The organism is Rhizobium sp. PAMB 3174, from assembly GCF_052908375.1.
In genome coordinates, this window is sequence record NZ_CM128608.1 from 2,803,941 (window position 1) to 2,919,283 (window position 115,343).

A 115,343-nucleotide genomic window follows, 5' to 3' on the forward strand; every position below is an offset into this window, starting at 1 on the left:
ATCTCAGATCGGATGAATGCCTATCACGCCCGCATGGAAGAGGTGATCGGAAAACCCGACATGTCGCCGGAGGAAGCCCATGAAGAGGCTGCCGTGCTCGAATACCTGCTGAGTGATATCGCCGCCCATCCCCCTGCCGACGTCGATGACAGCTTTGCAGCGCTGCTCGCATCCGTCGAAGACAGCCTTGCCAAACTGGAAAGCGCCGGCGATGCGGCTGCCGTGCGTTCGGCGATCGATGGACTGAAGGCGCCCTACTCCAAACTCTTCCTCAAGTTCGGCTGATCGGTCGGCCTTGCCGCGAGGAAACGACATCCTCGCGGTAAGTGGACAAAAAGATTGACCACTTCTCCGGTCTGCTGCTACTTCTTGGCTCATCAGGAAGGATGCCATGTCGGATATCGGACCCTTTGCCCGCATTTCGCCGATGAAGACCGCCGACGAGGTGGTGCAGCAGATCGAGCTTCTGCTGCTCGACGGCGTGCTGCGCGACAGCGAGAAGCTGCCGGGCGAACGCGAACTGGCGCAGATGCTCGACGTCTCGCGACCGATCCTGCGGCAGGCTCTGAAGGAACTCGAGGCGCGCGGGTTGCTCATCAGCCATCACGGCGGCGGCACCTATGTGGCCGATATCATCGGCGAAGTGTTCTCGCAGCCGCTGATGGATCTCATCGGCCGGCACAGCCATGCGGCGCTCGACTATCTCGAATACCGGCGCGAACTTGAAGGCCTGACGGCGGAACTGGCGGCCAAGCGGGCGACCGCCACCGACCGGGCACTGCTGGAGCGGATCGTCGCCGACATGAAGGCGGCGCATGAGCGCGGCAATTTCGACGACGAGCTTCGCGCCGACGTGGAGTTCCATTCGGCGATCGGCGAAGCGGCCCACAATCTCATCCTGCTGCACACGCTGCGCGCCTGCTACAAGCTCTTGAACCGCGGCATCTTCTTCAATCGGCAGGCCGTGTTTTCCTTTGCCGACTATCGGGAGAAGCTTCTGGCGCAGCATGTGACGATCTGCGACGCCATCCTCGCCGGTCGTCCGGAGGCGGCCAAGGCGGCGGCCCAGGCGCACATAGATTTCGTAATCAACGCGGTCCGCGAAAGCGAGCGGGCCGGCGAATGGGACCGCGTTTCACGTCTGCGCATGCTTTCGCGCGGCGCGGCGCACGACACGCAAGACGGAAAAGGACGGATGACCAGCGATGGCTGAAACGCATGACATGCAAGCGGATGCACGCAAACCGCAGGTGGGCCTTTTCGCCACCTGTCTCGTCGACCTGTTCCGCCCGACGGTCGGCTTTGCGGCCGTCAAGCTGATCGAGGATGCCGGCTGCGAGGTGCATGTGCCGATGGCGCAGACCTGTTGCGGCCAGCCGGCCTACAATTCCGGCGACCGGGCCGATACGCGGGCGATTGCCGAGCAGGTCATCGAGACCTTCGAAGGCTTCGACTATATCGTCGCGCCGTCCGGCTCCTGTTCCTCCATGCTGAAGAAGCATTATCCCGGCCTGTTCAAGGGCGATGCCAAATGGGAAGCGCGCGCTTCCGCTTTTTCAGCCAAGGTATTCGAACTCGTCTCCTTCCTCGCCGACGTCATGAAGGTCAAATCCGTCGACGCGGCCTTCGACGGCTCCGTCACCTATCACGACAGCTGTTCGGGCCTGCGCGAGCTCGGCATTTCGAAGCAGCCGCGCGATCTTCTGACGTCAGTGGACGGCCTGACGATCAACGAGATGAAGGACAGCGACGTCTGTTGCGGCTTCGGCGGCACGTTCTGCGTGAAGTATTCCGATATCTCCAACGCCATCGTTTCAAAGAAGACCACCAACATCGATGCCTCCGGCGCCGATGTGCTGCTGGCCGGCGACATGGGCTGTCTCATGAACATGGCCGGCAAGCTGAAGCGGGAGGGCTCGAAGATCGAGGTCCGCCATGTCGCCGAGGTGCTGGCCGGGATGACCGACACGAAACCGATTGCAGGACAAGCCAAATGAAGCTGACCTCGCCGCAATTCAAGGAAAACAGCGCCAGGGCGCTCGCCGACGAACAGCTGCAGAAGGCGCTGCTCAACGTCCAGAAGGGCTTCATCGGCAAACGCGCGGCGGCGGCGGCCGACCTGCCGGAATTCGACGCGCTGCGCGACAACGCCCGCGAGATCAAGAACCACGTGCTCGGCCATCTCGACCTCTACCTGGAGGCCTACGAGAAGAAGGTGACCGAGGCCGGCGGCCACGTGCACTGGGCGGAAACGGCCGAAGAGGCCCGCGAGATCATTCTCGCCATCTGCCGCAAGCGGAATGCGAAGACGGTGACCAAGGGCAAGTCCATGATCACCGAGGAGATCAATCTCAACGAGTATCTGGAAGAAAACGGCATCGTGCCGGTCGAGACCGACCTTGGCGAATACATCATCCAGCTGCGGGGCGAGCATCCGAGCCACATCATCGCGCCGGCCGTGCATCTCAACAAGGAACAGGTCGAAGGCGACTTCCGCCGCGTCCACACGCATTTGCCCGAGGCGCGTGACCTGACGGAGCCGACCTCGCTTCTCTCCGAGGCCCGGGAGGTTCTCCGCAAGCGCTATTTCGAGGCCGATGTCGGGATTACCGGCGCCAATTTCCTGATTGCCGAGACAGGCTCCTCCGTGATCGTCACCAACGAGGGCAATGGCGATCTCACCCAGTCGCTCGGCAAATGCCACATCGCCGTCGCCTCGCTTGAAAAGATCGTGCCGACGCTCAACGACTGCGCCCAGATCCTGCGATTGCTGGCGCGCTCGGCGACGGGCCAGGACATGTCGGTCTACACCACCTTTTCCACGGGTCCGAAGCGACCGGAAGACGAGGACGGGCCCGAGGAATACCATGTCGTGCTGCTCGACAACGGCCGCTCGGCGATGCTTGGCACCGAATTCCAGGAAATGCTCCGCTGCATCCGCTGCGGCGCCTGCATGAACCACTGTCCGGTCTATCACGCCGTCGGCGGCCATGCCTACGGCTCCGTCTATCCCGGCCCGATGGGCGCGGTGCTGACCCCGTCGCTGAACGGCATCGACAAGGCCGGGCATCTTCCGAACGCCTCGACCTTCTGCGGGCGCTGCGAAAGCGTGTGCCCGATGCGCATTCCTCTGCCGAAGATGATGCGCAACTGGCGGGAACGTGAGTTCGAGCGGCATCTGACGCCGTCGGCCGCCCGCTACGGCCTCGGCCTCTGGGCGTTCTTTGCCCGCCGGCCGAAACTCTACCGCTTCGCCGTCTCCTTCGCGATGCCGGCGCTGTCGCTTCTCGGCGGCACCGGACGCCGCATCCGCTCGCTGCCTCTAGCCGGCGGATGGACGAAGTACCGTGATTTTCCGGCACCCGAAGGCCGCACCTTCCTGCAGGAATGGGCACAGCGCGAAAACAGGAAGCAGGAGGCAGGCCGATGAACGCCCGCGCCAATATTCTCACCAAGGTGAAGAAGTCGCTCGGCGCGCCGGCGGATGACGGCACGCGCGCGGCGACCGTTTCCGAACGCATCAAGGACGCGCCGACCGGCATCCTGCCCGCCCGCGCGCAGCTGCCGGACGAGGAACGCATCGCGGTCTTCGTGAAATATGCGGAGAAATACAACGCGACCGTCGCGCGGATCGGCTCGATCACCGATCTGCCCAAGGAAGTCAGCACCTACCTGAAATCGCGCAACCTGCCGGCATCCGTGCGCATGGGCGCCGATCCGCTGCTGACGGGCGCCGGCTTCGACAGCGAGCGGACACTCGAGATCAAGAGCGGGCCGTCGGACGGTTCCGACCTCGCCGGCGTCAGCCATGCGCGGGCCGCAATCGCCGAAACCGGAACGCTCGTCCTCGCCTCGGGACCGGACAATCCGGTGACGATCACCTTCCTGCCCGAACACCACATCGTCGCCGTTAAGGCGAGCGATATCGGCGCGACGATGGAAGAGGCTTTCGAGGGTATCCGCCAGACCTATGGCAAGGGGACGATGCCGCGCACGGTCAACATGGTGACCGGTCCGTCGCGATCCGGCGACATCGAGCAGACCATCCTGCTCGGCGCCCACGGTCCGCGCGCCCTGCACATCGTGATCGTCGACTAGGCGGGAAACCCGGCCGATACAGTCTTTTTTTGGCAATTCGCGGACTGTTTGTACGCGAAGCATTGATTATATACTCCAGTGTCACACAATCTCTGCATTGTAGAGATGCTTATCACGATGATTCGTCACGTCAGCGCTGAAAGGCAGGAAGAGTGAACCTCTGGGAACGCATAGCGTCCGACATCCATCTGATGGTGCGCCGTCCGGCGCGCCTGCAATTCGCAGCGCTGTGCTATCGATGGAAGAAGAAGAAGCCGGAACTGGAGGTCCTGCTGATCACCAGCCGGGACACCGGTCGCTGGGTCATTCCCAAGGGCTGGCCGATGGCCGGCAAGAAGGCGCATACGGTCGCGGAACGGGAGGCCTTCGAGGAGGCCGGCGTTTCGGGCAAGGCGAGCCGCGAACCTCTTGGCTACTACACCTACATGAAGGGCCTCAACAGCGGACTGAAAGTCAGCTGCAAGGTGCAGGTGCATGCCGTCGAGGTGGACGGCATGATGAAGAACTATCCCGAAAAAGGCAGCCGGACCCTGGAATGGGTAAGCTGCCGTGAAGCCGCGACGCGGGTTCAGGAGCCCGAGCTGAAAAAGCTGCTCATCGATTTCGAGCAGGAGATTGCGGACCGCACGACACAGAAAAAACGTGTCCTGCAGGCCTGACGGGCGAAAATCAGCACTGTCACAAGACTGTCATATTGCGCTTTGGCGTCACTGACGGTAGGCGAAGGCCTCACTTTTGGAGATGCCGCATGGCCAATTCTAAGCCGCGACTGGAAAAACTGACGCTCGACAAGGATCTCGACAAGATCACCCATGTCGAGGCGGCCACGCATTTCGTCTCGAAGTCGCTGGTCGCGCCCGGCATCGCGCTCATCTTCCTGATCCTGGCCATGCTGTTTGCCGCCGTCTTCGTCGGCAAGGGCGAAAGCTCGCTGATCATGATCGCGGCGGCAGCGCTCGGCGCCTACATGGCGATGAACATCGGCGCCAACGACGTGACCAACAATGTCGGCCCGGCCGTCGGTTCCCGGGCGATGAGCATGACGCTGGCGCTCGTCGTCGCCGCTGTCTTCGAGACAGCCGGCGCGCTGATTGCCGGCGGCGACGTGGTCTCGACCATTTCCAAGGGCATCATCGACCCGTCGCTGATCCCAACCGCCGACATGTTCATCTGGGCGATGATGGCGGCGCTCCTGTCGTCGGCGCTGTGGGTCAACCTCGCCACCTGGATCGGCGCGCCGGTCTCGACCACGCATGCGGTCGTCGGCGGCGTGATGGGCGCGGGTATAGCCGCCTCCGGCTTCGGCACGATCAACTGGCAGTCCATGTCGGCGATCGCGGCAAGCTGGGTGATTTCGCCCTTCCTTGGCGGCATCATCGCCGCGCTGTTTCTCGCCTTCATCAAGGAATTCATCATCTACCGCGAAGACAAGATCGAAGCGGCGAAGAAATGGGTTCCGGTGCTGATCGCCGTCATGACCGGCGCATTCACCGCCTATCTGTCGCTGAAGGGCCTCAACCACCTGATCTCCATCTCGCTTGGCATTGCCGCGCTGATTGGCCTCGTGGCCGGCGGCATCGGCTGGGCGGCATCCGTGCCGCTCGTCGCGCGGCAGGCGCGCGGCCTCGAGAACCGTAACCAGTCGCTGCGCAAGCTCTTCCAGATTCCGCTGATCTTCTCGGCCGCCCTGCTGTCCTTTGCGCACGGTGCCAACGACGTCGCAAACGCCATCGGACCGCTATCAGCCGTCGTGCATGCGGCCGAGGCAAACGAGATTTCGGCCAACGTCAACATTCCGCTCTGGGTCATGATCATCGGCGCGATCGGGATCTCGATCGGCCTGCTGCTGTTCGGGCCGCGGCTGATCCGTCTTGTCGGCGAGCAGATCACCAAGCTCAATCCGATGCGCGCCTTTTGCGTGGCGCTGTCGGCGGCGCTGACCGTCATCGTCGCCTCCTGGCTCGGACTGCCGGTCTCCTCTACCCATATCGCCGTCGGTGCCGTTTTCGGCGTCGGATTCTTCCGTGAATGGTACACCAAGAACTCCAAGCGCCGCGCCGCCTACATCCAGATGAAGGCCGGCAAGCCGGAATCGCTCAAGCAGCCCTCGGAAGAGGAAATCCGCCGCCGCTATCTCGTGCGCCGCTCGCACTTCATGACCATCGTCGCCGCCTGGATCATCACGGTGCCGGCCTCGGCCTTGCTTGCCGCCGTCATTTACTGGATACTTGCCTCCATCGCCGTCTGAACCAGACATCCATCACCGATCGCCGGAGCATCCCATGCGCGCCAATTTCCGCATGCAGCGGCTGTTTGTCGACGCCCCCCTTGCCGCCGCAACACCGGTCGAAGCCGATTCCGCCCAGTTCAACTATCTCGCCAACGTGCTGCGGATGGGCGACGGGGCGGAGATCCTGCTGTTCAACGGCCGTGACGGCGAATGGAAGGCGGAGCTCTCCTTTCCGACGCGCAAGCGTATTCTGCTGTCTCCCAAGGAGCAGACGCGGCCGCAGCCGGATGCCTCCGACCTCCATTATCTCTTCGCGCCGCTGAAGGTCGGGCGCATGGACTATCTCGTGCAGAAGGCCGTCGAAATGGGGGCCGGGACGCTGGTCCCCGTCATGACCCAGCATGTGCAGGGCAAGATCCACTCGACCGACAAGCTGAAGGCGAATGTCGTCGAAGCGGCCGAGCAGTGCGGGATCCTCTCCATTCCGGCGGTCGAGGAGCCGGTGAAGCTCTCGGACCTGCTGGACGGCTGGGACAAGAGCCGCCGCATCATCTACTGCGACGAGGGTCATGATGGACAGAATCCCCTGCCGGTGCTCTCTGCAATCAGGGAGACGAAGCTCGCCCTGCTGGTCGGCCCGGAAGGCGGGTTTTCGGATGCCGAGCGCAGCACGCTGCGTTCGCTTGACTTCGTGACCGCCATACCCCTCGGCCCGCGCATCTTGCGGGCGGACACGGCCGCGGTCGCGGCGCTCGCCGTCATACAGGCGGCCATCGGCGACTGGCGCTAGACACCACCGGCCGCTCCAGCCCGCTTTCCAAAATTTGAACACGGGTTGAAAGAAATTCACTTGCGCGGATGTGGTTTCCGGTCCAATCAGCGCAATGGTGTCCGAAGCCGGAGCGCCATGTGCCGGCGGCTTCGCCGGTTCCGTTTGACCAAAGCAGGATGGACCTGATGGCCCGCGATACGACCGACGATACGCCGATCACCTCGATCGATGAGCTGACCGAATACCTCGCGGGCGGCTCAAAGCCGGAAGCCGATTTCCGCATCGGCACCGAGCACGAGAAATTCCCGTTCTTCGTCGGCACGAACGCGCCCGTTCCCTATGAAGGCAAGGCCAGCATTTCCGCGCTGCTCCTCGGCATGCAGGAAAAGCTCGGCTGGGATCCGATCATCGACGAAGGCAAGATCATCGGGCTCGCCGAGCAGCATGGCATGGGGGCGATTTCGCTGGAGCCCGGCGGGCAGTTCGAGCTTTCCGGCGCGCCGCTGAGATACCTGCACGAGACCTGCAAGGAATCCAACCAGCACCTGGCGATGCTGCGCGAGATCGCCGAGCCGCTCGGCATCCGCTTCCTTGGGCTTGGCGGCAGCCCGAAATGGACGCTCGCCGAAACGCCGCGCATGCCGAAATCGCGCTACGGCATCATGAGCCGCTACATGCCGAAGGTCGGCAGCCAGGGCCTGGACATGATGTACCGCACCTGCACGATCCAGGTGAACCTCGACTTCTCCTCTGAAGAGGACATGGCGCGCAAGATGCGCGTGTCGACCAAGCTGCAGTCGGTGGCGACCGCGCTGTTCGCATCCTCACCGTTTACCGATGGAAAGCCGAACGGACTCGTTTCCTGGCGCGGCGATATCTGGCGTGACACGGACAACCAGCGCGCCGGCCTGCTGCCCTTCATCTTCGACGCGGATTTCGGTTTCCGGCGCTATGTCGAATGGGCGCTCGACGTGCCGATGTATTTCATCGTCCGCGACGGTCGCTACCGCGACTGTACCAACATCACCTTCCGCCAGTTCATGGGCGGCGCGCTGAAGGGCGAAGTCGACGCCTGGGCGCCGACGATGGGCGACTGGACCAACCACCTTTCGACGCTCTTCCCCGAAGTGCGGCTGAAGCGGTTCCTCGAAATGCGCGGCGCCGACGGCGGCCCGTGGCGGCGCATCTGCGCCCTGCCGGCCTTCTGGACCGGCCTGCTCTATGACGCCGGCGCGCTCGACGCCGCAGAGGCGCTGACCGCCGACTGGTCGTTTGCGGACGTCCGGGAAATGCGTGACGCGGTTCCCTCGCAGGGGCTGAAGGCGACGATCAAGGGACGCTCGGTGCTCGATACGGCGCGCGAGGTGATTTCCATCGCCCGGGGTGGTCTCAAATCCCGCGCCAACCTCAACGGCGACGGCGAGGACGAGAGCGTGTTCCTGGCAACGCTCGACGAGATCATCGCCAAGAAAGCGACGCTCGCCGACGACCTGCTGATGCTCTACAACGGCCGCTGGAACGGTTCGGTCGAGCCGGTCTTTTCCGAGTATCAATATTGAAGGCTGGCGAAGAGCCGGCTCCGGCAAAATATGCGGGTGCTTTGGCTTTTTGCAGTTGTGCCGTAAGATGAAGCACTTATGCTTCAGCGAAATGACACGAATGTCCAAGCGAGAGGGTCCTGCATGCTGCCACTGTTCGATATGATGATGCAGGCGCAGAACGGCGCCGCTGTCGAAGCCATGGCCAAGCAGTACAACATCGCCCAGGAACAGGCGGCAAAGGCCATGGCTGCACTGATGCCGGCCTTTTCGTCCGGCCTGCAGCGCAAGGCGGCCAATCCATACGACTTCACCACCTTCCTCGCCGCCATGCAATCCGGCAATTACGCGGAATATTTCGAGGATATCGGCAAGGCTTTCACGCCGAAGGGCATTGCCGATGGCAATGCGGCGCTAGAAACCATCTTCGGCTCGAAGGAGGTTTCGCGGGCGATCGCCGCGCAGGTCGAACAGATGACCGGCATCGGCCAGGAGATCGTCAAGCAGATGATGCCGGCGACCGCCAGCACGCTGATGGGCGGCATCTTCAAGCAATCCATGGGTCAGGTACAGCAGGCGAACGCCGCCTTCACCAATGCGGCCATGACGCAGATGATGCAGCAGTGGCTGGAAAGCACCGGCTTTGCGCCGAAACCGCAGCCTCAGGCCAATCCGTTCGACAATCCCTTCACCCAGGCGATGCAGTCCATGTTCGGCGGGCAGCAGCAGGCCAAGCAGGTCAACCCTGCCGACATGTTTGCCGCCAACCCATTCATGAAGATGTTTTCCGACATGATGAAGCCGGCCGAAGACAAGAAGCCGGAACCGGAGCCCAAGCCGGAGCCGCCGAAGGAAAGCGCTGCAGGCGCCGAGCTGAAGCAATATTCGGACATGATGAGCGCGATGTTCGACAGCGGCCTGGAAGTGGGCAAGGCCTACCAGAAAAGCATCGAATCCATTCTCGACGGCTACATGAAAAACGGCGACACAGCCGACAAGAGCTGAGGCAGCAAAGCGCCTCCATCCGACAAGTCAGGACGTAAAAAAGCCCGGTATTCGATAAACGAACACCGGGCAAAGGCAGGGCTATTGGCTCTCACCCTGCGGGGAAATCAATCTCGCGGCAAATACACGATCGACCGACGGGCGCGGGCCCTTGCCTGGCGGGTCAGGTAACCGGACGGATCGTTGAAGAGATCGGTCTTCGCCAGTGCGCGATGAACGTCGCGCCGGTCGATGCCGATGTCTTGCAGCATATGATCATCCAGATCGGTCATTTTCGTCACGATGATACGATTGCGGATTGCACGATAAACGGATGCCACCACATTCCAGGCCCGGGCGGCAATCGGGCGGCGTGCGGGGCGCAGGGCGGCGAGGTCGAGGTCCAGTGTCCGTTCAATCGTGCTCATCGGATCATCCTTTCACAAGGCACGAGATAAACCTGCCCTCCAGAGGGCGGCCCTGGAGGGTGTGGTCGATGTCGTTTAGAGGGAGGAGCTTTCGCTCCGTGGCGTCTACAATGCCAGATTGTCAAAAAGACATTGATCAGTCCAACGAATGTTTCTAATGATTATCATCAAACCTTCTTATAGGTACAAGATGAGCGCGCCACTCGATATCGATCAGCTTCAAACCTTCGTCTCCATCGTCGACACCGGCAGCTTCACAAAGGCCGCCGACCGGGTCTACAAGACCCAATCGGCCGTCTCCATGCAGATGCGTCGGCTGGAAGAGCGGATCGGCAAGCAGCTGTTCGCCAAGGACGGGCGCGGCGTCCGCCTGACGATCGAGGGCGAGAAGCTCCTGAACTATGCGCGGCGAATGATCCGGCTCAACAACGAGGCGATGGCCGCATTCGACGACAATCGTCTCGAAGGCACGGTCAGGATCGGCACGCCCGACGATTACGCCGACCGATACATGCCGGAGATCATCGGACGCTTCGCCAAGACCCATCCGAATGTCGAGCTTTACATCGCCTGCGAACCTTCCGTGACGCTGATCCAGAAGATGTCGCGCGGCGAGCTGGACATCGCACTGATCACGCACGATCCGGCGACGGCGATCTCCACGGTCGTTCGAACGGAGCCGCTCTGCTGGGTCGCCTCGGCCAACCATCCGCTCCGGGAAAGCGCGCCGGTGCCGCTGGCGGTCGGCCGCATGGACTGCCGCTGGCGGCAGCTCGCCTGTTCGGCGCTCGACGCCGGCAACCGCGACTACCAGATCCTGTTTACCAGCTGGTCCTCGACCGTGGTTGCGGCCGCCGTTCTTGCCGGCATGGCGGTCTCCGTCCTGCCGGAATCGGCCTTGCGGTCCGGAATGCGGGTGCTGACGCAGGCGGACGGGTTCCCGCCCCTACCGCCGGTCCAGATCGGCATAATCAAGCGACCCGGCGCGCCGGTGTCGCTGATCAACGCGCTTTCGAACCATATCGTCGCCTGCCTCGACAACATGACGCCGGCTCAAGCGACCGATGACGGGCTGGATGGCGACATCCGGGTGATGGGCCGCCTGCCCCGGCTGCGCCCGGGACATATCCTGCCGGGCTGGTGATGCCGCCCCGGAAAATACGGACCAAATAGCGAAAGGCCGGGACAATGTCCCGGCCTTTCTCCAGTCATGCGCCGGCAGGTTGGGGCCTGGCGCCAGGCGCATGAAGCTTGATTGGATCAGTCGACCAGATCGAAGCGATCGGCGTTCATGACCTTTGTCCACGCGGCGGCGAAGTCACGCACGAACTTCTCCTTGTTGTCGTCCTGGGCGTAGACTTCGGCATAGGCGCGCAGGATCGAGTTCGAACCGAAGACGAGGTCCATGCGCGTGGCCGTCCACTTGACTGCGCCGGTCTTGCGATCGCGGATTTCGTAGTATCCGCCTTCAACCGGGTTCCAAGTGTAGGCCATGTCGGTCAGGTTGACGAAGAAGTCGGTCGTCAGCGCGCCGACATTGTCGGTGAAGACGCCATGCGTCGAGCCGGCATAGTTGGCGCCCATGACGCGCATGCCGCCGACCAGAACCGTCATTTCATGCGCGGTGAGGCCCATGAGCTGGCTGCGGTCGAGCATCAGCTCTTCCGGGCTGACGACATAGTTCTTCTTCAGGTAGTTGCGGAAGCCATCGGCCAGCGGCTCCAGCGGCGCGAAGGAGTCTGCATCCGTCATCTCGTCGGTGGCGTCGCCGCGGCCCGGAGAGAACGGCAGCGTCAAGTCGTAACCGGCGGCCTTGGCAGCCTGCTCGACGCCGACATTGCCGGCGAGAACGATGACGTCGGCGACGGACGCGCCGGCTTCGCTTGCGATCGGCTCCAGAACGGAGAGGACCCTGGCGAGGCGGGCCGGTTCATTGCCTTCCCAATCCTTCTGCGGCGCGAGACGGATGCGGGCACCGTTGGCGCCGCCGCGCATGTCGGAACCGCGATAGGTACGAGCGGAATCCCAGGCCGTGGAAACCATGTCGACGAGCGTCAGGCCGGAAGCGGCAATCTTCGCCTTGACGGCTTCGACATCGTAGGAGGTCGAGCCGGCCGGGATCGGATCCTGCCAGATCAGGTCTTCGGCGGGAACTTCCGGACCGATGTAACGGGCCTTCGGGCCCATGTCGCGGTGGGTCAGCTTGAACCAGGCGCGGGCAAAGGTGTCCTTGAAGTATTCCGGATCGGCCATGAACTTCTGGCAGATGGCGTTGTAGGCCGGATCGACCTTCAGGGCCATGTCGGCATCCGTCATCATCGGGTTGCGGCGCCTGGTCGGGTCGGACGCGTCGAGCGGCTTGTCTTCTTCCCGGATGTTGATCGGTTCCCACTGCGTGGCGCCGGCCGGGCTCTTGCGCAGTTCCCAGTCGTGGCCGAACAGCATGTCGAAGAAGCCCATGTCGAACTTCGTCGGATTGGTGGTCCAGGCACCTTCGAGACCGGAGGTCACGGCATTGGCAGCCTTGCCGCCCATGTTCGGGTTGCTCCAGCCCATGCCCTGGTCGACGACGTCCGCAGCTTCCGGTTCGCGACCGAGCGCGGCTGCATCGCCATTGCCGTGGGTCTTGCCGACGGTATGGCCGCCGGCGGTCAGCGCGACGGTTTCCTCGTCGTCCATGGCCATGCGGGCAAAGGTCTCGCGCATCTGGGCGGCGGTCTTCAGCGGATCGGACTTGCCGTTCACGCCTTCCGGGTTGACGTAGATGAGACCCATCTGGACCGCGGCCAGCGGATTTTCCATCGTCGCGGGGTTTTCGACGTTTTCATAGCGTGCGTCGGACGGCGCAAGCCATTCCTTCTCGGCGCCCCAGTAGACGTCGATTTCCGGATGCCAGATGTCCTCACGGCCGAAGGCGAAGCCGAAGGTCTTCAGACCCATGGATTCGTAGGCGACATTGCCGGCGAGAATCATCAGGTCGGCCCAGGAGAGCTTGTTGCCGTACTTTTTCTTGATCGGCCACAGCAGGCGGCGGGCCTTGTCGAGGCTGGCATTGTCCGGCCAGGAATTGAGCGGGGCGAAGCGCTGGTTGCCGGTGCCGCCGCCGCCACGACCATCGGCCAGACGGTAGGAGCCGGCGGAATGCCAGGCCATGCGGATCATGAAGCCGCCATAGTGACCCCAGTCGGCCGGCCACCATTCCTGGCTGTCGGTCATCAGCGCATGGAGGTCCTTCTTCAAGGCGTCATAGTCGAGCGTCTTGACGGCTTCGCGGTAGTTGAAGTCCTTGCCGAGCGGATTGGTCTTGGTGTCGTGCTGGTGAAGAATGTCGAGGTTGAGTGCGTTCGGCCACCAGTCCATAACCGACTTGCCGGTTTCCGTATTGCCGCCGTGCATCACGGGACATTTGCCTACTTTGGCATCCATAGCGATCTCCTATCATTCTTCGTTGCGATCCCGCCATCCTGCACCCGAGATGTGAAATCCGTTTGTCCTGCGCGAAAATTCGGCGGAGCGGCCTTTAAAAAAGACATCGCGGATATGTTCATCTTCCGGGTCGGGACAGCGAGACGTTGTCCTTGCCGCGAAATGTTTTCGTCGACGAAAGAAGCTTATCACACCCGCCATCGATAATTTCCAATTGCATTTTCTGTTTTTCATCATAAGAAAAACCTATCATGCTGACACTCAGACAAATGCGCTATTTCGAGGCCCTGGCAAGCACCGGACATTTCGGCCGGGCGGCCGAACTCGTGCATGTCAGCCAGCCTGCTCTTTCGGCCCAGATCGCCGAGATGGAAAAGGAACTCGGCATGCCGCTCGTCGAGCGACGGCGGGGCGCGACGATCCTGACCCGTGAGGGCGAGGACCTGCTGCCGCAGATCCGCCAGATCCTGGCCATGACCGAAGAATTGCACGGGCGGGCGCGGCGGCGGCGGGGCGTGCTCGAAGGCCGCATCCGCATCGGCATCATTCCGACGGTGGCTCCCTATCTCGTGCCGCGACTGATCCCGCACCTGCGGGCGAACCATCCGGCAATCGAGATCGAGCTGAAGGAAGCGGTCACGGACAGTCTGGTTGGCGAGTTGCTGGAGGGCAAGGTGGACGTGATGGTCGCCGCCCTGCCCGTCGATGACGAACGGCTGGACACGATGGCGCTCTTCTCAGACCGGTTCTTCATGGCGGTGGCCAGCAACGACACGGACGTCCTGATGTCGCCGATGACGGAGACGGAGATCGACGCCGACCGGCTGCTCCTGCTGGAGGAAGGTCATTGCCTGCGCGACCAGGCGCTGGCGGTCTGCACGATGGCCGGCAAGCGCAGCCTCGTCAATTTCGGTGCGACCTCGATGGCCACCCTGTTGCAGATGGTCTCCCACAACATGGGCATGACCCTCATTCCGGAAATGGCGATCGAGACCGAAACCGGCCGCAACGACATTCGCATCATCCCCTTTGCCGAACCTCAGCCGGCGCGACAGATCGGCCTTGCCTGGCGCCACCGGGGCGCGTCACGCGCCGATGTCGAGGCGCTCGCCGAAGCAATTCGCGCGTGCAGCAGCGGAAAAACCGCCTGACAGCGGCAGAAATGGTGGCTTTTCTCCACCGCAAATACACGCTTTGGTAAAAAACTAGCCTCTATACTCCTCCCCATAATCTGTTTCAGAACGGCCCGCACTGAGGTGCGTGCCGGATTTGTGCATTAAAAATATCGGGGACATCACCGTGAAGTCGATCAATCTGGGCGTTTCTCACCGTCTTTCCATTGCCATCATATTTCCGCTGCTCGGCCTTCTCTGCTTTGCTGCCATCTCGTTGACGGATACCTACAAGTCGATGAGCGAATACCGCAGCCTGGGCGAATTGCAGCAGGCGCTCGGCAAGATCAATCTTCTCAACACGAGCCTGCGCGAGGAACGCAGCGCCGCCGGTCGTTTCCTGACCGACGACAAGGCGACCGATACCTCCGTACTCAACGCGTCGCGCCAGCAGACCGATGCCGCTCTTGGCGATCTCGACGGCGCGGTCAGCGTCTTGAAGCAATCCGACGGCGTGATCCAGGACGATGTGCTTGCCAACCTCAACACGGCGATCGCCGGCCTCGGCGACATTCGCAAGAAGGTCGACCAGCGCGAACTGTCCTTCAGCGGCGCCATCTTCGCCTATACCGCGCTGATCGAACCGCTTCTGGACTTCGATCAGGCCAGCAGCCGCGCCAGCAGCGATGTCAACATCGCGCTGAAATCCGCCGCCATTGCCGACATCGCGCTGGTGATCGAAGGCGCCGCCCAGGAACGGGCAATGATCGACAGCGCGATCGCCGCCGAAAAGCTGACCACCGTCCAGTTCGAGAAATTCCTCGACTACACGGTCTCTCAGGATATTCACCTCGGCCTGTTCATGCGCCATCAGGATCCGGACCTCAAAGCCACCTTCGAAGAAGCCCTGAAGTCCGACGATGTCGTCGGCCTGAAGCGCTTCGACGGCAAGCTGCGCCGGGTTGGTCCGGACGGCAAGATCCGCGCCAAGGCCTTCGACGGCTGGTTCGAAACGACGACCAAGCGCATCAACAAGCTGGTCGAGATGCAGCACGCCTCGGAGCAGCGCATCACGGAACGGGCGACCGACCTCTACACCTCGGCCAAGCTCTCGACCATTCTCTGGTCTCTGGCCACCCTGCTCGTCGCCGGCATCACCATCGTTCTCGCCGTCCTGCTTGGCCGGTCGATCACACGACCGCTTGCCTCACTCACCGGCTCGCTCGAGGCCATTGCCGGCGGCAATTATGACGCAGAGGTGCCTGGCACCAGCCGCAAGGACGAAATCGGCGTGATGGCCAATGCGGTCGCGCACCTTCAGGAAGGCGCGCGCGAAAAGATCCGCCTTGAGGAGCAGGAAGAGGCAAACCGCATCGCGGCCGCCCGCGAGCGGGAGGCGAACGACTTCGAGAAGAATGCCCGCGCCGAAGAGCTTTCGTTTGCCGTTTCCGCCCTGGCGAATGGCCTCGGTCGTCTTGCCGACGGCGACATTTCCGAGGACATCGACGAGACCTTCACCGCCGACCTCGACCGCCTGCGCCTCGACTTCAACGCGGCACAGGCGCATTTGCGCAGCGTGCTTTCGGTTGTAGACGCCACCGCCCGGTCAATCCGGCTGAATGCCGCCGAGATGGAAAGTGCATCCGGCGACCTCTCGCACCGCACCGAACAGCAGGCCGCCTCGCTTGAGGAGACCGCAGCAGCGCTCGAGGAAATCACCGCAACCGTCAAATCCTCCTCCGAGCGGGCGAGCGAAGCCGGTGAAATTGCATCCCGCACCGTGAAGGCGACCTCGCGGTCCGCCGCTGTTGTCGGCAATGCCGTCGAGGCGATGGGCCGGATCGAGAGTTCGGCGGCCAAGATCAGCCAGATCATCTCCGTCATGGACGACATCGCCTTCCAGACGAACCTCCTGGCGCTGAATGCCGGCGTCGAGGCCGCCCGTGCGGGCGAAGCCGGCAAGGGCTTTGCCGTCGTCGCCCAGGAAGTGCGCGAGCTCGCCGGACGCTCGGCCAATGCCGCCAAGGAGATCAAGGCGCTGATCAACGCATCGAATGCGGAAGTGAAGGCGGGCGTGTCGCTGGTTACCGAGACCGGCGAGACGCTGAGCGAGATCGAGCATTTCGTCAACGACATGCTGAACCGCATCCAGTCCATCGCCGGTTCGTCGCAAGAGCAATTCGCGAGCCTCTCGGCGATCAACGGATCGGTGACCTCGATGGATCAGATGACGCAGCGCAACGCGGCCATGGTCGAGCAGACCTCCGCCGCCACGGCGCAGCTTTCGACGGAAGCGCAGACGCTGGCCGAAGGGCTCGCAAGCTTCAACCTGACACCCGGCGGACATCGGAGCCAGGGTGGCCGGATGCGAAGCGCCGCCTGACAGGCTTCAAAATCAGAAAAGACCGGCGGTTCATCACCGCCGGTCTTTTTATTTGAATCGCATTGTCGATGAAACCCGCCGCGCTCAGCCGGCGAGATCGAGAACGATGCGGCCGTCGATCTTGCCCTCTTCCATGCGAGCGAAGATCGCGTTGATGTTCTCGATCTTGTCCCAGGTGAAGTGCGAGGCGACCTTGCCTTCGCCGGCGAACTGCAGGGATTCCTCCAAGTCCTGCCGCGTGCCGACGATCGAGCCGCGCACCGTGATGCGCTTCAGCACGGTGTCGAAGACCGGCAGGCTGATCATCGACGGCGGCAGGCCGACGAGCGCCATCGTGCCCTTCGAGCGGAGCATGTGGAACGCCTGCTCCATCGCCTTTGGCGAAACAGCAGTCACCAGCGCGCCATGCACGCCGCCAACCGCTTTTTGCACCTCATCGACCGCCCCGACTTCGCGCGCATCGACGATCAGGTCGGCGCCGAGGGACTTGGCAAGGTCCAGCTTGTCCTTGAAAATATCCGCCGCGACGACATGCATGCCCATGGCCTTGGCATATTGGACGGCCATGTGACCGAGGCCGCCGATGCCGGAGATCAGCACCCATTCGCCCGGCCGCACCTCGGTTTCCTTCAGCCCCTTGTAGACGGTGACGCCGGCGCACAGGACGGGTGCCGCCGGGCCGAATTCGAGCTTGTCCGGCAGGATGCCGACATAATCGGGATCGGCAAGGCCGTATTGGGCGAAGGTGCCGTTGACGGAGTAGCCGGTGTTCTGCTGCTTGGCACACAGCGTTTCCCAACCGGTGCGGCAGGGATTGCAGCAGCCGCAGGCGGTGTGGAGCCACGGCACGCCGACGCGATCGCCTTCCTTGACGCTGGTGACGCCGGCACCGAGCTTCGCCACATAACCGACGCCTTCATGACCCGGAATGAAGGGCGGGTTGGGCTTGACCGGCCAGTCGCCATGGGCGGCATGGAGGTCCGTGTGGCAGACGCCGGTCGCCTCATATTTCACCAGAATCTGTCCGGGGCCGGGCTCGGGCACCGGCACCTCCTCGATGACGAGCGGCTTCTTGAACTCGCGCACCACGGCTGCTTTCATGGTCATTGCCATTTCAATCTCCCAAATTTGCCAACAGGTCGACGCCGCCGAAATCCGCGAGAGCGGGCGGCGCAGGCCTTGAGGAACAAAGGTGTCTGTTAAACCACAGGGGCTGGACGGTGATCCGAAATGGATACTAGCCGAGAGATCGCACGCACAAATTGACCTGCGTCAATCAGCCGACGGCGAGATGATAGGCGAGCAGCGCCCACATCAGGACGATCATCAGGACACCGACCATGAAGGCGGGCTGGCGGTAGCGGATGCGATTGCTGGTGATGTGGATCCAGGCGTGCGCGTATCGGCTCACCACGAAGATCCAGGCGATGAGAACGACCGTCAACGTGGCCGCGCCGGTCACGTAAAGCGCCAGGCAACCGATGTGAAAGAACACCGGCAGTTCGAACTGGTTCTCCAGATTGTTGCGGACGAACAGGCTTTCCGGGGGTTCGTCCCTGTTCTCGCGAAACTGCGAGATGCGCGCCGATCCGCCCTTGACCGCCGCGGCGCGGCGCATCCCGAGCAGCACATAGACGATCGACACCAGCAGGAAATGGGCGATCATCGGCCAGAAGATGGCGGTGTCGTAAGGAGCGGTCATGCGTATCAGCCTTCCGTTGAGGAGCTCGGGCGGAGAACGGTCAGGCGCAGAACGATGACGCCTATGATGGTTACGAACATCAGCTTGAGCCGGATCATCCAGGGCAGGAGAAAGGCGAGAAGCGATGCGAGACTCGCGGATGGTTCAGCCGGCGGAAAGAACAGGAGACAGGTAACATTCTCGGCATAGTCGCTTGCCATGTAGAGAAGCGGCAAGGCGAGCAAGGCCGAAGCCAGCCAGCCCGGCAGAGGGGCCCCACGCAGCCGAGCGGTTGGAAGAAGCCGGCGGAGAAGAAGGAACAGAAAGGCGGCGAAGATGACGGGAAAAACCAGGTCGGTCGTCAGATGCATGGTCTTCAGGAGCGACGCCGCAGCTTCATCGCCGACCAGGCGTTCGCGCAGGTCCAGCAGGCTTTCTGGCGTCGCGAAGATATCCTTGTCCGGCATCACCGCATGCGGCAATTCCGAACCGAAGCGCCACGGAAACCAGAGACCGTTGATCGCAAAGAGAAAAGCGCTGGCGAGCCCTGTCAGCCACAGGGCTCGCCGATTGTTTACTTTATCGCCGTCCGGCAACAATCACATGCCGCCCGGATAGTTCGGGCTTTCGCGGGTGATCGTCACGTCGTGTGCGTGGCTTTCGCGCAGGCCGGCGCCGGAGATGCGAACGAAGGTCGCGCGCTTCTGGAACTCCTTGATGTCGCCGCCGCCAACATAGCCCATGGCAGCCTTCAAGCCGCCGGCGAGCTGATGCAGAACCGCGGAGACCGGGCCCTTGTAGGGCACCTGGCCTTCGATGCCTTCCGGAACAAGCTTCAGCGTGTCGCGAACCTCGGCCTGGAAATAGCGGTCGGCGGAACCACGGGCCATGGCGCCCACGGAGCCCATGCCGCGATAGGCCTTGAAGGAGCGACCCTGGTAGAGATAGACCTCGCCCGGGCTTTCGTCCGTGCCGGCGAGCAGCGAGCCGACCATACAGGCGGAGGCGCCAGCTGCGATTGCCTTGGCGAGGTCGCCGGAGAACTTGATGCCGCCATCGGCGATGACCGGAATATCCCTTGCCTGCGCGGCTTCGACGGAGGCCATGATGGCTGCCAGCTGCGGCACGCCAACGCCGGCGACGATACGGGTGGTGCAGATCGAGCCCGGACCGATGCCGACCTTGACGGCATCCGCGCCCGCATCGATCAGCGCCTTGGTGCCGTCGCTCGTTGCGACATTGCCGGCGATGATGCGCACCGAATTGCTCATCTTCTTGACCGCGCTGACGGCATCGAGCACGCCCTGCGAATGGCCATGGGCGGTATCGACGACGAGAACGTCGACGCCGGCATCCATCAGCCGCTCGGCACGCTCCTGCGCGTCCTTGCCGACCGAAATGGCAGCGGCGGCGCGAAGGCGGCCCTGGGCGTCCTTGGTGGCATTCGGGTTCAACTGCGACTTCTCGATGTCCTTGACCGTGATCAGGCCGACGCAATGGCCGGCGTCGTCGACGACGAGGAGCTTTTCGATGCGGTGATGGTGAAGCAGACGCTTGGCTTCCTGCTGCTCGACGGTCTCGCGGACCGTGATCAGGCCTTCCTTGGTCATCAGATCGAAGATCTTCTGTGTCGGATCGGAGGCGAAGCGGACGTCGCGGTTGGTCAGGATGCCGACCAGCTTGCCGCGACTGCCATTGCTGCCTTCGACGACCGGGATGCCGGAAATGCCGTGCGCCTTCATCAGCGCCAGGGCGTCGGCCAACGTCGCCTGCGGTCCGATCGTCACCGGATTGACGACCATGCCGCTTTCGAATTTCTTGACCTGGCGGACTTCCTCGGCCTGCTGCTCGGGCGTCAGGTTGCGGTGGATGACGCCAAGGCCGCCAGCCTGCGCCATGGCGATCGCCAGCCGGCTTTCGGTCACCGTGTCCATGGCGGAGGAAAGGATCGGCAGGTTGAGCTCGATATCTTTGGCAATGCGGGTCGCGATGTCGGTCTGCCCCGGCATGACCATGGAATGACCGGGCTGCAGGAGCACGTCGTCGAAGGTAAGCGCTTCAGCGCCGGTTGCCGTGATAATAATCTGTGCCATGCCAAATTCCTTTTAGAATAGGATCGTCACCGGCCTGATGATGTGAGTCGCTCAGTACGGAACCTTGCAAGAGATTCTTGGAAGTTGGCGAGGGCTGGTAACATGTTCATGACGCGAAGGGAAGAAGGCCGGCAATTTTTCTGCACGCGCTGTCCGGTTCGGACTAAAACAATAGAGCAAACCGGGATTCGCAATGTCATTGTCCATCGATAAATCGCTCTCCAAGGCCGCAAAGCTCGCCCGCGCCGGCGACCTGCAGGCTGCATCGGACATCTACCGCGATGTGCTGGAGGCCTTTCCTGCCAACCGCCGGGCGCGCCAGGAACTCGATGCGCTGAATGCCCGCCGCCCGAAGGAGATGCCGCCCCGCGCCGACTACGACAGGCTGGTCGCCATGTATCAGCGCGGCATGCTGAGGGAGACACTGCAGGCGGCCACCGCCATGGCCGCTCGCTATCCGTCCGCCTTCATCATTCACAACGTCCTCGGCCTGACCCAGGCCGGACTTCAGAACTGGACAGCCGCCATCACCAGCTACGAGCGCGCCCTGTCCCTTAATCCCAGGGCCCCGGAAATCCTGACCAATCTCGGCATAGCGCTGGAGAAGACGGGCAATATTTCCGGTGCGATCGACGCACACCGCAGGGCCCTCGCCATAAGTCCCGGCTTTCTCGACGCCTTCAACAATCTCGGCCTGGCGCTCGCCAGAGCGGGCCAACACGATGAAGCCGTGGGCGCCCTGGAGAAGGCGCGGCAGCTTCAACCGGATGCAGCGGACACCAGACGCAATCTGATTGGCGTGCTTGAAGAGCATGGAGCATGCCTGATGCAGCTCGGCCAGGCTGCAGCCGCCAGCAAGGTCTTCGCCAGAGCCATCGAACTCGGCTCGGACAAGGCCGCGACCATGCTCGCCTATGTGCAGGCGACGAAGATTGCGCCCAATGATCCCTTCCTCGCCCGCATGCGCTCGCTGGCGGCGGACGGGAAGCAGGATGAAGACAGCGCCATATTGCTTCATTTCGCGCTCGCCAAGGCAGGGTTCGACATCAGCGACGATGAGCACGCGTTCGAACACTTGATTGCCGGCAACGGGCTTCGCAAATCCCAAATCGGCTATTCGTTCGACACGGACCGGCAGCGCTTCGAGGACATCCGAACCTATTTCGAGATCACCGCTCCATCGCAACCGACTTACACCGACGAGCTCGGCTTCACACCCGTTTTCATCGTCGGCATGCCGCGATCGGGAACGACGCTGGTCGAACAGATTCTTGCCTCGCATTCGCAATGCTTCGGCGCCGGCGAACTCAGCGATCTGGCGACCATCGCCGCCGAGACGCCATGGTATACCGACGAACGACAGGTCGAGACGTTCCGCGCCATCCGGAGGGAATATGCCAAGGCGGTCAGATCCTTGACCGACAAGCCGTTCGTTACCGACAAGATGCCTCTCAATTTCCGGCTGATCGGCTTCATCGCCAATGCCTTCCCGGAAGCCAGGATCGTTCACCTGCGACGCTCTGCGGAGGCCGTCTGCTGGTCAAACTTCCGCCGGCCATTCACGGCCAGGGGCATGGGCTTTGCCTGCGACATGGAGGATATCGCCCGCTATCATGGCCTCTACGCGGATCTGATGGCGTTCTGGCGCGACCGATATGCAAACGCGATCTACGATCTCGACTACGAGGCGCTGACCGAAAAGCCGGAAGAGGTCATCCGGCAATTGCTTTCCCATGTCGGGCTCAGCTGGGACAGCGGGGTTCTCGACTTCCACAAGAGCGCGCGCATCGTGCTGACCGCCTCGGCGCTGCAGGTACGGCAGGAAATCTACAAGGGCAGCTCCGAGGAATGGCGGCCCTATGCGGAGTTCCTGGCCCCTATGCTGAAGATACTTAACGGCAGGCCAGCCCCTTCCACAACGCCGCAGGAGAAGCAACGACCATAGGCCATGTGCACATCTGCGAGCGGAACGGCCTAATGCAGCCGTGGATACGATGGCTGGCAAGGCATGGCTCCCGTCAGCAACCAATCGCGACCACAACATTAAATTCATAAGCCAGCCATTCCATTTTCCACAACTTCCGCTACTTTCGCCTCAGCTTCTCAACACTGTCGATCCCGTTCTCCCATGAACCGCTCCATTCCGCTGATCCTCGCCGTCGCCCTGTTCATGGAGCAGATGGATTCGACCGTGATCGCGACGGCGCTGCCGGCCATCGCCCACGACCTGCATGTCGAGCCGATCACGCTGAAGCTGGCGCTGACCTCCTACATGGTGGCGCTCGCCACCTTCATTCCGGTCAGCGGCTGGATGGCCGACAAGTTCGGCGCCAAGCGGATCTTCCGCATCGCGATCGCCGTCTTCATGCTCGGCTCGATTGCCTGCGCCTTCTCCGGCAGCCTGCTTGCTTTCGTCTTCTCGCGCTTCCTGCAGGGCATGGGCGGCGCGATGATGACGCCGGTCGGCCGCCTCGTTCTCCTGCGCACCACCAAGCGCAGCGATCTCGTGTCCGCCATGGCGCTTCTCACCATACCGGCGCTGATCGGGCCGTTGACCGGACCGCCGGTCGGCGGCTTTCTCACCACCTATCTCTCCTGGCACTGGATCTTCTGGATCAACATTCCCTTCGGCATCGTCGGCATCTGGGTCTCCGGCCTTCTGCTGCCCGATATTCCGACGCGCGGAACGCCGAAGCTCGACATCCGCGGCTTCCTGCTGATCACCGTCACCACATCCGGCATCGTCTTCGGCCTGTCGGTAATCAGCCTGCCCGCCCTGCCGACAGCCGTCGGCATCGTGGCGACGCTGGCGGGTTTCGCCAGCGGCATCGCCTATGTCTTCCACGCAAGGCGGCATCCGGCGCCGATGCTCGACCTCAAGCTCTTCGACAACAAGGTCTTTCGCGCGGCGGCATCAAGCGGCACGATCTTCCGGATATCGACCGGCGCCGTTCCCTTTCTCATGCCGCTGATGCTGCAGATCGGCTTCGGCCTCAATCCGTTCCAGTCCGGCATGATCACCTTTGCCGGCGCGATCGGCGCGATCATGACGAAGTTCATCGCCAAACGCGTCTATGCCGCGGCCGGCTTCAAGGCGACGCTGATCACAGCGGCCATCACCGCCTCGATCGCGACGGCGGCCAACAGCCTGTTTACCGCCACGACACCCTATGCCGTGCTGTTCTGCTTCCTGCTGATGACCGGCTTTTCGCGGTCGTTCTTCTTCACCGGCAACAATGCGATGAGCTATTCGGAGATCGAGGACGACCGGGCGAGCCAGGCAACGTCGATCTCCTCCGTCCTGCAGCAGGTAAGCCTCGCGCTCGGCGTCGCTGTGGCGGCGATGATCCTGGAGACGTCGACCTATTTCCGCGGGCAAGCGCTGTCGGTCTCCGACTTCCACCTCGCCTTCCTGCTGATTTCCATCTGGTCGCTCTGCGCGATCGTGCCGATCCTGAAGCTACCCGGCGATGCGGGTGCCGCAGTTTCGGGCCACCGGCGTCCGGCGGCGGGGGAATAGCCTAGGCTACTCTTCCTCTGCGCCGTCCTCTTCGTCCCGACGACCCTTGAAGCCCTTGGCGAGCAGGAACATCTCGACGGATTCCGAACGCGACGCGCCCGGCTTTACATGCACGACCTGCCGAAAGTTCTTCTTCAGGAAATTCAGGAGATCACGCTCCGTGCCGCCCTGGAAGGTCTTGGCGAGAAAATGCCCGCCTTCAGCCAGCACCTCGACCGCGAAATACGCGGCCACCTCGCACAGATGCATGGTACGCAGGTGATCGGTACGGTGATGGCCGGTCGTCGGGGCCGCCATGTCCGACATGACCAGATCGGGCGCGCTGCCGATCGCGTCCAGGAGCTTGGCCGGCGCCTCGTCGTCGAGGAAGTCGAGCTGCAGGATCGTGACGCCGGGGATCGGCGCCATTTCCAGGAAGTCGATCGCCGCGACGCGGATGTCATCCTGAGTCGAATTGGTGACCTTGGCGGCGATCTGCGACCAGCTGCCGGGTGCGGCGCCAAGGTCGATGATGCGCTTGGCACCCTTCAGAATCTGATGCTTCTCGTCGATCTCCAGAAGCTTGAACGCCGCACGGGCGCGGTAGCCCTCGAGCTTGGCGCGCTGGACATAGGGATCGTTGATGTGGCGCTCCAGCCAGCGGCGCGACGAGGCCTTCAGCTTCGTCTTCTTGACCTTCTGGCCGATCTTGCGGCCGGTGCGATTGCCGCCTGTCGGTGGTTTCGTCATCCTTGCCGTCCGCCATTCCTGGGAGTGTTGAAGCGTTTGTTGCGGTGGCGGCGCCAGGCGCCGTCATCGGCCATCATGTCGGTGAGCAGGCCTTCGCGCAGACCACGGTCTGCCACCCGCATGCGTTTCGACGGCCAGCGGCGGCGGATCGCCTCCAGGATGGCGCAGCCGGCGAGCACGAGATCGGCGCGGTCCGGGCCGATGCACGGATTGGAGGCGCGCGCATCGAAATTCCACGAGAGGAGCCGCGCCTGCATGGCGGTGACATCGTCGTCGTGCATCCAGAGGCCATCGACGCGGCGGCGGTCATAGCGCGGCAGGTCGAGATGGACGCCTGCGAGCGTGGTGACCGTGCCGGAGGTGCCGATCAGGTGATAGTCGACGGCATCGTGGCCACCGACCGGCGGCGGGCATTCGAAGCGCGACAACATGCCTTCGACCTCGTCGACCATGGCGCCGAACACTTCCGGAGTGACGTCGCGGCCGCCGTGCTTTTCCGACAGCGTGACAACGCCGACCGGCAGCGAGGTCCAGTGGGTGATGTGGTTGGCAAGCCGGGTCGAGCGCCGGTCCGTCACGTTGATGACGGCGATTTCCGACGAGCCGCCGCCGATGTCGAACAGCACGACCGACCGCGCGTCACGCTCGACCAGCGATGCGCAGCCGGAAACGGCGAGCCGCGCCTCGGTCTCGCGATTGATGATTTCGAGTTCGAGGCCCGCCTCGCGCTTGACGCGTTCGAGGAACTCGACGCCGTTTGCGGCGGACCGGCAGGCCTCGGTGGCGATCAGCCGCATCTTGCGGATCTGCTTGGCGGCGAGCTTGCCGGCGCAGATGCGCAGCGCCTCGACCGCGCGGTCCATCGCGTCCTCGGACAGCCGTCCGCTGGCAGCGAGACCTTCGCCAAGGCGGACGATGCGCGAGAAGGCATCGACGACGCGAAACTGGCCCGGACGCCCGGGCTGGGCGATCAGCAGGCGGCAATTGTTCGTTCCGAGATCGAGCGCGGCGTAGAGATGCGACGGAAAGGGAGAAGCGTGAGCCGGACGTGGGGTCTGGCCGGGCCCGCGCGACGTCGACGCGGCAGCGGGTGCGTCGGACACATCAGGCCTCGGGCTTGCGGCCGGACCGTTCATCGCGACCGGCGTATGCGCCGGCAGCAGCGGACGGCCCTGCAGCCCACGCTTGTGACGGTTCTTCTTGCGGTTCTTGCCGGAAGGCCCCTGCCCCTGGACCGGCTGCAGCGCGGTGGAAACGACCAGTTGATCGGCGGTTTCCGGCCGGGCGCCCGGCGGCTTCTTGCCGCGCGAACGTCGCCGCTTCTTGCGCTTGTGCTGCGTCTCCGCTGCATCCAGGCTCTGGACCGGGGTCTGGCGTTCTTTCGGCCCGTCCTGGCCGGAATGCTCCTGAGACGGCCGTCGCTTCCGGTTCTTCGACCGGCGGCTGCGACCCTGGCCCTGCTCCGAGCCAGGAGGCTCCGCATGACCGGCATTCACGAACGCCCCGGCGATTGACGGCTTTTCGCCGCTCTCGGGGTCTCTCACGTGTTCAATTCCAGTTACGCCGCGCTCGCCAAGTCTTCTAAGAGGGAGCTGCAGGCGCTCGTTTGATTTTCGTTGGGAACGACAATATCAGGGCCGCACGGGATCGCCAACCGCTTTTTCGCGCGGGATCTTCGAGGCACCGGAACGACGGCCAACAGCACCACTTCAAAAAAAATCGTTTTGGGTATTTGCAAGCGCAATCGATTTGGTTATAAGCCGCCCACGAAGCGGACACGGTCGCCCCGGCGACACTTAAAAGTCTACCCGTCCGCTTTGCCAGTCGAGGCTAAGCCGCCCGCGACATCTTGGGGAATAGGTTAACGGTAGACCCACGGACTCTGACTCCGTTAGTCCTGGTTCGAATCCAGGTTCCCCAGCCAACCTCAGTAAATTCCTGATAAAAAAGACTTTTCCGCCCGTTTGGATCCCGTTTTGGCATCATTGGCGGTGTGAATAGCCCGGAGATTTGCGGGCATCTTCTTTCCTGATTTTGAGGCAAGAAGCCTCTGAAGAGCAAATCGAGTTCAGCGACGAGTTCAAGTACAATGCGTTGGGCCGGATCACCCCGAGGGCTTGCCGGCATCAAAGCTGATAATCGGCCACAAATGCCGTCCCGGCATCCATGACGGCAGACCGCCGTTGTCATCAACAACACACCGGATCTGCAATTCGACGTCGAGGCTACGGACAAGGCATAGGCCGCAGACATCACCCCCCCTGATCCGGACCGCCGCGGTCTCGCTTGTCTGGCCGCCATCATCGATCTTTACTCCCGCCGGGTCCTTGGCTGGTCGGTGCAGCACCGTCAAAGCACCAGTGTCGTGCTGCAGGCATTGCTGATGGCTGTCTGGCGGTCCAAGCCGAAGGGCAAGCGCATCAGAAGCGGAATGCCGTCGCCTGCCGAGTGCGAAAAGCAGCAGAAACCGAACCCCGAGGAGGTCCACAATACGCAGGCCCATTCAGCCGACGGGTGATGTCACTCACTTGGCCCGAACCGCAAACGCTATCCTACCTGTTGAGAACAGCACGCCTCCAGACACGACCAGTTCCGATCGTTGCCGGGAAGCCCTTTTTACCAACTGAATTGGCGCGCAATGCGAACCCTACATCGCGTGGCCGCCAAGCAGTCCCGCAGACATTACGGCCATCCAGATCGCCATCGCCACCATCATCAGGTTCTCGGTCAGCGAGATGAAGCCCAGCGGGACATTGCTCGATCCGCCGACGCAGGCGCATTTCAATTCACGGCGGTCGACATACACCGCCTTGAAGACCGAGGCTGCGCCGACCGTGCCAATGAACAAGGCGACCGGAACCGAAAGCCAGTTGAGCACGCCAGCGACCATCAGCACCCCGGCAAACGCCTCCGCATAGGGATAGATATAGCTGTACGGGACCCAGCGCTTGGCGAGGAGGTCATAGTTCAGGAACATGGTCGAAAAGCTTTCCACGTTCTGCAGCTTGAGCAGTGCGAGCACCACCATGGAGAAGGCGATGAACCATTCTGCGGCGCGAACCGTGAAGGCATCGCCGTTGACGGCATAGCTCGCGGCCAGCGCCATCAAGGCGGTCAAGGTGAAGAGCACTGCAACAGGTCGGTAACTTGTTGCTTTGGGGTCGACAACCTTCTTGCCCAGGAACCTCCTCAAGTCGTCATGCCCGCCGATCCGCTCGCCGCCTATGAATATCTGCGGCGTGGTGGCGACCCCGTGTTCCTCTTTGAACTTGTCCGTCTCCTCACGGGATTTGAGGTGAATATCCTCCACCTCGTATCCGGCCGACTTGAGCAGATGCGTTGCCTTGAGGCCGTACGGGCATGTGTGCTCAGGCATCACCATGCGGTAAATCGTTGCCTTCCTGGCCTTATGGTCCTGATGAACGCTTTCCAACATTTCACGATCTCCTTTCTCTTGTGAAACTGTTGGCAAGACCATACGTTCCGTACCATAGTACGGAGTCAAGACCCCATGGACATGACAATCGGAAAATTTGCCTCGGCTGGCGGCGTCGGCGTGGAGACCGTCCGGTTCTACCAGCGGCGTGGGCTTTTGCCGACGCCGAAGGGCGGCGATGGAACAAGGCGGTACTCAGGTGAAGATCTCCGCAGACTGAAGTTCATCAAGCAGGCGCAGACTGCCGGCTTCACCCTTGACGAGATCGGACGGCTGCTGGCGCTCGATGCCGGCCATGATCGGGAGGCTGTCCGCGCGCTCGCAGGCGCACGGCTCGAGGCGCTCAATGCGCGGATCACGGAGATGGAAGATGCGCGACGCTCACTCTCACGGTTATTGGGAGAATGCGCATCGGGCACGTCGGGCCCCTGCCCCATCCTGCGGTCCTTCGGGGTATGACCTGCCGATCGGGCGACTGGCGTAACGTCCTTTGTCGACTGACAAGGGACAATACAACAATCGCCAAAGCACACTCGAGCCGAGGCGCCGAGTGTGCAACAATCTGTTACCGTGGCGAAACAGTACGGCTGAGGAACTGCGCCTATTTGTAGAGCAGCAAGGTGCACGGGGTGGAGGGTAAATTGTCTTTGGATGCTCCGGTCGAGATCCTGATTGTGGATGATGACGGCCAGATTCTCGCTCTGGTCGCGAAGTTTCTCAGGGCAAACGGCTTTCGCGTTCACACCGCACGCAACGGCGCAGAGATGAATGAAGCGTTGCGTCGCGCGACCGTCGATCTCATCGTTCTCGACCTGATGCTTCCGGGCAAGAACGGGCTGGAGCTCTGCCGCGAGTTGCGCCGCTCGTCGTCGGTCCCCATCATCATGCTGACCGCCAAGGGAGACGAGACCGATCGCATCATCGGGCTCGAAGTCGGAGCGGACGATTACCTTCCCAAGCCTTTCAACCCGCGCGAACTCCTGGCACGCATCAGTGCCGTCCTGCGTCGCACGCGTTCCGACGACACACAATCGAAAAGGCGCAACGGCCGAGCGTTCGAATTTTCCGGCTGGACTTTGGACACGTTGAAGCGTGAACTGACCGCGCCCAATGGCGTGGTGGTTGATCTCTCCACAGGGGAATACGATCTTCTTACCGCCTTTCTGGAAGCCCCGCAGCGTGTGCTGACCCGCGAGTTTCTGCTCGATGCAGCGCGCAATCGCACCATCGAAGGCTATGACCGTTCGATCGACGTGCAGGTCAGCCGGTTGCGACGCAAGCTGGATCTCACCGGAGACATGATCAAGACCGTCCGCGGTGCCGGATATCTCTTTGCATCGGATGTCGCGCGTGTCTGATCGGCGATGGTGGCGTTCCTTCGACAGTCTGAGGCTCAGAACAGCGATCGTTGTTCTTTTCGGCATCACGATCGTGCACTTCGCCAGCCTTGCGACCTATCAGTACAGCCTGGAACAGGAGCTCGACCTGGCGAACGAGGCTCGGCTCGCCGACCAGCTCCTGAGCATCAAGAGAGCGGTGCTGCGCGCACCTGAAACCGAGCGGGAAAGCGTGGCACACGACTTTTCGGGAGGCTCGATCGATGCCCATTGGGGGCCCACTGCCTATGCCACACCCGACGAGAGCGGCTCCGAGCAGTGGCGAGGCCTTGATGACCGGCTGCGCAAACTGGCGCCGGAGATCGCAGAAGACGGACTGGTCATCGGGGCAGATCTTCAGGCTGGCAATGACCCGCATCTAGCGACCGTCTCGATGAAATTGCCGGACGAGACCTGGGTCAACGTCAATCTGGTATCCTGGCAGCGCAGGCTCCCTCCCCCTCGAGGTTTACTCGTGTCGACGAGCCTTATGGCGATCGCAGCGATTGTCGCCTCCGTCCTGCTGGTCAGATGGTTCACCCGTCCCCTGACAGTTGTCGCGAACGCGGCACAGGATTTGTATCGAGGCCGCACGATCGTCCCCATCAACGAGACCGGACCGCGCGAAGTGGTCGAACTGGCCGCCGCCTTCAACGACATGCAGCGACGCATCGGTCGTCTGATCGAAGACAGAACTCAGGCATTGGCGGCAGTGTCCCACGACCTGAAGACACCGATCACCCGCCTTCGGTTCAGGGCCGAGGATCTTGCAGACGTCGAGGTGAAGGCGGCCATGACGGCGGATCTGGTCGAGATGGAGCACATGATCGACCAGACGCTGTCCTATCTGCGTGGTGACCGAAGCGACGAAGAGATCAAGCCGCTCGATGTCGTCGCCATTCTGGAAACGCTATCGGACGACGCCTCCGATCTTGGGGCTATCGCAACGCTTGGCGGCGCAAGCCACGCAATCGTCCAGGGTCGACGGCTCGCCCTCAAGCGTGCCTTCTCAAACCTCATAGACAATGCGCTCAAATACGGCGAGCAGGCTGACATCAACGTGACAGATCAGGAAGATAACGTCATCGTTACGGTTCGCGATCGGGGGCCTGGAATCGAGGAGGCGGATATCGATCGCGCGCTCTCGCCGTTCGTCAGGCTGGAGCCCTCGCGAAACCAGAAGACGGGCGGCTTCGGCCTGGGCCTGCCGATCGCGAAGGCGATCATCGAGGGTCATCAAGGCACTTTGACGCTCGGGACCCACAGCGACGGAGGACTGATCGTGACCCTGGTCCTGCCGAAACACCCACCCTCCTGAAACATTCTGTTACACAAGCGCAATCCGCAGATATGCGGGCTGCGGTAAATCCAGCCGACTCAAACTGATTTGGTTGGTTCAACATGGTCGAACGATTCGCCCTTCCCCTATTCGCCCTCGCCGCAACGCTGGTGTCCTTCATTGCCAGCCCCGCGGTCGCCCATGAAGGACACGACCACGGCGCGCCCCCGCCACCGGTCTCTGCGTCTATTGCGCCGCGCGCCGACGCAGCAACGGCCGATCTTGAGTTGGTGGCCGTCGCCCGTGGCGAGCAACTCTGGATCTATCTCGACAGTTTCAGGGAAAATCAGCCCATCGATGGAGCGTCGATTGAGATCGACGGGCCCGCCGGAACGTTCACTGCCGAGGCGGTGGGCGACGGGGTCTATATGGCGCAAGCCCCTTTCCTCGCACAACCCGGCACGTTCGATCTGGCAATGACGGTCATGGCGGACGACGTTTTCGACGTGTTGACGGCTTCCCTGGTTATGCCTGAAACGGGAAGCGCTGCCCCGCCGAAAAACCATCCCTCGACGTCTCTGGTCAGTGCTGCATGGGCGCAGGATATTGGCGCACACCTGCAGCGGCAGCCAATCGGCATCTGGCTCGTCGGTGCGGGCGGCCTGGTCGTCGGATGGCTCCTGGCCACGCTGTTGCGCCGACGCGGCACCGCAGCGGTTGTGATCGCTGCCGCCGGTGCCCTCGCCCTTTCTGGCGCAACGGGCGCGGAAGCGGCTGACCCCTCGCCGTCTTCCGTCGTTGGACGGGATGTCGCCCAACGCTTTCCTGACGGCTCGATCTTCGTGCCGAAGGCGACACAGCGGATCCTGGCCATCCGCACGCAGTTCACGGAATTTGAAGCTCATCCGGGAACACTGGAACTGCCCGCACGCGTCATCCCGGACCCGTCTGCCTCAGGCTATGTCCAGGCCTCCGTGTCCGGCAGGCTGTCGCCGCCCCCAGGCGGATTTCCCCAGCTCGGCACCCGTGTTTCCGCCGGCGATGTCCTGGCCCTGGTCCAGCCTTCGATTGGCGCCGTTGACCTGACCAGCCAGCTTCAGCAGGCACACGAACTTGATCAGGAAATCGCGCTGGTCGAACGCAAACTGGAGCGTTTCAAGCGACTCCAGTCCGTGATCGCACGCGGGGAGATCGAGGATGCGACCCTCGAACTGAAGGGATTGCGGGCGCGTCGCTCGAGCCTTGAAAAGTCACCAACCGCCCCCGAGAAGCTCACGGCGCCCGTCTCCGGTGTCGTCGCTGCAGCACAGGCGGTGGCGGGCCAGATCGCCGAACCGAATACGATCATCTTTCAGATCATCGATCCGGCCCGGAATTGGGTGGAAGCCCTGAGTTTCGAAGCACATTCCATCGACGGGACCGCGCAAGGAAAATTCATGGACGGCGCAAGCGCCGCGCTCACCTATCGCGGTTCCGGCCTCGCGGATCGCAATCAGGCCATCCCCGTGCATTTCAGCATCGAGACAGCTCCGGCGGGCGTCCGTGCCGGGCAGTTGCTGACAGTTCTCGCCAATACGGCAGAGGAACGATCCGGCATTGCGGTCCCGCGCACAAGCGTGTTGCGGGCGTCAAACGGCCAGTCGCTGGTCTACGAGCACACGAACGCGGAGCGCTTCGTGCCGCGCGAGGTGCGAACCGAACCTCTGGATGGTGAACGCGTGATCATCGTGTCCGGTGTCGAGCCGGGCAAGCGGATCGTGACCCAGGGCGCCGAACTCCTCAATCAGATCCGCTGAGACGCCGATGTTCAACTTTCTCGTCACCCAGTCGCTGAAGAACCGCCTTTTCGTCCTCGCGATCGCCGCCGTGCTGATGATCTACGGCGCATTCACGGTCACACGCCTCCCCGTCGACGTGTTTCCGGATCTCAACCGTCCGACCGTGACGATCATGACAGAGGCCGAGGGCCTTGCGCCGGAAGAGGTCGAGCAACTTGTCACCTACCCGCTGGAAGCGCAGATGAACGGACTGCCGGGGGTCACCCGCGTCCGCTCGACCTCCGGCGTCGGCCTTTCTATCATCTATGTCGAGTTCGACTGGGACACCGAGATCTTCCGCAACCGCCAGCAGATCGCCGAGCGACTGTCCCTCGTTCAACCGCAGCTGCCGGCGAATGTCGTGCCCCAAATGGGCCCGGTGAATTCCATCATGGGCCAGATCATGCTGATTGCCGTGACGGGCCCGGAGACCGTGTCGCCCATGGACCTGCGCGAACTCGCGGACTTCACCATCCGTCCGAGGCTGCTCAGCATTCCGGGCGTGGCCCAGGTCATCCCCATCGGCGGCGAGGTGCGGCAATATCGCGTCTCGCCGAATTCCGCGGCCATGCGGGCGCTGGGCGTGTCCTTCGAACAGATCGAGCAGGCACTCGCCCAATTCGGTTCCAACACCGGCGGCGGATTCACCGACCAGTACAGCCGCGAGTTCCTGATCCGCAATGTCGGCCGCACACAGAACCTGGATGATCTCGCCGGGATCGTCGTGGCGACGGTCGATGGCCAAGCGGTTACCTTGCGCCAGGTGGCTGATGTCTCGTTCGCATCCCGGTTGAAGCGTGGCGACGCCGGATATCAGGGTCAGTCCGCCGTCATCGTGTCAGTGGAAAAGCAACCGAATGTCGACACCGTCAAGCTGACACGCGAGGTGGAGGCAGCACTCGCCGAGATCAGCGCCACCATGCCGGAGGGCGTGAAGGCCGACCAGATCCTGTTCCGCCAGGCCAACTTCATTGAAACGTCGATCAGCAACGTGCAGAAGGTTCTGCTCGAAGCCATCGTCGTGGTCGCCATCATTCTCTTCGCGTTCCTCCTGAACACGCGCACGACAGCGATATCGCTGACCGCCATTCCCGTCTCGATCCTTGTCACGGCCATCGTCTTTCACCTTCTCGGATTATCGATCAACACAATGACGCTGGGCGGGCTGGCGATTGCCATCGGCGAACTTGTCGACGACGCTGTCGTCGACGTCGAGAACATCTTCCGCCGGCTGCGCGAAAACAGGGAAAAGGGCAATCCGCGCTCCGTCTTCGACGTTGTGGTTTCCGCCAGCCAGGAAGTTCGCTCGGGCATCGTCTATGCGACGATGATCATCGTTCTCGTCTTCGTTCCGCTCTTTGCGCTCTCGGGCATCGAAGGCCGTCTGTTCGCGCCGCTCGGACAGGCCTACATCATCTCGATCCTGGCATCGCTGGTGGTTTCGATCACCCTCACCCCGGTCATGGCCTACTACCTGCTGCCGAGCCTCAAGCGGCTGGACGAGCATGAAGGCGTTATAGTGCGCGTTCTCAAACGCGCAAACCGCCGGCTGCTCGGCTGGTCGTTCGCCCATCCAAAGATGCTGATGTCGGCGACGCTCGCCGGCGTCGTGGCCGCCGTGCTCTTCGCTGGGCAGTTGCCGCGCTCCTTCCTGCCGCCCTTCAACGAAGGGACACTCACGATCAACATGCTCTTCAACCCCGGCATATCGCTCGCGGAAAGCCACCGCGTGGGATTGATTGCCGAGAGACTGATCATGGAGGTGCCGGAGGTTGAACAGGTCGGACGCCGGACAGGCAGAGCGGAACTCGACGAACACGCCGAGGGTGTTCACTCCTCGGAAATTGAAGTGGCTTTGCACGCCGAGGGACGACCGAAGGACGAGATCATAGCGGACATCCGCTCGCGTCTCTCGGTCCTGCCGATCGCCACCAATGTCGGGCAGCCGATTTCTCACCGTCTCGACCACATGTTGTCGGGCGTGCGCGCCCAGATCGCACTCAAGATCTTCGGCGAAGATCTCGATTCCATCCGAAGCTTTGCAGAGGAGTTTCGCGGGAAGCTCGAGGCCATTCCGGGCATTGTCGACCTGCAGGTCGAAAAACAGGTCCGCATTCCGCATCTCGAAGTGCTGGTCGATTACCGGCGTGCGGCGCTTTACGGCATCCAACCCGCTGCCGTCACCGAGCAGCTCGAACGTCTCTCGAACGGGACTGTTGTGTCCCGGATAGTCGACGGCAACAAGCGTTTCGACGTCGTCCTCCGTCTGGAAGACGACATTCGCAGCACCAAGGGGCTGGCCGACCTTTTGATCGAAACGCCTGCGGGATGGATCCCGATCAGCCAGATCGCCCAGGCCCGCGAAACCGACGGCCCGAACCAGATCCTCCGGGAAAACGGCAAGCGGCGCGTGGTCGTGCTCGCCAACACGGACGGCGCAGCCGACATGGCGACCGTGATTGCCAATATCCGCGAGGTCATCGCGACCACAAAGCTGCCGCCCGGCTTCTTCGTCAGCCTGGAAGGGACGTTCCAGGCCCAGGAAGAATCCATGCGCACCATCGGGCTGTTGTCGCTCATCTCGCTGGCGATGGTCTTCGCCATCCTCTACTCGCGCTATCGTTCCGTGCTCTTCGTGTCGATCATCATGGCGAGCGTTCCGCTGGCACTGATCGGATCGGTCACGGCGCTGTGGATTGCCGGACAACCGCTCTCGGTCGCCTCCATGATCGGCTTCATCACCTTGACGGGCATCTCGACACGCAACGGCATCCTGAAGATCAGCCACTACATCAATCTGGCGATCCAGGATCACATGCCCTTCGGCAGGGACCTTGTGGTGCGCGGCTCCCTCGAACGGCTGACGCCGGTCTTGATGACCGCTCTTTCCGCTGGCGTGGCACTGGTACCGTTGATGATCGATGCGAGCGCGCCGGGCAAGGAAATCCTGCACCCGGTGGCGATCACCATCTTCGGCGGACTCGTTACCGCCACGGTTCTGGATACGGTCCTGACACCGACCCTGTTCCTGCGCTACGGCCGCAAACCCCTGGAGCGGCTGGTCGAACAGGCGCGGGCACAAGCCGCACAGACAAGCTCCCGAGACCCGCAAGCCGGTCAGCCTATTGAAGCATTTTGATCCTTAAAGGAGTTCCCATGCGTCGCAGTCTTTTTGCACTCACCCTGATCGCATCCCTGGCCGCAGGCCAGGCCTACGCGCACGCCCCTCGTCCCGGCCCGAATGGCGGCGTGAAGGTCGATGCCGGCGCCAACCATCATGTCGAACTGGTGGTTGGCGGCACCGATCAGGTCACCGTCTATCTGTTTGACAGCGCCGACCAGCCTGTGCCAGCCGCAGGCTATGCCGCCAGCGCGATCCTCCTGGTGGATGGTGCCGCGCAGCGCTTCGCACTGACGCCGGGCGAAGGCAACAGCCTCGTGGGCATCTACCCCGTCGCGATCCCGAGCGGAGTGAAGGGCGCCATCAAGATCACGGCGCCCGACGGCTCGACTGCACAGGCGAAATTCTGACGTTCCGACGTTGTGCTTAGCTGCCTCGACGAAGCCGTTTGATGCGATGAATGAAACATGCTGGAGGGGCTCCTCATCTGAAGTCGCGCCTCTCCACCTGCGGAAATCGCTACCGTTCTTCCGCCACGTTGAGGTCAACCCAAAGCAAGAGCCCTTGTTACCGAGGCGATCATAGACTACTCCCGCGATATCCATCCTTGAGCAGCTTTTAAAAAATGCTGCGGACGCATCATGATTGCGTGATCGCCCCGACTATTGCGCGAAATCCTGTATGGGCGGCGGTCTGCGCCTTGCCAGAACCGCAATTGAGGCGCACTCTGCCTTATCGGCGGCACTTGAAACGGGCGCTGCCGACGGGGGATGGTTTCCTTCGCCCCAAGCCAGGGAGGACGCGATGTCTTCCGTTGCCCATAATTTTCAGATGACTGCGCGTGCGAACGCGATGGATATTGCGATCGCCACACGGGGCTTCGGCGTACTTGCGCCCACATGCGCGGCAGACGGGAATTGGTGAGCATCCGTTCGGCCTGTGACATCTCCGTCGCCGCGCTTACCCGCAGACGCTTTTCCGGCACCGCGAAGCCCAGGCAGACCGGCAATGAATTTTGCCGTGCCTATACGGTCGAGAGGATTGCATGACAATCTTCTCGGTCCGGCATATCACGGCCTATCACTATCTGAGGCCGGTGCATTTCGGACAGCACCGGCTGATGTTCAGGCCGCGCGACAGTTTCGACCAGACGCTGCTCAGCTGCGAGCTTGAGGTTTTCCCGCAACCGGATGCGGTCCGCTGGATCCACGACGTATTCGGAAACTGCATCGCGCTGATCGACATCGCCGCGCCGGCGCGCGAATTGCGGATCGAGACTCTCGTCCGCCTGGATCACACGCCGCATGTGCCCCTCGACATCGATGCGCGGGCGCTGCGTTTTCCGGTCGTCTATGACGAGGAAGAGGCGCCGGATCTCGCCTGCAGCATGGCCCGGCACCATCCGGACAAGGACGACACGGTCGGAAAGTGGGCGAGCCAGTTCGTCGCCTTCGGACCGAAGGCGCTGGCGGGACATGTGCTGATGACGCTGTGCTACGCAATCCGCGAGAGCTTCCGCTATTCCAGGCGCAGCGAGCACGGCGTCCAGACGCCGCAGGACACCTTGCGGCTGCGCAGTGGATCCTGCCGCGACTTCGCGCTGCTGATGATGGAGGCGGCCCGTTCGCTGGGCCTCGCCGCCCGCTTCGTCACCGGCTACATCTACGTGCCCGACCGGGACGGCTCGACGACGCTTGGCGGCGGCTCCACCCATGCCTGGTGCCAGGTGTATCTGCCGGGCGCCGGGTGGGTCGAATTCGACCCCACCAACGGCATCGTCGGCAATCGCGACCTGATCCGCATCGGGGTTGCCCGCGACCCGCGGCAGGCCATTCCGCTCTCCGGCAGCTATGACGGCGCGCAGGAAGACTTCGACCGTATGCAGGTACAGGTCAACGTGACCACCGAAGACGCTATCACCCAGGACGGCGGCACCAACGGGCATGCCACGGAAAAGCCCATCCGCCAGTCCAGCATGGACCCCATTCCAGAGGAACAAGACTAGATGAAGATAAGGGCCGGTTTCCAGATTGGATTCGAATGCCAGAACTACACCCCGATGCTGCTCGTTCTCAACGTCGCACCATCGCGCCGGGGCGATCTCCTGACCGAACAGACGCTGAGCTTCGACCGGCCGATCGACGTCTGGGGCTATACCGACGGCTTCGGCAATGCCTGCAACCGCATCGTCGCGCCGCCGGGGCTGACCACCATCTCCACCGCGTTCGAGATCTACGATACCGGCCTGCCCGATCCGATCCCCGAAAACGCTATCCAGCACGACATCAGTCACCTGCCCGACGCCGTGCTCGTCTACCTGCTCGGCAGCCGCTACTGCGACACGGACCGGCTGGCGGACTTTGCCTGGAAGACCTTCTCGAACACGCCGCTCGGCTGGCCGCGGGTGAAAGCCATTCTCGACTTCACGCACAACCGCATCGCCTTCGACTACATGAAGGCGGACCCGTTCAGGACCGCCTTTGGCGGGTACACGGACCAGACCGGCGTCTGCCGGGACTACGCACATCTCGCCATCACGCTGTGCCGCTGCATGAACATTCCGGCCCGCTACTGCACCGGCTATCTGGGCGACATTGGCGTGCCGCTGGACCACAATCCGATGGACTTCAGCGCATGGTTCGAGGTTTATCTCAGCGGCCGCTGGTACACCGTCGATGCCCGCCACAACAAGCCACGCATCGGCCGCATCCTGATGGCGACGGGGCGCGACGCGACCGACGTGGCGCTGTCGACGGCATTCGGGCCGGCGCTTCTCAAGCGCTTCGACATCTTCACCGACGAGATCGCCGCCTGAGACAGGACGGCAGGCAGCAAACCACGGTTTGATCCGTCAAGGATCAGGCGGGTGACCGGTTGGCTTGTCAGTCGTTCATCCGTCATTACCTGCTTTTCCACCATGACCTGGTAGGCGGGCCATGACTGCGAATATCCAGAACAGGAAGCCGAGTTCGGCGGCGGAGATATTGGCAAAGGGGATCTGAAAGAGGAACCCGCACCCCAGTCCGCCCAATATCACCGCGCGCAGGTCCTTGTCGCGCAACGCCGTCAGCGGCATGCAGGCAGCCGCCCAGATGAAGGCGGCCAGGCAGAATATTCCCACAACAATCCCCATCACCTGCCAGCAGGCGATGAGCATGCCATCCACGGGCATGGTCCCGGCCACACCGGGGTCGTCATTGGAGAAGCCGATACCGGCCAGTGAGCTGTTGGGGGTCTCCCAAAGGGTCACGAATTCGTGCAACCGTTCCTGAAAGCTCCCGTCCTGGGTGCCTTGCGAGAATGTTTCCAGACGCTTGGATATCGCATCGTTGAACTCGGGAACGAGAGTGGCCGAAAACCCGGCCAAGAAAAGCATTGCAATGATGAAACCGCTGCGAAAGCGCGTCGTCGAAAACAGCATGCAGAAGAGAACGCCGATCGCCAGCGACAGCCACGCGGTGCGGTATTGCGACAGCATGAGCCCGACGCTCGCCGGCGCGACCGAGATGATCGCAAACAAAGGCGGACGGAGAAAGCTGACAAGCAGAATGCCGACCGCCGTGAAGGTCGCGAAGCTTGCCGGACCGTTCATCGTGCTGAAGACGCGCACTTCATAGGGCACCGGAAGACCGACCGATGTGATCTGGGAGAAGTTCATCCAGTAGCCGTCCCAGCCCGGCACGAGGAAGTACTGGACCATGCCGTAAAGTCCCATCACCGGAATGGCAATGGCAAACATCGACGCGGCGGCCTCGAGCAGACGCTCGCGGTCTCCCGTCTCGATCAGCACCATGGCATAGAACAGCGGCGCCAACCACTTCACAGCGCCCGACGCGGCATCGAAATAGGCCCCCTTGAAGAGCGTCATGAAGCATGCGTATGCCACGCAGATCAGCACGACGGCGATCGGCCCATGCCCCTTTTCGAGCGGACTGGACCGGCCGTCCAGGAAGGGGAATAGGCGCGGGATCGGCACCAGCATGGCCGCCAGCGGACCGATCAGCATGATGCCCTTGCCATCATAGCCGACATAATAGTCGACGACGCGACGGGCAAACGGCGCAAAGCAGAACAGCATCACGATTGCCTGCAGATGGGCCTCCGGGCTTTGTCGCCACGCATACCAGCCAACGCCCACGCAGCCGACGAGGAAAAGCGGCCTGGCAAGGCTTCCGGCCACCGGCGCCATGGCCAGCACCATGATCAGCAAGGCAACAGCCGCCAGCCAGCCCGGCGGCACAGCCTTGGGCATGTCACTGCTCGCCGAAGCCACGTCCTGGCCTGAAAGCGCCATCACACCAACTCCCGCCCGCGCTTCGGATCACTGCCGACGGCGATGTCGAGCAGGCTTGAGATGGGCGCGTCGGTGACGATTTCCGCCACCACGTTGATGCCCATTCCCTGGAGGCGTTGCAGCAGCGCGACCGTCTCCTCCGAGCCGGCCTCCTTTTCCGTCGTACAAAAGAGGGCGCAATCGGCCTGCCTGGCAAGAAGGCCGGCGCCGATGCCCTGTTCGAGAGGCGGGCTGTCGAAAAGCACGAGGTCATAGATGCCGACGGCCTCGACGAATGGTCCGATCGCAAAGCCTTCCAGCACGCTGTCGGGATCGGCTGTGCCGCGGCCGGCGCCAATGACATCCGGCCCCTGCGGGGTTCGACGGACGGTCGAGTCCGGCTCAAGATCCATGGTGAGCGTTTCGAAAAGGCCCGGACCGGCGGAGACCCGCTGCGTGCGAGCCGACTGCACCGGCCGCAAATCGGCGTCCACGACAAGCACCCTGTGACCCAGCTGGCTCGCCCGGATTGCCAGCATCAGCGAAATCAGCGTCCGGCCCTCTTCGGGAAATGCGGAGAGAAGCGTCACCATGCGCGGCGCATCGGCACGATCGTCGCCGATAATGCCTTCGACGAGGGCGCCCAGGGCTTCGCGCATGGCGGGATCGGCGAGCGCAAAACCGGCCCGCGCCAGCGCATCGCCGTCCGGCAGGCGCAGCCGCGGCAACCGGATGACGACCGGAGGTTCGACGAGACTATCGCCGGCAGGCGCGGGAATCGGCTGGCGGATGGCTGTCTGCCGGTTGCCGCCCGCGAGATTGTCGCAGACCAGAGCCGAAACCACCGCCATGACAAGAGCCAGCGCAAACCCTCCGGCGAAGAAGGGCGTGGTCTTCGGAAAGTACCGGCTTGTCGGCAGCACCGCCTTGCTGACCAGCCTCAGGCGACCGAGCGCCGAAAGGCTGTCGGCTTCCAGCCTGTTCTTCTGGACGGACAGCGTATCGAAGCGTTGCTTGCTGAGTGCCAGTTGCCGCACTGCGTCCTCGATCGAGGTTTCGGCCGAATTCGCGTCGGCGGCACCGGTCTTGGCCGTGTCGAGCTGGGCCTTCAGGGAATTGACGATATCCTCCGTCACCTTCAGCTGCTTTTCGGCGTTGGCGGAAATCCGCTCGAGTTCCTGGCGAAGGGCGGAGCGCAAGGTGTCGGCACGAATTTCGAGCGCCCGCAATTGCGGATGGCGAGGGCCAAGCGCGGCCGCCGCCGATTGCGCTTCGGCCTCGGCCGTTGCGAGCTGCTGCTTGAGATCGGCAATCGAGCGACTGTTCTCGTCGCCGGTCAGCAGGGTCACGCTCTCGATATTGCCCTGCTTGGCCGCTTCCATGATGCCGATCGCCCTGGAGCGGTCCGCCTCTGCCTTTGACAGCTGCCCGAGGATCGATGTCAGCCGCTCCGCGCTCACAGTTGCCTGCGCGCCGCTGACGAGACCGTTGTTGTTGCGAAAGGCTTGAACCGTGGCGCTTTCGCGCTCGATTTCACCATTGATCTCCTTGAGCTGCGCCGTGAGGCTGTCGATGGCCATCTGGCGGGACCTTGCAAGCTCTTCTCTATGCTGTGCGAGCATGGCCTCGACCAGCGCATCCGCCATGATGCGAGCCGTCTGCGGATCCGGGGAACTGTAGGATGCCGCAATGACACGGGAACGGCCGGACCCGCTGACGGAATATCTCGATTGCAGATAGGTGATGGCGTCCGACGTACCTGAAGCGAAGCCACCGCAGTCCGTCTCTTTCAGGCCCAGGAAGCCTGTCGAAGCGCGGCACTCCGCAAGCGCCGCCGCCTTCGCCTCTGGTATTTGCAGAACCCTTTGCAGAACGGCCGGCGATTGGGAGATGTAGACCTGGCTTTCCATGTCGGAGGGATCGCCCGCGTTCAGGGCATCTCCCGACGGCACATCGAACACGCTCTGGGGCTGAACGATCGCCACCATTCCCGAGGCGACATAGGTGGATGGAATGAGGAAGAGCGCGACCATCACGGCCGCCCAGACGGAGATGAATACCGAGACGAACAGGACACGCCTTCGCCAGAGCGCCGACAGCGGATTTCCCGCCGACAGCATGCCCGGATCGAAAACAGGATTGCTACCCAAAAATCGGGTCATAGCGTGGCCCCGTCATCATGAAGCAACGGTCGTGTTCCTCTTCGCTCGAACCATGATCCAGGGCGCGCCTTACTTGACCGGCGTCCGCCGCGGCGCGCGCGCAGAGGTCACATATCCGGACGCGGAAATTCGTCCGAGAACGGAATTCCCTTATCGTCCAAGGACAAATATGGTGAATAAAGTCTAACGATCCATTAATGGCGATGCCTGCGGGCCCTGATCTGGCTGGTTGTCAGGTGATCAGGATGGCCCGGAAATCGTTGACATTGGTGAGCGTCGGGCCGGTAACGACCTGGCCGCCGATGCGCTCGAAGAAGGTGTGGGCATCGTTCTCGGCAAGGGCCTTGTCAGCACTGACACCGGCGTCTTTAGCTGCCTTCAGCGTTCCGGGACCGATGATTGCCCCTGCCACTTCCGCGGCGCCGTCCACGCCGTCGGTGTCGCAGGCAATTGCGTGGATGCCCTCGGCACCATCGAGCGCCAGGGCGAGCGCGAGGCCGAACTCGGCGTTCGGTCCGCCGACGCCCTGCCCTTTTCGGGTCACGGTCAGTTCGCCGCCCGACAACAGCAGGACCGGCGGGTCGCCCGCGCAGCGGCCGGCCTTTATCTTCAACGCCTCTGCTGCCTGCGTGGCCGCGACCTCGCGGGCTTCCCCCTCCAGTGCGTCGCCGAGCATGCGGACCTCGACACCCGCCGCACGAGCGAGTTCCGCCGCCGCCTCAAGCGACTGCCTCGGCGCGGCATAGATGACATTCTCCACCCGTGACAGCCTATCGTCGTCCGGCGCGACAACGCGGTTCGGCTTCTCCAAAGCGGCGAGAACACTGTCGGGAACAGACACATTCCATTTTTTCAGGATCGCCAATGCGTCATCCTGCGACGACGCGTCGCCAACGGTCGGGCCGGAGCCGATAAAGGCCGGATCGTCACCGGGCACGTCGGAGATCATCAGGGTCAGCATGCGGGCCGGCCAGGCCGCGGCGGCCAGTTGCCCACCTTTCACCCGGCTTAAATGCTTGCGCACGGTGTTCATCCTGTCGATCGGCGCGCCGGAGGAAAGAAGCGCGGCGTTGACTGCCTTCTTCTCTTCAAGCGTCACCCCTTCGACGGGTGCGACCAGCAGCGCGGAGGCGCCGCCGGAAATCAGCGCCAGCACGAAGTCGCCTTCGCCTGCCTCGCTGACGAGATCGAGCATCCGCCGCGTCGCTTCGAACCCTGCTTCGTCCGGCACCGGATGGGCGGCCTGGACGATTTCTATCCCCTGGCAGGCGCGCTGATAGCCGTAGCGGGTGATCACCAAGCCCTCGCACGGCCCCCAAATGGCTTCCACCGCCTCGGCCATGCGCGCGCTTGCCTTGCCGGCGCCGACCACGATCACCCGGCGTTCAGGTTTCGGCGGCAGGAATCCCGCCAGCGACCGCATGGGATCGGCGACCTCGACGGCCTTGTCGAACAGCGTGCGCAAGAAGGTTTCCGGCGATGCAATGTCGGTCAATGGTCCCTGTCTCCTGCTTGGCGAATGCCGTTTCTCATTGTCCGGCAGCGCGTTGCGGCTTATGCTTCGGCCAGACTGGCACATGAGCCCAACGAAGCGCCAGCCCGTTGTCGCTGCTTTCAGCCCTGCCGCTCGTCCATGAAGCGTTGCAGAAGGGCAAGCTGCTCTTCGCGGTCGCGCAGGACGCAGGTCGGGCACAGGCTGCCGTCCTCAACCTTCACATAGCGACAGCACCCGCCGCGAAGCCGGAATATCTCGCTTGCATCGCCCTTGGAAGAGGAAACCCGCTCGAAGGCGAGCGCGCCGTTGGCGAATGGAGAACCTTCGGCCTTGAGGGTTGCATCGGCAAGCTCTGCCGCCCTTTCCTGATCCCCGTCCGACTTGCCGACATCGAGAAAGGCAGAGGCGATGGAATCGGCGGCGATCCGCCATTGCGGCCGGCGACCGAAGCCGGTTCTCGTTTTCAGCGCTTCGATGATCGGCGCCAAGGCGCGCTCCAACTCCGTCGCCGCGATATTTTCGGACACGGGCCGGATGGAGGCTTCCGTCACGCCGAGTTCGAGCCGGGCCGGCATTCCGCCTTCTCCGGATACGAGGTGCCATTTCAGGGCGTTTGGAGCGAAGACGGGGACGACGGCCTCGCGCAAAATAGCCGCTGCCACCGCAAGCGCATGGAAATAGCTGTACTGGCCGATGAGATAGGCCGCCTGCGTTCGCTGATCCATGCCGCGGGCGAAGGAGCGCTGGTAGGCCAGCAGCGTGGAGAGCGCCTCGGAGCCGGGATCGGCGAGGTCGGCAACGGTGAACCAGTCTCCGTCGAGGGGCGACCAACTCAGTCGAAGCGGCGAGGCCTCTCCAAGCCATGTCCATGCCCGGACCAGTTCGGCCGGCATGGTCTCTCCGCTTGAAAGTTCGGCAGTTGAGGCGTTGGCGTCCAGCATTCCACCCGCTTCGGATCGATCGGTTCTGCTGCGCGAGACATACACGCAACGCCGCGGATTGGCCAAAGATAAATCCGCACCGGATCGACGGACAGTGCCGCGCGCTTGCCACCTGCTGGGAAGAAACGCTAGATTTGCCCGGCGCGGGTCTGCCCGCTCCCATCCATTCCGCCTTTCCAATCCCGGAAAGCGCTCCGAACACCGGTGCCTTATGAATGCAATGACTGATGCCGAGACCTTCTTCCGGGACAATCCGGACATCGAGATCCTGGAGGCCTTCGTCATCGATGTGAACGGCGTTCCCCGGGGCAAGTGGATCCCTCGGGACCGCGCCCTCGACGTGCTCGAAAAGGGGATGGCGATCCCGCGCTCGGTCTACGCGCTCGACGTCTGGGGCCGCGACGTCAACGCCGCCGGCCTTGCCGAAGGCACCGGCGATCCAGACGGCATGTGCTTTCCGGTTCCTGGCACGCTGTCGCGCGTCACCTGGCTGCAAAGGCCGACGGCGCAGGTCATGCTCGGCATGAGGGATTCCGACGGCAAGGGCTTTTACGGCGATCCGCGCCAGGTGCTGGCGAACGTCCTGGAGAAGTACCGCAAACTGAAGCTGACGCCCGTCGTCGCCACCGAGCTTGAGTTCTACCTCATCGACCCGGTGCGCTCGGCGCTCGATCCCGTGCGGCCGCCGAATTCGCGCGAGGGCCGCTGGCAGAGCGGCCAGACGCAGGTACTGTCGATCTCGGAACTGCAGGATTTCGAGAATGTCTTTCACGACATCGCGATTGCCTGTCGGGCGCAATCGGTGCCAGCCGATACGACGCTGCGCGAAAACGGTCCCGGCCAGTACGAGATCAACCTCAATCATGTCCCGGATGCGCTGGAAGCCGCCGACAACGCGCTGCTTTTAAAGCGCATCGTCAAGGGCGTGGCGCGCAAGCACGATCTCGACGCCACCTTCATGGCCAAGCCCTACGGCCTGCAGGCCGGCAGCGGCATGCATGTGCATTTCTCGGTTCTCGACGAGAGCGGCAACAACATCTATGCCGGCGAGAACGGTCCGGCCGACACGCTGTTCCATTCCGTCGGCGGGCTGCTTGCCAACATGGGCGAGAGCATGGCGGTGTTCGCGCCGCATGCCAATTCCTATCGCCGGCTCAGGCCAAGCGAGCACGCGCCGACCTATGCCTCCTGGGGCATCGACAACCGCTCGGCTGCGGTCCGCGTCATCGTCGCCAGCAAGCCGGCGACGCGCATCGAGCACCGCGTGGCGGGCGCCGACACAAACCCCTACCTCGTGCTGGCGATGATCCTCAACGCGGCCCTTCTCGGCATGCGCGAAAAGATCCAGCCGGGCGGTGCGATTACCGGCGACGACCATGCGATCAGCCATGAGCCGCTGCCGACCAACTGGGACTATGCGCTTGGCAAGTTCGCCAAATCCGGTTTCGCCTATGCGACCTTCGGACCGAAGTACCGGGCGCTATACGCCTCCTGCAAACAGCAGGAGATTTCCGAATTCTCGCTCCGCGTGACGGATGTCGAATATGATGCCTACATCAGGACGGTCTGACATGAACGCACCGACTTCGCTTGCCAACAACCCGGGCCATGCCCCTTCCTGGTACGCCTCCAGCGCCAACGACAAGACCATCCGTCCAACGCTCGAGGGTGATGTCGAGACCGATGTCTGTGTCATCGGCGCCGGTTTTTCCGGGATTTCCGCCGGCCTGACGCTGGCCGAGCGCGGCTATTCGGTCGTCGTGCTGGAGGGCAGCCGCATCGGTTTCGGCGCCTCCGGGCGCAATGGCGGCCAGATCGTCAACGGCTACAGCCGCGACCTGAAAACCATCGCTTCCCGCTACGGCGAGGAGAAGGCGGTTGAGCTTGGCGCCATGTCGCTTGAGGGCGGCAACATTATCCGTGAGCGCGTTGAAACATACGGCATCGATTGCGACCTCAGGCATGGCGGGTTCTTCGCGGCGTTCACCGACAAGCAGATCCGCGAGATGGAGGCGCACAAGGCACATTGGGAAAAGCACGGCCATGACGGGCTGGAGATGGTCGCGAAGACCGACCTGCCGGGCATCGTCAAATGCGATCTCTACGCCGGCGGCATGGTCGACCGGCACGGCGGCCACATTCACCCGCTGAACCTGGTGCTCGGTGAGGCGCGGGCGCTGGAAAGCCTCGGTGGCCGCATCTTCGAAAACAGCCGGGCGACGGGCGTCGACACCGGCCCCTCACCCTCGGTGCGCACTGCAACGGGATCGGTCAGGGCGAAGTACGTGATCGTCTGCGGCAATGCCTATCTCGGCGAACTGCTGCCGCAGATCGGTAGCCGGATGATGCCGGTTTCGAGCCAGGTGATCGTCACCGAACCGCTGGACGAGGCCACCATCGCCAATCTGCTGCCGGCGGACTACTGCGTCGAGGATGCCAACTACGTGCTCGACTATTACCGCCGTACCGCCGACAACCGGCTGCTGTTCGGCGGCGGCATCGGCTATGGTGGGCAGGATCCGGCCAATATCGTCGCCAAGATCCAGCCGCATCTGGCCAAGACCTTCCCGTCGCTTTCAAGCAAGAAGATCGACTTTGCCTGGAGCGGCAATTTCGCGCTGACCTTCAGCCGCATTCCGCATATGGGCAAGCTGTCCGATACCGTCTACTTCTCGCACGGCGACAGCGGTCACGGCGTGACGACGACTCACCTGCTCGGCAAGATCCTGGGCGAGGCCGTGTCCGGCCATGCCGAACGGTTCGATGTGTGGAGTTCGCTGCCGAACTTCCCCTTCCCCGGCGGAAAGACTTTCCGGGTGCCGCTCACCGCGCTCGGCGCATGGTGGTACGGACTGAGGGACAAGCTCGGAATTTGACGGCCGACCGCGAAGGGCTCAGGCGGCGGGTGCCGCCAGGCCGGCCCGGACCCGCTCGGTTTCGTCGATGCCGAGCAGAAAGTTGATCTGCGGACGCGCCTTGACCAGATCGTCGATCGAATAGTCCATCAAGACTTCGAAGAAGGCATTCAGGGCCTTGCGCAGGGCCGAGTTCAGGCCACAGCTGTCGACCAGCGGGCATTCGGCCACGCCGTCCTCGAAGCATTCGGCCATGGCGAAGTTGTCTTCGGTGACCTTGACCACATCGAACAGGCTGATCTTGTCCGCCGGCCGGCCGAGGCGTACGCCGCCGTTGCGGCCACGCACCGTCTCGACGATGCCGGCCTTGTTGAGTGGCTGCAGAATCTTGAACAGAAACAGTTCGGAAACCCCGTAGGCCTTGGCGATCTCCGGAATACGGCTCAGCCGACCTTCGTTGGCCGCGCAATACATCAGCATGCGCACCGCATAATTGGTCTGTTTCGTCAGTCGCATGCCGATCTCCGTTTAAAGTCTTCCTTGGCCGTCATGTTTATATAGGGCCATTCGTAGTTTGGAACAATTCCAAAATACGAAAATCACAATCATCTTTTTTCGCTAGTCCGGATTGCCATTGACATTTACATTAGAAACATGATGAAAACCATCAACATTTGACAAAATCAGGAGTTTGCGATGAACGGCTTTCAGAAGAAGCTTGCCACCCTCACCGCCGCGGCGGCACTTGTCTCGCTCGCCGCACCGGCTCTTGCCGAGGAAGTCAATATCTATTCCTATCGTCAGCCGGATCTGATCCAGCCGCTGCTCGATGCCTTCACCAAGGAGACGGGCATCGAAACCAACGTTCTGTTCCTCGACAAGGGTCTGGTCGAGCGTGTGCGCGCCGAAGGTGAAAACTCCCCGGCAGACGTCATCCTGACCGTCGACATCGGTCGTCTCGTCGAAACCAAGGATGGCGGCATCACCCAGCCGCTCGTCAACGACGTCGTCAACAAGGACATCCCGGCCGAATACCGCGATCCGGATGGCTACTGGTTCGGCCTGACGCGGCGCGGCCGCGTCATCTACGCGTCCAAGGAGCGCGTCGAGGAAAAGCAGATCACCTATGAGGAGCTTGCCGATCCGAAGTGGAAGGGCCGGCTTTGCACGCGCGACGGACAGCACCAGTACAATCTCGCGCTGTTTGCCTCGATGATCGCCCATCACGGTCCCGAATATGCGGAAACCTGGCTCAAGGGCGTCCGCGACAACCTCGTGCGCAAGCCGGACGGCAACGACCGCTCGCAGGCCAAGGACATCTATGCCGGCGGATGCGACATCGCGCTCGGCAACACCTATTATGTCGGCCTGATGATGACGGACACCAGCGAGCCGGAACAGCAGGAATGGGCAGGCGCCATCAACGTGATCTTCCCGAATGCCGAAGACCGCGGCACGCATGTCAACATTTCCGGCATGGCGCTCGCCAAGCACGCGCCCAACAAGGATAACGCCGTCAAGCTGATGGAATTCCTGACGACCAAGGAAGCGCAGGAAATCTACGCCGAACGCGTGTTCGAATATCCGGTCATCGCCGGCGCGGAGCCGTCCGAGATCGTCAAGTCCTTCGGCACGTTGAAAGCCGATCCGCTTCCCCTGATCGACATTGCCAACAATCGCAAGCTGGCCTCCGAACTCGTCGACAAGACGGGCTACAACGAAGGCCCGTCGATGTAGAAACCGGCACTGCCGGCAAAACCGATATGTCATTTCCCGACCGGCCCATCTGGGCCGGTTTTTCTTTTTTGGAGTTCGCGTGGAAATCGCACTGGCGTGCGCAACATGTCATCCGATTGTTACAGCCGCTACCTAGACGAGAGGCCGTTGCCTCCGGAGCCGCGGTTTGCTTCATCTCCGACAAGAGGCGGCGAATTGTCACAATCCATGTTCTGAGGGCGTGGGACGATGGGCTGAGCCTCCGGATCGAAGGCTGACGGACCTCGCTCCGGAACGCCCCAAAAGGAGATTTCATGCCTTTGCTTTGCCAGCCCCTGCGGTCGCGCGGCTTGTTTGCGTCCACGGCCATCGTGCTTCTCGCCGGTTCGGCGTTCGCCGCTCCGGTTCCCGCCGGCACCTTTGCCGTTCCTGTTCCCGAAGCAGCCTACCCCTTGCCCGTCGTCGACAACTACAAGGCGCAGGCCGGCCTCAAGGCCGACGGCAGCAAGATCAACAAGTATGACCGGGCCGACAATCCGATCATCCAGATCCTGTCCGGCTTCGACGATATATGGTCACTGGGCGACACCGCCTGGGCCGATGGCGGCGCGAACGGCGATGGGCCCGAAGACTACAGCAAGGTCAAGATCGTTGCGCCGGACATCTGGGCAGCCAACATGCGCTATGTACTAGACGTGACCGGGCCTTCGCGGACGACCGAAAACGCGCTTGCCGCCTATCTCGACGATCGCCGCGCGCAGGGCAATTCGGTGATCGACGGCATGGGGCCGCTTGCCGACATCTATCGCCGCGAAGCCGGTGCGACGACGACCATCGCCCATACGCTCGCCGACTTCGATCCGAATGCGCCTCTGGCCGAAAAGGAAGAGGATCAGGGCAGCGAGGCCGGCACCGGCAATCCGTCGCTTCAGGATTTCATCGCCTTCATGACCGTGATGCGTGGACCGGAAGGTTCGACCTCTCCGGCCAAGTACTTCTACGCCTCGCCACGCCCCTGGCGCATGACGGATAGCGGTGACGTCGTGCAGACCGGTACGGAGCCGCTCGGCGACAAGACGGTCGAAGTCTACGACAGTCATGTCAATGTCATTCCCGCTTTGCTCAGCGCCCGCGAAACCCGGGGACGGAGAAAGGACGGCGGCTTCCCGTCCGGCCACACCAATGCCGCCTATGTCTCTGCCTTTGCCTACGCCTATGCGCTGCCGGTGCGGTTTGCGGAACTGCTGACGCGCGCATCCGAACTCGGCGAGCATCGCGTCGTCACCGGCATGCACTCGCCGCTCGACGTCATCGGCGGACGCATCATGGCGACAGCGACGGCCGCGGCCTACCTCAACGATCCCGCCAATTCCGAGCTGAAGGTCCGGGCGCTCGACAACATGACGGCGACGATGAAGGCGAACGTGCCGGCCGGCGAGAGCCTCTATGCCGCGGCCCATACGGCAAAGGATGACCGCTTCTCCAGCTACTTCGCCGATGCGGATGTCTACCGTCAGCGCATGACATACGGCTTGCCGCAGGACAAGGCGAAGGCCGGCCAGGCGATGATCGTGCCGAAGGGCGCGGAAGCGCTGATTGAAACCCGCTTCCCCTATCTCGACGCCGACCAGCGCCGCGTCGTTCTCTACACCACCGGCATCGACAGCGGCTATCCGCTGCTCGACAAGAGCAATGGCTGGGGCCGGCTGGACCTCGTCGCTGCAGCGGGAGGCTTCGGCGCATTCCCGGGAGATGTCACCGTGAACATGCAGGCCGACAAAGGTGGCTTCAGCGCCGACGACCAATGGCTGCACGACATTGCCGGGAAGGGCATGCTGACAAAGGCCGGCAGCGGCACGCTGACGCTTGGCGGCCACAACAGCTACGCGGGTGGTACGGTGCTGAAGGACGGGACACTTGTCGCGGCTCACGCCGACGCGCTCGGCACCGGCGACCTTCAGGTCGATGGCGGAACGCTTGCCGTCAGCACGCACGGCGTGGACATGCCGGGTGAAGTCGCTATCAACGGCGGTACGCTACAGGTCGACTTGAGCGGAGCCGAACCGGATGCCTCCGTCATTGCGATCAAGGCCGGCCGCATCCACGGTACGTTTGCGCATGTCGTTTCCTCGAAGGGGCAAACGCTGGACGCGACCTATGACAACGGTACGCTAACGGTTCACCTTAAGGTACCGAAAGCCGGCTGATTGCCAGGCTGGCAATAGCAAAAGAAGAACCCCGGAAGCAGTGCTTCCGGGGTTCTTGTCAAAAGAATCTACCGGGGCCGGGCCACCGGCTTGTCACTTACTTCATCGTCGGCATGACGAATTCGGCGCCGTCCTTGATGCCCGACGGCCAGCGGCTGGTGACCGTCTTGGTGCGGGTCCAGAACTTGATCGAATCCGTGCCGTGCTGGTTCAGGTCGCCGAAGGACGAAGACTTCCAGCCGCCGAAGGAGTGGTAGGCCAGCGGAACCGGGATCGGCACGTTGACGCCGACCATGCCGATGTTAATGCGCGAGGCGAAGTCACGGGCCGCATCACCATCGCGGGTGTAGATCGCGACGCCGTTGCCGTATTCGTGCTTCATCGGCAGTTCGAGGGCTTCCTCGTAATTCTTGGCGCGGACGACCGAGAGAACCGGTCCGAAGATTTCCGTCTTGTAGATGTCCATGTCCGGGGTGACGTTGTCGAACAGGCAGCCCCCGACGAAGTAGCCGTTCTCATAGCCCTGCAGCTTGAAGTCGCGGCCATCGACAACGAGCTTCGCGCCCTGCTCGACGCCGCGGTCGATGAGACCCGTGACGCGGGCCTGGGCTTCCTTGGTGACCAACGGGCCCAGGTCGGCCTTGTCGTCGGTGTAGGGACCGATGCGCAGCGCTTCGACCATCGGGGTCAGCTTTTCGATCAGGCGGTTGGCGGTTTCCTCGCCGACCGGGACGGCAACCGAGATCGCCATGCAGCGCTCGCCGGCCGAACCGTAGCCGGCACCCATCAGGGCGTTGGCGGCCTGGTCGAGGTCGGCGTCGGGCATGATGATCATGTGGTTCTTGGCGCCGCCGAAGCACTGGGCGCGCTTGCCGTTCATGGCAGCGGTGCCGTAGACATAGCGCGCGATCGGGGTCGAGCCGACGAAGGAAACGGCGCCGATATCCGGATCGGTCAGGATCGCGTCAACCGCGCTCTTGTCGCCGTTGACGACGTTGAGGATACCTGCCGGCAGGCCGGCTTCGATCATCAGTTCGGCCAGACGGATCGGCACGGACGGATCACGCTCGGAGGGCTTCAGGATAAAGGCGTTGCCGCAGGCGATCGCCGGGGCAAACATCCACATCGGGATCATGGCCGGGAAGTTGAACGGCGTGATGCCGGCGCCGATGCCGACGGCCTGCCGGATGGAATACATGTCGATGTTCGGACCGGCGCCTTCCGTGAACTCGCTCTTCGACAGGTGCGGGATGCCGATGACGAATTCGCAGACTTCGAGACCGCGGACGATGTCGCCCTTGGCGTCCTCGATGGTCTTGCCGTGCTCCTTCGACAGCATTTCGGCGAGTTCGTTCATGTTGTCATTGAGAAGGGCAACGAACTTCATGAACACGCGGGCGCGGCGCTGCGGGTTGGTGGCAGCCCATTGCGGCTGCGCAGCCTTCGCGTTCTCTACGGCAGCGCGCAGCTCGGCGTCGCTGGCGAGCGCGACTTCCGCCTGCACTTCGCCGGTCGCCGGATTGTAGACGGGCGCGAAACGGCCGCTGGTGCCGGCAACCTGCTTGCCGCCGATGAAATGACCAATCTTTTTCATGGGTTTCCTCCTTGATGATTTAGGAGAGGATCGCACTTTAATTTGCACAATTCAACGGCATGATTTACATATCCGTTGTGCAAAAATTCAAGCCGGAGTGGATATGGACTGGGATGATGTGCGCATGTTTCTCGCGGTCGCGCGAAGCGGGCAGATCCTGTCGGCCTCCAAGCGCATGGGGGTCAACCATGCGACGCTGTCGCGCCGTGTCAGCGCGCTGGAAGAAAGCCTCAACACACGGCTTTTGATCCGCCGCACCAATGGCTGCGACCTGACGGCGGAGGGCGAGACCTTCCTGAAGGCAGCCGAGCGCATGGAAACCGAAATGCTGGCCGCGCAGGCGATGATCGCCAAGGTCGACAGCGCGATTGCCGGTACGGTCCGCATCGGCGCGCCGGACGGGTTCGGCGTCTCGTTCCTCTCGCCGCGGCTGGGCCGGCTGATCCGGCGCTATCCCGACCTCAAGATCGAACTCGTGCCGGTGCCACGCTCATTCTCGCTGTCGCAGCGCGAGGCCGACATCGCCATCACGCTGGAGCGGCCGGACCAGGGCCGGCTCATCTCGTCGAAGCTGACCGACTACACCCTCGGTCTCTACGCCTCCGCAGACTATGTGAAGGAGAACGGCACACCTGAGCGGATCGAAGACCTGCGCCGCCATCCGCGCATCGGCTATGTGGAAGACCTGATCTTCACGCCGTCGCTGGACTTCAGCGCCGATATCCTGCGCAACTGGGACACGGCGTTCGGCGTCTCCTCATCGATCGGTCAGACCGAGGCCGTGCTTTCGGGCGCCGGCATCGGCATCCTGCACAACTACATCGCCCACGAGAAGGACACGCTGGTCAGGGTGCTGCCGGAGATCGAGATCCGCCGCGCCTACTGGACCACCTATCACGAGAGCATCCGCGACCTGCTGCGGGTGCGGACGGTCATCGACTTCCTGCAGGAACTGGTGCGGGAGGAACGCGGGAGATTCATCTGAGCACTTCAGTGGAACCCTGCAGGGTGGTTTGAAGTTGTCTTCCGCATGGAAGCACTTTTCAGAGAATTCGACTACTCCACCTTCCTCGCCCCGTCAGTGATCGCCGTACGGGTCCTGATCGCCATGATCTGCGGTGCGATCGTCGGGCTCGACCGGGAGATGGCGAGCCACGCCGCGGGGCTGCGCACGCATATTCTCGTCAGCCTGACGGCGGCGATCATCGCCGTGCTGGCGATCGAGATCATCCACATGCCGACCTTCGCCGACGAATCGATCCGGATCGACCCGATCCGCCTGATCGAGGCTCTGACAAGCGGCGTGGCATTTCTGGCCGCCGGCATGATCGTCTTCAGTCAGGGACGGGTGCGCGGGCTGACGACCGGCGCGGGCATGTGGCTCGCCGGCGCGGTCGGCCTCGCCTGCGGCCTTGGCCTCTGGCTGATCGCCGGCATCGCGACGCTCGGCGCGATCATCGTCCTGGCACTGCTGCACCGGCTGGAGCCCGGCAACAAGACGGGCGACCAAACGTCGCCGCCGGACGCCGGCACAAGCGAAACGCAATAAAGCGGGGGAAGAAGAAATGGTACGGTTGGTGGGAATCGAACCTACGACCTCAGGTGCCACAAACCTGCGCTCTAACCAACTGAGCTACAACCGCACACTGGACGCCTCGGCGTCACGGAGGGTCACATACGGGCTGTTTTCCGCTTTTGCAAGACCCTTGATATTGAATACAAAAAAAAGCCGGGTTTTGCCACCCGGCTTTTTCATCAGTTGGACATTTGTCCGATCAGGCGGCCTTGAAGTAGGTCGAAGCCTTTTCGGCGGCAGCCTTGGACGGCGCGGCAACCGATTCAGCGACCTTCTTGCTGGCTTCCTGCATGGACTTGGCCTGCTCGACGGCGGCTTCAGACTGCTTGCGGAAGAAAGAGGTCTGCAGTTCGAAGAGTTCTGCGACCGACTTTACGCCGAGCAGGGCTTCGAAATGCGAGAAAGAGCTTTCAGCGTTGGCGCGCATCGTGTCGATGGTCTTGAGACCGAGTTCGACGGTGCCGGCCTGGGCATTCTTCAGCGTCGCTTCAACGGTCTGCGTTGCTTCTTCGGCAGCCTGCTTCATCTTTGCATAGGCTTCCTTGGACTGCTCTGCACCCTTTTCAGCGAAATCGCGAAAACCTTCGCCGAGCTTGCTCGGGTCGAAAGTGGAAATGGAAAATACGTCCTGCGTTTTCTTCGTAGCCATTGTTTTGCGCTCCTTGAGTTAGGGCCCTCTTTAAACAGGCACCCTCGCGTTCTTCGGTGAGCACTATATAATACAGTCCGTTGTGCATTGCAATAACTTTTGTGCGCCGCACAATAAATTAACTCTGTTTACGAGTTTCCCGATGCCGATGCTGGACCCGCAGGAGCGGGAAAGATATTAATAATGCGTTAAATATCAGCGCATACAAGCCTCCCCGTTAAAGGTTGAAATGTCCGCCGTGCAGTACCCTTTCATAGATGTCGCCGTCCACGATCGCGTTCGCGGCCGCTTTGCGCGCGGCGAGGCGCTGGTGATCTTTTCCGCCAGCATGGACGATGTGCTGTGGGCGAATGGCCCGGGTGCTGCGGTATTCGGCGGAAGCTCCGTTTACGACTTCATAGACCAGGCGCCGCCGCTGAACGACCTGACCTTCCGGCAGGCGGCCGTGATGGCGCGCAGCCTGGAGCGCATCGGCGACGTGCGCGGTTTCCTCATTCGCGTGCCGAACGGCTTTCAGCGTTCGACCGTGCGCGCCGAAGCCGAGATGATCCGCATCGGCATGGACGAGGCGATCCTGCTTTCGGTGCCTGCCGTCTCCGAGCCAAAGGGGCCTCAGGCCACTGCGGCGCGGATGATCGAAGGCTTCGACGATCCGGATACGCATGTGGCGATCCTCGACGAGAACGGTTTCGTGCTGGCCTCGTCCAGCGGCTTTGCCGAGCTCGGCATGAGCGCCGAAACCGTCCAGACGCTGGCCGGCAATGCGGCTGACGAACCGGCCCGGCTTCTCAAGCGCCGGCTGGAAACCGGACGCGGTCTGATGCCCGCCGCCATCGGCCGGCTTGCCGAAGAGCCCAGCCTCTATCTTCTCTTCGTCGTCGAAGCGCCGCAACAGGAGGACACCGAGGAGGCGCCTGTTGCGCCGCCGGACGACAGTGCTCGCTTCGCCGAAGAGAGCGTGCAGGACTATTCCGAACCTGCCGACCCGACATCCGGCGAGGACGACGGGATGGGGACCGAAGCGGTCTCCGACGAAGCATCCGCGGAAACCAACCAGGAGACGGAAGACCAGGCCGAGCCGCCGGCAAAACCGGCTTCTCTGATGGACCTGCTGACGGACGACCCGTCGGTCGAGATTCCTCCGATGACGATCTCCGACATTCCGATGGCGCCTGCCGCATCCACGGACGCTCCTCCGGTCGAAGCCGAGCAACCCCCTGCCGAGCCCGTCGAACGCTTCATCACACAGGAAGCGCCGAAGTCCGATTTCCGGTTCAATCCGGAGGGACGCGCCATCCGCTTCGTCTGGAAGGTGGATGCGGACGGCCATTTCTGCGAGGTCTCGGACGAATTCGCCGAGGCGGTCGGCCAGAATGCCGCCGCGATCAACGGCGTCGCCTTCAGCGACCTCGCGCATCTTTTCGACCTCGACCCGGACGGCAAGATCACCGAGCTTCTGAAGAAGCGCGACACATGGTCCGGCAAGACGATCTACTGGCCGGTCGAAGGCACGAGCCTCAAGGTGCCGGTCGATCTCGCCGCCCTTCCGACCTATAGCCGGTCGCGCGGTTTCGACGGGTTCCGCGGCTTCGGCATCGTGCGTCGCGCCGATGCGGTCGAGGATCCGCTGGCAACCGGACTGACGCTTAGCGGCAAGCCCCTGCCCACGGAAAGCGAGAGCAACTCCGAGGCCCCGGACGTTGCCGCGCCCGACGAACAGCCTCAAGCCGCACCGGAGGAAACGGTGGAAGCCACTGTCGAGACCGTGGCAGAGCAGGAAGACGTCGCGCCGGCCGACGACATACAGACCTCCGCGGCTGACAGCGAGATAGCCTACGACGCGCCGTCGGACGATCAGGGCGACGACACCGTCGAACATGCCAATGAGCAGCCGGCCGACGATGCCGGCATCGAATGGTCGCCGGAAACGATCGCCCCGACGCCGCAGAGCGAACCACCGGCGCTTCTCGTCACCGAGACACCGGACCGCCGTCAGTCGGACAAGATCATCCGCCTGGAGGAACACCGCGCACGCATGAACGACGGGTTGAGCCCCGGCGAACAGGCGGCATTCCGCGAGATCGCCAAACGGCTCGGCACGGAAGAGCTGCCGGCAGAGACTGCGGACGTCGCTTCTGTTGACGAGAGCATTGCCGATTCACCCGAAGCCGAAAGCATGGTCGAGGCGGAAAGCCATTCGCAGCAGATGTCACCTGCCGACGAAACCCGCGACACCAATCCGCTCGGCGAGTTTCTTCCGCCGCGCCGCGACATGGCATCACCGCTTCCCGCTTCCGCGATCGACGAGATGCCGGTGGCAATCCTCATTCACGCCGGCGACCGGCTGATCCACGCCAACGGCGAATTCGCCAAGCTGACCGGCTACGAGACGCTCGAAACGCTTGAGACTGCCGGTGGCCTCGACGCGCTGCTGCAAAGAAGCGAGCTCGAGGAAACGTCCGAAGCCGGCGGCGGCATGATGATCGTGCGCGCCGACGACACCATCGTTCCCGTGGCCGCACGGCTGCGGTCGATCCGCTTCGAGGATTCCGACGCGTTGATGCTGGCGCTGATCCCGTCCGCGCCGGTCACCGCCGCGGACGCAGGCACCCCGGTGGAAGACTCATCCGGTACCATCCTGCCTTTCATTGGCGAGGAGACCCCGGCGGAGCAGGAAGATGTGTCCCGGCTGCGCATCGAGGTCGAGGAGCTGCGTTCCATTCTCGAGACGGCGACGGACGGCGTGGTCATCATCGGGCCGGAGGGCGGCATCCGGTCGATGAACCGCTCGGCGAGCGCCCTCTTCAACTATGACGAGGCCGACACGCGCGGCAAACCCTTCGCCATGCTGTTTGCCCATGAAAGCCAGCGCGCGGTCGCCGACTATCTGAACGGGCTGACCGACAACGGCGTCGCCAGCGTTTTGAACGACGGCCGCGAAGTGATCGGCCGGGAATCCGGTGGCGGCTTCATTCCGCTGTTCATGACGCTCGGCCGCCTGTCTTCCTCCGATGGCTATTGCGCCGTCATCCGCGACGTGACGAACTGGAAGCGGACCGAGGAAGAGTTGCGCAAGGCGAAGCGCGACGCGGAAACGGCCAACAAGCACAAGAGCGATTTCCTCGCCCATGTGAGCCACGAGATCCGCACGCCGCTGAATGCCATCATCGGCTTTTCCGACATGATGTCGAACGAGCGCTTCGGGCCGATCGGGCATCACCGCTACATCGAATATGCGAACGACATCGGCCGTTCGGGACGGCTGGTTCTCGATATCGTCAACGACCTTCTCGACATCTCCAAGATCGAAGCCGGTCAGATGGAGATGGATTTCGCCGCCGTCAGCCTCAACGAGACGCTGTCGGAGGCCGTGTCCCTGGTGCAGCCGCAAGCCAACAACCAGCGCGTCATCGTGCGAACGGCGCTGTCGCAGGCCGTGCCGATGGTGGTCGCCGACCTGCGCTCGGTCAAGCAGATCGCGCTCAACATCCTGTCGAACGCCATCCGCTTCACGCCGTCGGGCGGACAGATCGTCGTGTCGACCTCCTACGAGGTCAATGGCAGCGTCGTGCTCAGGATCCGTGACACCGGCATCGGCATGTCGAAGGCCGAACTGGAGCAGGCGATGAAGCCGTTCCGCCAGGTCTCCGGCGGCAATCGCCAGAAGGGTGACGGTACCGGTCTCGGCCTGCCGCTGACGAAGGCGATGGTCGAAGCAAACCGCGCATCCTTGTCCATCCAGTCGGAGCCGAGCCGCGGCACGCTGGTCGAAATCACCTTCCCGTCCCCGCGCGTCCTTGCAGACTGAGGCTTCATCGGCTAGAGCCGATGGATAAGCTGATTAAAGGGATCACCAATTGGCGGCGCAGACGACGCTGGTCACGGAAGGGCCGGCACCTTCGAGAGTGAGACGGCGCGGCACGTGGCGGCAACCGCTCGTGGCCTTCGTCGTTTTCGCGGTCGCGGCCATGCCGGTGTTCGCGATCCTGTGGATCGCCTCGTCCGGAGATGCCGACACCTGGCGGCACCTCGCCGAAAACGTCATTCCCCGCGCGCTTGGCCGCACGCTGGCGCTGATGGCCTATACCGGTCTTGCGACCGCCGTGATCGGCGTTGCCTGTGCCTGGCTCGTCTCCTCCTGCGACTTCCCGCTCAGGCGGTTCTTTTCCGCCGTTCTCGTCCTGCCGCTGGCGCTCCCCGCCTATCTCGCTGCCTACGCGTTCGGCGAGTTCTTCGACTTTACCGGACCGGCACAGACTTTGGTCCGCACCGTCTTCGGCTTCAAGACGATGCGCGACTACTGGTTTCCGGACATCCGCTCGCTCGGCGGCGCGGTGCTCGTCATGACCGCGGTTCTCTACCCTTATGTCTATCTCGCCTGCCGCTCGGTGTTCCGCATGCAGGGCCGGGCTGCCGCGGACGTGGCGCGCACGCTCGGCGCCGGGCCGGTCAAGGTGTTTTTCCGAGTACAATTGCCGATGGCCCGGCCGGCCCTGATGATCGGCCTCACCCTGGTGATGATGGAAACGCTGAACGACATCGGCGCGGTCCAGTATCTCGGCGTCAACACGCTGACCTTCGCCATCTACGACACCTGGCTCAACCGCGGCAGCCTTGTCGGCGCCGTGCAGCTCGCCTGCCTCATCCTCGTCTTCATCGCCGTCCTGATGGTCGTCGAGCGACGCGCGCGCCGCCAGCAACGCTTCGCCAGCCAGAAGACGACCGCCGCGGTTCATGATGTCATCAGGCTCAAGCTGAAGGGCTGGGCGAAATGGGCGGCGGTCACGGCCTGCGCCCTGCCCGTCCTCGTCGGCTTCGTCGTGCCAGTGCTCGTGCTCGGCTCCTATGCGTTGAAGCGCCTTCCGGCCTTTACCTCGCCCAAGCTCATAGATGCGCTCACCACAAGCATCACCATCGCCGCGATCACCGCCGTTGTCGCCGTCAGCTTGAGCTTCGCGCTGTCGCAATCGGCGCGCAGCAACTCCTCGCGGCTGGTCAAGATGCTGGTGCGGCTTGCCTCCTTCGGCTACGGCATTCCCGGCACCGTGCTGGCGATCGGCGTGCTCGTGCCGCTTGCCGCCTTCGACAATCTCTTCGCCCACTTCACCAAGGACTATTTCGGCTTTTCGCTGGGGCTGATCCTGTCGGGCACCGGCTTTGCGATCGTCTATGCCTGCACGGTGCGTTTCATCACCATGGCGGAGGGCAATATCGATGCGGGGCTGCAGAAGCTCTCGCCGCATCTCGACATGGCCTCGCGCATGCTGGGCCACAATGCCCGCCAGACGCTCTGGCGGGTCATCCTGCCGAACCTGCGGCCGGCACTTCTGACCGCCGGACTGCTGGTCTTCATCGAAACGCTGAAGGAACTGTCGGCGACGATCCTGCTCCGCCCCTTCAACTTCAACACGCTGGCGACGCTCGTCTACGAGGACGCATCGCGCTCGCAGGTCGCCAATGCCTCGGTGCCGGCGATCATCATCATCATCGCCGGCCTCGTCCCAGCGATTCTGGTGTCGCGATCGCTGGAACGGGGAACCTGATCCCGGCTCAGTCCTTCAGGTCCGGAAGATCGGCGTAGAGTTCAAGGGCTTCCGGATTGGCCAGCGCTTCCTTGTTCTTCACCGGTCGGCCATGCACGACCTCGCGCACCGCGAGCTCGACGATCTTGCCGGACTTGGTGCGCGGAATGTCGGCGACGGCGATCACCTTGGCCGGCACATGGCGCGGCGAGGCGCCGACGCGGATGCGGGTCTTGATCGCCTTGACGAGCGCGTCATCGAGTGAAGCGCCCGGGGCCAGCCGTACGAAGAGGACGACACGGACGTCGTTGTCCCAGTCCTGGCCGACGCACAGCGCCTCGACGACCTCTTCCATCTGCTCGACCTGATTGTAGATCTCCGCCGTGCCGATGCGCACGCCGCCGGGATTGAGGGTCGCATCCGAGCGGCCGTGGATGATGATGCCGCCATGCTCCGTCCATTCGGCGAAGTCGCCATGGCACCAGATGTTGTCGAAACGCTCGAAATAGGCCGCCTTGTACTTGGTCTTTTCCGGATCGTTCCAGAACATGATCGGCATGCTCGGGAAGGCCTTGGCGCAGATGAGTTCGCCCTTTTCGCCACGCACCGGCTTGCCTTCGTCGTCCCATATGTCGACGGCGAGCCCGAGGCCGGGACCCTGGATCTCGCCGCGCCAGACCGGCTTCATCGGATTGCCGAGCACGAAGCAGGAGACGATATCCGTGCCGCCGGAAATGGACGCCAGCAGGATGTCCTTCTTGATGTCCTCGTAGACGAAGGTGAAGCCTTCAGGCGACAGCGGCGAACCGGTCGACGTCATCATTCTCAGCGACGACAGGTCATGACTGTCCTTGGGAATGAAGCCGCTCTTGCGCACGGCATCGATGTATTTCGCAGAGGTGCCGAAGACCGCGAATTTTTCGTCGCGGGCATAATCGAACAGCACCTTTTCGTCCGGCGCGAAGGGGGAACCGTCGAACAGGCAGAGCGTTGCACCGGAGGCGAGCCCCGTGACCAGCCAGTTCCACATCATCCAGCCGCAGGTGGTGAAGTAGAAGAGACGGTCGCCGTCTCCCAGCCCGCAATGGAAGCGATGCTCCTTCAGGTGCTGCAGCAGCGTGCCGCCCGCCGAATGGACGATGCATTTCGGCACGCCGGTCGTGCCCGAGGAAAACAGGATGTAGAGCGGGTGCGAGAACGGAAGCGGCGTGAACTCCACCGCCTTCGCCGCATAGGGTTCGACAAACGCGGCAAGCGTGCTGGCACCAGCAACCGAACCGGCAAGAGCCTCGGCATCGCCGGCATAGGGAATGATGACCGCCGGCACGCCAAGCTTTGCAACGATCTCCTTCACCTTGGCGGAAACGTCCTGCAGCTTGCCATTGTACCAGTAGCCGTCGCAGACGATGAAGAGCTTGGGCTCGATCTGTCCGAAGCGGTCGAGTACGCCCTGAACGCCGAAGTCGGGAGAGCAGGACGACCAGATGGCGCCGATCGAGGCCGCCGCCAGCATGCAGGCGATCGTTTCCGGCATGTTCGGCATCATCGCGGCGATCCGGTCCCCCTCGCCGATCCCCATTGCCTTGTAGGCCTGCTGCAGGCGCGAGACGAGGTCAGTCAGGCGATCCCAGGACCAGCGGTCCTCGACCTTGTCCTCACCGCGGAAAATCATCGCCGTTTCGCTGCCTGACTTTGCCAGCAGGTTTTCGGCGAAGTTCAATCTTGCATCGGGAAAGAAGCGGGCTTCGAGCATGTCGTCGCCATGGATCAGCGCCCGCTCGCCGCGCACGCCCTTGACGTCGCAATAGTCCCAGACGGCCTCCCAGAAGGCGCCACGTTCAGTGATCGACCATGTGTGAAAGGCGTCGTAGTCGGCGAATTCATGCCCGGCCTTTTCGGCGCAATAGGACATGAAGGCGAACATCGGTGTGCTCTTCCGATATTCCGGCGAAGGCTCCCACAAAGGCATTGCGTCAGTCATGCATTCCTCCTCATTTTTTTATCTCTATAGCATGCCGCACCGCAATATAAATACTGCTCCGCCCGGAGACCGTGGGGACAATCGTCCCATGCGAGGTCCTACGGTAAATGGCGTATTTGCTCCCGCTGAAGCGCAAGCTACTGATGATCAACTACAGTTTCGGAAGAGCTTGAAGTGATTCTTGGCGACGGGGTCGGGCGAACATCCGCTTGACAGATCGGCATCCGGCCATCTGCGGCATTTACTTTACACCTTTACCATCTCGAGCATTCCCAATCCGGCATAATTTCTTGAAAAGAAGAACATGCTATAATGTATATATTGGATTTGATCTGGGGGCATTTCTTGTTGCGATTTGCGGGCGTCGTTTTGAAGATACTGATTGCGTCGCTGATGGCGGGAGCGCTTCTATCGTTCTTCGGCGTCACGATCGATTCACTCCTGGCCATAATCGGGCAGAGCCCCGAAAGCCTGGCAACACACGCAAGTCAGGCCCTGAACTGGGCCGTGCCGAACATTATTCTCGGCTCGATCTTCATCCTGCCAACATGGATACTCGTCTATATCTTCCTGCCGCCGGGCGGAGAATAGTCCGCTGCGGCGGCAGAATAGCCATCATCAATTGGCGACAAGGCCGGCAGCGGCCATGTGCTCGTCGCGCTGCCGGCGAACTTCCTGTCGCTTGGTCACGATCGAGGCGATGATGACGCCGGTGGTCACAAACCCGATCAGGATCGTACAGGCCGCGTTGATTTCCGGCGTCACACCCAGGCGCACCTGGCTGTAGATCTTCATCGGCAGCGTCGTCGCTCCGGGGCCGGAGGTGAAGTTGGCGATCACCAGATCGTCGAGCGACAGCGTGAAGGCCAACACCCATGCGGAGAAAATCGCCGGCAGGATCACGGGCAGCGTGACCTGGAAGAAGGTCTTGACCGGCGTGGCGCCCAGATCCATCGCCGCCTCCTCGATCGAGCGGTCGAAGGTGATCAGGCGCGACTGCACGACGACGGCGGCATAGCACATGGAAAAGGTGATATGCGCCATGGTGACCGTCCAGAAGCCGCGGTCGAGACCGATCGCGACGAACAGGAGCAGCATCGACAGGCCGGTGATCACATCCGGCATGACGAGCGGCGCATAGATCATGCCGGAGAACAGCAGCCGACCGCGAAAGCGCGTGTAGCGGGTCAGCGAAATCGCCGCCATGGTGCCGAGCACGGTCGCCACCGTCGCCGACAGCAGGCCGACGCGGATCGTCACCCAGGCGGCGTCGAGCAGCGCCTGGTCGCGGAACAATTCGACATACCAGACGGTCGAGAAGCCGGCCCACACAGTGACGAGCTTCGACTTGTTGAAGGAATAGATGACCAGAAGCACGATCGGCAGATACAGGAACGCGAAGCCGAGCGTGACGGAGGCGATGTTGAAGCGGGACCAGCGGTTCATCAGCGGCTCTCCGCTTTCGTCTGGGCATTCTGGAAGAGAACGATCGGGATCACCAGAAGCAGGAGAAGGATCGTCGCCACGGCGGACGACAGCGGCCAGTCGCGGTTGTTGTTGAACTCCGTCCAGAGCGTCTTGCCGATCATCAGCGTCTGCGATCCGCCGAGCAGGTCCGGGATCACGAATTCGCCGACGGCGGGAATGAAGACCAGCAGGCAGCCGGCGAAGACGCCGGGCAGCGACAGGGGAAAGGTGATCTTCCAGAAGGCCGTCAGCCGGGTGCAGCCGAGATCCTCGGCCGCCTCGATCAGCGTGTCGTCCATCTTTTCCAGCGCGGCATAGAGCGGCAGGACCATGAACGGCAGGTAGGAATAGACGATGCCGATGTAGACGGCGGTGTCGGTGTTGAGGATCACCAGCGGCTCGTGGATGACGCCGATCCCCATAAGCAACTGGTTGAGCAGCCCTTCCGGCTTGAGGATGGCCATCCAGGCATAGACGCGGATCAGGAAGCTCGTCCAGAACGGCAGGATGACCAGCATGAGCAGTGTCGGACGCACGGTCCGCGGCGCCTGCGCCATGCCGTAGGCGATCGGATAGCCGACGGCCAGCGTCAGGCAGGTGGAGAAGAAGGCGATCGTCAGGCTGGACAGGTAGGACTTGTAGTAAAGCGAGTCCTGGGACAGCCAGATGTAATTGTCGAGCGACAGTTCCGAGAGTTTCTGCCGCAACGTCTCGAACGTATCGGCGAACGAGAAGGTCGGCGAATAGGGCGGCATCGCGATCTCGGAGGTCGACAGCGAGATCTTGAAGACAATGAAGAAGGGAACGAGGAAAAGGACCACCAGCCACGTATAGGGTATGGCGATGACCAGGCGGTTGAAGATGGCCGAACCGATGCGTGTCATATCATCAATCCCTCAACACGACGCCGGCGTTCTGGTCGAACGAGATCCAGACCTGGTCGTCATAGCCGAGCGGGTTCTGCACCTCGCGCTGGGCGTTGAGGCTGGTCGCCTTGATGACCTTGCCGTTCTTCAGCTTCACGTGGAAGACGGTGACGTCGCCGAGATAGGCGATGTCCCACATCTCGCCCTCGGCGGAATTGACGCCCGGCGTCTCCGGCATATTGCGCGACACGCGGATCTTTTCGGGGCGTACGGCAAAACCGGCATTGCCGCTGAGCGGTTCCGATTGCTCGGCGCGGACCGAGAAGCCCTCCCCGATCGCGATCTCCGTCACGCCGTCCGTATTCGCGGTCACCGTGCCGTCGAAAATGTTGACGTCGCCGATGAAGTCGGCAACGAAGCGCGAGTTCGGGGCCTCGTAGATTTCGGCAGGCGTCGCCACCTGAATGACATTGCCGCGCGACATGACGGCGATGCGGTCGGCCATGGTCATCGCCTCTTCCTGGTCGTGGGTGACCACGATGAAGGTGAGGCCGAGCTCCTGCTGCAGGTCCATCAGCTCGAACTGGGTTTCCTCGCGCAGCTTCTTGTCGAGCGCGCCGAGCGGCTCGTCGAGCAGCAGCACCTTCGGCCGCTTGGCAAGCGAGCGGGCAAGTGCCACGCGCTGGCGCTGGCCGCCGGAAAGCTGATGCGGCTTGCGCTTGGCGAACTCATCCAGCTTGACGAGCTTCAGCATCTGGGTGACGCGGGCCTCTATGTCGGCGGACGACATGCCGTCCTGCTTGAGGCCAAAGGCGATGTTCTTTTCCACCGACATGTGCGGGAACAGGGCATAGGACTGGAACATCATGTTGACGGGGCGCCGATAGGGCGGCGTGCCGGCAAGGCTTTGCCCGTCGAGAATGATTTCCCCAGAGCTCGGCTGTTCGAAGCCCGCCAGCATGCGCAGCAGCGTCGACTTGCCGCAGCCCGACGCGCCGAGCAGCGCGAAGAACTCGCGGTGATAGATATCGAGCGAGAGGTTATCAACGGCGACGAAATCGCCGAACTTCTTGGTGATGTTGCGGAAGGAGATGAACGGCTTTGCGTCCGGATCATTCCAGGGTGCGAAAGAACGGCGAATGCTGCCAAGCGACTTCATGAAGGCCCCCGATGCCTGCTTCTGAAAAGCAAACAGCCCGGAATTTATCCGGGCTGTTCCAAGCTTTTGTTATTGTCCGGTGACCACCTTGGTCCAGATCCGGGTCGCCAGTCTCTGCGTTTTCTGGTCGTAGGGGATGAAGGTGTAGAGCTTCTTCATCGTCTCTTCCGGCGGGTAGATGGCCGGATCGTCCAGAACGTCCTTGTCGATGAATTCCTGCGAGGCCTTGTTGCCGTTGGCGTAGTAGACGTAGTTCGACGCCTTGGCGATCACTTCCGGCTTCATGATGTAGTTGAGGAATTCGAGCGCTTCCTGCGGATGCGGTGCATCGGCCGGGATCGCCATCATGTCGAACCACATCAGCGCGCCGCCGGCGGGGATGGAGTAGCTGACATGAACGCCGGCGCCGGCTTCATCGGCGCGGTCACGCGCCTGCAGGACGTCGCCGGACCAGCCGAAGGCCAGGCAGATATCGCCGTTCGCCAGCGCATTGATGTATTCCGACGAGTGGAACTTGCGCACGAAGGGGCGGATCTTCAACAGCAGTTCTTCCGCCTTCTGCAGCTCTTCCGGATTGTGCGAATTCGGGTCGAGGCCAAGGTAGTTGAGCGCGGCTGGGATCGCCTCGGTCGGCGCGTCGAGCATATAGATGCCGCAATCCTTGAACTTGGCGGCGATCTCCGGATCGAACAGCACGTTCCAGTCCGGCTTGGCGTCGGTGCCCATGATCTCCTTGTACTTGTCGACATTGTAGCCGAGGCCGGTCGTGCCCCACATATAGTTGATGGCGTAGTCGTTGCCGGGATCGTAAACGGCCGTGCGCTGCTGGATGACGTCCCACATGTTCGAAATGTTCGGCAGCTTGGACTTGTCTAGCTTCTGGAAGACGCCCGCCTTGATCTGGCGCGACAGGAAGTCGGCGGTCGGCACGACGACGTCATAGCCGGAGCCGCCGGCAAGCATCTTGGTTTCGAGCACCTCGTTGGAATCGAAAACGTCGTAGACGACCTTGATGCCGGTTTCCTTGGTGAAATCCTGGAGAATGGATTCGTCGATATAATCGGACCAGTTATAGACATTGACAACGCGGTCTTCCGCATGGGCAACAGCCACTAAACTTACGGACGCAATGGCTGCGGCCGATACATTAAGTAGAAATTTTCGCACAATTTTCTCCTGTCGCGAGTATGCCAGGATGTCCCCCAGCCGTTCCCTTTGCTTATTTTGGGACAGACTAGAAAGGATTTTGCGAAGCCACAAGGAAAAATTCTTTCCCCTGATGCGTGGCCTTCCGTTACTGGAAGTCGAAGGCGCTGAGCCCGGTCACCATCTCGTCGAGACCGAGCGGCCGGGTCACGGGCGGCTCGGCGCGAGACAGACATCCCTGCCGCTCGCAAAGCCTGCAGGAGGGGCCGATCGCGACCGGCGGCATGCCGCTTCCGCCGATTGCCGCGCCGTAGACGACCTCGCCGGCCTGCTCGACGGGAAGCCCGAGAAGGACCGCCGTGCGCCGGACCCGCTCATGGAACATGGCCTGCGGACCCTCGAGGGTGCGTGCGACGGTCAGGAAGCCCGTGCCGTTCGGCATCTCGACGTGATCGACGAGGATCTGCGAAGGCTGGGCAAAAGCGGCGTGAATGTTGAGCTTGGGACAGCCGCCGCCGAAGGCCGATTGCGGGAAGCCGCTGGCGCCCGCCCGGCGCAATTGACGGCCGGAGTGGTCGGCCTCCAGAAGGAAGAAGGGCAACCCGACCGCTCCCGGACGCTGCAATGTCGTCAGCCGGCTTGCCGCCTGCTCGAAGGACACGCCAAAGCGGGCCCGCAGCACGTCGATATCGTACCTGGCCCGCTGGGCGGCCGCGAGGTACGCACCATAGGGCATCATGAGGGCATGCGCGGCATAGCGGGCGAGATCGAAGCGGGCAATGCGGCGCGCCTCGTTCGATGACAGGCCCAAGCCGTCCAGCTCGGCCTCGATCGGCGCCGAGAGCGCGAGCATGACCGTCTCCATCGCCGCCTCGCGCAGCTGGTCGAATGGTGACAACCGCTCCGACAGGAAGAGCCGCATGGAATGGCGGTCATAGCGGCGACGCAGGGTCGGCATGGCGTGGACCGGCAGCGTGCGCACGACGATGCCGTGCTTTGTCTTCAGCCATTCCTTCAGGGCGGACGACAGGTCGTCGCCGGGCTTGAGTTCGGCATGGAAGGCCTCGGCCGCATCCTCGATCCGGGCAAAGAAATTGGGGCGCTGCTCCAGCTTCTCGCGCACCTCGTCCATTGGCAGCCGGGCGCCGGAGAGCAGCGTTTCGTGCCCTTCCCGCGCCAGCACCTCCGACAGGTCGCTGAGCCGTGCCGCCTGCTCCTTGAAGGCGCGGTAGAGCTTGACGATGCCGGCCGCGGCATTGGGCGCAGCCTCCGCCACCTCGACCAGTTCCTGCTCCCCGGGGATTTCACCGGCGAGCAGCGGATCCGTAAAGACCTCCTTCAGCTGAGAGAGAGAGCCGCCCTGCGCGCCCTGCAGTTCCTCGATATCGATCTTGTAGACGGAAGCGAGCTTCAAGAGCAGCTGCACGGTCAGCGGCCGCTGGTTGCGCTCGATCAGGTTCAGGTAGGAGGGCGAAATTCCGAGCGCTTCGGCCATCGCCGTCTGGGTCAACGACAGGGAATTGCGGATGCGGCGCACGCGCGGGCCGGCAAAGATCTTATTTTCCGCCATTTGTCACAAGCCTTTACAATGCAGCGCAGCAATCACGCCCTGCTTGAGTTTTACAATCTTTACATATTTACATTGGACAGCTGTCAAAGACAAGACAGCCTAACCCCTTTTACCCCTATTATTCAGTTATTTATCTCGAAAACTGCGCCGATCCGAGCTAAGACTCCTTCATCGAACAAAACAACAGGCACACCGAATGAAGCGTGTCATTGTTGTAAATGCGAAGACGAGGAGAATATTATGACTGACTTTGACAATCTTATCCTGAACGCACCGGCTGGCCGCTTCGATGGCATCGAGCGTCCCTACACCGCGGAAGACGTCAAGCGTCTGCGCGGTTCCGTCCAGATCAGGCATACGCTGGCCGAGATGGGCGCCAACCGTCTCTGGAAGCTGATCAGCGAAGAAAACTTCGTCAACGCGCTGGGCGCGCTTTCCGGCAACCAGGCCATGCAGATGGTTCGCGCCGGGCTGAAGGCGATCTACCTTTCCGGCTGGCAGGTCGCGGCTGACGCCAACACGGCTTCCGCCATGTATCCGGACCAGTCGCTCTACCCGGCCAACGCCGCCCCGGAGCTCGCCAAGCGCATCAACCGCACTCTGCAGCGCGCCGACCAGATCGAAACAGCCGAAGGCAAGGGCCTTTCCGTCGACACATGGTTCGCGCCGATCGTCGCCGACGCCGAGGCTGGCTTCGGTGGTCCGCTGAACGCTTTCGAGATCATGAAGGCCTTCATCGAGGCAGGCGCCGCCGGCGTTCACTTCGAGGACCAGCTGGCGTCGGAAAAGAAGTGCGGCCATCTCGGCGGCAAGGTTCTGATCCCGACGGCCGCGCATATCCGCAACCTGAACGCCGCGCGGCTTGCCGCCGACGTCATGGGTACGCCGACGCTGATCATCGCCCGCACCGACGCCGAGGCAGCAAAGCTTCTGACCTCCGATATCGACGAGCGCGACCAGCCCTTCGTCGACTACGACGCAGGCCGCACGGCGGAAGGCTTCTACCAGGTGAAGAACGGTATCGACCCGTGCATCGCCCGTGCCATCGCCTATGCGCCCCATTGCGACCTGATCTGGATGGAAACCGGCAAGCCGGACCTCGAACAGGCCCGCAAGTTCGCCGAGGCCGTGCACAAGGTCCATCCGGGCAAGAAGCTAGCGTACAATTGCTCGCCCTCGTTCAACTGGAAGAAGAACCTGGACGATGCGACGATCGCCAAGTTCCAGCGCGAGCTGGGTGCGATGGGCTACAAGTTCCAGTTCATCACGCTCGCCGGCTTCCACCAGCTGAACTTCGGCATGTTCGAACTGGCCCGCGGCTACAAGGACCGCCAGATGGCAGCCTATTCCGAGCTGCAGGAAGCGGAATTCGCGGCCGAGGTCAACGGCTACACCGCCACCAAGCACCAGCGCGAGGTCGGCACCGGCTACTTCGACGCCGTCTCGCTGGCGATCACCGGCGGCCAGTCGTCGACAACGGCGATGAAGGAATCGACCGAAACCGAGCAGTTCAAGCCGACCGAGGCAGAGCAGTTCAAGCCCGCCGCCGAATAAGCAGGCTTCGAGACGGCGGCGCGGGGGTCCCTGCCCTCCGCGTCGCCGACAAACCCAACGACCTTCACGAACCCCGGCTATAGAGGAGAAATGCCATGACACCGCAGACCCGAGTCAAGGAAAGAGCAGAAGAACAGTCGACCACCATGACGGCCGACCAGCAGGCGATGATCCGCATGGTCGCCAACGACCTGCACCGGCTGAACCAGTCGGTCATGAAGGCGGTCGATGCCGGCGTGTCGGTCGAGCTCGTCCGGTCCGCCCGCCATCACGGCGGCGACGGCAACTGGGGCGACCTGCTGATCCCGATCATCATCGCCAACAGCGGCCGGTCTGCGGCCTGAGGCATCCGCCAGACATAAGCAACACAGGCCCGGCGCCCAACCTGCCGGGCCTTGACCGGGGCAGGCAAGCCCTGCCCGCGGAGACGAAGACGCCCGGCCTGATGGAGCCACGCCGGGCGTCTTCTCTATTTTGGCGCATCCGGAGGCGGACTCGTCACAACCCGCCAAGCTTGCCGGTCATCAGGGGCGCATAGCCCTTCAGCAATCTGGCCATCCGCTCGGTCACGGTGCGGATCTCGCGGCGATGCCGATCGGCATTGTTGACCAGCAACCATTGGCCATGCTGCAGCTCGCGAATGCACTCCCCCACCCTTTCGAGCTGCGGATCGCGATCGCCGATCATGCAGGGAAGAAGACCGATGCCGGCACCGGCAACCAGCAGATCGCGCAATGCGGTCGGCCTGTTGACCGTGAAGACGATGTCGTCGGAGTGATTTTCGTGCGGCCAGCGCAGATAGGTCGACACGGCCTCATCGCGATTGACCGCCACCCAACGATCGGCGGCCGGCCGGGAGACGCGCGAGCGATAGATCGCGTAGGCGCTATCCGAAAGCCGCCGCGTCGCCAGATTGCCTTCCTCCGGCGCGAAGGCACGAATGCCGATGTCCGCTTCGCGATAGGCGAGACGCGCCCGCTGCTCTGAAATCGAGAAGTACAGCCGGAACGGGTCCGTCTCGGCACACAGTGCAGCGATATTGTCGCAGAGCAGTTTCACCATCCAGGTACCCGCAGCGATGCGAATGGTGACGGCCTGCTGCTTTTCCATCCGCCAGCCATCGACCTTTCGCGCAGCCGCCTCCATCTCGCGAAGATGCTCGAACAGCGACTGCCCTTCCGGCGTCAAGGCGTAACCGGCCTGGCTTCGAACGAACAGGGCCGTCGCCAGCATGTCCTCGAGTTCCAGCATGCGTCGGCCGATCGTCGCCGGGCTGAGACCAAGGGCGGAGGTGGCGCCCGTCAGGCCGCCATGCCGGGCGACGACGATGAAAATCTGATAAAGATCCCAGGGTGCGTTTTTCATAAGTGAAAAATAGCTGACATTTTTCGATATATGTAAAGCAAAATTCGATGTGTATTTAGGGTGATGTCCCAGTTTCCAGAGGAGACATCCCATGATCATTATCGATCCAAGTGCATATATCGCCTGCAAAAGCGCCGAGGAGCGGCGCATCGAACGGAATCGGCCAGAAGCCGAAGACGAATTTTACCGCACGCACGCTTCGAACGGCCTGCTGCGGGCAGCCTCATGGCTGATCCATCTCACGCAGGCGCTTCAAACGCTGCAGAGCGGCTTATGGAGACAATCGTAAAGGTCGCGCTTGAAAGCGGCTCAGTGCGGCAGATGCCGCTGACGACGAGAATTTCTCATCGTCCACGTGACAGCCGGGCAGCGAATGGCCCGGGTCAAAGACAATCAAACCGGCCTTGCGCTCAGTGGGCGAGAACTGCCAGAGCGGCGCAGGCGGCTAGCGTTGCCAGAAGAATTTTCGTTGCAAGAACGAACCGGGTGTTCTCGGTCCGGGCGATGGCAATGGCGCGTGCTCTGCTCTTGCGGTTTCTCATGGACTTCCCTCAATTCCGTGTAACGACGTTGCGGTACTCCTGCCGGCGTGAAGGTCATGCCATAACAAACCCTGACGCACTGCACTATAAGACGATGACTTGCTTCAATTAACAATCACTAAATGGCACCAGAACGCAGAAAATAATGATTTTCGGCGCCAAAACCGAAAAATGGGCTACGCCGCACGCCCCGCGGCAACGCCGGAGGACCATGCCCACTGGAAATTGTAGCCGCCCAGCCAGCCGGTCACATCGACGCATTCGCCGATGAAATAGAGTCCGGGAACGGATTTTACCGCCATGGTCTTCGAGTTCAGCGCCCCCGTATCGACGCCGCCAAGCGTAACCTCGGCGGTACGGTAGCCCTCGCTGCCGGCCGGTTTGACCTGCCAGTTCTGCACGGACGCGGCGATTGCCTGCAGCCTCGCATCCGGAAACTCCGCCAGATTGCCGGTGGCGCCTTGCTGTTCGGCGAGATATTGCGCGAGCCTCTTAGGCAGGATCTGCGCGAGCGCGGTCGAGAGCGCCTGCCGGCCGTTTTCGGCCTTTGCCTGCTTCAGGGATGCTAGGACATTCACATCCGGCTCCAGCGCAAGAGTGACGGCGTCCCCTTCCCGCCAATAGGACGAGATCTGCAGGATGGCCGGGCCGCTCAGACCGCGATGGGTGAAGAGAACCGCCTCGCGAAACGCCGTCTTGCCATGCCGCACCTCGGCGTCGACGGCCACGCCGGCGAGTGGCGCGAGCCGCTCCAGAAGCCCGGGTTCGAGCGTGAACGGCACCAGCCCCGGCCGCGGCTCGATAAGTGGTAGACCGAACTGGCGGGCAATGTCGTAGGCCAGGCCGGTCGCCCCCATCTTCGGGATCGACTTGCCGCCGGTCGCCACGATCAGGGCGTCAGTCATCACGGCACCGTCGGACGCCTGGATCTCGAAACGCTCACCGATACGCGTCACGGATGAAATCACCTGCTTCAGGCGGAGCGTGACGCCGACATCGCGCATTTCCTTCAACAGCATGGCGATGATGTCCTTGGCGCTGTTGTCACAAAACAGCTGGCCAAGTGTCTTCTCATGCCAGGCGATGCCATGGCGTTCGACCATGTCGAGGAAATCGCGGGGCGTGTAGCCGGCCAGCGCCGACTTGCAGAAATGCGGATTGGCGGACAGGAAATTCTTCGGGCCGGCGCCGATATTGGTGAAATTGCAGCGGCCGCCACCGGAAATGCGGATTTTTTCGCCGGGTGCGGCGGCATGATCGAGGATGAGGACACGCCGTCCCCGCCTGCCGGCCTCAATGGCCGCCATCATACCGGCGGCGCCGGCTCCGAGGATGACCACATCAAACTGTTCTCGCACGCTTTTCCCCTGGCTGAGATGCCTCCGTGTCCGTCACCGGGGGCATAAAGTCAATGTTTCCCCCCTCGCCAATTGGAAAACTACGGCTATGATGCGGCCATCATCCGTCACAACCCGGTGAATCATGCCTGCCAAGAAAACGACCAAACGACCCTCCAGCGCTTCCCTCAAGTCTCCAATCACCCCCGCAAGCCTGCGCAATCCACGCGGGGTGAAGACCTGGAGAGATGCCACGCAGTGGCTGAAGACGCGGGGTATCGAGGACATCGAGTGCATCACGCCGGACCTGGCGGGTGTTCCGCGCGGCAAGATGATGCCATCGTCGAAATTCACCTCCAACACGTCGCTGGCGCTGCCCTCTGCCCTCTACCGGCATACGATATCGGGCGAATATCCCGACGAGACCGGCAGCTTCCGCTACGAGCCGCGCGACAACGACCTGAAACTGGTGCCCGACCTTTCGACACTGTCGACGGTGCCGTGGGAAAGCGATCCGACGGCACAGGTGATCTGCGATGTCGTCTACGCCGATGGCGGCGAAGTGCCCTATGCGCCGCGCAATGTCTTGAAGCGCGTGATGGCGCTTTACGCCGACAAGGGCTGGAAGGCGGTGGTGGCCCCGGAAATCGAGTTCTACCTCGTCGCCATGAGCGAGGACCCCGACTATCCGCTGCATCCGCCGAAGGGCCGTTCGGGTCGCCCGATCCTCGGCGGACAGGCCTATTCGATCGCCGGCATCAACGAGTTCGACGACCTGATCGACGACATCTACCACTTCTCCGAAAAGCAGGGTCTCGAGATCGACACCCTGATCCACGAGGAAGGGCCCGCACAGCTGGAGATCAACCTGCGCCACGGCGATCCGGTGGAGCTTGCCGACCAGGTCTTCATGTTCAAGCGCACGATCCGCGAGGCGGCGCTCAAACACGGGATCTACGCCACCTTCATGGCGAAGCCGATGCAGGGCCAGCCGGGCTCGGCCATGCACATTCACCAGTCGGTGGTTGAAATCGACGGCGGCAAGAACATCTTCTCGAATGCCGACGGGTCTCCGTCGAAAGCATTCTACAACTTCATCGGCGGCATGCAGAAATACGTGCCGCATGCGCTGATCATGATGGCCCCTTACGTGAACTCCTATCGCCGCCTGTCGCCGGACATGTCCTGCCCGGTGAATACGGCCTGGGGTTTTGACAACCGCACCACGGCCTTCCGCGTGCCGGTCTCCGATCCGGCTGCCCGCCGTGTCGAAAACCGCCTTCCGAGCTCCGACGCCAATCCCTATCTGGCGCTGGCAGGCTCGCTTGCGGCCGGCTATCTCGGCATGGTCAATGCGATCGAGCCGACACCGCCGACCGCCGATACCGCCAATGAAGGCGACATCGAACTGCCGCGCGACCTGCTCAGGGCCGTGTCCCTCCTGGAAGAGGAGGAAGACTTCAAGGCCGTCTTCGATCCGGAGTTCATCGGCATTTACGGCGGCATCAAGCGCGGTGAATTCGAAACCTTCATGCAGGTGATCAGCCCCTGGGAGCGTGAATTCCTGCTTCTGAACGTGTAATGAAAACGAGGTTTGCATGATCTGGCAGAGCCCGATCGCACCGGGGGTTTCCTGGTATCAGTCCACAGTCGCCGATCGCCCGGAATATCCGGCGCTCGACGGCTCGACTTCTGCCGACGTCGTCATCGTCGGCGGTGGCTTTACCGGACTGCAGGCGGCCTACAATCTGGCGAAGGCCGGCACCCGCGTCGTGCTGATCGATGCCGTACGCTTCGGCGACGGCGCGTCCGGACGCAATGGCGGCCAGATGGGCACCGGACACCGGGCAGAGGTTGAGGAGCTGGAAAAGTCGCTCGGCTTCGGGCGCGCCAAGGCCTTGTTCGACCTTGCCGAAAACGCCAAGAAGCATCTGCTCGGATTTGCAGAAACACACGGGATCGACATCGAATACCTGCCGGGTCAACTCAATGTCGCCCACAAGGCCGGCTGGGAGAAGGAGTACCGGGACCACGTCGAAATCACGGCCTCTCGCTACGGCTATCCGCACATGTCCTACATGGACCGGGCGGAGACCTGCGAACGGCTTGGCTCGAAGCGCTATTTCTGCGGCATCCGCGACACCGGCACGGGCCACATACAGCCGCTGAAGCTGCTGGTCGGATTGGCCCGGGTCGCAGCCGCGGCCGGCGCCAGCCTGCATGAAATGACGCCCGCCCGATCGGTGACGCGCGAGGGCGGCAAGATCATTGTGAAGACCGACCGCGGCGACATTCGCGCCGACCGCGCTCTCATCGCCTGCAACGGCTATATCGGCCATCTCGAGCCGGTGAATGCCGCACGCGTCATGCCGATCCGCTCCTTCATCGGCGCGACCGTACCGCTCACCGATCATCCCGAGATCATCCCCGGCAACGAAGCGATTGCCGACTCCCGCTTCGTCGTGCGCTACTTCCGCAAGTCGCGGGACGGACGCCTGCTGTTCGGTGGCCGCGAGGCCTATACGTCCGACAATCCGCGCGACATCACCACGCATATCCGCCGGCAGATTGCCGAGCTCTACCCGCAGCTCAAGGACGTCGAGATGACCCATGCATGGGGCGGGTCGGTCGGCATCACCCTGCCGCGCCAGCCCTTCGCCCGCGAGGTCATGCCCGGCGTGACCGCGATCGGCGGCTATTCCGGCCACGGCGTCATGCTGTCGAATTATTGCGGCAAGCTCTTTGCAGACGACGTGCTTTCGGGCTCAGGCGAGCTCGACCTTTTGAAAACACTGAAAATTCCGGCCTTTCCGGGCGGCTCGCATCTGCGCAAGCCGCTTCTGTTCCTGGCCCTCAGCTGGTACGCGCTCCGGGATCGCTTCTGATCCCCGAGGCCGCCCGACGCATTTTTTCGCATCGCACTCTGGCCTTTTTAAATCGATTAGATTACAAGGAGGCCGAATTCTATTTTGATAGAAAGATAGCCCATGACCAGCCAGATCATTCCCGTCGAGCCCTTTGACTACGTCGTCTTCGGCGGCACCGGCGATCTCGCGGAACGCAAGCTTCTGCCTGCCCTCTACCATCGCATGCTGGCCGGCCAGCTCACCGATCCGACGCGCATCATCGGCGCATCGCGTTCGGACCTGACCCATGAAGCCTACCGCGAATTCGCCCAGACGGCGCTGAAAGAGCACCTCAAGGCCGACGAATACAACGACAAGGACGTCAAGGACTTCTGCTCGCGGCTGTTCTACGTCGCCATCGACGCCAAGTCGGACAAGGGCTGGGACAGCCTGAAGAAGCTCCTGGACGAGGGCAAGGATCGCGTCCGCGCCTTCTACCTCGCCGTGGCGCCGGCCATTTTCGGCGATATCTCGGAGAAGATCCGCGATCACAAGCTGATCACCAAGACCACCCGCATCGTCGTCGAGAAGCCGATCGGGCGTGACCTCGCTTCCGCGCTCGAGCTCAACAACACCATCGGCAAGGTCTTCCACGAAGATCAGGTCTACCGCATCGACCACTATCTCGGCAAAGAGACGGTGCAGAACCTGATGGCGCTGCGCTTCGCCAACGCGCTCTACGAGCCGCTGTGGAACTCTGCCCATATCGACCACGTCCAGATCACCGTCGCGGAGGCCGTCGGCCTCGAAGGCCGCGCAGGCTACTATGACAAGGCTGGCGCGCTGCGCGACATGGTGCAGAACCACATCCTGCAGCTTCTCTGCCTCGTGGCCATGGAACCGCCGGCATCGCTCGACGGCGAGGCCGTGCGCGACGAGAAGCTGAAGGTCCTGCGCTCGCTGAAGCCGATCGATGCCTCCAATGTCGAGAAGTACACGGTTCGCGGCCAGTACCGCGCTGGCGCCTCCGCCGGCGGCCCGGTCAAGGGCTATCTGGAAGAACTCGAAGGCGGCGTTTCCGACACGGAAACCTTCGTCGGCATCAAGGCCGAGATCGGCAACTGGCGTTGGGCCGGCGTGCCCTTCTACATCCGCACCGGCAAGCGGCTTGCCGCGCGCATGTCGGAAATCGTCATCACCTTCAAGCCGATCCCGCATTCGATCTTTGACGACGCGGCCGGCAAGATTGCCGCCAACCAGCTCGTCATCCGCCTGCAGCCGGATGAAGGCGTTCGTCAGTGGCTGATGATCAAGGACCCGGGTCCGGGCGGCATGCGCCTGCGCCACGTCTCGCTCGACATGAGCTTTGCCGAGGCCTTCGCCGTGCGCAACCCGGACGCCTATGAGCGCCTGCTGATGGACGTCATCCGTTCCAACCAGACGCTGTTCATGCGCCGCGACGAAGTCGAGGCCGCGTGGACGTGGGTCGATCCGATCCTGAAGGCCTGGGAGCAGACCGGCCAGAAGGTTCAGGGGTATACCGCCGGCACCTGGGGACCGAGCCAGGCGATCGCGCTCATCGAACGGGATGGGCGGACCTGGCACGAAGCGGACTGAAGGGAAAGCAATGGCGACCAAGCTCAACACGTTCGACAGTGGTTCCACCCTCGCCGCCGCGTTGGCCGACAAGGTTGCCGGCATGCTTTCCGCGGCGATTGCCGTGCGTGGCAAGGCGACGCTCGCCGTCTCCGGCGGCTCGACACCAAAAGCCTTCTTCAAGGCGCTCTCCGGCTGTCCGGTCGACTGGAGCAATGTGACGGTGACGCTGGTCGACGAACGGTATGTGCCGGCAGATGATCCTCGGTCGAACCACAAGCTCGTCCAGGAAAACCTGCTGACCGGCAAGGCGACGGCCGCGACATTCCTGCCGCTCTATTATGAAGCAGCCGATGCGGCTGAGGGCGCGACGATCGCCACCGCAAAGACCGCTTCCGTCATTGAAAGACCTTTCGACGTTGCTATTCTGGGAATGGGCACGGACGGCCATACGGCCTCGTTCTTCCCGGGTGGCGACAATCTCGCCACCGCGCTTGCCGCCGATACGCCGCGCGGTGTGATCGCCATGCAGGCCGAAGGCGCCGGCGAACCGCGCGTCACCTTCACTTTCTCGGCGCTCCAGGATGCCGATCTCCTGGTGCTGCATATCGAGGGCGACGGCAAGATGACCGTGCTCAAGAAGGCCGAGGAAGACGGCGCCGAAGAGGACATGCCGATCCGGGCGATCCTGCGCCGGGCCGCCTCCCCGGTCGAGATATACTGGGCGCCCTGATCGGGACGCACCACATGCGGCGGATCGATCCGCCGGCGAAAACGATAACGAACAGGATGGGATTTAAAGACCATGACTGCCGACTCCCGCATTGCCGCCGTCACCGCCCGCATCGTCGAGCGCTCCAAGCCGACCCGTGAACGCTATCTTGATCGCGTACGCGCCGCCGCCGCGAAGGGCCCGCACCGCGCGGTTCTCTCCTGCGGCAACCTCGCGCACGGATTTGCCGTCTGTTCCCCCTCCGAGAAGGCGGCTCTTGCGGGTGACCGCGTCGCCAATCTCGGCATCATCACCGCCTACAACGACATGCTGTCGGCGCACCAGCCGTTCGAAACCTATCCGGCTCTGATCCGCGAGGCCGCGCACGAGGCCGGCGGAGTGGCCCAGGTCGCCGGCGGCGTGCCGGCCATGTGCGACGGCGTCACCCAGGGCCAGCCGGGCATGGAGCTGTCGCTGTTTTCCCGCGACCTGATCGCCATGGCGGCCGGCGTCGGGCTCTCGCACAACATGTTCGACGCGGCCGTCTATCTCGGCGTCTGCGACAAGATCGTTCCCGGGCTGGTGATTGCCGCCCTCTCCTTCGGCCACCTGCCGGCGGTCTTCATTCCGGCCGGGCCGATGACCTCGGGCCTGCCGAACGACGAGAAGTCGCGCATCCGCCAGCTCTATGCCGAAGGCAAGGTCGGCCGCAAGGAACTGCTGGAAGCCGAGTCCAAGTCCTATCACGGCCCCGGCACCTGCACCTTCTACGGCACCGCCAATTCCAACCAGATGCTGATGGAGATCATGGGCTTCCACATGCCCGGCGCCTCCTTCGTCAATCCGAACACGCCGCTGCGCGATGCGCTGACGCGCGAAGCCACGAAGCGCGCCCTGGCGATCACCGCGCTCGGCAACGACTTCACGCCCGCCGGCGAGATGATCGACGAACGCTCGATCGTCAACGGCGTCGTCGGCCTGCATGCGACCGGCGGCTCGACCAACCACACCATGCACCTCGTCGCAATGGCGCGTGCCGCCGGCATCATGCTGACCTGGGAAGACATTTCCGATCTCTCAGACGCCATTCCGCTTCTCGCACGCGTCTATCCGAACGGTCTTGCCGACGTGAACCATTTCCACGCCGCGGGCGGCCTCGGCTTCCTGATCAAGCAGCTTCTGAAGCAGGGGCTGCTGCATGACGACGTGCGCACGGTCTATGGCCAGGGTCTCGACGCCTACACGATCGAGCCGAAGCTCAACTCGGACGGCACTGTCGGCCGCTACGAGGCGCCGGATGTCAGCCACGACCCGAAGGTGCTGTCGACCATCTCCGAGCCCTTCCAGGCGAATGGCGGGCTGAAGATGCTGACGGGCAATCTCGGCAAGGCGGTGATCAAGATTTCCGCCGTGAAGCCCGAGCGGCATGTCATCGAGGCGCCGGCCGTCGTCTTCCACAGCCAGCACGACATCCAGGACGCCTTCAAGTCCGGCAAGCTCGACCGCGATTTCGTCGCCGTCGTCCGCTTCCAGGGCCCGAAGGCCAACGGCATGCCGGAACTGCACAAGCTTACCCCTCCCCTCGGCGTGCTGCAGGATCGCGGCCACAAGGTGGCGCTTCTGACCGACGGCCGCATGTCGGGCGCATCCGGCAAGGTGCCGGCCGCCATCCACCTGACGCCGGAAGCGGCCGAAGGCGGCCCGATCGCCAAGATCAAGGACGGCGACATGATCCGCATCGATGCCATCAACGGCACGGTCGAGGTGCTTGTCGACAAGGCGGAGTTCGATGCCCGCCAGCCAGTGATCGCCGACCTTTCCGAAAACGAATACGGCATGGGCCGCGAACTCTTCGCACCGTTCCGCCTCGCTGCCGGCACGGCCGACACGGGCGCCAGCGTGCTCTTCTAGGCATCGCCGACAGCCAGCAGACAAACGAAAACGGCCGCGCCTGGAATGAGGCGCGGCCGTTTTTTATTGAAGATCCTGTGGTGCCTTACAGCATTGCCATGTAGCGCGGCAGTTCATCGATGCTCGGCACGACGATCACCGTCTTGACCTCGCCGCGCTTGTAGGCGGCCAGGAAGGTCGGGTAGTTCGCAAACGCGATGCAGCCGGCGGAATCGCCCGGCACGCGGCGCAGGTAGGAGTGGGTCAGGAAGCCGTTGCGACCATACATCTTCTCGCCACCGACCGGCGTCATGCGGAGGGCCTCGACGCCATGGAACAGGGCTTCGCGCTTGCTCAGGCGATAGACGTTCGGCGGGGTCGGCCCCCAGCTGTTGACGCTGATGTATTTCGGCTTGTCGCGCATCTTGCCGCGACCCGAATGGGCGACAAGCTTGCGGCCGTCGGGCATGTAGACGGTCTGTGCGGTGATGTCGTAGACGGCCACCTTGCTGCCGGGTCCCGGCAGAGCCGCCTGCTTGCGCAGCAGCGAGGGACGGACATCGGCATCGTCCATCGGTTCGTCCGGACGGGCATAGGCGAGCAGCGTCTTCGGCCCGGTCTTCTGCGGTGCCGTCTTCAGCGGGATGCTGGCGTCGCCCTTTTCGGCAACGGCTTTCGCATTGCCGGCGGAGAGCACTTCGTTGAACGGATCCTGCTTGGGCCTGACCATTGGAGCGGGAACGGCGTCAGGCAGCATGGCAAGCTCGACGGCAGACGGCTGGGCGGCGGCCGCGGCGATCTGCGCCGGCGTCGATTTCAGCGCCGGCGGAAGGCCGGACACCAGCGCACCCGGCGTCTGCGCATTTGCCAGCGCAGCAGTGGTGATCTTGCGGTCGAGATGGTTTCTCAGCGCGCTTCCGAGCGTGGTCTCGGCGGCGGCCAGTTGTGTATCGCCGTCCTTCGCAGAGGCCGACGATGCCCAGCGATTGCCGAGCGCCCGTTCCGCGATATCGGCGACAAGCGCCTGCTTCACGATGGTGCGGCCGCTGGTGTCGAGCGATTGCGCATCCGGCGTCTTCAATGCCGCCAGCGTTTCTCCCGTCGCGCGGTTGGCCGGCCGGCTGTAGCGCGTCCATGTCGTCGGGCCGGCAGGCTGGCGCGGTGCGGCCAGCAGCAGGCTCGTCCTGAAGTCTTCACTTCGGCCCGAGGATGTCGAGGAAATGCCGTGCAGCGCGCCGAGCGTCGCGGATACCCACAAGCCGACGGCGAGCGTGCCGCCGACGAAGGCTGCGCCTGACATGAGCCGTGGAAGGGCCGGCAGAACCGGAAGTCTGAAGCCCGGCTTGGCCGGGTAGTAATCGGTCGCAAACGCCATACTGAAACTCATCTACAAACAGGTTTCCGCCAGCGCGCAAAACGTCGCGCGTGTCCGGCGGTACTCAAACTCGTGGCGGATGCGGCCTTGTTCTTCACCGCGGTCACGCCCTCGGACCTGACTGGAAGGATGAAGAAACTTGGTAACCAAAGTCTTTACGGCTGCGTGAGAATTTGAACCCATCAATCATGGAGGCCGATGAATAGCCGGAAATGCGGCATTAATGTCTCACAGCCGTGGTCATTTGACGACAAGGGTCCCAACAGGCCTATGCAGGGGCGTTAATCATGCGTGAGATGCTGTCCACCAGACTCGCAACCGCATCGGCTGGAGACAGAAGAGCATGCACGAGGACAGTCTTGCGATCGACGAGTCGTCGATACGCCGCCGGCTTGCCGAACAGGCGCCGCCATGGGCGGACCTGCCGATGCGTCGCATCCATTCGACGGGAACGGACAACGCCCTGTACCGCCTTGGCGACGAACTGCTGGTGCGGCTGCCGCTGAGGGAAAGCGCAATCGCATCCCTGTCCAAGGAACTCGACTGGCTGCCACGCCTGACCGGCCTGCCGCTGGCAATCCCTCGACTTCGGCATCGCGGACGCATTGATCTCGGCAAGCCGTGCGAGTTCGGCATATTCGACTGGATCGACGGCGAAATCGCCACGCCCGAGGCGATCGCGGACGCGGATGAGGCTGCGGTGGCGCTGGCAGCGTTCATCAAGGCGCTGCAGCGACAACCGACTGAAGGAGCGCCGGTGGCCGGTCCGGAGAACTCCCGGCGCGGCGTGCCGCTTTCAGAGATGGCTGAGGCGACACTGTCCTCCATCGATCTCCTCGCCGACGAGATCGATACGCGCGCCGCGAAAGATCTCTGGGCTTCGGTTGTCGATGAACGCCATCGCTCCGCGCCCGTCTGGCTGCACGGAGACCTCAAGGCTGACAATCTGCTGACAAAGCACGGAAGGCTCACCGCCGTGATCGACTGGGGCCTGTCGGCGGTCGGCGACCCGGCGGCGGATTATGCCGCCGCATGGACCTGGGTACAGCCGGAATCAAGAGAGCAGTTCCGGGATGCACTTGAACTGGATGACGGCGACTGGCAACGGGCCAAGGGCTGGGCGCTCTATGGTGCCGTCATTGCGCTCAGCTACTATCGTGGCGGGAAAAACGAAGCCCTCTGCCGGCAGTGCCGGCTGACGCTGTCGAGGCTTGGGCTGCTGATTTGATCCGAGAAATAAAACGGCGGCGGATGATATCCGCCGCCGTATCAAATCCGGTAAGTGGAAACGTACCCGTCAATCCATACGGTAGGTCTTGCCGTCCGCGTTGAACAGATGGAGCTTGGAGGGATCGGCGGCGAAGCGCAGGCGGTCGCCCTTGTTGACCTTCAGGATGCCCGGCACCTTGGCGATGATCGGTTCGTCTTCGGTGAGGCCTTCGACATAGATCAGCGTCACTTCGCCGAGCGCTTCGACGATGGCGGCGTGGCCTTCGAACAGGAAGTCGTCGCCTTCGGCGATCGTCAGGTCTTCCGGACGAACGCCGAAGCTTGCCTTCTTGCCCTTCTCGTTTTCGTTGGTGGTGATCGGAACGGTCACGGACTTGCCGTCGGGCAGAAGGACGGTCGTCTGCGCACCCGCCGCGGTGATCTCGGCCGGAATGATGTTCATGGCCGGCGAGCCGATGAAGCGGGCGACGAAGAGGTTTGCCGGACGCTCATAGAGTTCGAGCGGCGGACCGACCTGTTCGACGCGACCGGCGGAGAGCACCACGATGCGGTCGGCGAGCGTCATTGCCTCGACCTGGTCGTGGGTGACGTAGATCATCGTCGTGTCCGGCATGCTCTCGTTGAGCTTGGCGATCTCGATGCGGGTGGCGACGCGCAGCGCGGCATCGAGGTTCGACAGCGGCTCGTCGAAGAGGAAGACCTTCGGATCGCGGCAGATGGCGCGACCGATGGCAACGCGCTGGCGCTGGCCGCCCGAAAGCGCCTTGGGCAGGCGGTCGAGGTAAGGCTCGAGCTGCAGCATGGACGCGGCCTTCGTCACCCGACGGTCGATCTCTTCCTTGCTTTCGCCTGCGATCCGCATGCCGAACGCCATGTTGTCGTAGACGGTCATGTGCGGATAGAGGGCGTAGGACTGGAACACCATGGCGATGCCGCGTTTCGACGGCGGCACATCGTTGACCACCATGCCGTCGATCTGCATCTCGCCACCGGTGATGTCTTCCAGCCCGGCAATCATGCGCAAGAGCGTGGACTTGCCGCAGCCGGACGGCCCGACGAAGACCACGAATTCGCCCTGTTTGATCTCAAGATCGATGCCGTGCAGAACCTTCACCGCCCCGTAGGACTTGCGGATATCCTTCAGAACCAGACCTGCCATGCCGTCCTCCCTGTTATTTACGCCCGCCGGGCGAAGTATGCGCCCCACGCCGGCAGTTCCACCGTATTATCATTGCGCGCGCTGTCGAAACCGTGACCTTCGAGCGTTGCCCAGTTGCCTGCCGGCAGGCTTGCCGATGCAGCGGTCTCGCTCATGTTGAAGACGCAGAGAATGCTCTCGTTGCCGAGCTCGCGTCGGTACATGAGGAGGTCGCCTGCATCCTCGAAATGGATCGTGCCCTTGCTGAGCGCCGGCAGCTGCTTGCGGAAGGCCATGAAGCGGCGATACTGCTCCATCACCGAGCCGGCGACGCCCTGCTGGGTATCGACGGCGCGCAGCGTGTGTTCCACCGGGATCGGCAGCCAAGTCTTCTCGGCCGTGCCGCTGAAGCCGGCATTGAGCGCGTGCGAATCCCAGACCATCGGCGTGCGGCAGCCGTCGCGACCCTTGAACTCCGGCCAGAACTGGATGCCATAGGGATCCTGCAGGTCCTCGAAGGCGATATCGGCTTCCGTCAGGCCGAGTTCCTCGCCCTGGTAGATGCAGACCGAACCGCGCTGCGTCATCAGGACGGCATTCAGCATCTTTGCGAAGGCGTCGCGGTCGACGACTTCCGCACCCCAGCGGGTGACGTGGCGCACGACGTCATGGTTGGAAAACGCCCAGCAGGCCCAGCCCTCGGGCGCGGCGGCCATGAAGGCATCCTGCGTGTTGCGGACCACTTGCGGCGTCAGCGGCTCGGGCGCCAGGAATTCGAAGGCGTAGCACATCTGCATCTTGTCGTCGCCGGAGGTGTATTCGCCGACGATCTCAAGACCACGCTGGCTGTCGCCAACTTCGCCGACGGCGGCAATTGCCGGGTATTCCTCGAGAAGCGCGCGGAAGCGCTTGAGGAAGGCGATGTTTTCCGGGCGGTTCTTGTCGTAGATGTGTTCCTGGAAATTGTACGGATTGACCGCAGGCGCCGTCGAGGCATTGCGGCGCTCTGGCGCCAGCGGCGGGTTGTCGCGCAATTCCTTGTCGTGGAAGTAGAAGTTGATTGTGTCGAGGCGGAAGCCGTCGACGCCGCGCTCCAGCCAGAAGCGCGTCGCGCCGAGTACGGCGTCCTGCACTTCCGGATTGTGCAGGTTGAGGTCGGGCTGCGAGGTCAGGAAGTTGTGCATGTAATACTGCATGCGCGTCGGGTCCCACTGCCAGGCGGACCCGCCGAAGATCGACAGCCAGTTGTTCGGCGGCGTACCGTCGGGACGCGGATCGGACCAGACGTACCAGTCGGCCTTGGCATTGTCGCGGCTCGACCGGCTCTCGACGAACCAGGCGTGCTGGTCGGAGGTGTGGGAGATCACCAGATCGATCATCACCTTGATGCCGAGGCGATGGGCTTCCGCGATCAAGGCATCGAAATCGGCCAGCGAACCGAACATCGGATCGACTTCGACATAGTTCGACACGTCGTAGCCGAAGTCTTTCATCGGCGAGGCGAAGAACGGCGAAATCCAGATCGCATCGGCGCCGAGATCGGCAATATGGCCAAGCCGCGCGGTGATGCCCTTGAGGTCGCCAATGCCGTCGGCGTTGGAGTCCTGATAGGAGCGCGGGTAAATCTGGTAGATCACCGCGCCGCGCCACCAATCCTTGTCGGGCGCTGCGGCGGATTGCGTCATTTCAGTCATTTCGGGTCCTTGTGAACAAACGATATGGGGTCATCAGCCGCCCTTCACCGAACCGGCCAGAAGACCGCGGACAAGGTAGCGCTGCATTGCAAAGAAGACGGCGAGCGGGACTGCCATCGAAACGAAGGCGGCCGTGGCCAGAATTTCCCAGTTGCCGCCGCGCGTTCCGAGAAGCTCGACGATCTGGTTCGTCATCACCGTCGTGTCGCCGGTCGCATCGATGAGGAAGACCTTGGCGACAAGCAGATCGTTCCAGGTCCACAGGAACTGGAAGATCGCGAAGGATGCGAGCGCCGGGAAGGACAAGGGCAGCACGATGCGGGTGAAGATCTGGAAGTCGGTTGCGCCATCGACCTTGGCGCACTCGATGATGTCGCGCGGAAGCCCGACCATGTAATTGCGCAGGAGGTAGATGGCGAGCGGCAGACCGAAGCCCGTATGGGCGAGCCAGACACCGAGATAGCCCTTGCCGATGCCGATCTCCAGATGGAGACGCAGCAGCGGAATGAGCGCCAGCTGCAGCGGCACGACCAGCAGGGCAACGACCGCCGCGATCAACAGGGCTCGTCCCGGAAAGCGCATCCAGGCAAGAGCGTAGGCTGCGAAGGCTGCCACGACGATCGGAATGATGGTGGCAGGAATGGTGACCGTCAGCGTATTGAAGAAGGCCTTGGCCATGGAGTCGGTGCTGTTTCCGGAAAACAGCACATGGCGATAGTTGTCGAGCGTGAACTTGGGCGGCGCGGAGGCTGTCAGGAAGACGCGCTCGCCGCGGCTACCCTTGAACTCGGTATTGCTTTCCAGCCGGTAGTCACCGTTGTCCTGAACGGTCAGACGGCCGTCCTTGCCCATGTCGGCGGTGTCACCGGGATTGTATTCGGAAATCTTCAGCGAGGAGGTGCCCCAGGCCGAGATATCCGACTTAGCATTCTCGTTGTTGTCGTCGAAGAGGTTGCCTTCAATGACGAAGACATTGCCATCCTGCTTCTGCTTGGCCGGCTCGGCCGTCCTCAGCATCATGTTCTGCTGCTGGGGAAAGATCGAATCCCACCAGCCGCTCGACGCGATCTGGTCGGAGGTGCGGAAGGAGGAGATGAACAGTCCGAGCGTGGGGGTGAGCCACAAAATGACCAGCAGCGCGACGGAGATATGAACCGCCCAGACGAGACCGGATTTTTTTCGTGTGAACGTTGCCATGGCTTAGCCCTCCCTCATCGCATTTCCTTGCGGGCGCTGTAGACGTTCCAGACAAGGATCGGCAGCACCAGCAGCATGATGACGATGGCGGCAGCGGAACCCACGCCCCAATCGCCGGCAACGAACAGTTTGGAATACATGTAGTTGGCCAGAACCTGCGTCTGCCACTGGCCATTGGTCATGGCAAAGACGATGTCGAAGATCTTCAGGACCACCAGCGTGATCGTGGTCCAGACCACGACGACGGTTCCCATGATCTGGGGGACCTTGATCTTGAAGAATATCTGGAAGGGATTGGCGCCATCGATGACGGCGGCCTCGATCGTTTCTTCCGGGATGCCGCGAATGGCCGCCGACAGGATCACCATGGCGAAGCCGGTCTGGATCCAGATCAACACGACCATGAGGAAGAAGTTGTTCCAGAACAGGATCGTCAGCCAGTTCTGCGGCTCGCCATAGGCGTATTCGACGAAGAACAGTTCGATGATGGAGCGGAACGACAGGAAGATCAGCCATACACCGATCAGCGCGGCAATGGCGCGCAGGCCGATCATCCATGCCGGCGTATCAGGCTGATGCGGCCGGCGCGAGACGAGAGGCCAGATGAGATTGAAGATCGCATAGGCGACGAACGCCGCGAAAGCGAGAAGCAGCAGCATCGGCACGATGCGCAGGACGATGACCGAGCCGATACCGCCATCGAAGGACAGCCACATGGCATTGAGAATGCCGATCTGGTCCTGCCCGGCGGGGCGGGCGTCGTAGACGAGCTTGAAGATTACCGATGCACCGACAAAGGAAATTGCCATCGGCATGAAGATCAGTGACTTGGCGATGCTGCCCCAGCGGATGCGGTCGGTCAGCTGGGCGGCCAGAAGGCCGAAGGCGGTGGAGGCCGCCGGCACGATGACGAGCCAGAGCAGGTTGTTGCTGACCGCTTCCCAGAACTTGGCCTCGGAGGCCATGCGGGTGTAATTGGAAAGGCCGATGAAAGTGCCATCGCGGGTCGTCAGCGACAGCCAGATGGTGGCGACAACCGGATAGGCGAGATAGAGGCCGAGGGCAAAAATGGCCGGGAAGAGAAACAACCAGGGCCGGATCATGTTGGCGCGGTTGATGTTACGCCCGGCGTGCGAGCCTTTGGCTGGAAACAGAACCTTGTCGAGAAAGACATTCGACAAATAGAAGTATCCAAGACAACCACCAACGCCGATGACGATGGTGATCACAGCCTGAAATGCCGGATTCATGGTGCCCTCCCAAGAGATACCAATAAGTCATTGCTCACGACTTTTTTTGTCTTGTCTCCTGCCCAGCGTACAGATCGCCGGGCAGGAGAAGTCTTTTCAAGTCGCGAGGACTTACTTCTTGATACCGTCCCAGGCCTTCTGGATGGTGTCGGCGACCTGCTCGGCAGACTTGCCGCCCACATAGTCAACCATGCCCGTCCAGAACGCGCCGGCGCCGATGGCACCCGGCATCATGTCGGAACCGTCGAAGCGGAAGGTGGTGGCGTTGAGCAGGATGTCATTCATCTTGCGCACCGTCGGATCGGTGAAGACTTCCGGGTTGACGCCCTTGTAGGGGGTCAGGAAGCCCTTCTGGGCCATCCAAATCTCGTGGGCGATCGGGGTTTCAAGGAACTTGATGAAGGCTTCCGCGGCCTTGCTGTCCTTGGTGATGGTGAAGGTGGTGCCTGCACCCAGAACCGGCTTGCCGAGGTCCTTGTCAGCATAGGCCGGGAAGTAGAAGAAGTCCGCATCTTCACCCACAACCACGTCTTCCGGGAAGAAGGACGGGATGAAGGAGGCCTGGCGGTGCATGTAGCACTGCGGCGGCGAGGTGAAGAGACCCTTGGGGCTGTCGCGGAAGTCGGTGGAAGCCACTGCACCGGCGCCGCCGGCGACGAACTTGTCGTTCTTGGCGAACCAGCCGAAGTCATTGATCGCGTTGATGACGATCGGATCGTTGAACTTCATCTCGTTGGAAACCCACTTGTCGTAGTTTTCCGGCGTGGTGGTGCGCAGCATCATGTCTTCGACCCAGTCGGTCGCCGGCCAGCCGGTGGCGGCGCCCGAACCGAGGCCGATGCACCAGGGCGTGCCGCCGTCGGCAACGATCTTCTCGGTCAGCGCCTTCAGCTCTTCCATCGTCTGCGGCACTTCATAGCCGGCATCCTCGAAGTTTTCAGGCGAATACCAGACCAGCGACTTTACGTCGGCCTTGAAGGGGAAGCCGTAGAAGGCCTTCTCGCCATCCTTGCCGGCATAGGTGCCGAGATCGGCCCAGGACTGACCAGCGGCGTAGTTTGCAACGAGCCAATCGGATGCTTCCTTGCCAAGCGGCGTCAGGAAGCCGCGCTTGGCCATGTCGGATGCGAGGCCGGGCTGCGGAAAGACGGAGATGTTGGGCGCGGAGCCGGCTTCGAGATCGACGACGACCTGCTGCTCGAAGGAGTCGGAACCCGTATAGCGCACGTCAGCGCCTGTCGCCTCGGAGAAATAGGCAAGAACGCTCTCGAAAAGCGCCTGGTCGGGACCAAGCCACGGACCGAAGATGGTGAGCTGCTCACCCTTCAGGTCGGTCTTCTTCAGTTCTTCATAGCTGTCCCAATGGAACTTGCTGTCTTCGCCCGGCTTGAATTTCAGCTCGGCAGCGCCTGCCACTCCCGCAGAGAGCGCCACAGCGGCAACAGTCATCAGCAACGAATATTTCATGATTTCAAAGCCTCCCGTGCTTTCTGGCTCTTTTCGCCAGTTCCAAATTCGAAACGCCTTCAAATAATCAAAGCGCTTTGGATTACATTTGAATCCACGTCCGCCTCCAAACTGTCAAGCTTTTTTAGGTTCTTTGCAAGTTTTGAGCGAAAATTTCGCATTGCAGCAAGTTTTTGCATCGCAGCAAGATAGATTTCAGTTGAGATATGTCACCGGCTTGCTACGCTTTCTCAAAGCGCTTTTAGTGCTTTCCTTGCCTCGGAAACGCACACGAGAAACGCTGGGAGGAGCAAAAACTTGAACCTGAAGCAGCTGTCCGAGCTTCTCGGCCTGTCGCAAACGACCGTCAGCAGAGCACTCAACGGCTACCCCGAAGTGAGCGAGGCGACGCGCGAGCGGATCATGAAGGTCGCCAAGCAGACCGGCTACCGGCCAAACCGGACGGCGCAGCGGCTGGCGACCGGAAAGGCGGGTTCGATCGGGCTCGTCATGCCGGTGGCGCCCGGCCATTATTCGGACGTGCACTTCGGCGAGTTCCTCAACGGCCTTTCCGAGGTGGCCGTCAAGCATGACTTCCATTTCATCATCACGCCCGCGCATCCCGAGGAAGAGGCGGCCGCACTCAGGGCGCTGGCGACGAGCGGCAATGTGGATGCCGTGTTCCTCGCCTACATGCGCGAGCACGACAGGCGGCTGGCGCTGGTGCGCACGCTGAACATTCCCTATCTCGTGCATGGCCGCTCGTTCGGCGATCCGGAGGACTACCCCTTTCTCGATGTCGACAACGAGGCCGCCTTCTTCGATGCGGCAAGGCTGCTTCTGCAACTCGGCCACAGGCGCTTCGCGCTTCTGAACGGCAACGGTTACCACGACTTCGCCATCCGCCGCTGTCTCGGGCTCAAGAAGGCGCTGTCAGAGCGTGGACTGGTTCTCGAAGAGCGGTTTGTCCAGCACTCCAACATGACCGACGAGGCCGGACTGAAGGGCATGAAAGCGTTTCTCGCCGCACCTGCCGCGGAACGGCCGACGGCCGTTCTTTGTGCCAGTACCGTGCTGGCGCTGGGTGCCGTGCGGGCCATCGGGGAAGCAGGCCTGACGCTCGGTCAGGACATCTCGCTGATCGCCCATGACGACGAACTGCCGATGCTGAAGCCTGAGAATTTCCGCGTGCCGCTGACGACGACGCGGTCTTCGCTGCGCGCCGCCGGATCGCGGATTGCCGAGCGGCTGATCGGCCGGATCGCGGGCGACATGTCGGCGCCGGACCATGAATTGTGGAAGGCCGAGCTGATCGTCAGGGCCTCGACCGGGCCGGCGCCGTGACGGGCGGTCAGTGCCCTTCCTTCTTGACGCTCTTCGCATAGGGTGACGGCTCGTCGATGATCTTCGTCACCGTCCGCTTGTCCTGGCCATTGCCCTCGTTCTTCTTCTTCACATCGTCCTTGGAGAGATAGTCGAGCTGCTCGACCAGGATCTCGTTGATGAATTCGCCGCCGAGCTGCTTGTTGAGGTCGGTCTTCAGACGATTGCGGAAGCCCGCAACGTCGAATTCGTTGATCTTGCCGACGTCGATCATCTTGTCGCCGACGAGAACGGTGAACAGCTCATCGGTCATCAGCTGTGTCATCGGAAGATGGAGGCCCTCGATCTTCTGCTTGTCCATCATGAAGGAAATACGACCGAGGAAGTATCCCGTCACCTTGCCGTCCTCGATGATCGGGATGGTCAGGGATTCACCGCTGACGAGCTCCAGATTGGCGATGCGCGGCTCCTCTTCCGCCGGCGGTGGTGGCGCCGTCGCCAGCTTGATCGCGAAGAAGACCGCGACAAGCGTGCAGGCACAGGCCCAGAGACCGGCGAAGATCAGCTTACCCATCAGAAGTCACAATAGCCGAACTGCTGCTGAGAATAGGTGCCATCGGCCTCCTCCTCCTGCACGGCGCTCTTGATGAGATCGGCGACCGAACGCACGGCTTCCATATGCGCATGGACGCGCCGGGCATTCAGCGCAAGCTTTGTCTTCAGCCGGTTGAGATCGTCTGCAAAAAATCCCGACGGGCCCTTCAGACGTGCGTCGCGCACCAGGATAGCGAGCTCGTACAGGCAGCGGCTCTTGTGATCGTTCGACGCCTTAACGTCGAACTGCGGGTCCCTGCCGATGCGCTGATTCTCGCCGTCAATGATGAGTTCGAGGCGGTTCAGCGTGCTCTTGATCCTGTATTCGTTGGAAATGACTTCCATGACCTACCGTTCACTCACTGTTGTTGTTCTGGGCCTTGGCCCGATCCTTGGCGTAAAGTTCCTCGGCAATGCCGATGCCGCCCCGCTTGGACAGGACGTTGGCAAACTGTTCGGCCATCATGCTCTTCCAGATCTCGCCGGCATTGCCGCTGCCGTAGACCTGTTCGCTTTCCTTCGGCAGCATGTACTGAACGAACTGTTGCAGGACCATGGCCTCGAACTTGCGATAGGTTTCCGGCACCTTGCCGAGATTGGCGTTCTGGGCCACGTGGTCGAGACCGGCCTCCGTTTCCAGCTGGCGCAACTGTTCGAGCGACACGTCAAAGCCCTGCCCCGCATTGCGCGCGGTGGCGGCGGAGCGCTGCAACTGCATGCGCGCGATGTCGTCCTGCACCTTCGTGACGGCTGGATCGGTCGCGCGCAGCGCGTCCAGCGTCATGTCTGGTGAATATCCGTCTGCCAACTGCAACTCCCGTGCGATTCAGCCATGCGTGATCAGCGGGAGGATTATGGTTTTTGAAACTTGCTGGAGGCTGGTGATGCGGCAGAGGCGATCGCCTGGTCGATCAAATCGTAGATGGCGTTGTCTTCCGCCTCGCGCGCTTCGTCCGTGCGGGCGTCGCGCATGCGGTCCTCCAGCCGGTCAGCCTTGGCGCGTTCGCGCATGACGCGGCTTTCCTGAACCTTCTGCGTCGCGGAGAGCTGCTGCTCCTGCGTCATCAGCCGCGAGAAGCGTTCCGAATAATTCCGCGACATGTGCCGATGGATCGGATCGATGGAACCGATCGCCGTCATGATCACATCCATGGACTCGCCGAGTTCACGGCGGGTGCGCGCCGTGTTGGCCAGATCGTTCTCTGCCATGCGCTCGAGATGGCGCTGGACCGCCACCAATCGCTTGAGCTTTTCCGATTTGCCTTTCGGTGCCATGCGCGCTCCTCAATGTCCCAGGAAGACGGACGGGAAGGCGTCCGCGAACTGCCTCAAGAACGCGGCAATGCAGAGATAGAACAGGAAGAGGCCACCCATTAGGTGATAAGGCATCGAAATGAAGTAGATCGGCACCTGCTGGGCGAGTTTGTTGATCATGCCGATCGAGACGTTGAACATCAGCCCGTAGAGCAGGAACGGGCTCGATAGCCTGAGCATGATATGGAACGTCATGTCGATCGTGTCCGTCAACGTGATCAGCATGCGCTGCGTCTCTTCCCGCCCGAAGGCGCCGACGGGCATGACCTTGTAGGAGTCGATCAGCGCGCGAAAGACGATCTCGTGAAAGTTCAGCGCGAACAGCATCATCAGCCCGGCAAAGACCAGCATGCTGGTCATCGGGCTTTCCGGATTGCCTTCGACGATGTCAGGCGCCGACGGCGGCGCGTTGAAGCCCATGAACATCGCCGTGATGGAACCGGCAAACTGCAGGCCGTCCGCGAAGAAGCGGGCGATCAGCCCGTAGGTCGTGCCGATCAGCGTTTCGGAAAAGATCAGGCCGATATAGGTCGGGGTAGCGTCCGACACGCGCGGATAGACCTCTTCCCACATCAGCGGCAAGAGCGCCAACGAGACGGCGAGTGCCACGAACAGGCGGATGGTCGCCGACAGGCGGATCGAAGAGAACCCCGGCAGGGCCATCATGCAGCCACCGATTCGGCAGAACACCAGAAACAGCGCCAGCACAGTGCCCTGCGGATCAGGAATCATGAAATGGAGCCCAGGATCTTGATTTCTATACCTTTCGCCAGTTCGACGTGCGACAGGACCGGCAACGTCGCGAACAGGCGCTCGATGATCATGCGCACATAGGAACGCGTTTCCGGCGACGTGACAAGAACAAAGGGCAATCCACGGTCCATGAATTCACGGATAACCTTGGTGGCCTGCTCGCTGAATTCCTCGAGGCTGCGCGGGTCGATGTCGAACTCGACGACTTCGCCCTTGGCGTCGCGCTTGAGGGCCTGATGGAAGACGAGGTCCCATTTCGGCCCGAGGCGCAGCACCCGCAACACGCCATTGTCGGCAAGGTCGCCGCAGAGCTGCTGGGCCATGCGGATGCGGACATGCTCGACGATCTGCTCGGTCTTGCGCACATGCGGCGCGAGCTCGGCGACGGCTTCGAGGATGAGATGCAGGTTGCGGATCGAGACGCGTTCGGCGAGCAGCAGCTTCAAGACCGCCTGCAGGCCGGAATAGGACATGTGCGACGTGCAGATTTCGTCGGCGAGCTTCTTGTATTCGGGATCGAGCCGCTCGATCAGCACCTTCACGTCCTTGTAGGACAAGAGCTGAGGCAGGTTGTTGCGGATCACCTCGCTCAGATGGGTAAGCACGACGGACACGTTGTCGATCGGATGGAAACCCTCGCGCTTCAGATCCTCGGTGAATGTCTCCAGGATGGAGACAGCCGGCATGCCGAAGGCCGGCTCGCGGATCTCGTCGCCCGGCACGGACGGCTTGCGTCCGGCGCCGGTGACAACCATGACTTCGCCGACGCGCAGCTGATTGGAGGCGATCGTCGTGCCGTGGATGCGGATCTGGTAGGTCTTTTCCTGAATGGCAATGTCGTCTGATACCTTGATCTCCGGAACGACGAAGCCGTATTGCGAGGCGAATTTCTTGCGCATCTTGCCGACGCGGAAGGCGAGTTCCTGGTGCTGTCCGAGCAGGCGGGTCGAGACCAGCTTGCCGAGCGCCAATTCGATTTCCGCGGTTTTCAGAGCAGACTTGACGGAGTCCTTTTCCTGCTCCTTCGTCTGCATCACCTTCTTTTCTTCCTGATCGCGGACCACCTTGTTCTCGGCTTCGATCTGGCGCGGAATATACCAGCCACCGAAGGCCATGATGCCGCCGAGGACGGTGAAGGGGATGAGTGGCAGGCCCGGCATCAATGCCAGCAGGCCCATCAGCGCGGCAGCCACCGAAAGCGCGCGGGGATAGCCGCTCAGCTGCTCGACGACGGCCTTGTCTGTCGAGCCGAGCGTGCCGCCACGCGAGACGATGAGGCCGGCGGCGAGCGAGACGATCAGCGCCGGGATCTGCGAGACCACGCCGTCGCCGACGGAAAGCTTGACGAAGACGTCGGCCGCCTCGCCGATCTGCATGCCGTGGCGGAAGTAACCGATGATGATGCCGCCGAAAATGTTGATGCCGGTGATCAGCAGGCCCGCAACGGCGTCGCCACGCACGAACTTCGAGGCACCGTCCATCGAACCGAAGAAGGAGCTTTCCTCTTCCAGTTCGCGACGGCGGCGCTGCGCCTCCTTTTCGTCGATGATGCCCGCCGACAGGTCGGCATCGATCGACATCTGCTTGCCGGGAATGGCATCGAGGGTGAAGCGCGCGCCGACTTCAGCGATACGCGTCGCGCCCTTGGTGATGACGATGAAGTTCACCACGATCAGGATGAGGAAGACGATGAGACCGATGACGAAGTCGCCGGACATGATGAGCTTCGAGAAGCCCGCGATCACGCCACCGGCGGCATGGTCGCCCTGATTGCCGTTCGACAGGATCACGCGCGTGGTGGCGATGTTCAGCGCCAGGCGCGTCATCGTCACGATCAGCAGGATCGTCGGGAAGGAGGAGAAGTCGAGCGGCTTCTGGATCCACAGCGCCACCATGAGTATCAGGACCGACAGCGCGATCGAGAAGGCCAGCCCCATGTCGATGAGGAAGGTCGGGATCGGCAGGAAGAGGATACAGAGAATAAGCACGATGCCGGCGGCGAAGCCGACGTCACGTCCGCTCGGATTGACCTTGGGAAGCGGTAGAGCTGGTGGTTGCGCCATTTACGGTCCCGTCTCTTCATGAGAGGTTTTTTCAAGGGCAAGCCAGATGCCCCGCGATCGTGACGACAGGGTTAGCCATCGAAGCTTGCGCGAGGGTGAAACGCGACCGTCAGGAGGGGTCCGCCGCTAGGCGATACGCGCTCAGGACAGATCAGAAACCGGATTGAATGCGGGAGAAGACAAGGTCGGTGAAAAGCGAAATCTGGCCGCCGATAAAGGGGGCGGAAATCGCGACGGTGACGAAGATCGCGAGAATTTTCGGCACGAAGGTCAGCGTGATTTCCTGTACCTGCGTCAGCGCCTGAATGAACGCGATGGTCAGGCCGACGACCATGGCGGCGAGAACCGCCGGTCCGGATGCCGCAAGCACCGTCCAGATGGCGGACTGCATGATGTCGAGCGCGTCTGCTTCGTTCATTTCATTCCCCTGCCCTGGCAGGACACAGCATGCCGAATCGGCTGCCTTTCATCATGTCAGATGAAAGCCTTCCTCAAAAGACGCGGAACAGGAAGATTGGACGCCGGCGGATCAAACGGCCAGCGGCGACTGGTCACTCCGTGGCGGCGAGCGTGATGCCGGCTTCGATGGTGACCTTCGAGCCATCCTCGGTGATGGCGGTCAAACCGTCGCTGCCAACCGCCACGGAGGCAATCACACCCGTGGTCTCGCCATCGGACGAGGTGATCGTCTTGCCGATATAGCTGGACGCCTGCGAGAGGGCCGTCTGCGAAATCAGGTTCTCGAGGTTGGAGTTGGTCTGGATGGTCTGCTCGACCTGCGAAAAGGTCGCAAGCTGGGCGATCTGCTCGCTCGCGTCCATCGGGTCGGTCGGATCCTGGTTCTGGATCTGCGCGATCAGAAGCTGCAGGAAGCTTTCGTAGTTCAGCGACGCGGAAGCCGACGCACTCTGGGCCGCCGTGGTCGTCGTTGTGGACGTGGATGAACTGACTGCATCTACCGCCATGGCGCGATCTCCCTGCGAATTTGCTCGACCGTAGTCGGCGACATTTCCTGCTCGTTGAGGATGCGATCTTCGATCGGATAGAGCTGGCGAATTGCCTTGAGGGCCTCGAACGCCCGGCCGGAGGAAACCAGTCCGTCGATGCGCTTCAGTTCCGCCAGAACCTCTTCGTTCTTGAAGCAGGCGAGCAACATCGTGATCGACTTGCGGAACATGGCCGTGGTCTGCTCTGCGCCCTCCGGATTGATGAGGATCATCTGGGAGATGAAGTAGAGCTGGCGCAGCGGCGTCGTCGCGTCTTCCGGCTGCAGAACGTGGTTTTCCAGAAGGAACGTGACATCGTTCAGGAATTCCAGGGCCACCTTTCGGTCAACGCGCAACACGGCGCCGTTGATGAAGATGCGCTCGCCGGATTTCAGCGAAATTCTGAGTGTACTTTTCATTGCAGGCCATCCCTGATGATGGTGGTCACGTCGATGATACCCTGGAAATTGTCCGTTTCCCGTCGCCGGATGCGGTCGCATTCCTTGAGTATCCAGATTGCGATCGAGATGAGATTGGCGCGCAGTTCCTGATTCAGCTGGTTCTCCGGCTGCTTCAGGTCCTCGATGAAACGGATCCATACCCGGCGGGTATAGAACAACGCCTCAATCGCATCACGGTTATAGCCGCCGGCGGCCTTGGCCGCCCGCAGAAGTTCAATCGAGCGGGTAAGGACTTGCCGTTCGCGATCCTTGGCGTCGGCGACGCCGTCCTCCATGATCTCGGCATATGAAAACTGGTACATTTCACACGTCCTTCATTCTTATCGACGTCCCTTGGTCATCAAAGGAAATTCACCAGGCTCAATTGCTGAATCCTGGATGTCAGCGTGTATGATGCCTCAACTTGAGCAAGCAAATTGTTAACGCGCGTTGAAGCTTCATACGCATCGACCCCTTCGAGATCGCTAAGGTGCGTTTCGATGATGTTTTTCTGCTCGGACAGGGTGTCGTCGGCCTTGGACACACGCGACTGGGATAGCCCGAGCTGGGTGCGCTGGTAGTCGACGCCGGAAATCGCCTGGCCGGCATAGTTGATGGCGGCATCCGAGACCACCTGGCGCACATCGGATGCAATGTTCGTCCCAAGAAGCTCGACCGACAGCACGGCGGACAGCGCGAAATAGCGCATCCCATCCGTATTGGTGTTGGTCGAGGAGTCGACGACTTCCGACTTGGTAATGCGGCTTGTCATGTTCTGGTCGCTGGCGCTGGACCAGTTGGTCTGCCAGTCACTGCCAGTGAACATCGGCTCGACCGTATTGGAAATGAAATCCTCCATGTCGGTGGCCGTGATCGTCGACGCGGCTGAATCGTCCTGCGTGAAGCCGAAATAGGTCAGGAACGCATCGTCGAAGGCCGCCTTCGCCGCGTTTCCGCTCTCCGTATAGTCGGTCATCGGCTGCACATCGGTGTTGATGCCAGCGAAGAGATATTCACCGTTGAGCGATGTGTTGGCGAGCCCCGTGAACGCCTGCAAGGCATTGCTGGCAGACTGGACGGCGGTCGACAGCGTGCTCTGGTCGTCGCTACCGGACAGCGCGACGAGGGCGGACATGATGTCGCTCGCATTGTTGGACATCTGTTCCAGCGCCGCCTGCGACGCATCGAGACGCTGCGATACGAGCGAGTTCGTATCCATCAGCGACTGGATGCGCATGACGTCGCGGTTGAGATCGATGCTCTGGCTGGTCTTGGCGCCGAGCGCCACGCCGAGGTCGGCATGCGTGCCGGTCACGACCTCTTTCTGGGCATCGACCAGTTCGTTCTGCGACTGGCGTATCGTCAGCCGCATGGCGTTTTGGACGGAAAGGTTGGAAATCGAGGAAGTATCCATGAATTACCCCGCCACCTCCAACAATGATTTCATCATTTCGTCGACTGTGTTCAAAAGCTTCGTCGATGCCTTGTAGGACTGCTCGAGGTCGAGAAGAAGCGACAGTTCCTCATCAAGGCTGACGCCCGTCTTGTTCGAGAACGCCTCCTGCGAGCGCTGATAGAGCGCCGCCTTGTTTTCCGCCGCGCCGTCCGCGTTGCTACGCAGGTTTTCCAGCCAGCCGATCGAGTTGCTGGCGTAGGAGAGAATGTCCGTCGAGGTGTCGATGCCCGCGGCGGCGTCAAAGCTCACGTCGTCGTCCATCGCGGTGACATATCCGTCAAGCAGATCGGAGTAGCCGGTCCCGCCGCTGCTGTTGACGACGAAGTCTGAACCGTTGATGCCGCCGTCACGCAGGAGAGTCGGATCGCCGCCCTGCGAGGTCACCAGCGCCGTGTTCACCTTGATGCGGGCGGCAATCCCGGGAACCAGCGTCCCATCCGACGGAACCGTACCGTCATCCCAGGTGAAGAGACCCGGAAGGTTGTCCGTCATGCCCGTCTGGTCGACTTCCGAGAACATGCTGATGAGCCCGCGGGCGGTCTCGTCGAGTTGGCTCTGGAATTCGGGGGCGATTTCGTCGCGAATCTGGATCAGGGCGCTGAGCGAGCCCTTTGCCGATGTGTTGCCGCCTTCGCCCGCCTTGACCGGAACGCCATCGATATAGACAGCTCCGCCGGTCGTGGAGGCATCGTAGGCAAGCGTCTGCTGGAAGGAGATCTCGCGCGGCGTGCTCTCGAAGAGCGTGGCGCCATCGGTGGTGTAGAGCACCATGTCGCCGTTGTCGCGTGTCAGGGTCTTGACCCCGACGATCTCCGAGATCTGCTTCAGCAGCCCGTCACGCGTGTCAAGCGCGTCAACATCGGAGGAACCGGACGTGCTGGCATTCTTGACCGCATCATTGGCTTCCTGGAACTGGTTGAGCAGGTCGCGAAGCTTTTCGACGGCGGTCTTGATATCCTTGTCGGCCTGGGTGCGGATTCCCTGGATTTCGTCGGTGGCCGAGTTCAGGGAGTTGGCGACGTCCTGAGCGCTCGTCACGACGGTCTGCGCAAGCGCATCCTCGTTCGGCTTCGTCGCATAGGATTGCAGGCTATCGCGCAGCGTCGACATGTAGGCTGACGGCGACAATGAATAATCGTCGCCGCCAAGAACGCTTCTCATGCTCTCCAGGCCGCTCAGCAGCGATTCCTGACCGCTCTGCTGGGAAATGCTGTCGAGCACCTTGCCCATCATGGTCGGATCGCTGGCCCGCTGGATGGTGACCGTCTGGGAACCGTAGATCGTTCCGACGACAGTCGCATCACGGCGCGTGTAGTTCTCGTTGCCAGCATTGGCAATGTTCTTCGAAACAACGGCAGTCTGCGTGCCGGTGTTTGTGAAGATACTCTGTGCCGTGTTGATTGCTGACGAGAGCGACATGTGACGCGCCTTACCGTTCTAGCTTATCTCTTGAGGTTGATGAGGACGTCCATGAGGTCAGACCCTGTCTGAAAGACCTTGGAGTTCGCCGTATAGCTTCGCTGCGATTCGATCATTTCGGTCAGTTCACTTGCCAGGTCGACGTTGGAGCTTTCCAGCGCGCCTGAGATGATCGTGCCAAACTGGCCGGTTTCCGCGTAGCCGATGGTCACGACGCCGGAATCGGCCGTTTCGGAATACATGTTGCCGGAGACGACCTTGAGGTTGTCCGGGCTCTGCACCGTTCCGAGCGCGATGCGATAGATCGCCGTGGTCGAACCGTCGGAGTATTTGGCGTAGACCACGCCGTCACCATCGATTTCAACCGACTTGACCGCGGATGCGGCACTGCCGTCGACATTCGCCTTGTTGACGGCGAAGTCAGTCGCCAGCTGCGTCATGTCGCTGAAGTCGATTTCGACATCCATGTCGTTGACGCTATCGGCAATCGCGACGCTACTGTCGCCGCTGGTCGTATCCAGCGTGCCGTCATCGTTGAAGACCAGCGTCGCGGAACCGATCTGGCCCGTCGGCGAATAGGGGAAGCCGGTCTGATCTGTCGCCTCGGAGTTGAGGTAGACCGACACTTCCCATTCGTTGTCATTGGTCTTGGTGTAGTAGAAGTCATACGTCACTTCGCGTCCCTGGCTGTCATAGGCAACCAGCGAGCTCTTGTGGGTGTAGGTGGAAGTCGAAAGGTTCGCGCTCGGCAGGTCGCCGGTAACGGTTTCCGAATCCGCGTCGAGGTTCGCGGAAAACACACCGCTGGTGGATTCGGACGCCGTCAGGCCGCTGCCGCTGATATTGATCTCTTCGAGCCCCGCATAGCCGTTGACGACCACGGCCGGATCGCCGCCATCATAGGAATAACCCATCAGGGTGTAGCCCTGAGAGTTCACCATGTTGCCGTTGTCGTCGATCGTGAAAGAGCCGGCGCGGGTCAGGTAGGAGTTGCCGGCATCGTCCTGAACGATGAAGAAGCCGTCGCCCTGGATGGCAAGATCGGTGTCGGACGTCGTGTATTCCAGAGCGCCCTGCTCGGAGATGGAATACTGGATGCTGGTGGTCACGCCACCGGAGTTGTAGGCACCGGCCGTTGACGGCAGAACGAGAGACGAGAAGGAAGTCGATGCACGCTTGTAACCCGTTGTACTTGAGTTCGCGATGTTGTCACCAACGGTACTCAGGCGGTTTGCCTGCGCACTCATGCCGGAGACAGCAGTCTTCATCGTCCCAAAGAGACTCATCTTGGATCCTCATGACCATCTTGATTTTGGAGAGTAAGGAGCGGGCCTTGTGTGAAGCTGTCTGTGTCAGTGTTTTCGGGATTTTAAAGCAGAACCGAAAAGGACAGACAGAAGGCCCGCGCCAGTTTAAAAATTAATTCCAATCAATGCAGTAGCCGAGAAAACGCTTGGAATCGATCGGGTCGAAACCGAGCTTCCGGCGCAGCTTCTTGCGAAGCTTGCTGATGTGGCTTTCGACCACATTCTCTTCGACCTCGTCGTCGAAGATTCCGTAGATTGCGCTGAAGATCTGCGTCTTGGAAACGCGGCGGCCACGGTTGGCGACCAAGTATTCCAGGATGCGACGCTCACGACGCGGCAGCGGGAACGTGTCGCCGCTGATTTCAGGATCACGGCCGTCCGAGAAAACCCGGATCGGACCGACTTCGGTGAAGTTGGAAATCGCCTTCAGACGACGGCGGATCGCCGCAGCCCGAGCGAGGATTTCGCGGGGGTGAACCGGCTTGCGCACGACGTCGTCGACGCCGCTGTCGAACAGGGCCAGCGTCACATCCAGCGAGTGCTGGTCGCTGACGGCGATAACAGGTGCCTGGGACCGGTCACGGATCGCTCTCGGCAGTTCGCAGGTCTGACCACCTTGCCCGATCAGAAACGCTTCGACTGCCGCGAGGTCGCAATCCGCCGCGGTATTCACCCATTCGCCAAATTCTTCAGGATCAAACCCTGTCGAGGGAATCCCCTCGCGCCCAAAAAGGGATGTGTAGCCATCTTTCACGAGCTCTCGCTCATCAACCACTACGATCATTCGTCCGCCTCCGAATCAGTGTGGTGCCTCGATGTGATATCGATACGAATCGGGCGAATCGGCAGCAACTAACTCTTATGAATGGCGGAAATTAATAGTTGATTAACCATATTGTGCTGATTTGAACTACATATAGTGTGCGACTTCCCATTTAGGCACAAATTTCCCTTGGAAAAGTTAACTTATGCTTAACGACGGAATTGCCATTTTGGCCACGCTGGAATCCGGCATAAATATGACATCCTTAGAAATCACCATGGGTTTCCATTTCAGGTTGTACATTCGATGGCCGCTTTATGGCGAAAAATGATGAATCACAATTTCGCCGCAGTGGTAAATGCAACGCCGGAAGCATGACTTTACCCCCAGCAATAGTCAATTCCGGCCATCGGGACACAGCACGGCACCCGTCTCCCCTGGCTGGAGAGCGTTAAATTCCGTGCTGTTTCGGGTGTTGGAATGTCATATTCCGGGGTGGAAAGGACGGTTCACAAAGCGCTCAAGCGGTGATCCGTCCCGGTCTTCAAGCCGCGCCCGCCTCGCTCCGGGTGGCTAAAAGTGACAAAGTTAGAGATAGACCTGACCGCTGCGGGCGCCTTGCTGGCTGGCAGAAGAAGAGGTCGAGACGCTTTCCGGGGAGGCGTAACGCTGGTCTTCGCCGGTCGAATTGCGCGACGAGCTTCCGCTCCCCTGACCGCTGCCGCCGGCACTGCCCTGGCCCGCCTGCTGCTGGGCAAAACCCTGTCCCTGTGCGGTGTCCTGGCCCGTACTGGTTGACGGCTTGTCGGGGGTCGGCGCCATGCTGACGCTGATCTGGTCGACCGCGTATCCCTGGGACCGGAGCGCATTCACCATGTTCTGCTGGTCTTCCTTGAGCTGCCGGTAGGCATGGCTGTTTTCAACCTTCAGATCGACCACCAGCTGCTCGCCGACGAGCTTCAGCGTGGCTGTGACCGAGCCAAGGTCGATCGGGTTCATCTGGATCTTCAGGGTGTTGACCACCTTCGACGCCGCGATACCGGACTCCGTCGTCATGTCAGTCGAAGCCGAGTTCTGCATGGCCGACGTCCAGGACTGGTCTCCGGTCACCGCCTTCAGCACATTCGAACTGTTGGTATTCTGCGTGAAACCGAGGAAACGCCGGCTGTCCAGCACCTCGACATTCAGCGTCTGATCCGTGTTGCCGGTCAGAGTCTTGTCGGCTGCGGCCCGCGATGTTTTCGACACCGACAGGCCAGCGAGACCCGCCTCGTCCGATGCCGACGCACTCTGCCTGCCGCCAGTGTCGGAAAGGCCCGGTACGACATGATCCGTTTCGGACTGTCCGGCCTTGTCGCTCTGGCGCGCGCCAAGTGCCTTGGCATCCGCCTTCAGGTCGGCAGCGACGTCTTCGACGCTGGACTTCGCATCGGCATCCTTCTGCTTTCCGGCATTTGCGGGATTGGTCACCTTGCTGCCGGTCTGGTCCTGAGCGGCCGCCGCAATGGCTGTGCTCGATGCAGACGATGACAACAGCGCCAGAAGACTCTTGACCTCTGAATCCGCAGACTTCGGCGCGTCGTCGGCAACGCCTGTGCCGTCGTCGGCATCAGCCTTTGCTTCCTCTGCCGGATCTGCCTTGGCGTCGGCCTTGCCCGCTTCCGCGTCCTTGCCCGCCTCCTTCACATTCGCCTGGTTGGCCGCGTCCGCAACGATCTTGCCGTGGTTTTCCTTCGCCTTTTCGTCGGATGCCTTGGAGGAAACCTTTTCGACCTCCTCGCCCGCGGCTTCGCCTGGGTCAGCCTCGGCGGCATCGTCGGCAGGCGCGGCGTTGGTCTCGTCCTTGGCTTCTGCCCCGCTCTTCACCGGAGACACCTTGCCCTGGCCATCGGCAGCCGCAGTCGTCGGCGCCGGAGATGGCGGTTGTGATTCATCCTGCTGGGTTGGAGCGGTATCCTTCGCGACCGATGACAAGGTATCGGAAAAACCGGTATCGCGAGACGCTGACGCGCTCGTACCCTTGCCGGCACCGGAGGAGCCATACGTGTCGACTATCGGCATATACCCGGCAAATCCGGCATTCATCATGGCAAAATGCTTTCCTTGTCCAACAGCTTGTCGATCTCGTCGAGCTTGGATTTGCCCGACGTCAGAAAGCCCTTGATGGAAGGATCAAGATTGTCATTTTCCTGCCGGTCGGCAGAAGCGTGATCCGCTCCGCCTTCCGCCGAAGCAGTCATTGCTCCGTCCTGCGCTGGGGCTTGCGGGACATCGCTGGCAGCGGCGCCCCCATCTTGTGGCTGATCAGTAGAAGAATTCCCTTGCGCGAGGCTGTCTGGCGGCGTCCCGGGGGAGCCGTCGACCGGGTTTGCGAAGGGCCGCTGGGGATCTGCCTTTTCCTGAAGCAGGGCCGGGTCCGGCGGACGGGTGACCTCCTTGGCGACAAAGGCCGCAGCCGCCTTCAGGGCCTTGTCGCGGCTTGTCAGAACGGCATTCGGCGTCTCCAGGATGGTCGACAGTGCAGACTCGACGCCATCGGTCGGAATGCTGGCAAACCCGCTGTAGAGATCGGCGAGGTGATCTTCCGGATTGCCAGGACCGTCCGACAGCTCCCGGACCTTTTCCGCGGCCGATTTGGCCAGGTCGTCGCGGCCCGAAATGGCAGCCCGCCTGGCAATCCGCAGGAAGACCTCACGCTGCCGGTCCTTGTCCATTGGCTCGAGGATCATGTTGATCTCGTCTTCCGTCACCTCGCCATCGAAGTCGACGGCCAGCGTGACAAACAGATCAGCAAACTGGCTGGCGTAGGGGGAGTGCAGGAAGCGCCGGGAATACTGGCGCGCATAGCGCATGGCCCGGTGAATGAACCCGGCATCCATGGAAATCAGGATCGAGCGGCGCAGCGCTGCCTCTTCGACAATGGTGCCGGGGGCCTTCAGCCGTGCCCAGGCATAAAAGTCGAGCGCCTTGGCGGGGTCTTTTGTCTGGGTGACATTACCCGCGACGAGGGCGAGATAGGGGCCGATGATGGTGTCGCGGTATTCGGGCATCATTCCAGCGATGTCTTTTTGAACGAGCAGCCCCTTGCCGCGCAGGTACTGGCGCAGCACGTCGGCGACGCGGATGTCGAAATGGCCGTCAACGTCGCGGGCTACGAGATATTCGAGCGTATCCGGATTGCCGCCGCTCATGGCGTAGATGAGAGCCGCATCGACATTGTGCGGATCCTCGAACACATCGGGCTTCGCCTCGCGCAGCCGCTTGTCAACGGTCTTCAACATGAAGCGCTGCATCTCGACGGCGGAATGATCGCCGAGCACGACCGAATCCTGGATGAACTGCAGAGAGCGCAGCAGCTTGTAGGGCGCGAGCTCCTCTTCGCCGCCGGCGGCAGAAGCCGGGCGCACGCAGAAGACGCCGGTCAGCAGGACAAGCGCAACGGTGATGCCGCGTGCAGCAATGCGCATCGCCTACCCCTGCCCTCCCTCGATTAGGATTTCGATGCGCCGGTTGGCATCGTTCAACGGATCGTTCGGGACCTTCAGCCGGCGATCGGCAAAGCCGGAGACCTGCTCCACGCGCTTCTCATCGAGCCCGCCGCGCACCAGCATGAAATAGGCGCTGTGGGCGCGATCCATCGACAGCTGCCAGTTGTCGCCGGTGCCATCGGCGAAGGGACGCGCATCGGTATGTCCGCGGATGACGATGCGGCCCTTGCGGTCCTCAAGAACCTTGCCGATCTTTTCCATGGCAAGCACCATGTCGCGCTGCGGCACTGCGGAGCCGACATTGAACATCGGCGCGCCGGACTGGTCCGAGAGGCTGACGAGCACACCGCCTTCGGCTGGCGTCACCACCAGGCCCTCCGCCAGCTTGCCGGCCGTACCCTGCAACTGCGCTTGCAGCTCGGAGCGGATATCCTCCGCTTCCTTTTCGAGCTTGGCTTTCTGTTCAGCCGTCATCGGGCGGTCAAGCGCCGGGGTCTGCTGGTCCTGCTGCGCACCGGTCGCGGCTTTGGCGCCCTCGCTGTCGCCAGCCTTCTCCGGCATCTGCCCACCCTGAGCCTTGCCGGTCGTGCCCTCGTCAGCCTCGCCAGGCTTCTTGTCGCCTTCCAGCATCCCGGTACCGTCGGCCGCACCACCCTTGGCCTCGGTGTCGCCGGCGTGAAGGGCCGCCATGTCCTGGGACTGGTCCTCCGCCGCTTTCTTGGTTTCGTCAGTCACCTGGACGGGGGTCTGGTCGGCGCGCGTCACCTCGACCTGCTCCGTCCAGAAATCCGGATCGAAGGGATCGCGATAGGCCTCTCCGCCATCGGCGCCGGTCGCCGGGCCGGAATCGCTCGCCCCGCCGTCACCCTTGGCGCTGACATTGGCCTGCTGGCCGACTTCCTGGGCGATCTCCGCCAAAACGGCATACGGGTTCTCGAAATAGTCCGCCTGCGAGTAGGCCACCGATTCCCCGGCGGAGGCCGCCTGATCCTGACCCTTTTCCGGCGTATTGCCGGACTGGTCCTCGTTTTCCTTGCTCTTGGACTTGTCCCGCTCTTCCTCGCCCTCGGCCTGCGAGGTCGGCTTCTTGAGGCCGCGTTCCGATGGCTTCTGTTCGGTCAACTGGATCGGATTGAAGTAGCTTGCTACCGTTGTGGTCGTTTCTTCATTGGCCGCGTTGACCAACCACATGACGAGGAAGAAGGCCATCATTGCCGTCATGAAGTCGGCATAGGCAATCTTCCAGGCGCCACCGTGATGGCCGCCATGTCCGCCGCCACCGCGCTTGACGATGATGATCTCGTGTTTGTCGTGGCTGCCGGATTCCTGGCTCATGCGATCGCTCTCCGAAGCCCGTCGGCCCACGCTTCGAGCTTCGTGGTCATCAGGCTTCCATCAATGTCGACCTTGAGGTCGAGGCTCTGGTCTTCGACCAGGTGAATTTTTTCGGCCTTGTCGCCGAGTTCCGTGGTGATGCGCTCCAGGAGGGAGGCCGGCCCCTTGACCGTAATGCGCCCGAACTCCCCGTCGGCGATTGCCGCCCTGATCATCTCGGACAGTTCCGAGACACCCGCGGTCGTGACGGCTTTGCTCAGCAGTGGCGCGATCACCGATGCCAGCTGATCACTGAGGACGGCCGCGATCTCCCCGGCGGCCTGCTCGATCTTCGCAAGCAGGAGAGATGCCATTTCGCCATGCAGGCGTTCCTGCAGGGCAGCCATTTCGGCCTGGTGGGCAGCCAGAAGCGCTTCCCGCTCCTCGCCGAATTCCGCCAGCAGTTGCTCGCGGGCGGCGGCCTGGCCATCTTCGAACGCCTCGCGACGCTCCGCCTCGACATCGACGGGAGGCGGCAGATCGATCTCCGGAAAATCGAGGGCGTCCGGCGCGCTCATGACGTCGAGATCAAACGACATCTCGTCAGGCGTCGGCGCGACCGGCTCACTGAAATCCTTCAACAGGCGGGCAAGGGATGCATTCATCGGCGAACCTCCTGCACGGAGGGAACACCGGGCAGCCTCATGGATACAAAAACAAATGTAGGACTGACTGAATCGTTCGTTAACATCGCCTCACCCGGATTGCCGGCGCGCTCGACTCGGCGAATCGACGGCCATGCCGCGGCCCGGCCGGGAAACGCGGCATGGTCGAAGCTAGGGTGTCAAACTTGTGCGAGGATGAAGGTATCGGGTCGCGCCAGGGCAATTGGCGCGACCCGCCGTTTCCGCCAACCGCCAATGACCAAAGGCGCGGCAGAATGGAAAGGCATCAGGCGGTCAGCCGCCGGTTTACTGCCTGAAGAGGCTGAGGATGTTTTCCGCGTTGGTGTTGGCGATCGACAGCGACTGGATGCCGAGCTGCTGCTGCGTCTGCAGCGCCTTCAGCCTGGTCGACTCTTCGTTCATGTCCGCATCGACCAGACGTCCGACGCCCTGATCGATCACATCCATGAGAGTGGCGACGAACTCCGTCTGCATGTCGATGCGGCTGGTGATGGCGCCCAGCGCCGAGGCCGAATCCGTCAGGGTCTGCAGCATGTCGTCGACGGCGGTGATCATGCCGTCGAGATCGGCGTCGCTGGAGGTCGTGTAGAGAACGACCTCGCTGCCCGCCGCCGGGGTGGACGAGGAGGCGTCGATCAGGAAGTACTGGACCGTCGTCGTGGTCGTGCCACTCGCGATCGTGACGGTCACGTCCTTCGTCAGCAGACCATAGGACGCGTCATTGGTATCGATGAGCACGGACTCGGCCGTATTGAACGGCAAGGTGGTCACGGAGACGGATCCATCCGTCGCGCGGTTGAAGGACGCGACGATCTCCTTGGTCCCTGGCGCCGTGCTGGTTTCGTTGTAGAGCCAGTTCTCGCCGGAGAAGGAGGCCGACTCGGCGATCGAGGAGAGCTGAGACTTGAGTTCGGTCAACTCCTTGTTGATCTTGTCCTTGTCGACGCCGGGTTCGCGCGCGGCAACCAGCTTGGACTTGATCTCGGTCATCACGTCGATGGCAGATTCAAGACCGGTGTAGGCGGTATCGGCCTTTGCGGCGCCCAGCCCGAGTGCGTCCTGAACGGTGGAAAGCGCCGCGTTGTCCGAGCGCATGGTGGTCGCGATCGACCAGTATGCGGCGTTGTCTGCCGCCGTCTCGACACGATAGCCGGAGGAAACCCGGTTCTGGGTGGTCTCCATGTTCTTGTCGATGGATCTGAGTGTCTGAAGCGCCGCCATTGCGGCGGTGTTGGTCATAATGCTGGTCATTGGTCATTGCCCCGTTTCGTCAAGGGACATCCCGGAGTGCAATACCGGGAACGACGGACAGCTTCATGCCAATTGACCCGTTTGCCCTATGGTCAACCCGACGTTCATTAACAATTTGTTAAGGTTGATATAGTTAACAAATAGTTAACGCAACGGGGAAACGACGCTGAGGGATGAAGAAAGCGTTAACGCGCATGCCTCACGCAAGTTTCGGGTCTTCCAGACGCACAAAAGGCCGCATTCCGGAGAATGCGGCCTTTTGCCTGATCACTGGCCGGGCGCCTCGAGCGCCCCGCCCCGCTCCGATTAACGGAAGAGCGAGAGGATGTTTTCGGAGTTGCTGTTGGCGATCGACAGCGACTGGATGCCCAGCTGCTGCTGCGTCTGCAGCGCCTTCAGCTTCGTCGACTCTTCGTTCATGTCGGCATCGACGAGGCGGCCGACGCCGGTGTCGATCACGTCCATGAGGTCGGCGACGAACTCGTTCTGCATGTCGATACGGGACTTCGTCGCACCGAGCGAGGACGCAGCGTCCGTCATGTCGGAGAGCATGGCGTCAACGGCGCTGATCATGCCTTCGACTTCATCGTCGGTGGAGGTCGTATAGAGCGTGACTTCCGAACCTGCCGCAGTCGTTGTCGAGGAGGCGTCAATGAGGAAGTACTGGACCGTCGTCGTGCCGGTGCCGCTCGGAATGGTCGCGGTGTAGTCCTTGGTCAGCAGGCCATCGCCGGCGTCGTTGGTGTCAACCAGCATGGACTCGGCTGTGTCGAAGCTGATGAGCTTGACCGAGACGGAATTGTCGGAAGCACGCACGAAGGATCCGACCATTTCCTTGGTAGCCGGAGCTGTCGTCGTGTCGTTGTAGAGCCAGTTTTCACCGGAGAACGACGCGGACTCGGCAATCGAGGACAGCTGCGACTTCAGTTCGGTCAGTTCGGAATTGATCTTTTCCTTGTCGACGCCCGGTTCGCGGGCTGCAACCAGCTTGGCCTTGATTTCGGAAACGACGTCGATCGACGAATCCATGGCGGTGTAGGCGGTGTCGACCTTCGCTGCACCGAGACCCAGGGCGTCCTGGACGGTGGAGAGTGCCTTGTTATCCGAACGCATGGTGGTCGCGATCGACCAGTATGCGGCGTTGTCGGAAGCCGTGTCGACCCGGTAGCCGGAAGAGATACGGTTCTGCGTTTCTTCCATGCTGGTGTTGATCGAACGCATGGTATTGAGCGCCGCAATAGCTGCGCCGTTGGTCATGATACTCGTCATTGGTACTGCCCCTTTTGGACGTAAACAAATGGAAGGGACATTCCGGAATTACCGGCAACGGCGGCTAGCGTCATGCAAGCCGACTGTTCAGGTCAACCCGCCGTTTGATGACCTGATCTGACACCATTATAGTTAAAATTGGATAAATGATCGAATTTTATGCTTAATCGAGGATAAAAAGAAAATCCGCACCCAGGGGAAGGTGCGGATTATACTGCCAACGGATAGGCTTTATTAATTTTATATTAACTGCCGCTCTTACCGGAAGAGCGAGAGGATGTTTTCGGAGTTGCTGTTGGCGATCGACAGCGACTGGACGCCCAGCTGCTGCTGCGTCTGCAGCGCCTTCAGCTTGGTCGACTCTTCGTTCATGTCGGCGTCGACGAGGCGGCCGACACCGGTGTCGATCACGTCCATCAGATCCTTGACGAACTCGGACTGCATGTCGATGCGCGACTTGGTGGCGCCAAGCGATGCGGCAGAGTCCGTCATGTCGGACAGCATGGCATCAACCGCGCTGATCATGCCTTCGACATCAGTGTCGCTGCTGGTCGTGTAGAGAACAACCTCGCTGCCCACCGCAGCCGTGCTGGAGGAGGCGTCGATCAGGAAGTACTGAACCGTCGTCGTGCCGGTACCGCTCGGAACGGTCGCCGTATAGTCCTTCGTCAGCAGGCCATCGCCGGCGTCGTTGGTGTCGACCAGCGTCGAGGTCGCGGTATCGAAGCTGATGGTCTGGATCGAGACCGAACCATCCGTGGAGCGGATGAACGATCCGACCATTTCCTTGGTGCCGGGAGCCGCCGTCGTATCGTTATAGAGCCAGTTCTCGCCGGAGAAGGAGGCGGACTGGGAAATGGAGGAGAGCTGAGCCTTCAGCTCGGTCAGTTCCGAGTTGATCTTTTCCTTGTCGACACCCGGCTCGCGGGCAGCAACCAGCTTGGCCTTGATTTCGGAGACGACGTCAATTGCCGAGTCCATCGCTGTGTAGGCGGTGTCCGCCTTCGCAGCGCCGAGGCCAAGGGCGTCTTCCACCGTGGAGAGCGCCTTGTTGTCGGAGCGCATCGTCGTCGCGATCGACCAATAAGCAGCGTTGTCGGAAGCCGATTCGACCCGGTAGCCGGAGGAGATGCGGTTTTCCGTCTGCTCCAAGGACTTGTCGATGGAGCGCATCGTGTTGAGCGCGGCCATTGCCGCAGCGTTCGTCATGATACTAGTCATTTTGGCATTGCCCCTGTTTATTCCGTTTGGCATCGGGACATGCCGGATTTCACTTACCGGCGAGGGTGATCTGCATCATGCCAATTAATTTGCGCCATACATAAAATTAATTCACCGCTCTGATTTGTTAACAAATGCACCGTCATGGTTAACAAAGCCTAAATGGCGACAGATTTTTCTTAATTCCCTGGTAATTTTAATTAATCCTAACGCGAAAAAGGCCGCACCCCGGGGGTACGACCTTAATTTTCGGCCTTCGAGGGGGTTTTTCGGCCCCCTTTCAGGTGATTCGTTAACGGAAGAGCGACAGCACGTTTTCAGTGTTGCTGTTGGCGATCGAGAGCGCCTGGATGCCCAGCTGCTGCTGCGTCTGCAGCGCCTTCAGCTTGGTCGACTCTTCGTTCATGTCCGCATCGACGAGACGGCCGACACCCGTGTCGATCACGTCCATCAGGTCGGAAACGAATTCCGTCTGCATGTCGATGCGCGACTTGGTGGCGCCGAGGGTGGATGCGGCGTCGGTCATGTCGGAGAGCATGGAGTCGACGGCGCTGATCATGCCTTCGACCTGATCATCGGTCGTCGTGGTGTACAGCTCGACTTCCGAACCTGCGGCTGTCGTCGTCGACGAGGCGTCGATCAGGAAGTACTGAACCGTCGTCGTCCCCGTGCCGCTCGGAATGGTCGCGGTGTAGTCCTTCGTCAGCAGACCATTATCGGCGTCGTCAGTGTCGACAAGAACCGAGTTCGCGGTGTCGAACGAGATCGTCTGCAGCGAAACGGAGCCGTCGGAACCACGGGTGAACGAGGCGACCATTTCCTTGGTGCCCGGTGCGGTCGTGGTGTCGTTATACAGCCAGTTTTCGCCGGAGAACGAAGCTGACTCGGCGATCGAGGACAGCTGCGACTTCAGTTCCGTCAGTTCCGAGTTGATCTTGTCCTTGTCGACGCCCGGTTCGCGGGCAGCAACGAGCTTGGACTTGATCTCGGTCACGACGTCGATGGCGGAGTCCATACCGGTGTAGGCGGTATCGGCCTTGGCAGCGCCCAGGCCCAGTGCGTCCTGCACGGTGGAAAGCGCTGCATTGTCCGAACGCATGGTGGTCGCGATCGACCAGTAGGCTGCGTTGTCGGACGCCGTGTCGACGCGATAGCCGGAGGAAATGTGGTTCTGCGTCTCTTCCATCTTGGAATTGATGCCACGCAGAGTATCCAGAGCCGCCATAGCGGAGTTGTTAGTCATAAGACTGGTCATGGGATCGTCCCTTGGTTACGAAATACAAAGAGGGACATACCGGACTGATTTTCCGGTCATGACGGTCCGGCATCATGCCACTTGGTTATCCAAAACCGTGCCCGTCAAGTGACCTGACAATAGGGATTCACTCCTTGCCAAGACCTTAATTTTGGCCGTCGCATTGGAGTAAGATAATATATGGTTACCAGTACTTTAAGGAGAAAGGCGACCTAGGAGAACGATCGCACCAGGCTGCCGACAAGCAGGTTCCAACCGTCGATGAGGACAAAGAACAAGACCTTGAAGGGAAGCGAGATCGACGTCGGCGGCAGCATCATCATGCCCATGGCCATGGTGATGGTGGCGACGATCAGATCGATGACCAGGAACGGCAGCACGACCAGGAAGCCGATCTCGAAGCCGCGCCGGATCTCCGAAATCATGAAGGCCGGGATCAGCACATGATAATCGACCTTGCCGTCGGTCTCCACGACGGTCTGCCCCCGCTCGCGGGCGAGGTCGACGAAGAGGCTGAGATCCTTGTCGCGGGTGTTGGCAGACATGAAGGTACGGAACGGCTCGGCAATCCGTCCTATCGCCTCGGCCTCGGTGATCTGGTTGGCCAGAAGCGGCTGCAGACCGTCATCCCATGACTTCTGCATCGTCGGCGCCATGACGTAGAAGGTCATGAACAGGGCGAGGCTGAGCATCACCATGTTGGAGGGAGCCGACGACAGACCCATCCCGGAGCGCAGGATCGAAAAGGCAATCACGAAACGTGGAAAGCTGGTGACCATCACCAGGATGCCGGGCGCGATCGACAGGACCGTCAGAAGGCCGAAAGTGCGGATGATCCACGCGGCGACGGATCCATCAATCTGCGTATTCAACAGATCGGAAGGCAGCTGCTGCGCGAGCGCGACCGCCGGCAGAAGCAGCAGTCCGCTCAATATGGAGATGAGCCGAATCATTCGAGCACGAAGGTCCTAAACAGAACCTTGGATACCCGCCCCTCCGAACGCAGGTCAACCCGCTCCTGAATATCCTCCTTGAGATATTCGAAGCCGCGCGGACCTTCGATCTGCTGCAATGAAACCGTCCTCAGATAGGCGAGGATATCCTGGTGAATGTCCTCGGCCAGGGCGACATCCGGCTTGTCCTTGAAAAGCAGCGCCACTTCCATCCGCACCCAGTTTTCCGATGGGTATGCGAGGTTGGTGGTGATTGGCTCCAGCTGGACGACGCCATTGGCCTCCGTCGAAATCTTCTCGAGCGTGTTGGGACCGGCCTCGCCTTCCGCCGACGCCTCGCCGCCTTCGGCAGCCGGCGGCGCTTCGGCCTTCTTGTGTTCGGACGCCGCCTTTTCCGCGCTGAGGATCTTCTGCGCCGACATGTTGCCGATGACCCATCCTGCCCCGCCGCCGACGATCGTCAGGACGGCGAAGCCGATGATCATCTGCATCATCGCGGATTTCTTCTTCTTTCCGCCCTCTTCCTCTTCCTGCTCAGCCATGGGGATCCTCAGGTCAAAGCGGCGTGTAGACGTCGACGAGCTGCTGGCCCATCGGCGGCTGCTGGACTTCCATCAGGCGACCACGTCCGCCGTAGGAGATGCGGGCCTCCGCGATCCGATCGTAGGAGATCATGTTGTCGGCGTCGACATCCTGCGGCCGCACGATACCCGCGACGTTGAGGATGCGCATTTCCTGGTTCACGCGCACCTCCTGGGAGCCGCTGATGATCAGGTTGCCGTTCGGCAGCGTGCCGGTGACGACGGCAGCGACCTTCAGGTCGAGGACCTCCTTGCGGCTGATCGTGCCCTTGCCGTCGGTGCTGGTGTCGGAGCCGTAGCTGACATCGCCGTTGGAATCGGCCGGCTTGAACTTGCCGAACAGGTCAATCGCCGAGGACAAGTTCATCCCGCTCGAATTCGTGCGGCTGCGGCTCGTCGAATTGTCGAAGCTCGCCTTGTCGTTGATGGTGATCGAGACGGTCAGGATGTCGCCGACCTTCAGGGCCCGCGCATCCTTGAACAGCGCCGCCTGGGAATCGTTCCAGAGCGAGAAGCCCTGCGCCATCGGCGCG

At 62.0% G+C, this 115,343-nt stretch carries 97 protein-coding genes, 2 tRNA genes and 1 pseudogene (2 of these 100 cut by a window edge); 44 read left to right on the forward strand and 56 right to left on the reverse strand.

Annotated elements, in window-relative coordinates; all coding sequences use genetic code 11:
- From ACU5AY_RS13505 to ACU5AY_RS13550, 10 genes are all read left to right on the forward strand, one after another.
- On the forward strand, nt 1–285 hold the end of the coding sequence (locus ACU5AY_RS13505; protein ID WP_446826612.1) for a hypothetical protein. 393 nt of this gene lie to the left of the window's left edge; 285 of the gene's 678 nt are visible here — the last part of the coding sequence; the start codon falls outside the window, past its left edge; it ends in the stop codon at nt 283–285.
- 106 nt (nt 286–391) lie between these two features.
- Nucleotides 392–1,213, forward strand: coding sequence for a FadR/GntR family transcriptional regulator (locus ACU5AY_RS13510; RefSeq protein WP_446825213.1), 822 nt, complete (start codon nt 392–394; stop codon nt 1,211–1,213).
- Nucleotides 1,206–1,997: a (Fe-S)-binding protein gene (locus ACU5AY_RS13515; protein ID WP_446825214.1), complete on the forward strand. Its 792-nt coding sequence runs from the start codon at nt 1,206–1,208 to the stop codon at nt 1,995–1,997. Before ACU5AY_RS13510 ends, ACU5AY_RS13515 begins: the two co-directional genes overlap by 8 nt.
- The gene (locus tag ACU5AY_RS13520; protein WP_446826613.1) at nt 1,994–3,430 is read left to right on the forward strand and encodes a LutB/LldF family L-lactate oxidation iron-sulfur protein; all 1,437 of its coding nucleotides are present in this window, start codon (nt 1,994–1,996) and stop codon (nt 3,428–3,430) included. Before ACU5AY_RS13515 ends, ACU5AY_RS13520 begins: the two co-directional genes overlap by 4 nt.
- Nucleotides 3,427–4,098, forward strand: coding sequence for a LutC/YkgG family protein (locus ACU5AY_RS13525; RefSeq protein WP_446826614.1), 672 nt, complete (start codon nt 3,427–3,429; stop codon nt 4,096–4,098). The genes ACU5AY_RS13520 and ACU5AY_RS13525 overlap by 4 nt, the downstream gene beginning before the upstream one ends.
- A gap of 152 nt (nt 4,099–4,250) precedes the next feature.
- A complete protein-coding gene (locus tag ACU5AY_RS13530; protein WP_446825217.1) occupies nt 4,251–4,757 on the forward strand; it encodes an NUDIX hydrolase in 507 nt (168 codons plus the stop codon).
- Nucleotides 4,758–4,846: 89 nt separating this feature from the next.
- Entirely contained in the window at nt 4,847–6,346 is a 1,500-nt protein-coding gene (locus tag ACU5AY_RS13535) for an inorganic phosphate transporter (RefSeq protein ID WP_446826615.1), read from the forward strand.
- Nucleotides 6,347–6,380: 34 nt separating this feature from the next.
- Entirely contained in the window at nt 6,381–7,118 is a 738-nt protein-coding gene (locus ACU5AY_RS13540; protein WP_446826616.1) for a 16S rRNA (uracil(1498)-N(3))-methyltransferase, read from the forward strand.
- A gap of 167 nt (nt 7,119–7,285) precedes the next feature.
- A complete protein-coding gene (locus ACU5AY_RS13545; protein ID WP_446826617.1) occupies nt 7,286–8,659 on the forward strand; it encodes a glutamate--cysteine ligase in 1,374 nt (457 codons plus the stop codon).
- Between the two features lie 123 nt (nt 8,660–8,782).
- Nucleotides 8,783–9,643, forward strand: a complete 861-nt coding sequence (locus ACU5AY_RS13550) for a DUF937 domain-containing protein (RefSeq protein WP_446826618.1) — start codon at nt 8,783–8,785, stop codon at nt 9,641–9,643.
- A 107-nt stretch (nt 9,644–9,750) separates the two neighbouring features.
- On the opposite strand, the gene ACU5AY_RS13555 is transcribed toward ACU5AY_RS13550, so the two are convergent.
- Nucleotides 9,751–10,050, reverse strand: coding sequence for a DUF1127 domain-containing protein (locus ACU5AY_RS13555; RefSeq protein WP_446826619.1), 300 nt, complete (start codon nt 10,048–10,050; stop codon nt 9,751–9,753).
- 190 nt (nt 10,051–10,240) lie between these two features.
- Here ACU5AY_RS13555 and ACU5AY_RS13560 point away from each other — a divergent pair, with 190 nt between their 5' ends.
- A complete protein-coding gene (locus tag ACU5AY_RS13560) occupies nt 10,241–11,194 on the forward strand; it encodes a LysR substrate-binding domain-containing protein (RefSeq protein WP_446825223.1) in 954 nt (317 codons plus the stop codon).
- A gap of 116 nt (nt 11,195–11,310) precedes the next feature.
- On the opposite strand, the gene katG is transcribed toward ACU5AY_RS13560, so the two are convergent.
- A complete protein-coding gene (gene katG, locus ACU5AY_RS13565) occupies nt 11,311–13,476 on the reverse strand; it encodes a catalase/peroxidase HPI (protein ID WP_446826620.1) in 2,166 nt (721 codons plus the stop codon).
- Between the two features lie 251 nt (nt 13,477–13,727).
- Here katG and ACU5AY_RS13570 point away from each other — a divergent pair, with 251 nt between their 5' ends.
- On the forward strand, nt 13,728–14,627 hold the full coding sequence (locus ACU5AY_RS13570; protein ID WP_446826621.1) for a LysR substrate-binding domain-containing protein: 900 nt from the start codon (nt 13,728–13,730) through the stop codon (nt 14,625–14,627).
- Nucleotides 14,628–14,775: 148 nt separating this feature from the next.
- Nucleotides 14,776–16,971 (forward strand): methyl-accepting chemotaxis protein, encoded by a 2,196-nt coding sequence (locus ACU5AY_RS13575; protein WP_446826622.1) that lies wholly within the window; start codon nt 14,776–14,778, stop codon nt 16,969–16,971.
- An 84-nt stretch (nt 16,972–17,055) separates the two neighbouring features.
- On the opposite strand, the gene adhP is transcribed toward ACU5AY_RS13575, so the two are convergent.
- The 4 genes from adhP to guaB all read right to left on the reverse strand — a co-directional run bounded on the left by adhP (nt 17,056) and on the right by guaB (nt 20,745).
- On the reverse strand, nt 17,056–18,084 hold the full coding sequence (gene adhP, locus ACU5AY_RS13580; protein ID WP_446826623.1) for an alcohol dehydrogenase AdhP: 1,029 nt from the start codon (nt 18,082–18,084) through the stop codon (nt 17,056–17,058).
- 163 nt (nt 18,085–18,247) lie between these two features.
- Nucleotides 18,248–18,673 (reverse strand): MAPEG family protein, encoded by a 426-nt coding sequence (locus ACU5AY_RS13585; protein ID WP_446826624.1) that lies wholly within the window; start codon nt 18,671–18,673, stop codon nt 18,248–18,250.
- A gap of 5 nt (nt 18,674–18,678) precedes the next feature.
- Nucleotides 18,679–19,248: a hypothetical protein gene (locus ACU5AY_RS13590; RefSeq protein WP_446826625.1), complete on the reverse strand. Its 570-nt coding sequence runs from the start codon at nt 19,246–19,248 to the stop codon at nt 18,679–18,681.
- Between the two features lie 3 nt (nt 19,249–19,251).
- Nucleotides 19,252–20,745: an IMP dehydrogenase gene (gene guaB, locus ACU5AY_RS13595; RefSeq protein WP_446825230.1), complete on the reverse strand. Its 1,494-nt coding sequence runs from the start codon at nt 20,743–20,745 to the stop codon at nt 19,252–19,254.
- A 193-nt stretch (nt 20,746–20,938) separates the two neighbouring features.
- On the opposite strand from guaB, the gene ACU5AY_RS13600 reads away from it, so the two are divergent.
- Nucleotides 20,939–22,690 (forward strand): sulfotransferase, encoded by a 1,752-nt coding sequence (locus tag ACU5AY_RS13600; RefSeq protein ID WP_446826626.1) that lies wholly within the window; start codon nt 20,939–20,941, stop codon nt 22,688–22,690.
- A 183-nt stretch (nt 22,691–22,873) separates the two neighbouring features.
- Nucleotides 22,874–24,265: an MFS transporter gene (locus ACU5AY_RS13605; protein WP_446826627.1), complete on the forward strand. Its 1,392-nt coding sequence runs from the start codon at nt 22,874–22,876 to the stop codon at nt 24,263–24,265.
- Nucleotides 24,266–24,271: 6 nt separating this feature from the next.
- On the opposite strand, the gene ACU5AY_RS13610 is transcribed toward ACU5AY_RS13605, so the two are convergent.
- Together ACU5AY_RS13610 and ACU5AY_RS13615 are read right to left on the reverse strand one after the other, a co-directional pair.
- Entirely contained in the window at nt 24,272–24,994 is a 723-nt protein-coding gene (locus ACU5AY_RS13610) for an RlmE family RNA methyltransferase (RefSeq protein WP_446826628.1), read from the reverse strand.
- Nucleotides 24,991–26,538 (reverse strand): Ppx/GppA phosphatase family protein, encoded by a 1,548-nt coding sequence (locus ACU5AY_RS13615; RefSeq protein ID WP_446826629.1) that lies wholly within the window; start codon nt 26,536–26,538, stop codon nt 24,991–24,993. Before ACU5AY_RS13615 ends, ACU5AY_RS13610 begins: the two co-directional genes overlap by 4 nt.
- A gap of 306 nt (nt 26,539–26,844) precedes the next feature.
- Here ACU5AY_RS13615 and ACU5AY_RS13620 point away from each other — a divergent pair.
- Both ACU5AY_RS13620 and ACU5AY_RS13625 read left to right on the forward strand, forming a co-directional pair.
- Nucleotides 26,845–26,918 (forward strand) — tRNA-Gln (locus tag ACU5AY_RS13620).
- Nucleotides 26,919–27,110: 192 nt separating this feature from the next.
- Nucleotides 27,111–27,404, forward strand: a pseudogene (locus ACU5AY_RS13625) (DDE-type integrase/transposase/recombinase); the annotation flags it as partial.
- A gap of 237 nt (nt 27,405–27,641) precedes the next feature.
- Here the strand turns inward: ACU5AY_RS13625 and ACU5AY_RS13630 are convergent.
- Nucleotides 27,642–28,430 (reverse strand): MauE/DoxX family redox-associated membrane protein, encoded by a 789-nt coding sequence (locus ACU5AY_RS13630; RefSeq protein ID WP_446826630.1) that lies wholly within the window; start codon nt 28,428–28,430, stop codon nt 27,642–27,644.
- A gap of 54 nt (nt 28,431–28,484) precedes the next feature.
- On the opposite strand from ACU5AY_RS13630, the gene ACU5AY_RS13635 reads away from it, so the two are divergent.
- From ACU5AY_RS13635 to ACU5AY_RS13670, 8 genes are all read left to right on the forward strand, one after another.
- Nucleotides 28,485–28,889, forward strand: a complete 405-nt coding sequence (locus ACU5AY_RS13635) for a MerR family transcriptional regulator (RefSeq protein WP_446825941.1) — start codon at nt 28,485–28,487, stop codon at nt 28,887–28,889.
- Between the two features lie 188 nt (nt 28,890–29,077).
- Nucleotides 29,078–29,788 carry a response regulator gene (locus ACU5AY_RS13640; RefSeq protein ID WP_446829021.1) on the forward strand — a complete coding sequence of 237 codons (711 nt, stop codon included), beginning with the start codon at nt 29,078–29,080 and terminating at the stop codon, nt 29,786–29,788.
- Entirely contained in the window at nt 29,781–31,124 is a 1,344-nt protein-coding gene (locus tag ACU5AY_RS13645; protein WP_446826631.1) for an ATP-binding protein, read from the forward strand. Before ACU5AY_RS13640 ends, ACU5AY_RS13645 begins: the two co-directional genes overlap by 8 nt.
- Before the next feature lie 83 nt (nt 31,125–31,207).
- Complete coding sequence (locus tag ACU5AY_RS13650; protein ID WP_446826632.1) at nt 31,208–32,881, forward strand: efflux RND transporter periplasmic adaptor subunit; 1,674 nt, start codon at nt 31,208–31,210, stop codon at nt 32,879–32,881.
- 7 nt (nt 32,882–32,888) lie between these two features.
- On the forward strand, nt 32,889–36,041 hold the full coding sequence (locus ACU5AY_RS13655) for an efflux RND transporter permease subunit (RefSeq protein ID WP_446826633.1): 3,153 nt from the start codon (nt 32,889–32,891) through the stop codon (nt 36,039–36,041).
- A 17-nt stretch (nt 36,042–36,058) separates the two neighbouring features.
- The gene (locus tag ACU5AY_RS13660) at nt 36,059–36,433 is read left to right on the forward strand and encodes a hypothetical protein (RefSeq protein ID WP_446826634.1); all 375 of its coding nucleotides are present in this window, start codon (nt 36,059–36,061) and stop codon (nt 36,431–36,433) included.
- A 635-nt stretch (nt 36,434–37,068) separates the two neighbouring features.
- Nucleotides 37,069–38,028 carry a transglutaminase family protein gene (locus ACU5AY_RS13665; protein WP_446826635.1) on the forward strand — a complete coding sequence of 320 codons (960 nt, stop codon included), beginning with the start codon at nt 37,069–37,071 and terminating at the stop codon, nt 38,026–38,028.
- Nucleotides 38,029–38,838, forward strand: coding sequence for a transglutaminase-like domain-containing protein (locus tag ACU5AY_RS13670; RefSeq protein WP_446826636.1), 810 nt, complete (start codon nt 38,029–38,031; stop codon nt 38,836–38,838). It begins immediately after the preceding gene.
- 75 nt (nt 38,839–38,913) lie between these two features.
- Here ACU5AY_RS13670 and ACU5AY_RS13675 read toward each other — a convergent pair whose 3' ends face one another.
- The 4 genes from ACU5AY_RS13675 to ACU5AY_RS13690 all read right to left on the reverse strand — a co-directional run bounded on the left by ACU5AY_RS13675 (nt 38,914) and on the right by ACU5AY_RS13690 (nt 44,894).
- The gene (locus tag ACU5AY_RS13675) at nt 38,914–40,317 is read right to left on the reverse strand and encodes an O-antigen ligase family protein (RefSeq protein ID WP_446826637.1); all 1,404 of its coding nucleotides are present in this window, start codon (nt 40,315–40,317) and stop codon (nt 38,914–38,916) included.
- On the reverse strand, nt 40,317–42,458 hold the full coding sequence (locus ACU5AY_RS13680) for a GumC family protein (RefSeq protein WP_446826638.1): 2,142 nt from the start codon (nt 42,456–42,458) through the stop codon (nt 40,317–40,319). Before ACU5AY_RS13680 ends, ACU5AY_RS13675 begins: the two co-directional genes overlap by 1 nt.
- Before the next feature lie 232 nt (nt 42,459–42,690).
- The gene (locus ACU5AY_RS13685; RefSeq protein WP_446826639.1) at nt 42,691–43,953 is read right to left on the reverse strand and encodes a glycerate kinase type-2 family protein; all 1,263 of its coding nucleotides are present in this window, start codon (nt 43,951–43,953) and stop codon (nt 42,691–42,693) included.
- Nucleotides 43,954–44,072: 119 nt separating this feature from the next.
- Complete coding sequence (locus ACU5AY_RS13690; protein WP_446826640.1) at nt 44,073–44,894, reverse strand: hypothetical protein; 822 nt, start codon at nt 44,892–44,894, stop codon at nt 44,073–44,075.
- A 220-nt stretch (nt 44,895–45,114) separates the two neighbouring features.
- On the opposite strand from ACU5AY_RS13690, the gene ACU5AY_RS13695 reads away from it, so the two are divergent.
- Complete coding sequence (locus tag ACU5AY_RS13695; RefSeq protein WP_446826641.1) at nt 45,115–46,464, forward strand: glutamine synthetase family protein; 1,350 nt, start codon at nt 45,115–45,117, stop codon at nt 46,462–46,464.
- A gap of 1 nt (nt 46,465) precedes the next feature.
- Nucleotides 46,466–47,770 carry an NAD(P)/FAD-dependent oxidoreductase gene (locus ACU5AY_RS13700; RefSeq protein WP_446826642.1) on the forward strand — a complete coding sequence of 435 codons (1,305 nt, stop codon included), beginning with the start codon at nt 46,466–46,468 and terminating at the stop codon, nt 47,768–47,770.
- An 18-nt stretch (nt 47,771–47,788) separates the two neighbouring features.
- Here the strand turns inward: ACU5AY_RS13700 and rirA are convergent, their stop codons facing one another.
- Entirely contained in the window at nt 47,789–48,265 is a 477-nt protein-coding gene (gene rirA, locus ACU5AY_RS13705) for an iron-responsive transcriptional regulator RirA (protein ID WP_446825265.1), read from the reverse strand.
- A gap of 180 nt (nt 48,266–48,445) precedes the next feature.
- Between rirA and ACU5AY_RS13710 the strand changes: the two genes are divergently transcribed.
- Together ACU5AY_RS13710 and ACU5AY_RS13715 are read left to right on the forward strand one after the other, a co-directional pair.
- Nucleotides 48,446–49,486 carry a Fe(3+) ABC transporter substrate-binding protein gene (locus tag ACU5AY_RS13710; protein WP_446826643.1) on the forward strand — a complete coding sequence of 347 codons (1,041 nt, stop codon included), beginning with the start codon at nt 48,446–48,448 and terminating at the stop codon, nt 49,484–49,486.
- A 293-nt stretch (nt 49,487–49,779) separates the two neighbouring features.
- Nucleotides 49,780–51,672 carry a phosphatase PAP2 family protein gene (locus ACU5AY_RS13715; protein WP_446826644.1) on the forward strand — a complete coding sequence of 631 codons (1,893 nt, stop codon included), beginning with the start codon at nt 49,780–49,782 and terminating at the stop codon, nt 51,670–51,672.
- Between the two features lie 97 nt (nt 51,673–51,769).
- Here ACU5AY_RS13715 and ACU5AY_RS13720 read toward each other — a convergent pair whose 3' ends face one another.
- Nucleotides 51,770–53,266 carry a CoA-acylating methylmalonate-semialdehyde dehydrogenase gene (locus ACU5AY_RS13720; protein WP_446826645.1) on the reverse strand — a complete coding sequence of 499 codons (1,497 nt, stop codon included), beginning with the start codon at nt 53,264–53,266 and terminating at the stop codon, nt 51,770–51,772.
- 103 nt (nt 53,267–53,369) lie between these two features.
- Here ACU5AY_RS13720 and ACU5AY_RS13725 point away from each other — a divergent pair, with 103 nt between their 5' ends.
- Both ACU5AY_RS13725 and ACU5AY_RS13730 read left to right on the forward strand, forming a co-directional pair.
- Nucleotides 53,370–54,251 carry a LysR family transcriptional regulator gene (locus ACU5AY_RS13725; RefSeq protein WP_446826646.1) on the forward strand — a complete coding sequence of 294 codons (882 nt, stop codon included), beginning with the start codon at nt 53,370–53,372 and terminating at the stop codon, nt 54,249–54,251.
- Between the two features lie 45 nt (nt 54,252–54,296).
- On the forward strand, nt 54,297–54,815 hold the full coding sequence (locus ACU5AY_RS13730; protein WP_446826647.1) for an MgtC/SapB family protein: 519 nt from the start codon (nt 54,297–54,299) through the stop codon (nt 54,813–54,815).
- A gap of 17 nt (nt 54,816–54,832) precedes the next feature.
- Here ACU5AY_RS13730 and ACU5AY_RS13735 read toward each other — a convergent pair.
- Together ACU5AY_RS13735 and ACU5AY_RS13740 are read right to left on the reverse strand one after the other, a co-directional pair.
- Nucleotides 54,833–54,909 (reverse strand) — tRNA-His (locus tag ACU5AY_RS13735).
- A gap of 132 nt (nt 54,910–55,041) precedes the next feature.
- Nucleotides 55,042–55,491: a phasin gene (locus ACU5AY_RS13740; RefSeq protein WP_446825270.1), complete on the reverse strand. Its 450-nt coding sequence runs from the start codon at nt 55,489–55,491 to the stop codon at nt 55,042–55,044.
- Nucleotides 55,492–55,720: 229 nt separating this feature from the next.
- Here ACU5AY_RS13740 and ACU5AY_RS13745 point away from each other — a divergent pair, with 229 nt between their 5' ends.
- Together ACU5AY_RS13745 and ACU5AY_RS13750 are read left to right on the forward strand one after the other, a co-directional pair.
- A complete protein-coding gene (locus ACU5AY_RS13745) occupies nt 55,721–59,299 on the forward strand; it encodes an ATP-binding protein (protein WP_446826648.1) in 3,579 nt (1,192 codons plus the stop codon).
- Between the two features lie 160 nt (nt 59,300–59,459).
- Nucleotides 59,460–61,034, forward strand: coding sequence for an ABC transporter permease (locus tag ACU5AY_RS13750; RefSeq protein WP_446829022.1), 1,575 nt, complete (start codon nt 59,460–59,462; stop codon nt 61,032–61,034).
- 7 nt (nt 61,035–61,041) lie between these two features.
- On the opposite strand, the gene ACU5AY_RS13755 is transcribed toward ACU5AY_RS13750, so the two are convergent.
- Nucleotides 61,042–62,994: an acetoacetate--CoA ligase gene (locus ACU5AY_RS13755; RefSeq protein WP_446826649.1), complete on the reverse strand. Its 1,953-nt coding sequence runs from the start codon at nt 62,992–62,994 to the stop codon at nt 61,042–61,044.
- 321 nt (nt 62,995–63,315) lie between these two features.
- On the opposite strand from ACU5AY_RS13755, the gene ACU5AY_RS13760 reads away from it, so the two are divergent.
- A complete protein-coding gene (locus tag ACU5AY_RS13760; RefSeq protein ID WP_446826650.1) occupies nt 63,316–63,585 on the forward strand; it encodes a DUF6460 domain-containing protein in 270 nt (89 codons plus the stop codon).
- A 27-nt stretch (nt 63,586–63,612) separates the two neighbouring features.
- Here ACU5AY_RS13760 and ACU5AY_RS13765 read toward each other — a convergent pair whose 3' ends face one another.
- From ACU5AY_RS13765 to ACU5AY_RS13785, 5 genes are all read right to left on the reverse strand, one after another.
- On the reverse strand, nt 63,613–64,440 hold the full coding sequence (locus tag ACU5AY_RS13765) for an ABC transporter permease (protein ID WP_446825274.1): 828 nt from the start codon (nt 64,438–64,440) through the stop codon (nt 63,613–63,615).
- On the reverse strand, nt 64,440–65,345 hold the full coding sequence (locus ACU5AY_RS13770) for an ABC transporter permease subunit (RefSeq protein WP_446825275.1): 906 nt from the start codon (nt 65,343–65,345) through the stop codon (nt 64,440–64,442). The genes ACU5AY_RS13765 and ACU5AY_RS13770 overlap by 1 nt, the downstream gene beginning before the upstream one ends.
- Before the next feature lie 4 nt (nt 65,346–65,349).
- Nucleotides 65,350–66,486, reverse strand: a complete 1,137-nt coding sequence (locus ACU5AY_RS13775) for an ABC transporter ATP-binding protein (protein WP_446826651.1) — start codon at nt 66,484–66,486, stop codon at nt 65,350–65,352.
- Nucleotides 66,487–66,555: 69 nt separating this feature from the next.
- The gene (locus ACU5AY_RS13780; RefSeq protein WP_446826652.1) at nt 66,556–67,653 is read right to left on the reverse strand and encodes a polyamine ABC transporter substrate-binding protein; all 1,098 of its coding nucleotides are present in this window, start codon (nt 67,651–67,653) and stop codon (nt 66,556–66,558) included.
- A gap of 127 nt (nt 67,654–67,780) precedes the next feature.
- Nucleotides 67,781–69,202 carry a helix-turn-helix domain-containing protein gene (locus tag ACU5AY_RS13785; protein WP_446826653.1) on the reverse strand — a complete coding sequence of 474 codons (1,422 nt, stop codon included), beginning with the start codon at nt 69,200–69,202 and terminating at the stop codon, nt 67,781–67,783.
- Nucleotides 69,203–69,442: 240 nt separating this feature from the next.
- Here ACU5AY_RS13785 and aceA point away from each other — a divergent pair, with 240 nt between their 5' ends.
- Nucleotides 69,443–70,756 (forward strand): isocitrate lyase, encoded by a 1,314-nt coding sequence (gene aceA / locus ACU5AY_RS13790; RefSeq protein ID WP_446826654.1) that lies wholly within the window; start codon nt 69,443–69,445, stop codon nt 70,754–70,756.
- A gap of 95 nt (nt 70,757–70,851) precedes the next feature.
- Nucleotides 70,852–71,100, forward strand: a complete 249-nt coding sequence (locus ACU5AY_RS13795) for an SMc00767 family acetate metabolism repressor (RefSeq protein ID WP_261931136.1) — start codon at nt 70,852–70,854, stop codon at nt 71,098–71,100.
- Between the two features lie 154 nt (nt 71,101–71,254).
- Here ACU5AY_RS13795 and ACU5AY_RS13800 read toward each other — a convergent pair whose 3' ends face one another.
- Entirely contained in the window at nt 71,255–72,121 is an 867-nt protein-coding gene (locus ACU5AY_RS13800) for a LysR family transcriptional regulator (protein ID WP_446826655.1), read from the reverse strand.
- A gap of 91 nt (nt 72,122–72,212) precedes the next feature.
- Between ACU5AY_RS13800 and ACU5AY_RS13805 the strand changes: the two genes are divergently transcribed.
- Nucleotides 72,213–72,410, forward strand: a complete 198-nt coding sequence (locus ACU5AY_RS13805) for a hypothetical protein (protein WP_446826656.1) — start codon at nt 72,213–72,215, stop codon at nt 72,408–72,410.
- Nucleotides 72,411–72,839: 429 nt separating this feature from the next.
- On the opposite strand, the gene ACU5AY_RS13810 is transcribed toward ACU5AY_RS13805, so the two are convergent.
- A complete protein-coding gene (locus ACU5AY_RS13810; RefSeq protein WP_446829023.1) occupies nt 72,840–73,973 on the reverse strand; it encodes an NAD(P)/FAD-dependent oxidoreductase in 1,134 nt (377 codons plus the stop codon).
- A gap of 172 nt (nt 73,974–74,145) precedes the next feature.
- Here ACU5AY_RS13810 and ACU5AY_RS13815 point away from each other — a divergent pair, with 172 nt between their 5' ends.
- The 5 genes from ACU5AY_RS13815 to edd all read left to right on the forward strand — a co-directional run bounded on the left by ACU5AY_RS13815 (nt 74,146) and on the right by edd (nt 81,065).
- A complete protein-coding gene (locus ACU5AY_RS13815; protein ID WP_446825282.1) occupies nt 74,146–75,582 on the forward strand; it encodes a glutamine synthetase family protein in 1,437 nt (478 codons plus the stop codon).
- Nucleotides 75,583–75,598: 16 nt separating this feature from the next.
- Entirely contained in the window at nt 75,599–76,885 is a 1,287-nt protein-coding gene (locus ACU5AY_RS13820) for an NAD(P)/FAD-dependent oxidoreductase (protein ID WP_446826657.1), read from the forward strand.
- A 102-nt stretch (nt 76,886–76,987) separates the two neighbouring features.
- Nucleotides 76,988–78,463, forward strand: coding sequence for a glucose-6-phosphate dehydrogenase (gene zwf / locus ACU5AY_RS13825; RefSeq protein WP_446825284.1), 1,476 nt, complete (start codon nt 76,988–76,990; stop codon nt 78,461–78,463).
- Between the two features lie 10 nt (nt 78,464–78,473).
- Nucleotides 78,474–79,175, forward strand: a complete 702-nt coding sequence (pgl, locus tag ACU5AY_RS13830; protein ID WP_446826658.1) for a 6-phosphogluconolactonase — start codon at nt 78,474–78,476, stop codon at nt 79,173–79,175.
- A 72-nt stretch (nt 79,176–79,247) separates the two neighbouring features.
- Nucleotides 79,248–81,065, forward strand: a complete 1,818-nt coding sequence (gene edd / locus ACU5AY_RS13835; RefSeq protein WP_446826659.1) for a phosphogluconate dehydratase — start codon at nt 79,248–79,250, stop codon at nt 81,063–81,065.
- 85 nt (nt 81,066–81,150) lie between these two features.
- Here the strand turns inward: edd and ACU5AY_RS13840 are convergent, their stop codons facing one another.
- Nucleotides 81,151–82,431 (reverse strand): DUF2778 domain-containing protein, encoded by a 1,281-nt coding sequence (locus tag ACU5AY_RS13840; RefSeq protein ID WP_446826660.1) that lies wholly within the window; start codon nt 82,429–82,431, stop codon nt 81,151–81,153.
- Between the two features lie 331 nt (nt 82,432–82,762).
- Here ACU5AY_RS13840 and ACU5AY_RS13845 point away from each other — a divergent pair, with 331 nt between their 5' ends.
- Nucleotides 82,763–83,647 carry an aminoglycoside phosphotransferase family protein gene (locus tag ACU5AY_RS13845; RefSeq protein WP_446826661.1) on the forward strand — a complete coding sequence of 295 codons (885 nt, stop codon included), beginning with the start codon at nt 82,763–82,765 and terminating at the stop codon, nt 83,645–83,647.
- 69 nt (nt 83,648–83,716) lie between these two features.
- On the opposite strand, the gene ACU5AY_RS13850 is transcribed toward ACU5AY_RS13845, so the two are convergent.
- The 5 genes from ACU5AY_RS13850 to ACU5AY_RS13870 form a co-directional block, all read right to left on the reverse strand.
- Nucleotides 83,717–84,808, reverse strand: coding sequence for an ABC transporter ATP-binding protein (locus ACU5AY_RS13850; protein WP_446826662.1), 1,092 nt, complete (start codon nt 84,806–84,808; stop codon nt 83,717–83,719).
- 17 nt (nt 84,809–84,825) lie between these two features.
- Nucleotides 84,826–86,481, reverse strand: a complete 1,656-nt coding sequence (gene bglA, locus ACU5AY_RS13855; RefSeq protein ID WP_446826663.1) for a beta-galactosidase BglA — start codon at nt 86,479–86,481, stop codon at nt 84,826–84,828.
- 33 nt (nt 86,482–86,514) lie between these two features.
- Entirely contained in the window at nt 86,515–87,678 is a 1,164-nt protein-coding gene (locus ACU5AY_RS13860; protein WP_446826664.1) for a carbohydrate ABC transporter permease, read from the reverse strand.
- A 14-nt stretch (nt 87,679–87,692) separates the two neighbouring features.
- Nucleotides 87,693–88,928: a carbohydrate ABC transporter permease gene (locus ACU5AY_RS13865; protein WP_446826665.1), complete on the reverse strand. Its 1,236-nt coding sequence runs from the start codon at nt 88,926–88,928 to the stop codon at nt 87,693–87,695.
- A gap of 111 nt (nt 88,929–89,039) precedes the next feature.
- On the reverse strand, nt 89,040–90,395 hold the full coding sequence (locus ACU5AY_RS13870) for an ABC transporter substrate-binding protein (protein ID WP_446825293.1): 1,356 nt from the start codon (nt 90,393–90,395) through the stop codon (nt 89,040–89,042).
- Between the two features lie 297 nt (nt 90,396–90,692).
- Here ACU5AY_RS13870 and ACU5AY_RS13875 point away from each other — a divergent pair, with 297 nt between their 5' ends.
- The gene (locus ACU5AY_RS13875) at nt 90,693–91,718 is read left to right on the forward strand and encodes a LacI family DNA-binding transcriptional regulator (RefSeq protein ID WP_446825294.1); all 1,026 of its coding nucleotides are present in this window, start codon (nt 90,693–90,695) and stop codon (nt 91,716–91,718) included.
- 7 nt (nt 91,719–91,725) lie between these two features.
- Here the strand turns inward: ACU5AY_RS13875 and ACU5AY_RS13880 are convergent, their stop codons facing one another.
- The 25 genes from ACU5AY_RS13880 to flgH form a co-directional block, all read right to left on the reverse strand.
- A complete protein-coding gene (locus ACU5AY_RS13880; RefSeq protein WP_446826666.1) occupies nt 91,726–92,271 on the reverse strand; it encodes a hypothetical protein in 546 nt (181 codons plus the stop codon).
- Complete coding sequence (locus ACU5AY_RS13885) at nt 92,271–92,636, reverse strand: hypothetical protein (RefSeq protein WP_446825296.1); 366 nt, start codon at nt 92,634–92,636, stop codon at nt 92,271–92,273. Before ACU5AY_RS13885 ends, ACU5AY_RS13880 begins: the two co-directional genes overlap by 1 nt.
- 10 nt (nt 92,637–92,646) lie before the next feature.
- Entirely contained in the window at nt 92,647–93,099 is a 453-nt protein-coding gene (locus ACU5AY_RS13890) for a rod-binding protein (protein ID WP_446825297.1), read from the reverse strand.
- Nucleotides 93,100–93,143: 44 nt separating this feature from the next.
- Nucleotides 93,144–93,566 (reverse strand): hypothetical protein, encoded by a 423-nt coding sequence (locus tag ACU5AY_RS13895; RefSeq protein ID WP_446825298.1) that lies wholly within the window; start codon nt 93,564–93,566, stop codon nt 93,144–93,146.
- Between the two features lie 9 nt (nt 93,567–93,575).
- Complete coding sequence (locus ACU5AY_RS13900; protein WP_446825299.1) at nt 93,576–94,337, reverse strand: flagellar biosynthetic protein FliR; 762 nt, start codon at nt 94,335–94,337, stop codon at nt 93,576–93,578.
- On the reverse strand, nt 94,334–96,421 hold the full coding sequence (gene flhA, locus ACU5AY_RS13905; RefSeq protein WP_446826667.1) for a flagellar biosynthesis protein FlhA: 2,088 nt from the start codon (nt 96,419–96,421) through the stop codon (nt 94,334–94,336). The genes ACU5AY_RS13900 and flhA overlap by 4 nt, the downstream gene beginning before the upstream one ends.
- Before the next feature lie 151 nt (nt 96,422–96,572).
- Nucleotides 96,573–96,839 carry a flagellar biosynthesis protein FliQ gene (fliQ, locus tag ACU5AY_RS13910; protein ID WP_261931159.1) on the reverse strand — a complete coding sequence of 89 codons (267 nt, stop codon included), beginning with the start codon at nt 96,837–96,839 and terminating at the stop codon, nt 96,573–96,575.
- A gap of 133 nt (nt 96,840–96,972) precedes the next feature.
- Nucleotides 96,973–97,386: a flagellar hook assembly protein FlgD gene (gene flgD / locus ACU5AY_RS13915; protein WP_446825301.1), complete on the reverse strand. Its 414-nt coding sequence runs from the start codon at nt 97,384–97,386 to the stop codon at nt 96,973–96,975.
- Nucleotides 97,377–97,826, reverse strand: coding sequence for a flagellar biosynthesis repressor FlbT (gene flbT / locus ACU5AY_RS13920; protein ID WP_446825302.1), 450 nt, complete (start codon nt 97,824–97,826; stop codon nt 97,377–97,379). The genes flgD and flbT overlap by 10 nt, the downstream gene beginning before the upstream one ends.
- The gene (gene flaF / locus ACU5AY_RS13925) at nt 97,823–98,170 is read right to left on the reverse strand and encodes a flagellar biosynthesis regulator FlaF (RefSeq protein ID WP_446825303.1); all 348 of its coding nucleotides are present in this window, start codon (nt 98,168–98,170) and stop codon (nt 97,823–97,825) included. The genes flbT and flaF overlap by 4 nt, the downstream gene beginning before the upstream one ends.
- 38 nt (nt 98,171–98,208) lie before the next feature.
- Nucleotides 98,209–99,261, reverse strand: coding sequence for a flagellar hook-associated family protein (locus tag ACU5AY_RS13930; RefSeq protein WP_446826668.1), 1,053 nt, complete (start codon nt 99,259–99,261; stop codon nt 98,209–98,211).
- A 3-nt stretch (nt 99,262–99,264) separates the two neighbouring features.
- Nucleotides 99,265–100,722 carry a flagellar hook-associated protein FlgK gene (gene flgK, locus ACU5AY_RS13935; protein WP_446826669.1) on the reverse strand — a complete coding sequence of 486 codons (1,458 nt, stop codon included), beginning with the start codon at nt 100,720–100,722 and terminating at the stop codon, nt 99,265–99,267.
- Between the two features lie 23 nt (nt 100,723–100,745).
- Nucleotides 100,746–102,008 (reverse strand): flagellar hook protein FlgE, encoded by a 1,263-nt coding sequence (locus tag ACU5AY_RS13940; RefSeq protein WP_446826670.1) that lies wholly within the window; start codon nt 102,006–102,008, stop codon nt 100,746–100,748.
- 133 nt (nt 102,009–102,141) lie between these two features.
- Complete coding sequence (locus ACU5AY_RS13945; protein ID WP_446825307.1) at nt 102,142–102,813, reverse strand: response regulator transcription factor; 672 nt, start codon at nt 102,811–102,813, stop codon at nt 102,142–102,144.
- Between the two features lie 567 nt (nt 102,814–103,380).
- Nucleotides 103,381–104,880, reverse strand: coding sequence for a flagellar hook-length control protein FliK (locus ACU5AY_RS13950; protein WP_446826671.1), 1,500 nt, complete (start codon nt 104,878–104,880; stop codon nt 103,381–103,383).
- Complete coding sequence (gene motC / locus ACU5AY_RS13955) at nt 104,877–106,259, reverse strand: chemotaxis protein MotC (protein WP_446826672.1); 1,383 nt, start codon at nt 106,257–106,259, stop codon at nt 104,877–104,879. The genes ACU5AY_RS13950 and motC overlap by 4 nt, the downstream gene beginning before the upstream one ends.
- 3 nt (nt 106,260–106,262) lie before the next feature.
- Nucleotides 106,263–107,615: a MotB family protein gene (locus tag ACU5AY_RS13960; protein ID WP_446826673.1), complete on the reverse strand. Its 1,353-nt coding sequence runs from the start codon at nt 107,613–107,615 to the stop codon at nt 106,263–106,265.
- A complete protein-coding gene (locus ACU5AY_RS13965) occupies nt 107,612–108,259 on the reverse strand; it encodes a hypothetical protein (RefSeq protein WP_446826674.1) in 648 nt (215 codons plus the stop codon). The genes ACU5AY_RS13960 and ACU5AY_RS13965 overlap by 4 nt, the downstream gene beginning before the upstream one ends.
- Nucleotides 108,260–108,565: 306 nt before the next feature.
- Entirely contained in the window at nt 108,566–109,531 is a 966-nt protein-coding gene (locus tag ACU5AY_RS13970) for a flagellin N-terminal helical domain-containing protein (protein ID WP_446825312.1), read from the reverse strand.
- A gap of 306 nt (nt 109,532–109,837) precedes the next feature.
- Nucleotides 109,838–110,800 (reverse strand): flagellin N-terminal helical domain-containing protein, encoded by a 963-nt coding sequence (locus ACU5AY_RS13975; RefSeq protein WP_446826675.1) that lies wholly within the window; start codon nt 110,798–110,800, stop codon nt 109,838–109,840.
- Nucleotides 110,801–111,058: 258 nt separating this feature from the next.
- The gene (locus ACU5AY_RS13980; protein ID WP_446825314.1) at nt 111,059–112,021 is read right to left on the reverse strand and encodes a flagellin N-terminal helical domain-containing protein; all 963 of its coding nucleotides are present in this window, start codon (nt 112,019–112,021) and stop codon (nt 111,059–111,061) included.
- 292 nt (nt 112,022–112,313) lie between these two features.
- On the reverse strand, nt 112,314–113,276 hold the full coding sequence (locus tag ACU5AY_RS13985; RefSeq protein WP_446826676.1) for a flagellin N-terminal helical domain-containing protein: 963 nt from the start codon (nt 113,274–113,276) through the stop codon (nt 112,314–112,316).
- 212 nt (nt 113,277–113,488) lie between these two features.
- Nucleotides 113,489–114,229 (reverse strand): flagellar type III secretion system pore protein FliP, encoded by a 741-nt coding sequence (gene fliP, locus ACU5AY_RS13990; protein WP_446825316.1) that lies wholly within the window; start codon nt 114,227–114,229, stop codon nt 113,489–113,491.
- Nucleotides 114,226–114,771 (reverse strand): flagellar basal body-associated FliL family protein, encoded by a 546-nt coding sequence (locus ACU5AY_RS13995; RefSeq protein WP_446826677.1) that lies wholly within the window; start codon nt 114,769–114,771, stop codon nt 114,226–114,228. The genes fliP and ACU5AY_RS13995 overlap by 4 nt, the downstream gene beginning before the upstream one ends.
- A gap of 13 nt (nt 114,772–114,784) precedes the next feature.
- Nucleotides 114,785–115,343: the 3' portion of a flagellar basal body L-ring protein FlgH gene (gene flgH, locus ACU5AY_RS14000; protein ID WP_446825318.1), read on the reverse strand. Its footprint extends 161 nt past the window's final position; 559 of the gene's 720 nt are visible here — the last part of the coding sequence; the start codon falls outside the window, past its right edge — the gene reads right to left on this strand; its stop codon occupies nt 114,785–114,787.

Bases quoted from the DNA above. Each gene is read 5' to 3' on its own strand.
- ACU5AY_RS13510 (WP_446825213.1), top strand. From the start codon at position 392: ATGTCGGATATCGGACCCTTTGCCCGCATTTCGCCGATGAAGACCGCC.
- ACU5AY_RS13515 (WP_446825214.1), top strand. From the start codon at position 1,206: ATGGCTGAAACGCATGACATGCAAGCGGATGCACGCAAACCGCAGGTG.
- ACU5AY_RS13520 (WP_446826613.1), top strand. From the start codon at position 1,994: ATGAAGCTGACCTCGCCGCAATTCAAGGAAAACAGCGCCAGGGCGCTC.
- ACU5AY_RS13525 (WP_446826614.1), top strand. From the start codon at position 3,427: ATGAACGCCCGCGCCAATATTCTCACCAAGGTGAAGAAGTCGCTCGGC.
- ACU5AY_RS13535 (WP_446826615.1), top strand. From the start codon at position 4,847: ATGGCCAATTCTAAGCCGCGACTGGAAAAACTGACGCTCGACAAGGAT.
- ACU5AY_RS13540 (WP_446826616.1), top strand. From the start codon at position 6,381: ATGCGCGCCAATTTCCGCATGCAGCGGCTGTTTGTCGACGCCCCCCTT.
- ACU5AY_RS13545 (WP_446826617.1), top strand. From the start codon at position 7,286: ATGGCCCGCGATACGACCGACGATACGCCGATCACCTCGATCGATGAG.
- ACU5AY_RS13550 (WP_446826618.1), top strand. From the start codon at position 8,783: ATGCTGCCACTGTTCGATATGATGATGCAGGCGCAGAACGGCGCCGCT.
- ACU5AY_RS13555 (WP_446826619.1), bottom strand. From the start codon at position 10,050: ATGAGCACGATTGAACGGACACTGGACCTCGACCTCGCCGCCCTGCGC.
- ACU5AY_RS13560 (WP_446825223.1), top strand. From the start codon at position 10,241: ATGAGCGCGCCACTCGATATCGATCAGCTTCAAACCTTCGTCTCCATC.
- katG (WP_446826620.1), bottom strand. From the start codon at position 13,476: ATGGATGCCAAAGTAGGCAAATGTCCCGTGATGCACGGCGGCAATACG.
- ACU5AY_RS13570 (WP_446826621.1), top strand. From the start codon at position 13,728: ATGCTGACACTCAGACAAATGCGCTATTTCGAGGCCCTGGCAAGCACC.
- adhP (WP_446826623.1), bottom strand. From the start codon at position 18,084: ATGGCAATGACCATGAAAGCAGCCGTGGTGCGCGAGTTCAAGAAGCCG.
- ACU5AY_RS13585 (WP_446826624.1), bottom strand. From the start codon at position 18,673: ATGACCGCTCCTTACGACACCGCCATCTTCTGGCCGATGATCGCCCAT.
- guaB (WP_446825230.1), bottom strand. From the start codon at position 20,745: ATGGCACAGATTATTATCACGGCAACCGGCGCTGAAGCGCTTACCTTC.
- ACU5AY_RS13600 (WP_446826626.1), top strand. From the start codon at position 20,939: ATGTCATTGTCCATCGATAAATCGCTCTCCAAGGCCGCAAAGCTCGCC.
- ACU5AY_RS13605 (WP_446826627.1), top strand. From the start codon at position 22,874: ATGAACCGCTCCATTCCGCTGATCCTCGCCGTCGCCCTGTTCATGGAG.
- ACU5AY_RS13610 (WP_446826628.1), bottom strand. From the start codon at position 24,994: ATGACGAAACCACCGACAGGCGGCAATCGCACCGGCCGCAAGATCGGC.
- ACU5AY_RS13630 (WP_446826630.1), bottom strand. From the start codon at position 28,430: ATGTTGGAAAGCGTTCATCAGGACCATAAGGCCAGGAAGGCAACGATT.
- ACU5AY_RS13650 (WP_446826632.1), top strand. From the start codon at position 31,208: ATGGTCGAACGATTCGCCCTTCCCCTATTCGCCCTCGCCGCAACGCTG.
- ACU5AY_RS13655 (WP_446826633.1), top strand. From the start codon at position 32,889: ATGTTCAACTTTCTCGTCACCCAGTCGCTGAAGAACCGCCTTTTCGTC.
- ACU5AY_RS13660 (WP_446826634.1), top strand. From the start codon at position 36,059: ATGCGTCGCAGTCTTTTTGCACTCACCCTGATCGCATCCCTGGCCGCA.
- ACU5AY_RS13665 (WP_446826635.1), top strand. From the start codon at position 37,069: ATGACAATCTTCTCGGTCCGGCATATCACGGCCTATCACTATCTGAGG.
- ACU5AY_RS13670 (WP_446826636.1), top strand. From the start codon at position 38,029: ATGAAGATAAGGGCCGGTTTCCAGATTGGATTCGAATGCCAGAACTAC.
- ACU5AY_RS13675 (WP_446826637.1), bottom strand. From the start codon at position 40,317: ATGGCGCTTTCAGGCCAGGACGTGGCTTCGGCGAGCAGTGACATGCCC.
- ACU5AY_RS13680 (WP_446826638.1), bottom strand. From the start codon at position 42,458: ATGACCCGATTTTTGGGTAGCAATCCTGTTTTCGATCCGGGCATGCTG.
- ACU5AY_RS13690 (WP_446826640.1), bottom strand. From the start codon at position 44,894: ATGCTGGACGCCAACGCCTCAACTGCCGAACTTTCAAGCGGAGAGACC.
- ACU5AY_RS13695 (WP_446826641.1), top strand. From the start codon at position 45,115: ATGACTGATGCCGAGACCTTCTTCCGGGACAATCCGGACATCGAGATC.
- ACU5AY_RS13700 (WP_446826642.1), top strand. From the start codon at position 46,466: ATGAACGCACCGACTTCGCTTGCCAACAACCCGGGCCATGCCCCTTCC.
- rirA (WP_446825265.1), bottom strand. From the start codon at position 48,265: ATGCGACTGACGAAACAGACCAATTATGCGGTGCGCATGCTGATGTAT.
- ACU5AY_RS13710 (WP_446826643.1), top strand. From the start codon at position 48,446: ATGAACGGCTTTCAGAAGAAGCTTGCCACCCTCACCGCCGCGGCGGCA.
- ACU5AY_RS13715 (WP_446826644.1), top strand. From the start codon at position 49,780: ATGCCTTTGCTTTGCCAGCCCCTGCGGTCGCGCGGCTTGTTTGCGTCC.
- ACU5AY_RS13720 (WP_446826645.1), bottom strand. From the start codon at position 53,266: ATGAAAAAGATTGGTCATTTCATCGGCGGCAAGCAGGTTGCCGGCACC.
- ACU5AY_RS13725 (WP_446826646.1), top strand. From the start codon at position 53,370: ATGGACTGGGATGATGTGCGCATGTTTCTCGCGGTCGCGCGAAGCGGG.
- ACU5AY_RS13730 (WP_446826647.1), top strand. From the start codon at position 54,297: ATGGAAGCACTTTTCAGAGAATTCGACTACTCCACCTTCCTCGCCCCG.
- ACU5AY_RS13740 (WP_446825270.1), bottom strand. From the start codon at position 55,491: ATGGCTACGAAGAAAACGCAGGACGTATTTTCCATTTCCACTTTCGAC.
- ACU5AY_RS13745 (WP_446826648.1), top strand. From the start codon at position 55,721: ATGTCCGCCGTGCAGTACCCTTTCATAGATGTCGCCGTCCACGATCGC.
- ACU5AY_RS13750 (WP_446829022.1), top strand. From the start codon at position 59,460: ATGCCGGTGTTCGCGATCCTGTGGATCGCCTCGTCCGGAGATGCCGAC.
- ACU5AY_RS13755 (WP_446826649.1), bottom strand. From the start codon at position 62,994: ATGACTGACGCAATGCCTTTGTGGGAGCCTTCGCCGGAATATCGGAAG.
- ACU5AY_RS13765 (WP_446825274.1), bottom strand. From the start codon at position 64,440: ATGAACCGCTGGTCCCGCTTCAACATCGCCTCCGTCACGCTCGGCTTC.
- ACU5AY_RS13770 (WP_446825275.1), bottom strand. From the start codon at position 65,345: ATGACACGCATCGGTTCGGCCATCTTCAACCGCCTGGTCATCGCCATA.
- ACU5AY_RS13775 (WP_446826651.1), bottom strand. From the start codon at position 66,486: ATGAAGTCGCTTGGCAGCATTCGCCGTTCTTTCGCACCCTGGAATGAT.
- ACU5AY_RS13785 (WP_446826653.1), bottom strand. From the start codon at position 69,202: ATGGCGGAAAATAAGATCTTTGCCGGCCCGCGCGTGCGCCGCATCCGC.
- aceA (WP_446826654.1), top strand. From the start codon at position 69,443: ATGACTGACTTTGACAATCTTATCCTGAACGCACCGGCTGGCCGCTTC.
- ACU5AY_RS13795 (WP_261931136.1), top strand. From the start codon at position 70,852: ATGACACCGCAGACCCGAGTCAAGGAAAGAGCAGAAGAACAGTCGACC.
- ACU5AY_RS13800 (WP_446826655.1), bottom strand. From the start codon at position 72,121: ATGAAAAACGCACCCTGGGATCTTTATCAGATTTTCATCGTCGTCGCC.
- ACU5AY_RS13805 (WP_446826656.1), top strand. From the start codon at position 72,213: ATGATCATTATCGATCCAAGTGCATATATCGCCTGCAAAAGCGCCGAG.
- ACU5AY_RS13810 (WP_446829023.1), bottom strand. From the start codon at position 73,973: ATGATGGCGGCCATTGAGGCCGGCAGGCGGGGACGGCGTGTCCTCATC.
- ACU5AY_RS13815 (WP_446825282.1), top strand. From the start codon at position 74,146: ATGCCTGCCAAGAAAACGACCAAACGACCCTCCAGCGCTTCCCTCAAG.
- ACU5AY_RS13820 (WP_446826657.1), top strand. From the start codon at position 75,599: ATGATCTGGCAGAGCCCGATCGCACCGGGGGTTTCCTGGTATCAGTCC.
- zwf (WP_446825284.1), top strand. From the start codon at position 76,988: ATGACCAGCCAGATCATTCCCGTCGAGCCCTTTGACTACGTCGTCTTC.
- pgl (WP_446826658.1), top strand. From the start codon at position 78,474: ATGGCGACCAAGCTCAACACGTTCGACAGTGGTTCCACCCTCGCCGCC.
- edd (WP_446826659.1), top strand. From the start codon at position 79,248: ATGACTGCCGACTCCCGCATTGCCGCCGTCACCGCCCGCATCGTCGAG.
- ACU5AY_RS13840 (WP_446826660.1), bottom strand. From the start codon at position 82,431: ATGAGTTTCAGTATGGCGTTTGCGACCGATTACTACCCGGCCAAGCCG.
- ACU5AY_RS13845 (WP_446826661.1), top strand. From the start codon at position 82,763: ATGCACGAGGACAGTCTTGCGATCGACGAGTCGTCGATACGCCGCCGG.
- ACU5AY_RS13850 (WP_446826662.1), bottom strand. From the start codon at position 84,808: ATGGCAGGTCTGGTTCTGAAGGATATCCGCAAGTCCTACGGGGCGGTG.
- bglA (WP_446826663.1), bottom strand. From the start codon at position 86,481: ATGACTGAAATGACGCAATCCGCCGCAGCGCCCGACAAGGATTGGTGG.
- ACU5AY_RS13860 (WP_446826664.1), bottom strand. From the start codon at position 87,678: ATGGCAACGTTCACACGAAAAAAATCCGGTCTCGTCTGGGCGGTTCAT.
- ACU5AY_RS13865 (WP_446826665.1), bottom strand. From the start codon at position 88,928: ATGAATCCGGCATTTCAGGCTGTGATCACCATCGTCATCGGCGTTGGT.
- ACU5AY_RS13870 (WP_446825293.1), bottom strand. From the start codon at position 90,395: ATGAAATATTCGTTGCTGATGACTGTTGCCGCTGTGGCGCTCTCTGCG.
- ACU5AY_RS13880 (WP_446826666.1), bottom strand. From the start codon at position 92,271: ATGGGTAAGCTGATCTTCGCCGGTCTCTGGGCCTGTGCCTGCACGCTT.
- ACU5AY_RS13885 (WP_446825296.1), bottom strand. From the start codon at position 92,636: ATGGAAGTCATTTCCAACGAATACAGGATCAAGAGCACGCTGAACCGC.
- ACU5AY_RS13895 (WP_446825298.1), bottom strand. From the start codon at position 93,566: ATGGCACCGAAAGGCAAATCGGAAAAGCTCAAGCGATTGGTGGCGGTC.
- ACU5AY_RS13900 (WP_446825299.1), bottom strand. From the start codon at position 94,337: ATGATTCCTGATCCGCAGGGCACTGTGCTGGCGCTGTTTCTGGTGTTC.
- flhA (WP_446826667.1), bottom strand. From the start codon at position 96,421: ATGGCGCAACCACCAGCTCTACCGCTTCCCAAGGTCAATCCGAGCGGA.
- fliQ (WP_261931159.1), bottom strand. From the start codon at position 96,839: ATGAACGAAGCAGACGCGCTCGACATCATGCAGTCCGCCATCTGGACG.
- flgD (WP_446825301.1), bottom strand. From the start codon at position 97,386: ATGGCGGTAGATGCAGTCAGTTCATCCACGTCCACAACGACGACCACG.
- flbT (WP_446825302.1), bottom strand. From the start codon at position 97,826: ATGAAAAGTACACTCAGAATTTCGCTGAAATCCGGCGAGCGCATCTTC.
- flaF (WP_446825303.1), bottom strand. From the start codon at position 98,170: ATGTACCAGTTTTCATATGCCGAGATCATGGAGGACGGCGTCGCCGAC.
- ACU5AY_RS13930 (WP_446826668.1), bottom strand. From the start codon at position 99,261: ATGGATACTTCCTCGATTTCCAACCTTTCCGTCCAAAACGCCATGCGG.
- flgK (WP_446826669.1), bottom strand. From the start codon at position 100,722: ATGTCGCTCTCGTCAGCAATCAACACGGCACAGAGTATCTTCACAAAC.
- ACU5AY_RS13940 (WP_446826670.1), bottom strand. From the start codon at position 102,008: ATGAGTCTCTTTGGGACGATGAAGACTGCTGTCTCCGGCATGAGTGCG.
- ACU5AY_RS13945 (WP_446825307.1), bottom strand. From the start codon at position 102,813: ATGATCGTAGTGGTTGATGAGCGAGAGCTCGTGAAAGATGGCTACACA.
- ACU5AY_RS13950 (WP_446826671.1), bottom strand. From the start codon at position 104,880: ATGATGAATGCCGGATTTGCCGGGTATATGCCGATAGTCGACACGTAT.
- motC (WP_446826672.1), bottom strand. From the start codon at position 106,259: ATGCGCATTGCTGCACGCGGCATCACCGTTGCGCTTGTCCTGCTGACC.
- ACU5AY_RS13960 (WP_446826673.1), bottom strand. From the start codon at position 107,615: ATGAGCCAGGAATCCGGCAGCCACGACAAACACGAGATCATCATCGTC.
- ACU5AY_RS13965 (WP_446826674.1), bottom strand. From the start codon at position 108,259: ATGAATGCATCCCTTGCCCGCCTGTTGAAGGATTTCAGTGAGCCGGTC.
- ACU5AY_RS13970 (WP_446825312.1), bottom strand. From the start codon at position 109,531: ATGACCAGCATTATGACCAACACCGCCGCAATGGCGGCGCTTCAGACA.
- ACU5AY_RS13975 (WP_446826675.1), bottom strand. From the start codon at position 110,800: ATGACGAGTATCATGACCAACGGCGCAGCTATTGCGGCGCTCAATACC.
- ACU5AY_RS13980 (WP_446825314.1), bottom strand. From the start codon at position 112,021: ATGACTAGTATCATGACGAACGCTGCGGCAATGGCCGCGCTCAACACG.
- ACU5AY_RS13985 (WP_446826676.1), bottom strand. From the start codon at position 113,276: ATGACCAGTCTTATGACTAACAACTCCGCTATGGCGGCTCTGGATACT.
- fliP (WP_446825316.1), bottom strand. From the start codon at position 114,229: ATGATTCGGCTCATCTCCATATTGAGCGGACTGCTGCTTCTGCCGGCG.
- ACU5AY_RS13995 (WP_446826677.1), bottom strand. From the start codon at position 114,771: ATGGCTGAGCAGGAAGAGGAAGAGGGCGGAAAGAAGAAGAAATCCGCG.